Source organism: Microbacterium sp. Leaf159, assembly GCF_001423615.1.
Lineage (GTDB): Bacteria > Actinomycetota > Actinomycetes > Actinomycetales > Microbacteriaceae > Microbacterium.
This window is the reverse complement of sequence record NZ_LMOU01000002.1, coordinates 277,987-375,131: the sequence shown is the minus strand read 5'-3', so window position 1 is coordinate 375,131 and position 97,145 is coordinate 277,987. Positions and strand designations below refer to the sequence as shown.

Annotated in this window: 94 protein-coding genes, 4 tRNA genes and 1 other RNA gene (1 of these 99 running past the window's edge); 68 read left to right on the top strand and 31 right to left on the bottom strand. The window is 68.3% G+C overall.

Features of this window, described 5'->3' with window-relative positions; all coding sequences use genetic code 11:
* Positions 1 to 9: 9 nt before the first annotated feature.
* The 7 genes from secE (at position 10) to ASF80_RS15435 (ending at position 5,162) form a co-directional block, all read left to right on the top strand.
* Positions 10 to 282 carry a preprotein translocase subunit SecE gene (gene secE, locus ASF80_RS15465; protein WP_056312767.1) on the top strand — a complete coding sequence of 91 codons (273 nt, stop codon included), beginning with the start codon at positions 10 to 12 and terminating at the stop codon, positions 280 to 282.
* Positions 283 to 323: 41 nt separating this feature from the next.
* Complete coding sequence (gene nusG, locus ASF80_RS15460; protein ID WP_056312765.1) at positions 324 to 1,382, top strand: transcription termination/antitermination protein NusG; 1,059 nt, start codon at positions 324 to 326, stop codon at positions 1,380 to 1,382.
* 190 nt (positions 1,383 to 1,572) lie between these two features.
* On the top strand, positions 1,573 to 2,004 hold the full coding sequence (gene rplK / locus ASF80_RS15455) for a 50S ribosomal protein L11 (RefSeq protein WP_056312763.1): 432 nt from the start codon (positions 1,573 to 1,575) through the stop codon (positions 2,002 to 2,004).
* 11 nt (positions 2,005 to 2,015) lie between these two features.
* A complete protein-coding gene (gene rplA / locus ASF80_RS15450) occupies positions 2,016 to 2,705 on the top strand; it encodes a 50S ribosomal protein L1 (RefSeq protein WP_056312762.1) in 690 nt (229 codons plus the stop codon).
* A gap of 161 nt (positions 2,706 to 2,866) precedes the next feature.
* On the top strand, positions 2,867 to 3,685 hold the full coding sequence (locus tag ASF80_RS15445; RefSeq protein ID WP_056312760.1) for an amino acid ABC transporter substrate-binding protein: 819 nt from the start codon (positions 2,867 to 2,869) through the stop codon (positions 3,683 to 3,685).
* Positions 3,686 to 3,688: 3 nt separating this feature from the next.
* A complete protein-coding gene (locus ASF80_RS15440) occupies positions 3,689 to 4,354 on the top strand; it encodes an amino acid ABC transporter permease (RefSeq protein ID WP_056312758.1) in 666 nt (221 codons plus the stop codon).
* Positions 4,341 to 5,162, top strand: a complete 822-nt coding sequence (locus tag ASF80_RS15435) for an amino acid ABC transporter ATP-binding protein (RefSeq protein WP_056312756.1) — start codon at positions 4,341 to 4,343, stop codon at positions 5,160 to 5,162. The genes ASF80_RS15440 and ASF80_RS15435 overlap by 14 nt, the downstream gene beginning before the upstream one ends.
* 18 nt (positions 5,163 to 5,180) lie before the next feature.
* Here ASF80_RS15435 and lysE read toward each other — a convergent pair whose 3' ends face one another.
* Positions 5,181 to 5,849, bottom strand: a complete 669-nt coding sequence (gene lysE / locus ASF80_RS15430) for an L-lysine exporter (protein ID WP_056313637.1) — start codon at positions 5,847 to 5,849, stop codon at positions 5,181 to 5,183.
* Between the two features lie 70 nt (positions 5,850 to 5,919).
* Between lysE and ASF80_RS15425 the strand changes: the two genes are divergently transcribed.
* From ASF80_RS15425 to ASF80_RS15400, 6 genes are all read left to right on the top strand, one after another.
* On the top strand, positions 5,920 to 6,795 hold the full coding sequence (locus ASF80_RS15425; RefSeq protein ID WP_056312755.1) for a LysR family transcriptional regulator ArgP: 876 nt from the start codon (positions 5,920 to 5,922) through the stop codon (positions 6,793 to 6,795).
* 250 nt (positions 6,796 to 7,045) lie between these two features.
* Positions 7,046 to 7,669: a SipW-dependent-type signal peptide-containing protein gene (locus ASF80_RS15420; protein WP_056312753.1), complete on the top strand. Its 624-nt coding sequence runs from the start codon at positions 7,046 to 7,048 to the stop codon at positions 7,667 to 7,669.
* A 2-nt stretch (positions 7,670 to 7,671) separates the two neighbouring features.
* A complete protein-coding gene (locus ASF80_RS15415; protein ID WP_056312751.1) occupies positions 7,672 to 8,289 on the top strand; it encodes a SipW-dependent-type signal peptide-containing protein in 618 nt (205 codons plus the stop codon).
* A gap of 41 nt (positions 8,290 to 8,330) precedes the next feature.
* Complete coding sequence (locus ASF80_RS15410) at positions 8,331 to 8,960, top strand: signal peptidase I (protein WP_056312749.1); 630 nt, start codon at positions 8,331 to 8,333, stop codon at positions 8,958 to 8,960.
* The gene (locus tag ASF80_RS15405; RefSeq protein WP_145985676.1) at positions 8,960 to 9,628 is read left to right on the top strand and encodes a hypothetical protein; all 669 of its coding nucleotides are present in this window, start codon (positions 8,960 to 8,962) and stop codon (positions 9,626 to 9,628) included. The genes ASF80_RS15410 and ASF80_RS15405 overlap by 1 nt, the downstream gene beginning before the upstream one ends.
* Positions 9,625 to 10,134 carry a hypothetical protein gene (locus ASF80_RS15400; protein ID WP_056312745.1) on the top strand — a complete coding sequence of 170 codons (510 nt, stop codon included), beginning with the start codon at positions 9,625 to 9,627 and terminating at the stop codon, positions 10,132 to 10,134. The genes ASF80_RS15405 and ASF80_RS15400 overlap by 4 nt, the downstream gene beginning before the upstream one ends.
* A 16-nt stretch (positions 10,135 to 10,150) precedes the next feature.
* Here ASF80_RS15400 and ASF80_RS15395 read toward each other — a convergent pair whose 3' ends face one another.
* Both ASF80_RS15395 and ASF80_RS15390 read right to left on the bottom strand, forming a co-directional pair.
* Positions 10,151 to 10,843: a YqaJ viral recombinase family protein gene (locus ASF80_RS15395; protein ID WP_056312743.1), complete on the bottom strand. Its 693-nt coding sequence runs from the start codon at positions 10,841 to 10,843 to the stop codon at positions 10,151 to 10,153.
* Between the two features lie 81 nt (positions 10,844 to 10,924).
* Positions 10,925 to 12,289, bottom strand: a complete 1,365-nt coding sequence (locus tag ASF80_RS15390; protein ID WP_056312741.1) for a glucose-6-phosphate dehydrogenase — start codon at positions 12,287 to 12,289, stop codon at positions 10,925 to 10,927.
* Between the two features lie 51 nt (positions 12,290 to 12,340).
* Between ASF80_RS15390 and ASF80_RS15385 the strand changes: the two genes are divergently transcribed.
* The 3 genes from ASF80_RS15385 to rplL all read left to right on the top strand — a co-directional run bounded on the left by ASF80_RS15385 (position 12,341) and on the right by rplL (position 15,288).
* Positions 12,341 to 14,134 carry a glycoside hydrolase family 15 protein gene (locus ASF80_RS15385; RefSeq protein WP_056312740.1) on the top strand — a complete coding sequence of 598 codons (1,794 nt, stop codon included), beginning with the start codon at positions 12,341 to 12,343 and terminating at the stop codon, positions 14,132 to 14,134.
* 234 nt (positions 14,135 to 14,368) lie between these two features.
* Positions 14,369 to 14,857, top strand: coding sequence for a 50S ribosomal protein L10 (gene rplJ, locus ASF80_RS15380; RefSeq protein WP_045255761.1), 489 nt, complete (start codon positions 14,369 to 14,371; stop codon positions 14,855 to 14,857).
* Between the two features lie 50 nt (positions 14,858 to 14,907).
* Positions 14,908 to 15,288, top strand: coding sequence for a 50S ribosomal protein L7/L12 (gene rplL, locus ASF80_RS15375; protein ID WP_056312738.1), 381 nt, complete (start codon positions 14,908 to 14,910; stop codon positions 15,286 to 15,288).
* Positions 15,289 to 15,403: 115 nt separating this feature from the next.
* Here the strand turns inward: rplL and ASF80_RS15370 are convergent, their stop codons facing one another.
* Positions 15,404 to 16,408, bottom strand: a complete 1,005-nt coding sequence (locus tag ASF80_RS15370) for a LacI family DNA-binding transcriptional regulator (RefSeq protein ID WP_056312736.1) — start codon at positions 16,406 to 16,408, stop codon at positions 15,404 to 15,406.
* Between the two features lie 281 nt (positions 16,409 to 16,689).
* Between ASF80_RS15370 and ASF80_RS15365 the strand changes: the two genes are divergently transcribed.
* The 8 genes from ASF80_RS15365 to ASF80_RS15330 all read left to right on the top strand — a co-directional run bounded on the left by ASF80_RS15365 (position 16,690) and on the right by ASF80_RS15330 (position 25,844).
* Entirely contained in the window at positions 16,690 to 18,009 is a 1,320-nt protein-coding gene (locus ASF80_RS15365) for an ABC transporter substrate-binding protein (protein WP_056312734.1), read from the top strand.
* Between the two features lie 103 nt (positions 18,010 to 18,112).
* A complete protein-coding gene (locus ASF80_RS15360) occupies positions 18,113 to 19,252 on the top strand; it encodes a carbohydrate ABC transporter permease (protein ID WP_056312733.1) in 1,140 nt (379 codons plus the stop codon).
* On the top strand, positions 19,249 to 20,208 hold the full coding sequence (locus ASF80_RS15355; RefSeq protein WP_056312730.1) for a carbohydrate ABC transporter permease: 960 nt from the start codon (positions 19,249 to 19,251) through the stop codon (positions 20,206 to 20,208). The genes ASF80_RS15360 and ASF80_RS15355 overlap by 4 nt, the downstream gene beginning before the upstream one ends.
* A gap of 89 nt (positions 20,209 to 20,297) precedes the next feature.
* The gene (locus ASF80_RS15350; RefSeq protein ID WP_056312728.1) at positions 20,298 to 21,674 is read left to right on the top strand and encodes a cystathionine beta-synthase; all 1,377 of its coding nucleotides are present in this window, start codon (positions 20,298 to 20,300) and stop codon (positions 21,672 to 21,674) included.
* Positions 21,675 to 21,751: 77 nt separating this feature from the next.
* Positions 21,752 to 22,903: a cystathionine gamma-synthase gene (locus ASF80_RS15345; RefSeq protein ID WP_056312726.1), complete on the top strand. Its 1,152-nt coding sequence runs from the start codon at positions 21,752 to 21,754 to the stop codon at positions 22,901 to 22,903.
* Between the two features lie 280 nt (positions 22,904 to 23,183).
* Positions 23,184 to 24,548, top strand: coding sequence for a multidrug effflux MFS transporter (locus ASF80_RS15340; protein ID WP_414845819.1), 1,365 nt, complete (start codon positions 23,184 to 23,186; stop codon positions 24,546 to 24,548).
* Positions 24,549 to 24,578: 30 nt separating this feature from the next.
* On the top strand, positions 24,579 to 25,214 hold the full coding sequence (locus tag ASF80_RS15335; RefSeq protein ID WP_082488410.1) for a phosphatase PAP2 family protein: 636 nt from the start codon (positions 24,579 to 24,581) through the stop codon (positions 25,212 to 25,214).
* A 30-nt stretch (positions 25,215 to 25,244) separates the two neighbouring features.
* Positions 25,245 to 25,844 carry a GNAT family N-acetyltransferase gene (locus ASF80_RS15330; RefSeq protein WP_056312724.1) on the top strand — a complete coding sequence of 200 codons (600 nt, stop codon included), beginning with the start codon at positions 25,245 to 25,247 and terminating at the stop codon, positions 25,842 to 25,844.
* A gap of 18 nt (positions 25,845 to 25,862) precedes the next feature.
* On the opposite strand, the gene ASF80_RS15325 is transcribed toward ASF80_RS15330, so the two are convergent.
* Together ASF80_RS15325 and ASF80_RS15320 are read right to left on the bottom strand one after the other, a co-directional pair.
* Positions 25,863 to 26,453, bottom strand: coding sequence for a gamma carbonic anhydrase family protein (locus tag ASF80_RS15325; protein ID WP_235560016.1), 591 nt, complete (start codon positions 26,451 to 26,453; stop codon positions 25,863 to 25,865).
* A 146-nt stretch (positions 26,454 to 26,599) separates the two neighbouring features.
* Positions 26,600 to 26,687, bottom strand: a tRNA-Ser gene (locus ASF80_RS15320).
* A gap of 249 nt (positions 26,688 to 26,936) precedes the next feature.
* On the opposite strand from ASF80_RS15320, the gene ASF80_RS15315 reads away from it, so the two are divergent.
* On the top strand, positions 26,937 to 27,815 hold the full coding sequence (locus ASF80_RS15315; RefSeq protein ID WP_056312720.1) for a hypothetical protein: 879 nt from the start codon (positions 26,937 to 26,939) through the stop codon (positions 27,813 to 27,815).
* A gap of 9 nt (positions 27,816 to 27,824) precedes the next feature.
* Positions 27,825 to 28,715, top strand: coding sequence for a rhodanese-related sulfurtransferase (locus ASF80_RS15310; protein ID WP_056312718.1), 891 nt, complete (start codon positions 27,825 to 27,827; stop codon positions 28,713 to 28,715).
* A 72-nt stretch (positions 28,716 to 28,787) separates the two neighbouring features.
* Here the strand turns inward: ASF80_RS15310 and ASF80_RS15305 are convergent, their stop codons facing one another.
* The 4 genes from ASF80_RS15305 to ASF80_RS15290 all read right to left on the bottom strand — a co-directional run bounded on the left by ASF80_RS15305 (position 28,788) and on the right by ASF80_RS15290 (position 36,287).
* Complete coding sequence (locus ASF80_RS15305; RefSeq protein ID WP_056312716.1) at positions 28,788 to 31,043, bottom strand: transglutaminaseTgpA domain-containing protein; 2,256 nt, start codon at positions 31,041 to 31,043, stop codon at positions 28,788 to 28,790.
* A complete protein-coding gene (locus tag ASF80_RS15300) occupies positions 31,030 to 32,244 on the bottom strand; it encodes a DUF58 domain-containing protein (protein ID WP_056312714.1) in 1,215 nt (404 codons plus the stop codon). The genes ASF80_RS15305 and ASF80_RS15300 overlap by 14 nt, the downstream gene beginning before the upstream one ends.
* A gap of 15 nt (positions 32,245 to 32,259) precedes the next feature.
* The gene (locus ASF80_RS15295; protein ID WP_056312712.1) at positions 32,260 to 33,249 is read right to left on the bottom strand and encodes an AAA family ATPase; all 990 of its coding nucleotides are present in this window, start codon (positions 33,247 to 33,249) and stop codon (positions 32,260 to 32,262) included.
* A gap of 116 nt (positions 33,250 to 33,365) precedes the next feature.
* Complete coding sequence (locus ASF80_RS15290) at positions 33,366 to 36,287, bottom strand: DEAD/DEAH box helicase family protein (RefSeq protein ID WP_056312710.1); 2,922 nt, start codon at positions 36,285 to 36,287, stop codon at positions 33,366 to 33,368.
* 50 nt (positions 36,288 to 36,337) lie between these two features.
* Between ASF80_RS15290 and ffs the strand changes: the two genes are divergently transcribed.
* The 18 genes from ffs (at position 36,338) to ASF80_RS15205 (ending at position 57,488) form a co-directional block, all read left to right on the top strand.
* Positions 36,338 to 36,434, top strand: an RNA gene (gene ffs / locus ASF80_RS18800) — signal recognition particle sRNA small type.
* 43 nt (positions 36,435 to 36,477) lie between these two features.
* Positions 36,478 to 37,089, top strand: coding sequence for a rhomboid family intramembrane serine protease (locus ASF80_RS15285; protein WP_235560015.1), 612 nt, complete (start codon positions 36,478 to 36,480; stop codon positions 37,087 to 37,089).
* An 80-nt stretch (positions 37,090 to 37,169) separates the two neighbouring features.
* Positions 37,170 to 37,775 (top strand): hypothetical protein, encoded by a 606-nt coding sequence (locus ASF80_RS15280; RefSeq protein WP_235560014.1) that lies wholly within the window; start codon positions 37,170 to 37,172, stop codon positions 37,773 to 37,775.
* Between the two features lie 61 nt (positions 37,776 to 37,836).
* Entirely contained in the window at positions 37,837 to 39,951 is a 2,115-nt protein-coding gene (pta, locus tag ASF80_RS15275; protein WP_056312706.1) for a phosphate acetyltransferase, read from the top strand.
* 25 nt (positions 39,952 to 39,976) lie between these two features.
* The gene (locus tag ASF80_RS15270) at positions 39,977 to 40,690 is read left to right on the top strand and encodes a hypothetical protein (RefSeq protein ID WP_056312704.1); all 714 of its coding nucleotides are present in this window, start codon (positions 39,977 to 39,979) and stop codon (positions 40,688 to 40,690) included.
* 9 nt (positions 40,691 to 40,699) lie between these two features.
* Positions 40,700 to 41,920: an acetate/propionate family kinase gene (locus ASF80_RS15265; protein ID WP_056313630.1), complete on the top strand. Its 1,221-nt coding sequence runs from the start codon at positions 40,700 to 40,702 to the stop codon at positions 41,918 to 41,920.
* A 102-nt stretch (positions 41,921 to 42,022) separates the two neighbouring features.
* On the top strand, positions 42,023 to 42,826 hold the full coding sequence (locus ASF80_RS15260; protein ID WP_056312702.1) for an HAD family hydrolase: 804 nt from the start codon (positions 42,023 to 42,025) through the stop codon (positions 42,824 to 42,826).
* Positions 42,823 to 45,327, top strand: coding sequence for a glycoside hydrolase family 65 protein (locus ASF80_RS15255; protein WP_056312700.1), 2,505 nt, complete (start codon positions 42,823 to 42,825; stop codon positions 45,325 to 45,327). Before ASF80_RS15260 ends, ASF80_RS15255 begins: the two co-directional genes overlap by 4 nt.
* Before the next feature lie 2 nt (positions 45,328 to 45,329).
* A complete protein-coding gene (locus ASF80_RS15250; protein WP_056312697.1) occupies positions 45,330 to 46,409 on the top strand; it encodes a DUF2207 family protein in 1,080 nt (359 codons plus the stop codon).
* Positions 46,410 to 46,512: 103 nt separating this feature from the next.
* Complete coding sequence (locus ASF80_RS15245; protein WP_082488463.1) at positions 46,513 to 48,993, top strand: DNA polymerase III subunit gamma and tau; 2,481 nt, start codon at positions 46,513 to 46,515, stop codon at positions 48,991 to 48,993.
* Positions 48,993 to 49,586, top strand: coding sequence for a recombination mediator RecR (gene recR, locus ASF80_RS15240; RefSeq protein WP_056312693.1), 594 nt, complete (start codon positions 48,993 to 48,995; stop codon positions 49,584 to 49,586). The genes ASF80_RS15245 and recR overlap by 1 nt, the downstream gene beginning before the upstream one ends.
* A 16-nt stretch (positions 49,587 to 49,602) precedes the next feature.
* Positions 49,603 to 50,541 carry a DMT family transporter gene (locus ASF80_RS15235; protein WP_082488407.1) on the top strand — a complete coding sequence of 313 codons (939 nt, stop codon included), beginning with the start codon at positions 49,603 to 49,605 and terminating at the stop codon, positions 50,539 to 50,541.
* A gap of 94 nt (positions 50,542 to 50,635) precedes the next feature.
* The gene (locus ASF80_RS15230) at positions 50,636 to 51,919 is read left to right on the top strand and encodes an aspartate kinase (RefSeq protein ID WP_056313625.1); all 1,284 of its coding nucleotides are present in this window, start codon (positions 50,636 to 50,638) and stop codon (positions 51,917 to 51,919) included.
* A gap of 144 nt (positions 51,920 to 52,063) precedes the next feature.
* On the top strand, positions 52,064 to 53,134 hold the full coding sequence (locus tag ASF80_RS15225) for an aspartate-semialdehyde dehydrogenase (protein WP_056312690.1): 1,071 nt from the start codon (positions 52,064 to 52,066) through the stop codon (positions 53,132 to 53,134).
* A gap of 83 nt (positions 53,135 to 53,217) precedes the next feature.
* On the top strand, positions 53,218 to 54,690 hold the full coding sequence (locus ASF80_RS15220) for a malate:quinone oxidoreductase (RefSeq protein ID WP_056313623.1): 1,473 nt from the start codon (positions 53,218 to 53,220) through the stop codon (positions 54,688 to 54,690).
* A 7-nt stretch (positions 54,691 to 54,697) separates the two neighbouring features.
* Positions 54,698 to 55,351, top strand: coding sequence for a thymidine kinase (locus ASF80_RS15215; protein ID WP_056312688.1), 654 nt, complete (start codon positions 54,698 to 54,700; stop codon positions 55,349 to 55,351).
* 143 nt (positions 55,352 to 55,494) lie between these two features.
* Entirely contained in the window at positions 55,495 to 56,217 is a 723-nt protein-coding gene (locus tag ASF80_RS15210; protein ID WP_056312687.1) for a FadR/GntR family transcriptional regulator, read from the top strand.
* An 11-nt stretch (positions 56,218 to 56,228) separates the two neighbouring features.
* On the top strand, positions 56,229 to 57,488 hold the full coding sequence (locus tag ASF80_RS15205) for an alpha-hydroxy acid oxidase (protein ID WP_056312685.1): 1,260 nt from the start codon (positions 56,229 to 56,231) through the stop codon (positions 57,486 to 57,488).
* A 12-nt stretch (positions 57,489 to 57,500) separates the two neighbouring features.
* Here ASF80_RS15205 and ASF80_RS15200 read toward each other — a convergent pair whose 3' ends face one another.
* From ASF80_RS15200 to ASF80_RS15175, 6 genes are all read right to left on the bottom strand, one after another.
* Positions 57,501 to 58,346: a DUF1295 domain-containing protein gene (locus tag ASF80_RS15200; protein ID WP_056312683.1), complete on the bottom strand. Its 846-nt coding sequence runs from the start codon at positions 58,344 to 58,346 to the stop codon at positions 57,501 to 57,503.
* Positions 58,347 to 58,399: 53 nt separating this feature from the next.
* Complete coding sequence (locus ASF80_RS15195) at positions 58,400 to 59,155, bottom strand: HAD-IIB family hydrolase (protein WP_056312681.1); 756 nt, start codon at positions 59,153 to 59,155, stop codon at positions 58,400 to 58,402.
* Complete coding sequence (locus tag ASF80_RS15190; protein WP_056312679.1) at positions 59,152 to 59,628, bottom strand: VanZ family protein; 477 nt, start codon at positions 59,626 to 59,628, stop codon at positions 59,152 to 59,154. The genes ASF80_RS15195 and ASF80_RS15190 overlap by 4 nt, the downstream gene beginning before the upstream one ends.
* A 65-nt stretch (positions 59,629 to 59,693) precedes the next feature.
* Positions 59,694 to 59,770: transfer RNA gene (locus ASF80_RS15185), tRNA-Pro, on the bottom strand.
* 53 nt (positions 59,771 to 59,823) lie between these two features.
* Positions 59,824 to 60,759, bottom strand: coding sequence for a metallophosphoesterase (locus ASF80_RS15180; RefSeq protein WP_056312677.1), 936 nt, complete (start codon positions 60,757 to 60,759; stop codon positions 59,824 to 59,826).
* On the bottom strand, positions 60,756 to 63,317 hold the full coding sequence (locus ASF80_RS15175) for a penicillin-binding protein (protein WP_056312676.1): 2,562 nt from the start codon (positions 63,315 to 63,317) through the stop codon (positions 60,756 to 60,758). Before ASF80_RS15175 ends, ASF80_RS15180 begins: the two co-directional genes overlap by 4 nt.
* A 78-nt stretch (positions 63,318 to 63,395) precedes the next feature.
* Between ASF80_RS15175 and ASF80_RS15170 the strand changes: the two genes are divergently transcribed.
* Both ASF80_RS15170 and ASF80_RS15165 read left to right on the top strand, forming a co-directional pair.
* Entirely contained in the window at positions 63,396 to 63,620 is a 225-nt protein-coding gene (locus ASF80_RS15170; RefSeq protein ID WP_056312674.1) for a hypothetical protein, read from the top strand.
* The gene (locus ASF80_RS15165) at positions 63,617 to 64,075 is read left to right on the top strand and encodes a RidA family protein (RefSeq protein WP_056312672.1); all 459 of its coding nucleotides are present in this window, start codon (positions 63,617 to 63,619) and stop codon (positions 64,073 to 64,075) included. The genes ASF80_RS15170 and ASF80_RS15165 overlap by 4 nt, the downstream gene beginning before the upstream one ends.
* A 62-nt stretch (positions 64,076 to 64,137) precedes the next feature.
* Here ASF80_RS15165 and acs read toward each other — a convergent pair whose 3' ends face one another.
* Entirely contained in the window at positions 64,138 to 66,105 is a 1,968-nt protein-coding gene (gene acs / locus ASF80_RS15160) for an acetate--CoA ligase (RefSeq protein WP_056312670.1), read from the bottom strand.
* Between the two features lie 414 nt (positions 66,106 to 66,519).
* On the opposite strand from acs, the gene ASF80_RS15155 reads away from it, so the two are divergent.
* The 13 genes from ASF80_RS15155 to ASF80_RS15095 all read left to right on the top strand — a co-directional run bounded on the left by ASF80_RS15155 (position 66,520) and on the right by ASF80_RS15095 (position 77,716).
* Positions 66,520 to 67,533: a TadA family conjugal transfer-associated ATPase gene (locus tag ASF80_RS15155; RefSeq protein ID WP_056312668.1), complete on the top strand. Its 1,014-nt coding sequence runs from the start codon at positions 66,520 to 66,522 to the stop codon at positions 67,531 to 67,533.
* 65 nt (positions 67,534 to 67,598) lie between these two features.
* Entirely contained in the window at positions 67,599 to 68,423 is an 825-nt protein-coding gene (locus ASF80_RS15150; RefSeq protein WP_321163982.1) for a type II secretion system F family protein, read from the top strand.
* Between the two features lie 53 nt (positions 68,424 to 68,476).
* Positions 68,477 to 68,674 carry a DUF4244 domain-containing protein gene (locus ASF80_RS15145; RefSeq protein WP_056312665.1) on the top strand — a complete coding sequence of 66 codons (198 nt, stop codon included), beginning with the start codon at positions 68,477 to 68,479 and terminating at the stop codon, positions 68,672 to 68,674.
* Positions 68,674 to 69,018, top strand: a complete 345-nt coding sequence (locus ASF80_RS15140) for a TadE family type IV pilus minor pilin (protein WP_056312663.1) — start codon at positions 68,674 to 68,676, stop codon at positions 69,016 to 69,018. Before ASF80_RS15145 ends, ASF80_RS15140 begins: the two co-directional genes overlap by 1 nt.
* Positions 69,019 to 69,046: 28 nt before the next feature.
* The gene (locus tag ASF80_RS15135; protein WP_056312661.1) at positions 69,047 to 69,376 is read left to right on the top strand and encodes a hypothetical protein; all 330 of its coding nucleotides are present in this window, start codon (positions 69,047 to 69,049) and stop codon (positions 69,374 to 69,376) included.
* A gap of 98 nt (positions 69,377 to 69,474) precedes the next feature.
* On the top strand, positions 69,475 to 72,315 hold the full coding sequence (topA, locus tag ASF80_RS15130; RefSeq protein ID WP_056312659.1) for a type I DNA topoisomerase: 2,841 nt from the start codon (positions 69,475 to 69,477) through the stop codon (positions 72,313 to 72,315).
* Complete coding sequence (tmk, locus tag ASF80_RS15125; RefSeq protein WP_056312657.1) at positions 72,312 to 72,941, top strand: dTMP kinase; 630 nt, start codon at positions 72,312 to 72,314, stop codon at positions 72,939 to 72,941. Before topA ends, tmk begins: the two co-directional genes overlap by 4 nt.
* Positions 72,942 to 73,009: 68 nt before the next feature.
* Positions 73,010 to 74,167 (top strand): DNA polymerase III subunit delta', encoded by a 1,158-nt coding sequence (locus ASF80_RS15120; RefSeq protein ID WP_056312655.1) that lies wholly within the window; start codon positions 73,010 to 73,012, stop codon positions 74,165 to 74,167.
* Positions 74,164 to 75,720 (top strand): alpha/beta hydrolase, encoded by a 1,557-nt coding sequence (locus tag ASF80_RS15115; protein WP_056312652.1) that lies wholly within the window; start codon positions 74,164 to 74,166, stop codon positions 75,718 to 75,720. Before ASF80_RS15120 ends, ASF80_RS15115 begins: the two co-directional genes overlap by 4 nt.
* Before the next feature lie 51 nt (positions 75,721 to 75,771).
* Positions 75,772 to 75,847 (top strand) — tRNA-Thr (locus ASF80_RS15110).
* Between the two features lie 134 nt (positions 75,848 to 75,981).
* Positions 75,982 to 76,563: an isochorismatase family protein gene (locus tag ASF80_RS15105; RefSeq protein WP_056312650.1), complete on the top strand. Its 582-nt coding sequence runs from the start codon at positions 75,982 to 75,984 to the stop codon at positions 76,561 to 76,563.
* Complete coding sequence (locus ASF80_RS15100) at positions 76,560 to 77,087, top strand: DUF1697 domain-containing protein (RefSeq protein ID WP_056312648.1); 528 nt, start codon at positions 76,560 to 76,562, stop codon at positions 77,085 to 77,087. The genes ASF80_RS15105 and ASF80_RS15100 overlap by 4 nt, the downstream gene beginning before the upstream one ends.
* Entirely contained in the window at positions 77,084 to 77,716 is a 633-nt protein-coding gene (locus ASF80_RS15095) for a M23 family metallopeptidase (protein ID WP_056312646.1), read from the top strand. The genes ASF80_RS15100 and ASF80_RS15095 overlap by 4 nt, the downstream gene beginning before the upstream one ends.
* An 8-nt stretch (positions 77,717 to 77,724) precedes the next feature.
* Here ASF80_RS15095 and ASF80_RS15090 read toward each other — a convergent pair whose 3' ends face one another.
* On the bottom strand, positions 77,725 to 77,937 hold the full coding sequence (locus ASF80_RS15090; protein WP_056312644.1) for a hypothetical protein: 213 nt from the start codon (positions 77,935 to 77,937) through the stop codon (positions 77,725 to 77,727).
* Between the two features lie 25 nt (positions 77,938 to 77,962).
* Here ASF80_RS15090 and ASF80_RS15085 point away from each other — a divergent pair, with 25 nt between their 5' ends.
* The gene (locus tag ASF80_RS15085; protein WP_056312642.1) at positions 77,963 to 78,484 is read left to right on the top strand and encodes a CGNR zinc finger domain-containing protein; all 522 of its coding nucleotides are present in this window, start codon (positions 77,963 to 77,965) and stop codon (positions 78,482 to 78,484) included.
* Between the two features lie 30 nt (positions 78,485 to 78,514).
* On the opposite strand, the gene ASF80_RS15080 is transcribed toward ASF80_RS15085, so the two are convergent.
* From ASF80_RS15080 to ASF80_RS15070, 3 genes are all read right to left on the bottom strand, one after another.
* A complete protein-coding gene (locus ASF80_RS15080) occupies positions 78,515 to 79,063 on the bottom strand; it encodes a type 1 glutamine amidotransferase domain-containing protein (protein ID WP_056312639.1) in 549 nt (182 codons plus the stop codon).
* 108 nt (positions 79,064 to 79,171) lie between these two features.
* Positions 79,172 to 79,244 (bottom strand) — tRNA-Lys (locus tag ASF80_RS15075).
* Between the two features lie 130 nt (positions 79,245 to 79,374).
* Positions 79,375 to 80,031 carry a fasciclin domain-containing protein gene (locus ASF80_RS15070; protein ID WP_056312637.1) on the bottom strand — a complete coding sequence of 219 codons (657 nt, stop codon included), beginning with the start codon at positions 80,029 to 80,031 and terminating at the stop codon, positions 79,375 to 79,377.
* 223 nt (positions 80,032 to 80,254) lie between these two features.
* Here ASF80_RS15070 and sigK point away from each other — a divergent pair, with 223 nt between their 5' ends.
* The 4 genes from sigK (at position 80,255) to ASF80_RS15050 (ending at position 83,423) form a co-directional block, all read left to right on the top strand.
* Entirely contained in the window at positions 80,255 to 80,854 is a 600-nt protein-coding gene (sigK, locus tag ASF80_RS15065) for an ECF RNA polymerase sigma factor SigK (RefSeq protein WP_200934819.1), read from the top strand.
* Entirely contained in the window at positions 80,851 to 81,648 is a 798-nt protein-coding gene (locus ASF80_RS15060; RefSeq protein WP_056312634.1) for an anti-sigma factor, read from the top strand. Before sigK ends, ASF80_RS15060 begins: the two co-directional genes overlap by 4 nt.
* Before the next feature lie 70 nt (positions 81,649 to 81,718).
* On the top strand, positions 81,719 to 82,348 hold the full coding sequence (locus tag ASF80_RS15055) for a hypothetical protein (protein ID WP_056312633.1): 630 nt from the start codon (positions 81,719 to 81,721) through the stop codon (positions 82,346 to 82,348).
* 190 nt (positions 82,349 to 82,538) lie between these two features.
* Positions 82,539 to 83,423: an aminodeoxychorismate lyase gene (locus ASF80_RS15050; protein ID WP_056312631.1), complete on the top strand. Its 885-nt coding sequence runs from the start codon at positions 82,539 to 82,541 to the stop codon at positions 83,421 to 83,423.
* Between the two features lie 103 nt (positions 83,424 to 83,526).
* Here the strand turns inward: ASF80_RS15050 and ASF80_RS15045 are convergent, their stop codons facing one another.
* From ASF80_RS15045 to ASF80_RS15010, 8 genes are all read right to left on the bottom strand, one after another.
* Positions 83,527 to 84,288: a DUF559 domain-containing protein gene (locus ASF80_RS15045; protein WP_082488405.1), complete on the bottom strand. Its 762-nt coding sequence runs from the start codon at positions 84,286 to 84,288 to the stop codon at positions 83,527 to 83,529.
* Between the two features lie 306 nt (positions 84,289 to 84,594).
* A complete protein-coding gene (gene pstB / locus ASF80_RS15040) occupies positions 84,595 to 85,374 on the bottom strand; it encodes a phosphate ABC transporter ATP-binding protein PstB (protein ID WP_056312627.1) in 780 nt (259 codons plus the stop codon).
* A 35-nt stretch (positions 85,375 to 85,409) separates the two neighbouring features.
* A complete protein-coding gene (gene pstA, locus ASF80_RS15035; protein ID WP_056312626.1) occupies positions 85,410 to 86,519 on the bottom strand; it encodes a phosphate ABC transporter permease PstA in 1,110 nt (369 codons plus the stop codon).
* Between the two features lies 1 nt (position 86,520).
* Complete coding sequence (pstC, locus tag ASF80_RS15030) at positions 86,521 to 87,489, bottom strand: phosphate ABC transporter permease subunit PstC (RefSeq protein ID WP_056312624.1); 969 nt, start codon at positions 87,487 to 87,489, stop codon at positions 86,521 to 86,523.
* Positions 87,490 to 87,615: 126 nt separating this feature from the next.
* A complete protein-coding gene (gene pstS / locus ASF80_RS15025; RefSeq protein WP_056312622.1) occupies positions 87,616 to 88,716 on the bottom strand; it encodes a phosphate ABC transporter substrate-binding protein PstS in 1,101 nt (366 codons plus the stop codon).
* A gap of 171 nt (positions 88,717 to 88,887) precedes the next feature.
* Complete coding sequence (locus ASF80_RS15020; protein WP_056312621.1) at positions 88,888 to 89,865, bottom strand: NUDIX hydrolase; 978 nt, start codon at positions 89,863 to 89,865, stop codon at positions 88,888 to 88,890.
* Positions 89,862 to 92,027 (bottom strand): RNA degradosome polyphosphate kinase, encoded by a 2,166-nt coding sequence (locus ASF80_RS15015; RefSeq protein WP_056312618.1) that lies wholly within the window; start codon positions 92,025 to 92,027, stop codon positions 89,862 to 89,864. The genes ASF80_RS15020 and ASF80_RS15015 overlap by 4 nt, the downstream gene beginning before the upstream one ends.
* A 54-nt stretch (positions 92,028 to 92,081) precedes the next feature.
* On the bottom strand, positions 92,082 to 92,765 hold the full coding sequence (locus ASF80_RS15010) for a winged-helix domain-containing protein (RefSeq protein WP_056312616.1): 684 nt from the start codon (positions 92,763 to 92,765) through the stop codon (positions 92,082 to 92,084).
* A gap of 92 nt (positions 92,766 to 92,857) precedes the next feature.
* Between ASF80_RS15010 and ASF80_RS15005 the strand changes: the two genes are divergently transcribed.
* The 3 genes from ASF80_RS15005 (at position 92,858) to ASF80_RS14995 (ending at position 95,036) form a co-directional block, all read left to right on the top strand.
* Positions 92,858 to 93,145, top strand: a complete 288-nt coding sequence (locus ASF80_RS15005; RefSeq protein WP_056312614.1) for a hypothetical protein — start codon at positions 92,858 to 92,860, stop codon at positions 93,143 to 93,145.
* 165 nt (positions 93,146 to 93,310) lie between these two features.
* Complete coding sequence (locus ASF80_RS15000; RefSeq protein ID WP_056312612.1) at positions 93,311 to 93,913, top strand: FABP family protein; 603 nt, start codon at positions 93,311 to 93,313, stop codon at positions 93,911 to 93,913.
* A gap of 1 nt (position 93,914) precedes the next feature.
* Positions 93,915 to 95,036 carry a YgfZ/GcvT domain-containing protein gene (locus ASF80_RS14995; RefSeq protein WP_056312610.1) on the top strand — a complete coding sequence of 374 codons (1,122 nt, stop codon included), beginning with the start codon at positions 93,915 to 93,917 and terminating at the stop codon, positions 95,034 to 95,036.
* A 9-nt stretch (positions 95,037 to 95,045) separates the two neighbouring features.
* On the opposite strand, the gene ASF80_RS14990 is transcribed toward ASF80_RS14995, so the two are convergent.
* Positions 95,046 to 95,870, bottom strand: coding sequence for a class I SAM-dependent methyltransferase (locus tag ASF80_RS14990; protein ID WP_056312608.1), 825 nt, complete (start codon positions 95,868 to 95,870; stop codon positions 95,046 to 95,048).
* Positions 95,871 to 95,930: 60 nt separating this feature from the next.
* On the opposite strand from ASF80_RS14990, the gene ASF80_RS14985 reads away from it, so the two are divergent.
* On the top strand, positions 95,931 to 96,680 hold the full coding sequence (locus ASF80_RS14985) for a phosphoglyceromutase (RefSeq protein ID WP_056312606.1): 750 nt from the start codon (positions 95,931 to 95,933) through the stop codon (positions 96,678 to 96,680).
* 63 nt (positions 96,681 to 96,743) lie between these two features.
* On the opposite strand, the gene phoU is transcribed toward ASF80_RS14985, so the two are convergent.
* Positions 96,744 to 97,145 carry the 3' portion of a phosphate signaling complex protein PhoU gene (phoU, locus tag ASF80_RS14980; RefSeq protein WP_056312604.1) on the bottom strand. Its footprint extends 297 nt past the window's final position, so only the last 402 of its 699 coding nucleotides appear in the window; its start codon lies beyond the right edge, outside the window — the gene reads right to left on this strand; it ends in the stop codon at positions 96,744 to 96,746.

Here is a 97,145-nt window from a genome sequence, read left to right as displayed (position 1 = left end):
ACATTCAGGATGGATCAGGACGAACCGCGCGGCGAGGTCGTCGCGTCAGGAGCCACCCGCGAGAAGAAGCGTGGAATCGCAGGCTTCTTCGGGAGCATCGCCCTGTTCTTCCGTCAGGTCATCGCAGAGCTGCGCAAGGTCGTCACACCGACCCGCAAGGAACTGGTCAAGTTCACCGCAGTGGTGCTCGTCTTCGTTCTGATCGTCATGGGCATCGTCTATGGACTGGACACCCTGTTCGCCTGGGTGACGCATATCGTCTTCGGGGTCCCGGGCGCCTGACGCCCACGCGGCCCCGGCCGCAGTGATTGGAAAGAAACAACGTGTCTGAAAGATATTCCGACGACGCCGACTGGGCGACGGCTGCCGAGCAGTCCAGCGAAGAGGACGAAGCCCAGGAGGGCAACGTTCTCGCTGCGGAGGAGAACTCGGTCACCTCGGCCGAGCACGTCGCCCTCCACATCGAGGACGTCGACGGCGAGGACGAGTCCGACACGCAGGACGACACCGACATCGAAATCGACGACCCGGAGGCTGACGCGATCGTGAACGACGCTCTCAATCTGGACGAAGCGGCTGAGTCTGAGGCTGCCGCTGAGGTCCTCAACGACTCTGTGGCGGAAGAGACCGCCGAGCTCGAGGCCGCTGAGGCCGACGAGGTCACCCCGTACGACGGACCCGACCTCGGCTCTGACGACGAGCAGAGCGACGAAGACGCCGAGTCCGACGAGTCCGACGAGGACGAGGACGACGCCGAGGAAGACCCGTACGAGGCGTTCCGCCTCGACCTGCGGATGCTCCCGGGCAAGTGGTACGTCATCCACTCGTACGCCGGTTTCGAGCGCAAGGTCAAGGCGAACATCGAGCAGCGCAAGTCGACGCTCGAGGTCGAGGACGAGATCTACCAGATCGAGGTCCCGATGGAGGACGTCGTCGAGATCAAGAACGGCCAGCGCAAGATGGTCACCCGCGTGCGCATCCCGGGCTACGTGCTCGTGCGCATGGAGCTCACGGAAGACACCTGGTCGGTCGTCCGCCACACGCCCGGTGTCACCGGCTTCGTGGGCAACGCCCACAACCCGACCCCCCTGCGTTTCGAAGAGGCCTTCAACATGCTGAAGTCCCTCGTCGAGGTCAAGGACGCCCCGACCGCGAAGAACATCGCGTCGAAGGGCGGCGTCGCCGTCGCTCGTCCGCTTCCGGCCGAGGTCGACTTCGAGGTCGGCGAGACCATCACGATCAAGGAGGGCTCGTTCGCGGGTCTTCCCGGTTCGATCAGCGAGATCAAGCCCGAGAGCGGCAAGCTCACCGTGCTCGTCTCCCTCTTCGAGCGCGAGACCCCGGTCGAGCTGTCGTTCGACCAGGTCACCAAGATGGTCTGACACACGCTTTCACGAGAACGGCCGTCCCATTCGGGGCGGCCGTTCTCGCGTTCCTGGCATGCCTGCCGATCAGGTAGACTTGTCTGGTTTGTGTGCCGCTTCGGCGTGCGCGCAGACGACCGCAGCCCGGAGATGCCGGGTTCGCGGGAGAGCGGATGCACCCGCATCCGTTCGATGAAAGGAAGAGGATATGGCACCGAAGAAGAAGGTGACCGGCCTGATCAAGCTTCAGATCAACGCCGGTGCAGCCAACCCGGCGCCGCCGATCGGCCCCGCGCTCGGTCAGCATGGCGTCAACATCATGGAGTTCTGCAAGGCGTACAACGCCGCGACCGAGTCGCAGCGCGGCAACGTCATCCCCGTCGAGATCACCGTCTACGAGGACCGCAGCTTCACGTTCATCCTGAAGACCCCGCCTGCCGCGGAGCTCATCAAGAAGGCAGCCGGCGTGCCCAAGGGCTCGGCGACGCCTCACACGGTCAAGGTCGCGAAGATCACCAAGGACCAGGTCCGTCAGATCGCCGAGACCAAGCAGGCCGACCTGAACGCTAACGACATCGAGGCTGCCTCGAAGATCATCGCCGGCACCGCCCGTTCCATGGGCATCACGGTCGAGGGCTGAGGAGAATAATCATGGCTACGAAGTCCAAGGCTTACAAGGCTGCCGCCGAGAAGATCGAGGCAGACCGTTTCTACACTCCCACCGAGGCAGTCGCCCTCGCCAAGGAGACCGGCTCGTCGAAGTTCGACTCGACCGTCGAGGTCGCGCTGAAGCTCGCAGTCGACCCCCGCAAGGCAGACCAGATGGTGCGCGGCACCGTCATCCTGCCCCACGGCACCGGTAAGACCGCCCGCGTCATCGTCTTCGCCACCGGCCCCGCGGCCGAGGCAGCGATCGCCGCAGGTGCAGATGAGGTCGGCGGCGCCGAGCTCATCGAGAAGGTCGCCGGCGGATGGACCGCGTTCGACGCGGCCGTCTCGACCCCGGAGCTCATGGGCCAGGTCGGTCGTCTCGGAAAGGTCCTGGGTCCGCGTGGACTCATGCCGAACCCGAAGACCGGCACCGTGACCCCGAACGCTGCCAAGGCAGTCGAGGAGATCAAGGGCGGAAAGATCGAGTTCCGCGTCGACAAGCACGCCAACGTGCACTTCGTCGTCGGCAAGTCGTCGTTCTCCGCTGAGCAGCTCGACGAGAACATCGGCGCAGCGCTCGAGGAGATCGTCCGCCTCAAGCCGTCGAGCTCGAAGGGCCGTTACATCCAGAAGGGCGCCGTGTCGACCACGTTCGGCCCCGGCATCCCGCTGGACGTCAACTCCATCTGAGTGTGATTCCTGAAGGGCCCCCGCAGCATGCGGGGGCCTTTCTGCATCCCCGGACGACATCGAGCGTCATCCGATGTTGGGATGCGGGGCGGATGCCACGTACTGTGGGTGAGTTCCGCGCCACAGCACTCGCGCCTCACACCGCACCCCAGGAGGGTCACATGTCCCGTCGCCTCATCGCCGTCACCGCACTGGTCGTCGCCGCCGCAGCACTCACCGCCTGCAGCGGAAGCACCGCGCCTGCCGAGAGCAGCTCGAGCGAAGAGGGCGCGGGTGACGGCTTCGGCCTCGTCAAGGACGGCGTCCTCACTGTCGCCACCGAAGGCACCTACCGTCCGTTCAGCTTCCACGCCGACGGCGGCACTGGCGACCTCACCGGGTTCGACGTCGAGATCATCCAGGCCGTGGCCGAGAAGCTGGACCTCGAGGTCGAGTTCCAGGAGACTCAGTGGGATGCGATCTTCGCCGGCCTCGACGCAGGCCGCTTCGACGTGATCGCCAACCAGGTCAGCATCAACGACGAGCGCGAGGAGAAGTACCTGTTCAGCACTGCGTACACCGTCTCGCCCGGCGTGATCGTCGTCCCCGAGGACGACGACTCGATCTCGTCGTTCGACGACCTGGAAGGCAAGACGACCGCGCAGTCGCTCACGAGCAACTGGTACGAGCTGGCCACCGAATCGGGCGCCACCGTCGAGGGCGTCGAGGGTTGGGCTCAGGCGGTCGAGCTCGTGCGCCAGGGTCGCGTCGACGCGACCGTCAACGACAAGCTGACCTTCCTCGACTACGAGACCACCAACAGCCCTTCCGGTCTGAAGATCGCCGCCGAGACCGATGACGCCGGTGAGCAGGCGTTCGTGTTCACGAAGGACAAGACGTCTCTCGTCGAGGCGATCGACGGGGCCCTCGAAGAGCTCCGCGCCGACGGGACCCTGGCGGAGATCAGCGACAAGTACTTCGGCGAAGACGTCACGCAGTAGTCCATGGAGAACCCCTGGCAGCTGTTCCTCGACTCGCTCGGGCCCATCGCCCTTGCAGGGGTGACGGTCACGGTTCCGCTCGCGCTGATCTCGTTCGCGGTGGGGCTGGTGATCGCCGTCGGCGCCGCGCTGATGCGGATCTCGGTCAATCCGATCGTCTCGGGTATCGCCCGGTTCTACATCTCGGTGATCCGTGGCACGCCGATGATCGTGCAGCTGTTCGTGATCTTCTACGGCCTCGGGTCGATCGGACTCAAGATCGACCCGTGGCCGAGCGCGATCATCGCGCTGTCGCTCAACGTGGGCGGCTATGGGGCCGAGGTCGTGCGCGCTGCGATCATCTCGGTGCCGAAGGGCCAGTGGGAAGCCGCCTACACGGTCGGCATGAACCGCACGCGCACGCTGACGCGCATCATCCTGCCGCAGGCGGCCAGGGTCTCTGTGCCGCCGCTGTCGAACACGTTCATCTCGCTGGTGAAGGACACGTCCCTCGCATCGCTGATCCTGGTGACGGAGCTGTTCAAGGTGGCGCAGCAGATCGCGTCGGCGACCCTGGAGTTCATGGTGCTCTATCTCGCCGCAGCGCTGGTCTACTGGGTGCTCTGTCTCGTGCTGTCGTTCGGGCAGAGCGCGCTCGAGAGGAGGCTCGACCGAAATGTCGCCCACTGACCCCGCCCGCTCGGGTGAGCCCACGACGGACGCCCTGCTGACCGCGCGCGGCCTGCACAAGCGTTTCGGTGACAACGAGGTGCTCCGCGGCATCGACCTGATGCTGCACCGCGGCGAGGTCGTGGTGCTGATCGGTCCGAGCGGATCGGGCAAGACGACGGTGCTGAGGGCGCTCAACGGTCTCGAGACGCCGGACTCGGGCACGATCGTCGTGGCCGGGGGCCCAGACATCGACTTCGCACCGGACGCGCCGGTGAAACCGCGGGTGCGCAAGCAGAAGCGCCTGGCGCTGCGCGACCGTTCGGCGATGGTCTTCCAGCATCACAATCTCTTCCCGCATCTCTCGGTGATCGAGAACGTGATCGAGGGGCCGTGGCGCGTGCAGGGGCGCCCGAAGACCGAGGTGATCGCCGAGGCACGCGTGCTCCTCGCCAGGGTGGGACTCGCCGACAAGGAGAACGCGCGTCCGCATGAGCTCTCGGGCGGTCAGCAGCAGCGCGTCGGCATCATCCGCGCGCTCGCGCTGCGCCCCGACCTGCTGCTGTTCGACGAACCGACCAGCGCGCTCGACCCCGAGCTCGTGGGCGAGGTGCTGCTCGTGATCAAGGAGCTCGCCGACGAGGGCTGGAGCATGGTGGTCGTGACGCACGAGCTGAGCTTCGCGCGCGAGGCGGCTGACCGTGTGTTCTTCATGGACGCGGGCGTCGTCGTCGAAGAGGGGCCGCCCTCCGAGATCTTCGGGGCTCCGCAGCATGAGCGCACGCAGAGATTCCTCACCCGCATCCTGCGTCCGCTCGACGGGGACTGACGACCGGTCGACGTCGGATCAGAGCGCGAGCACCGGCAGCACCAGGCTGACGGCGAGCGTGATCATCACGACGGCGATCAGCGCGTCGAGGATGCGCCATGACCGCTCGGTGCGCAGCCAGCGACCGACGTAGCGGGCGCCGAAACCGAGAGCGGTGAACCACAGGATGCTGGCGGCCATCGCTCCGGCTGCGAATAGCCAGCGTTCCTCGCCGTGGGTGGCGGCGATCGAGCCGAGCATCAGCACGGTGTCGAGGTAGACGTGCGGGTTCAGCCAGGTGAGCGCGAGCACGGTCGCGATCACGGGCACGAGAGAGGCGCGCGTGGCGGTACGCGTCGTCGTCGGGCCGGATCCCGATGACGGCGAGACGCTCCCCGCATCCTCGGAGTCGACTCGCAGCTCCTCGCCGCCGCGCCACGCCCGGCGCGCAGCGATGATGCCGTAACCGAGCAGGAACAGCGCGCCGGCCCATCGGGCTACGACGACGAGCCAGGGGGCGGCGGAGATGACGAAGCCCAGCCCTGCGACGCCGGCGGCGATCAGCAGGGCATCCGAGAGGGCGCAGATGATCACCACAGGCAGGACGTGCTCGCGGCGGATGCCCTGGCGCAGCACGAAGACGTTCTGAGCGCCGATGGCGACGATCAGGGAGAGGCCGAGTCCGAGGCCTGCCAAGAGCGAGAGCATGGTTCCACGGTAGGCATCGCGGAGCATCAGCACCAGCCAGGATAACTACTGAACCATTAGCATCACTAATGTGAAGATCGATCCTGAGCTCGCCGCCACCGTCGCCGCCGTCGCCGATGAGGGAACCCTCGACGCGGCCTCTCGAATGCTGCGGGTGACTCCGTCCGCGGTCAGTCAGCGGCTCAAGGCGCTCGAGGAGCAGCTGGGGCGTGTGCTCGTCGTGCGCACGAAGCCGGTGCAGCTGACGGAAGCGGGAGAGGCGGTCGTCCGGCTCGCGCGACAGATCGCCCTGCTCGAGCACGACGCCCTCGCCGGGCTGGGGCTCGAGGGTGGCGAGGCTTCGCGCACGCGCATCCCTCTCGCGGTCAATGCCGACTCGATGGCGACCTGGTTCCTGTCCCCGCTCGCGCGGCTCTCGGCGGCGCATGACCTCGACTTCGATCTGCATCGCGATGACCAGAACTTCACCGCACGGCTCCTCGAATCGGGCACGGTGATGGCGGCGGTCACGAGCGAGGCGGAGCCCGTGGCGGGATGCTCGGTCGCAGCGCTCGGTGTGCTCGAGTACCAGGCGATGGCCGAACGCGGATTCGTCGAGCGCTGGTTCGGCGCGGGCGTGAGCCCCGAGACGCTGGCGGCGGCACCGTTCGTCGACTTCGACCGTCGTGATGCTCTGCAGCACGAATGGCTCGCCTCCATGGGCGTGCCGCATCAGGGGGTGCCGAGGCACTACGTGCCGGCCTCCGCCGACTATGCGCTGGCGGTGCGCCTCGGGCTCGGGTGGGGCATGGTGCCACTGCTGCAGCGCGAGGACGGACTGGTACCTCTCGGCGGGCCACCGCTGCGAGTCAGTCTCTACTGGCAGCAATGGAACCTGCGCTCGGCGCTTCTCGACACGATCGCTGCCGAGATCGCGATCGAAGCGCGGCGCGTTCTCGCGACCTGACGACGATCACGGGCGGGGCCTGATCAGGGGCGAAGTCGACGTACCTCGACCGCTCGACAGGTTGACAAGACACCTGGACGTTTATCGCGCAGATTATGCAGGAAATGTTTAATCGTGATCCGAATGCCCTTGATTTGCGCGCACACGTGGACAAAACTGACCCGAACGAACTGAACACGCAGATGCAGGCCACTGAGGGGCGGCCGTTCCCAGGCATCCGCGCGTCGGAACTCCTGAGGGGGAATGTGCAATGTCAACGAAGGACACGCAACGCAAGGTTCTCGCGGTGCTCGCTGGAGGGCTCGTACTCGGCGTCGGGATCGGGGTGACTCTCGCGGCGTGGAACGACTCGGAGTTCGCGACCGGCACGTTCACCGCCGGATCTTTCAACCTCGAAGGATCCACCACCAGCGCGACCACCGGATACGACGACCACAACGTCGACAACGGCGACGCCGCGGCATCGCTCGTGTTCCAGCTCCCGGCCGTCGCCTCGTCGATGTCGCCCGGCGACGTCGTGTACGCGCCGTTCTGGGTGCGCCTCGACGCGACGACCACCAACTCCGCCACGCTTCTGCCTGCGGGGATCACCGCCGGCACCGGCGGCAACGAGGCGAACCTGTCGTACACGGTGACGGCCATCGCCGCCGGCGACACGTGCGGTGCCGCAGCGACCGGAACCGTCGTCGCGAGTGGCGCGACGCTCAGTGCCCAGACCGGCGCCACCTCGGTGCCGCTCGCCGAGGGCACTCCGGCTGGAACGGCAGGAACACCCGTGCAGCTGTGCTTCGCGGTGACCGCCGGCGCAGGGCTCACCCAGGGCGCTGCCGCGACCGCGACGTGGGAGTTCACCGCCACCTCGACCGCGGACTGATCATGGCCGACACCCGCAGAAGCATGCGGGAGGGGAAGCGACTGCTCTCCCGTCGGATACGCGCCCTGCTCGCGGGCGGGCTGGTGTTCGGCGTCGGTGCGACGATGACGCTCGCCGCATGGAACGACTCGGAGTACGGCAACGCGACCTTCACCGCCGGACGGTTCGACATCGTCGGGGCGACGGATGGCGCGACGTTCTCGAGCCATCCCGTCGGCACCCCGGCGGCCCTGTCGTTCAGCGCGCCCTTCAGCGCCATGGCACCGGGCAACACCGTTTATGCGCTGTTCAGCGTGAAGACGGCGAGTCCCTCGGTCGCGGGCACGCTGCAGTTGAGCGTGACGTCCACGGCCGGCACCGGACTCGGGACCTACCTCCGCTACGGCGTCCGCTCGATCGCCGGGACGACGTGCAACGGCACCACCTACTCGGCGGGAACCTCTGTCGTGCCCGACAACTCGACGATGGCGACAGGGGGGACCGGCACCCAGGCCGTCGCGGCGAACGGAGGCGCGACCGTCAATTACTGCATCGCGGTCACGCTGCCCGCGGCGACCGACAACGGTGCGCAGGGGCTGACCGCGATCCAGACGTGGCAGGTGGCAGGCACGTCGTCATGACGGCGGCGAGCGGCAGCACGAGAGAAGCGGAAGGGACGTCGATGAGCACACCGACGAGGCGGAGCCTGCGGGAGCAGGCCGCATCCGTCGGCGAGCCCGCGAGCCCGCCGGATGCTCCGGTGCCGTCGGGAGCGAAGGGCGGGGAACGGCGAGGCATCGGTCGGGTGCTCGCCGACATCCTGCTCTGGATCGCGGCGATCGCCGGAGTGGTCTGCATGGTCCTGGTCCTGCTCGCGCTCACGGTGAACATCACCCTCATCATGTTCCGCACCGGATCCATGTCGCCGACGATCCCCGCCGGATCCGTGGCGGTCGTGCAGGAGGTCCCCTCCTCCGAGATCGAGGTCGGCGACGTTGTCACGGTCGACCGCGCGGGCGACCTTCCGGTCACTCACCGCGTCACCTCGATCGCGCCGGGGGCGAGCGACGCCGAACGGGTGATCACGATGCGCGGAGACGCCAACGCCGGCGACGACCCCTATCCGTATACGGTGCAGACGGTGCGGGTCGTGCTGTTCTCGGTGCCGGGGATCGCGACGGTGATCGTCGCGATGGGAAACCCCTACGTCCTCGGTGGGCTCACGATCGCGGCGACGACGCTCGTCGTGTGGGCGTTCTGGCCGCGCTCGGCGGCTTCCCGGCGACGGAGCGCCTCAGAGGAGCCGGGCTGATGATGCGACGGACCGCAAGACCGGTGGTCGTCTCGGCGCTCGGGCTCGGCCTCCTCGTCGGTCTCGTCGTCGGAGCGGCACCCGCCTGGGCTGCACCCTCGACGCAGGTCGTCCAGGGAGACGTGCTCCGTCTCGTCTCCGTCGCCGACTGGGATGCCGCGTCGAGTCTGCTGCCGGGACAGCCCGTGCAGTGGGATGTCACCGTCAGTGCCGAGGCTCCCGATCCGGGAACCGTGACGGTGGGCATCAGCGCGAGTGGGGACGCGGCTCTGGTCGTCGACGCTCTCGAATGCGCGGAGGAGTGGGAGGCGAGCGGATGCTCGGGGGGAGCCATGCCGCTGAAGACCGGCTGGGCGATACCGCGTGACGGCCTCGAGGTGCAGCTCCTCGAGACCACCGACACCGAAGTCACCCACCTGAGGTTCGTCATCGCGCTCGCCGGGGAGGAGCTCGGCAGCACGCAGGTGCGGGTGCACGCACGGGGTGCGGGGGAGTCCGCCGTGATCGGGCCGGACGGCGGTGGACTCGCGACCACCGGCATGCCGCCGACAGCGCCCTGGTTCGTCACCGGAGGCGTCGTCCTGGTCGGGGCGGGGCTCGCATCGATCGCCGTGCACCGTCGTCGGATGCTCGCTCGCGCGGTCACCGCTCGCGAGGGCGAGTCATGAGCGTGCGGCGGCGGCACCGCATCCTCGCCGGAGTCGCCGGAGTGGCGCTCCTCGTCGGAGTCGGCATGGCACCCGTCACCCAGGTCACCGACGCCGCGTTCACCGACTCGGAGTACGGACGCGCGACGATCACGGCTTTCCGTGTTCCCGCGCCGACCGTGATCGCCTGCGCGGTCACGAACAACGTTCTCGGAGTCTTCCAGAGCGTCAGGATCGACTGGACGTCGCCCTATCCGGCGTCCGGGGTCCGGCTCACACTCACACAGGGGGCGACGACAGCGACGGTGCCCGCCGCCAACATCACGACGACCGGTCCGGCCGCCGGCCTCTACACGCATACGGCTGTGCTCACCCAGGCGCTGCTCACGAGCCTCATCTCGAACCTGCTCGGCAGCACGACGACGTTGACGGCGACGAACCTTCTGGTCGGCACGACCTGGGTATCGGCCGGAGCATCCCGCCAGCTGTCGATCGCGCTGCTCGGACTCAACGCGTCCTGCACCTGAGATCAGGCGGGCGGCGTCAGTCGGCCAGTGCGAGCGCCCGGAAGGCGTCGCGCTCTCGGAGCTTCTCGCGGCGGCTGGCGGCGGCCGCCGCCGTGGCATCCGCAATGCGTGTCGGCACCTGCATGCCGGTCGTGCGCCGGTACAGCTCGTCGATCAGGTCGGTGGCGAGGCCGATGAGCTTCGCGATCTCACGGTCGTCGCGATCGATCCACACGCAGCGAGGCTCGTCGTGGATGGGGGAGAAGTCGACATGCTCCTCCCATACGAACAGCGTGCGCTCGGCGCCGAGCACGTGCTGCTGCCACCAGATCTGGCGGAGGTAGGTGCGCGGGATGCCTCGGAAGGCCTTGTTCGTCGTCTTGATCTCGGCGAGCTTGACGCGGCCGTCCGCGTCGACGGCGATGCCGTCGGGGGTCGCGAGGTGGCGGTGCTCGACCTCGGCGCGGAACAGGGCGGATGACGGGAGGATGCCGTGCGTCGCCGCCACCCAGGCGGCGATCTCGGGCTCGCGGCGTCGTCCGTGGTCGGTGTACGCGTTGCCGCCGAAGCGGGGTCCGCCGCCGAGCTTCGAATCGGCCGCTCGGATGATCGACCTCTCGCTCGTGAGTCCGGCCACATCCGTCGCGGTGATCCCGCGTGAGCGAGCCCTCATCCAGGCCACGCGGTCGCGGGAGTCCGCGACGATGCGAGCTTGGAGTTCCGGGGTCACCTATCGAGCGTAACCCCGCCCGCAGACCTTCGATCCCGCACACGCCGCCCGGCATCCGGACTCGGGCAGGCGCCGGGGCTCTCAGTCGAGCGCCGGCCAGCCCTCGGGGCCGGACGAACCTGCGACGTAGTCCTCGAGCGGAACCTCGTCGTGCCGCCACGCCTCGAGGATCGGTGCGACGATCCGCCAGCACTGCTCCGCGGCGTCTCCCCTCACAGCCAGCATCGGGTCGCCGTCGAGGACGCCGGAGAGCACTTCGGCGTACGCCTTGAGGGCGCCCTCGCCGAGCTCGGCGGACAGAGTCGCGCGTTCGAGCTCGAGCGGGTCGTCCGACGCGTTGAGGTTCAGCTCGAGCGACATCCGGTCGGGGCCGAGGGAGAAGCGCAGGACAGCGCCGTCGGAGGTGCCGGTGAGCCCGCGGGGAAGGTGGCGTACAGCACGGAAGTGCACGACGATCTCCCGGGCGGGCGTCCCGAGAGCCTTGCCGGAACGGAGCCGGAACGGGATCCCCGCCCAGCGGGCGTTGCGCACCTCGAACGTCGCCTCGGCGAGTGTCTCGGTCTGTCGCTCCGGATCCACGCCCGGTTCGTCGACATACGACGGCTTCGCTGTGCCGTCGATGTCTCCGGCCGTATACCTCGCCCGCCGTGACGATGCCGCCGGGTCGTCGCCCCACACCGAGGTCGCGCGCAGCACGGCGCTCGTGGCTTCGCGGAAGTCGACCTCGTCGAGCGTTGCCGGCTCCTCCATCGCCAGCACGGCGAGCACCTGCAGCAGATGGCTCTGGATCATGTCGACGAGGGCTCCGGCTGCGTCGTAGTAGCCGGCGCGTCCCTCCAGCGCGAGCGATTCGTCGTAGACGATGTCGACCGACTCGATGCTCTCCGCCGACCACAGGGGCTCGAGGATGCGATTCGCGAAGCGCGCACCGAGAAGATTGAGGGTGGTCGACCTGCCGAGGAAGTGGTCGACCCGGAACACCTGGCTCTCCGGGACCAGTGCCGTGAGCGTGCGGTTCAGCGCTCGAGCGCTCTCCTCGTCGGTGCCGAACGGCTTCTCCATGACGAGCATCGCGCCGTCCGGCAGCATCTCGGGGATGAGCGCCTCGATGGATGCCGCGGCCACCGACGGGGGCACGGCGAAGTAGATCGCGACCTGCCCCGTGCAGTCCTGCAGCAGTGCGCGCAGGTCGTCCGCTCGGGTGATGTCGGTGCGCACGTAGTTCACGTCGACGCGGGATGCGGCCTGCTCGGCATCCATCGACGCGAACGACGTGCGGACCACGGATTCGAGATCCGCGTCCGTCCATTCCTCTCGGTCGGCGCCGACGATGCGCACCGCGCGGGAGGGCTCCCGCGCCAGCAGCTGTCCCAGCGCGGGAAGGAGGAGCCGGGAGGTGAGATCGCCACCGGCTCCGAGGATCACGAGCGTCGTCGCATCGGCCATGGTCCCACCGTAACCCGTCCGCCCCACAGAGAGTCGTGTCATGATCGGTCGATGCCCGCTCCCATCGAGGACTACGCCCTGCTCAGCGACTGCCGCACCGGTGCGCTCGTCTCGAAGGAGGGCAGCATCGACTGGCTGTGCCTCCCGCGCTTCGATGCGCCGTCGCTGTTCGGAGCGCTGCTCGGAGAGGCGAGCAACGGATGCTGGAGCCTGCGTCCGCTCGATGCCACTGCGACGTCTCAGCGCCACTACGTGTCGGACACGTTCATCCTCGTCACCCGATGGGAGACCGCCGACGGCGTCGCCGAGGTGCACGAGTTCATGCCGCTGCACCCCTCGCGCAGTGATGTCGTGCGCCGGGTCGTCGGAATCTCGGGTCGCGTCGAGTTCGTCACCGAGCTGCGACTGCACTTCGACTACTCCCGCAGGCTGCCGTGGGTGAGACAGGTGGGAACGAGCGAGGAGCCGGCGCTTCGCGCGACGGCCGGGCCCGAGGCGGTGATCGTGCGCGGCGTGCGGCTCGTCGCCGAGGACCATCGCCACAGGGCGGAGTTCACCGTCTCGGCAGACGAGGTCCGTGATCTCACCCTCAGCTGGTTCCCGTCGCACGAGCATGCGCCGGCGGCGCTCGACGTCGACGACGCGATCGCCGCCACGAGATCGTGGTGGCAGGGGTGGGCGAGCGGGATCCAGCATGACGGCGCCTACCGCGGCGAGGTCGTGCGGTCGCTGCTCGTGCTGCGTGCCCTCACGAACAAGGACACCGGCGGAATCGTGGCCGCCGCCACGACCTCGCTCCCCGAGGAGTTCGGCGGCTCGCGCAACTGGGACTACCGCTTCGTCTGGCTCCGGGACGCCGCGTTGACCCTGGAAGCATTGATCGCACACGGGTTCCTCACCGAGGCGCACCATTGGCGGCGATGGCTGCTCCGCGCTGTGGCCGGCGAGCCGAACGAGGTGCAGATCATGTACGGCATCGCGGGGGAGCGCGATCTCATCGAGCGCGAGCTCACGAGCCTTCCCGGCTACGGAGGCGCGGCGCCGGTGCGGATCGGCAACGGCGCCGTCGATCAGTATCAGGGCGACGTGATCGGCGAGGTCCTGGTCGCTCTGGAAGCAGCTCGGATCGCCGGCCTCGAGGAGGGCGACTTCTCGTGGCCCCTGCAGCGGGCGCTCATCGAGCAGGTGATCGTCTCGATCGACCGGCCGGACAACGGCATCTGGGAGATCCGGGGCGAGCCGCAGTGTTTCACCCACTCCCGGGTCATGATGTGGGCAGCCCTCGACCGCGGCGTGCGCGCCGTGCGGGAGCACGGGCTCCCCGGCGACGCCGAGCGGTGGGCGGTGGTCCGAGACGGGCTGCGGCACGAGATCGACGAGCGCGGGGTGGATGCCGATCAGGGGTACTTCGTGCAGCACTACGGCTCGGCCGAGGTCGATGCCTCGCTGCTCGTGCTGCCGCAGGTCGGGTACTGCGCCGCCGACGACCCGCGGATGCTGCGGACGGTGGAGCAGATCGAGCGCACTCTGCTCACGGGCGGATTCCTCCGTCGCTACCGCACGGAGTCCGGTGTCGACGGACTCGACGGGGGAGAGCATCCCTTCATCGCCTGCAGCTTCTGGCTGGTCGAGCAGTACGCGACGAGCGGCCGTGTCGACGAGGCCCGTGACCTGATGGCGCGGCTGATCGAGATGACGAACGACCTCGGCCTGCTGTCGGAGGAGTACGACGTCGCGAACACGCGGCAAGCGGGCAACACTCCGCAGGCGCTCTCGCATCTGAGTCTGATCCGCGCCGCCGACGCGCTCGGGGGCCATGGGGGCCGCGCGGCGCATCGCCGCTGATCCCGCCTGATTTGGGGAGAGCGGATGCGGTGAGGTACAGTGGGATCAACCGAAGACCGCTGGTCATCGTCATGCGCGCAAGCGCAGGAGGATTGAAGCTCTGCTCAGCAGGGGCCCGCGCAGGACACGAACTTTCCAAAGCTCCGTGCGCTTGCGCCGGAGCTTTTCTGTTGCCAGGGGTCGGAACCGGTGCCTCACCGCCGTGAGGCACCTCGTACACACCAAGGAGTGACCATGGCGCAGAAGGATGCATCGGTCGCCGAGCTCACGAAGTCATTCGAGAACTCGTCTGCCGTTCTGCTGACCGAGTACCGCGGTCTGACGGTTGCCCAGCTCAAGGAGCTGCGCAACAGCATCCGTCAGGACGCTGAGTACGCCGTGGTGAAGAACACGCTGACCAAGATCGCCGCCAACAAGGCTGGCATCACCGCGCTGGACGACGACCTCAAGGGTCCGTCGGCCGTCGCGTTCGTGCACGGTGACTTCGTCGCCACTGCCAAGGCTCTTCGTGACTTCGCCAAGGCCAACCCGCTTCTCGTGATCAAGTCGGGCATCTTCGAGGGCAACGCCCTCTCTGCCGACGAGGTCAACAAGTACGCCGCGCTCGAGAGCCGTGAGGTTCTGCTGGCGAAGGCTGCGGGCATGATGAAGGCCACGATGGGCAAGGCTGCCGCCACCATCGATGCTCTTCGCGAAAAGCTGGAGACCGCCGAGGCCGCGTAAGCGACCTCACGTTCTCGTTCAACAAACCCCATCTATCTAGGAGATACATCATGGCTAAGCTCACCACTGAGGAGCTGCTCGAGCAGTTCGCCGGCCTGACCCTCATCGAGCTCAACGACTTCGTCAAGGCGTTCGAGGAGAAGTTCGAGGTCACCGCTGCTGCCCCCGTCGCCGTTGCCGGCGCAGGTGGAGCAGGCGCTGCTGAAGAGGTTGAGGAGAAGGACTCCTTCGACGTCATCCTCGAGGCTGCTGGCGACAAGAAGATCCAGGTCATCAAGACCGTCCGCGAGCTCACCTCGCTGGGTCTCGGCGAGGCCAAGGCTGTCGTCGACGGTGCTCCCAAGGCCGTGCTCGAGGGCGCGAACAAGGAAGCAGCCGAGAAGGCCAAGGCTGCCCTCGAAGAGGCAGGCGCCACGGTTACCCTCAAGTAATCCGTTCCAGGTCGCGGCCCAGCGCCTCGCCCTGGACGCGTCTGAACGCTTCACGAAAGCCCCGGGTTCGCCCGGGGCTTTCGTGCGTCGTGGGCGCGACGGAGCGACACCACGCTCAGCGTCGGCCGGCGGTGGAGCTGCGCACGACCAGAGCGGATGCCGTGACGGTGCGCTCCCGCGGGGAGTCCGGGTGGTCGATCTGCTGCTGCAGCAGCCGCACCGCCTCGTGACCCTGTTCGCGCGGGGACTGCTTGATGGTGGTGAGAGCGAACATCTCGGCGTGCTGATGGTCGTCGACGCCGACGATGCTCAGCTCGGTGGGCACCGCGATGCCCAGCCGCCGTGCGGCGATCATCGCTCCGATCGCGGCCTCGTCGCAGACGCCGATGATCGCGGTGGGGCGGCCCCGGCGGTCGCCGAGCAGCTCGACAGCGGCGGCATAGCCACCGGGCATGGTCGGGGGAGAGTCCGCGATCCGTGCGACCGCTTCGAGTCCGGCCGCGGCCAGAGCCTCGAGATATCCCTCGACGCGCTGGGCGTCGCCGTAGCTGAGGTCGTCGGGGTCGGCGGATCCGCCGACGAAGGCGATGTCGGTGTGCCCCAGCTCGATCAGGTGCTCGGTGGCGATGCGCGCGGCGGCGACGTCGTCGATCGAGACCGCACTCGAGCCTTCGCTGTAGGGGCCGACGCTGACGAGCGGTCGCTCCGAGCGGTGCAGACGCTCGAGCTCCTGCGCGCTCGGCTGGATGCCGACCGCGATGATCCCGTCGAAGCGTCGACCGGGGAGCACGGCGTCGAACAGGCGCTCACGCGTCTCGGTCCCCTCGCGGATGCCGTACAGGGCGAGCTCGTAGTCGAGTGCGAACAGCGACTCCTGGATGCCGGCGAGCAGCTCCGAGAAGAACCAGCGGTCGACGGGCGGCATGATCACGCCGACGGTCTGGGTGCGGCCGGTCGCGAGGCTCGTGGCGGAGGAGTGGGCGACGTAGGCCAGCTCGTCCGCCGCATCCGTCACCCTCTTGCGGGTGCCCTCCGAGACGTATCCGCGGCCGCTCAGCGCCCGACTCGCCGTCGCCTTCGACACGCCCGCACGCGCCGCGACGTCCGCGATCGTGCTCATCGGTCCTCCTCGACCATGCGTACGGCGCCTCAGCCCCTCCTGCGCGCCGATGTCAGCGTAGCCCGTGTCCGCACCGAAAGGAACCGGTTCCACAGGAATTGCGAGGGAGCGCTCCCATACGACCTGCGTGGACCGCAGGAAAGGATGCCGTGTTGTGATCCTGGCTTATTGTGCCGCGGTGTCGGACCCCGGTAGGTTGTCCTGGAATCGGTTCCCGATTCTGCGCCGAGGGGCGGCGCAGAATGAGTCAGGGGCCGTGAAACTCGAAGAGGAGAATTCACATGGGTCTGTCACAGCGTTCGCGGCGTTACGCGCCGATCGCCCTGCTGGGAGTCGCGGGCATCGCGCTCGCCGGTTGTGGTGCTCCTGGTGGCACGGACGGCGGTACGGAAGGCGGCGGTGAGGGTGACAACACCGTCACCATCTACGGCACGATCGTCGAGGGAGAAGCCGAACTCCTCGCGCAGTCCTGGGCGGACTTCGAAGAAGAGAACGACATCACGATCAAGTACGAGGGCAGCCAGGACTTCGAGACTCAGCTCGGAACCCGCGCGCAGGGCGGCAACCCGCCCGACATCGCGATCTTCCCGCAGCCGGGTCTGTTCGCGGACTACGCCTCGCGCGACCTGCTGAAGCCGGCTCCTGAGGCGGTCAAGGCGAATGCCGAGGAGTACTGGACCGAGGGGTGGGTCGAGTTCGGCACGTACGACGGCACCTTCTACGGTGCGCCGCTCATGGCCAGCGTCAAGGGCTGGATCTGGTACTCGCCGACGAAGTTCGCTGAGTGGGGCGTCGAAGAACCGACCACCTGGGACGAGCTTCTGGCCCTTACCGAGACGATCAAGACCGCGAGCGGCAAGGCGCCCTGGTGCGCCGGCTTCGAATCGGGCGTCGCGACAGGCTGGCCCGGCACCGACTGGATCGAAGACCTCGTGCTCCGAAACGCGGGCCCCGAGGTATACGACCAGTGGGTCAAGAACGAGATTCCTTTTACCGACCCGCAGATCAAGGAAGCCTTCGACGCGACCGGTGAGATCCTGCTCAACCCGGAGTACGTCAATGCCGGCTTCGGCGACGTGCGCTCCATCAACTCGACCGCATTCGGTGATGTGGCGGCGCAGGTCGCCAGCGGCGAGTGCGCGCTGACCCACCAGGCCTCGTTCCTTTCGGGGTTCTACCCTGAGGGCACGAACTTCGCCGAAGACGGAGACGTCTGGGCGTTCCTGACGCCGAGCACGAACGCAGACGAGACGCTCATCACCGGCGGTGGCGAGATCGTCGGCGCGTTCAGCGACGACGAGGCGACGCAGAAGGTGCTCGAGTACCTGTCGAGCCCCGAGTGGGCGGACAGCCGCCTCGCTCTCGGCGGAGTGACGTCGGCCAACAAGGGCGTGAACCTCGATGTGGTCGAGGATCCCATCCTGCAGGAGTCGATCAAGCTGCTCCAGGACGACTCGATCACGTTCCGCTTCGACGGTTCTGACCAGATGCCTGGTGCTGTCGGCTCGGGAACCTTCTGGAAGGGCATCGTCGCATGGGTGAACGGCACCTCGACCGATGAGGTCCTGACCCAGATCGAGACCGGCTGGCCTTCCAGCTGATCGGATGAGGTGGGCCGCCCCGATGGGCGGCCCACCGTCTCGCACTCGGTCCGCGCATCGTCGCGCCGACCGCTGATCAGCTCCGTCTCATGAAGGGGAATCCATGAACGCGACTGTGTTCTTCCAATGGATCGGGTCACTGCCCCCGATCGCTCAGGCTCTCGCCGTCGTCATCGCCTTCGCGGTGGTCGTCGTCGTCATCCTGCTTCTCGTCGACATCGCGCCTCGCAAGGGCGCCCTCTACACCGGCATCCGCCTCGCGATGTGCCTCCTCATCCCGTTCGCGGTGATGTGGTTCTTCAACTCCTATTACTGGGCCATGGGAGTCGCGGTCGCCGTCGGTGCGCTGTTCTTCTTCCTGGACTATCGATCGCGCGACGGCGTCGGATACCTGATCCAGCTGGTCGCCTTCATGGCTCCGGCGATCCTGCTGCTCCTGGCAGGTCTGATCCTCCCGTCGATCCAGACGGTCTACGCATCGTTCTGGAACTCGACAGGCAGCGACTTCGTCGGCTTCTCCAACTACCTGTGGATCTTCACGCAGTCCGACGGTGTCACCTCGGTCGTGAACACGATCGTGTGGGTGCTGCTGGTGCCGACGCTGTCGACGATCGTCGGTCTCGCCTATGCGGTCTTCATCGACAAGACCCGTGGCGAGAAGATCTACAAGCTGCTGGTCTTCATGCCGATGGCGATCTCGTTCGTCGGCGCGAGCATCATCTGGCGTTTCGTGTACGCCTACCGTGGTCCGGAGTTCGAGCAGATCGGTCTGCTCAACCAGATCCTGGTCTGGTTCGGCGGCGAACCGCAGCAGTTCCTGCTGAACAATCCGTGGAACAACCTGGCCCTGATCGTCGTGCTGATCTGGGTGCAGACCGGTTTCGCGATGGTCGTGCTCTCGGCATCCATCAAGGGAGTTCCCACCGAGCTTCTCGAGGCGGCCGAGCTCGACGGCGCGAACGCCTGGGAACGCTTCCGCTCGGTGACGATCCCCTCGATCAGACCGGCGCTCATCGTCGTGCTCACGACGATCTCGATCGCCTCGCTGAAGGTCTTCGACATCGTGCGCACGATGACAGGTGGAAACTACGGCACGTCGGTGTTGGCGAATGAGATGTACACCCAGTTCTCCAAGTTCGAGGCGGGACGCAGCGCTGCGCTCTCCGTCATCCTGTTCATCCTGGTGCTGCCGATCGTGATCTACAACGCGCGCCAGATCAAGAAGCAGCGGGAGATCCGATGACCGACACCGTGAACTCAGACACCGGCCAGAGCACGAGGGCGATCACCACCGCCGGACGCTTCGAAGCCTCGGCAGGCCGCGCACGCAAGCGGCTCAGCCGTCCGTGGGCAACGGTCGCATCGATCCTGATCGCCGTGGTGTGGACCATCCCGACGCTCGGGCTCTTCATCTCGTCGTTCCGTGAGAGGGACGCGATCGAGACCACGGGCTGGTGGACGTTCTTCACCAACCCGCAGTTCACGCTCGACAACTACGCGGCCGTGCTGCAGTCGGGCACCACGCAGCTGACCATCCTCGAGTCGTTCTTCAACTCGATCGTGATCACGATCCCGGCAACGATCATCCCGCTGATGATCGCGGCCATGGCGGCGTACGCGTTCTCCTGGATCGAGTTCAAGGGGCGCAACGCCCTGTTCATCTTCGTGTTCGCGCTGCAGATCGTGCCGATCCAGATGGCGCTCGTTCCGCTGCTGTCATCGTTCTCGCGGGGCATCAACCTGTTCGGCGTGCAGGTCACTCAGGGACTCGATGTGGCGGGTGGGTATGCCCAGGTGTGGATCGCGCACTCGATGTTCGCGCTGCCGCTGGCGATCTACCTGCTGCACAACTTCATGTCGGAGATCCCCGGGGAGATCATCGAGGCGGCACGCGTCGACGGTGCATCCCGCGGCCAGATCTTCTTCCGCATCGTGCTGCCGCTGACGATGCCGGCGATCGCCTCGGTCGCGATCTTCCAGTTCCTCTGGGTCTGGAACGACCTGCTGGTCGCTCTCGTGTTCGCCGACGGTGCGGCGTCGCCGATCACCAAGGTGCTCGCCGAGATCACCGGACGCGGTGAGGGCTGGTATCTGCTCACGGCCGGGGCGTTCGTCTCGATCATCGTGCCGCTGATCGTGTTCTTCTCGCTCCAGCGCTACTTCGTGCGAGGACTCCTGGCGGGTTCGACGAAGGGCTGATCGGCTCTCACAGAGCTGCGGAACACACGATGCCGCGACCGGGTGCAACACAACCCCGGTCGCGGCATCGTCGCACGTACGCTGTGAACATGAAGTACGCAGACTCCATAGTCGACCTGGTCGGCGACACACCCCTCGTGAAGCTCCAGCACGTCACCGAGGGTGTGGAGTGCACCGTGCTCGTGAAGCTCGAATACCTCAACCCCGGCGGGTCCGCGAAGGATCGCATAGCCTCGCGCATCATCGACGCGGCCGAAGCATCGGGAGAGCTGCGGCCGGGCGGCACGATCGTCGAGCCGACGAGCGGCAACACCGGTGTGGGCCTGGCCCTCGTCGCCCAGCAGCGCGGGTACAAGTGCGTCTTCGTGCTTCCGGACAAGGTCGGTGAGGACAAGATCGACGTCCTTCGCGCCTACGGTGCCGAGGTCGTCGTCACGCCGACCTCGGTCGCGGCCGACAGCCCCGAGTCGTACTACAGCGTGAGCGACCGGCTGGCCCGCGAGATTCCCGGCGCGTTCAAACCGAACCAGTACGAGAACCCGAACGGCCCTCGCAGCCACTACGAGACCACGGGTCCCGAGATCTGGCGCGACACCGACGGCACGATCACCCACTTCGTCGCGGGCGTCGGCACCGGCGGCACGATCACGGGCACGGGGCGCTACCTGCGCGAGATCTCGGACGACCGCGTGCGCATCGTCGGGATCGACCCCGAGGGCAGCGTCTACAGCGGTGGTACCGGGCGTCCGTACCTGGTCGAGGGAGTCGGCGAGGACATCTGGCCCGGCGCCTACGACCCGAAGGTGCCGCACGAGATCGTCGCGGTCGGCGACGCCGAGTCGTTCGCGATGACCCGCCGCCTCGCGCGGGAAGAAGGCATCCTCGTCGGTGGATCGAGCGGCATGGCGGTGGTCGGTGCCCTGCGCGTCGCCCGGGAGCTGCCCGCGGACGCCGTCATGGTGGTGCTCCTTCCCGACGGAGGTCGCGGCTACCTGAGCAAGATCTTCAACGACGGATGGATGCGGTCGTACGGATTCAGCGAGGTGGAGGAGGGCGAGACGGTCGCCGACGTGCTGGCTGCGCGCTCGTCCCGCCTCGGCGAAGGCATTCCCGACCTCGTGCATGCGCACCCGACCGACACCGTGCTCGAGGCCATCGGCATGATGACCGAGTACGACGTGTCGCAGCTCGTGGTCCTCAGCGCCGAGCCCCCAGTGATGATGGGCGAGGTCGTCGGCACCGTCGACGAGAAGGGCCTGCTCGACCTGCTGTTCCGGGGTGACGCGAAGCCCGCGGATGCCGTGGGCGATCACGTGGGGGAGCGGCTGCCGCTCATCGGCATCCATGCTCCTCTCGCGCAGGCTCGGGCGGCGCTCGCCGACGTCGACGCCCTGCTCGTGACCTTCGACGGCAAGCCGCACACCGTGCTCACCCGACAGGACCTGCTCTCATACATCTCGCGCTGACGTCGCACGCATGTCGCACTGACGCCGGGCGTAACAGGGCCGGATGCCGGTGTCGGGGTCGACGTAGGCTGAGAGACATGTCCGATCATGCCTTCGCCACCCGAGCCATCCACGCAGGTCAGGCGCCTGACCCGACCACGGGGTCGATCATCCCGCCGATCTATCAGGCCTCCACGCATGTGCAGGACGGCATCGGCGGATTCCGTGACGGGTACGAGTACAACCGTGCCGGCAACCCGACGCGCTCGTCGCTCGAGACGCAGCTCGCCGCACTCGAGGGCGGAGCGAACGCGCTGTCCTTCGCCTCGGGCCTCGCCGCGGAAGACGCGCTGCTGCGCGGCATCCTGAAGCCGGGCGACCACATCGTGCTCGGCAACGACGTCTACGGCGGCACCTACCGTCTGCTCACCAGGGTGCTCGCGCCGTGGGGCATCGAGACCACGACGGTCGAGCTGTCGGATGCCGACGCGCTGCGTGCTGCGATCCGACCTGAGACGAAGATCATCTGGGTCGAGACGCCCAGCAACCCGCTGCTGAAGATCGTCGACATCGCGCTCATCGCCGAGATCGCGCACGCGGCCGGAGCCATCGCAGTCGTCGACAACACCTTCGCGTCTCCCGCGCTGCAGCAGCCCCTCTCGCTCGGCGCCGACCTCGTCGTGCACTCCACCACGAAGTACCTCGGCGGGCACTCGGACGTGCTCGGCGGCGCCGTGGTCTTCGGCGACGACCGTTTCTACGAGCAGATCAAGTTCCAGCAGTTCGCCGTCGGCGCGGTGTCGGCTCCGCTCGACGCGTGGCTCACGACGCGTGGCATCAAGACCCTCGCGGTGCGGGTGCGTCAGCACTCCGAGAACGCGCAGGCGATCGCCGAGTGGGCGGCCGCCCGCCCCGAGTTCGCGACCGTCTACTACCCGGGTCTCGCCTCGCACCCGGGCCACGACATCGCTGCTCGCCAGATGAGCGGATTCGGCGGGATGCTCTCGCTCGGCCTCTCCGCGGGCGCGAACGCGGCCAAGGCCTTCGCCGAGTCGACCGAGCTCTTCCAGCTCGCCGAGTCGCTCGGCGGGGTCGAGTCGCTCATCGGATACCCGCCGGACATGACCCACGCGTCGGTGCGCGGTACCGCCCTCGCCGTGCCCGAGAACGTCGTGCGTCTCTCGGTGGGCATCGAGGGCGTCGACGACCTGATCGCCGATCTCGAACAGGGGCTCACGCGGCTCCGCTGATCTGCGCGATCGCCGGCCAGGTCCCAGGCCCGGCTCTCTGCGTGCGCTGTCTGCGCGCAGGCTGCAGACTTGCATGCTCAGAAGACGGATGGATGCCGAGACCGCGCGTTTCGGCATCCATCCGTCTTTTCGGCATGCAGGTGTGTCCGTCGGGATGTGCCGGTGCACGCGAGAGCTGTAACATGGAGACTTCGCCCGGATCGAATCGTTTCGAGACCATCGACGATCCGACCGCTCTCGCGACTCGACCTCATCCCCCTCGAATTCCGGAAGGACCGTCGTGCCCGACGCTCCACGCACTGACTCCATCCCGACGACCTCCGCCACTGAGCGGACGGCCACCGGCAGCATCCGCATCCCGTCGTCCACTGGTGCGATCCGCACTCTCGGATCGAACCCGGCCACGGCGCCGATCATGCTGCACCCCGGTGACTCGATCTCGAACGGCCGCCGCGCGCTGTACATTGTGCTGCTCGGTGCGCTCACGGCCCTCGGGCCGTTCACGATCGACCTCTACCTGCCGGCGTTCCCCGTGCTGGAGCAGGACTTCGAGACCACAGCCGCCGCGATCCAGCTCACGCTGACCGGCACCATGATCGGCTTCGCGCTCGGGCAGCTCGTGGTGGGTCCGCTCAGTGACAAGGTCGGACGCCGAATCCCTCTGATCGCCGTGACAGCGCTGCACGTGCTGGCCAGTGCTGCGGCCGCCTATGCTCCGACGCTGCCGCTGCTCAGCGGTGCTCGCGTGCTCATGGGCGTCGGCGCCGCCGCCGGTGGTGTGGTCGCGATGGCGATCGTGCGCGACCTGTTCGGCGGACGCCGCCTGGTCGTGATGCTGTCGCGCCTCGCGCTCGTGTCGGGCGTGGCGCCGGTCATCGCGCCGCTGATCGGCTCGTGGCTGCTCACCCTCATGCCCTGGCGCGGGATCTTCGTCGTGCTCGCTCTCTACGGCGTGGTGATGCTCGTGTCGGCAATCGTCTTCATCCCCGAGACGCTCCCCATCGCCCGCCGGCAGGAGAAGGGCGGCGCGACCGTCCTGCAGCGCTACCGCTCGGTGTTCTCCGACCGGGTCTTCATCGGCGTACTGATCATCGGCGGCATGACGTTCTCGGGTCTGTTCTCGTATCTCTCCGCCTCGCCGTTTCTGTTCCAGCAGACGCACGGACTGGATGCGCAGCAGTACGGGCTCCTGTTCGCCGTGAACTCGCTCGGTGTCGTCGCCGGTGTGCAGACGGCATCGCGCCTCGCCGCTCGCTTCGGTCCGCAGTGGGTCATGGCCTACTCGACCGCGGTGCTGCTGCTCGCGGGAGCGGCGATCATCGTCACCGACCAGCTGGGCCTCGGTCTCTGGGGCACGGTCATCCCGCTGTTCGTCTTCATGACGGCGTGCGGGTTCACGTTCCCGAACGTGCAGGTGCTCGCGCTCGACAGGCACGGCAAGGCGGCGGGCACCGCGGCGTCCGTGATCGGAGCCACGAACTTCGGCGTCGCGGGGCTGATCTCGCCGGTCGTCGGCTGGGTCTCCCAGGGTGCCGGAATCACGGCGACGACCATGGCCTCGGTGATGGTCGGATGCGCGGCGATCGGCGTGCTGTCGCTGTGGCTGATCGTGCGCCCCCGGACTGTCGGCATGCTCGCTCCCTGATATTCAGCATTCGACCGGCAGAATGGTTCGATGAGACGACGAACGCTGCTGTGGTGGGGAATAGGGATGCTCGTCGCGGCGACGCTCCTCGGGGCGGCGATCGTGTTCGGTTACACCGAGCCTCCGGGGTTCGACACCTGGTGGAACCAGACGATCAGCACGTACCGCGCCGAATGGATGCTGTCGTTCGCGCTGATCCTCAATGACCTCGGCGGCGGGTGGGTGGCCATCATCCTCGTGCCGCTGCTCATGATCATCGCCCTGCTGCTCGCTCGGCGATGGCGGGCGGCCGTGTTCGCCGCCGTGGCATTCCTCGCCAGTGCCGGAGCGGTGCAGCTGCTCAAGCAGCTCTTCGGGCGTGCGCGACCCGAGGACATGATCGTCGTGAGCGACTACGGGTCGTTCCCCTCGGGGCACACAGCCAATGCGGCGACCATCGCGGTCGTGCTGTGGCTCGTGTTCCCACGCGTGTGGACCGCGATCCTCGGAATCCTGTGGGTCCTCGCGATGGCGATCTCCCGCACGCTGCTGTCGGTGCATTGGGCGACCGACACCCTGGGCGGTGCCCTCGTCGGCGCCGGAGTGGTGCTGGTGCTGGGCTCCGTGATGCTGCCATGGGTGCAATCGGCATCGCGCCGGGCGGCGGTGCCCGCGCCGATAGGCTGACGGGACACCCCATCTCACCGAGGAGCCGTCGTGTCTCGCATCCGTCCGTATCGTCCGTCCGACCGCGCAGCTCTGTACGAGGTGTGCACGAGGACGGCGGATGCCGGCGCTGACGCGACCGGCGTCTTCTCGGACGACTCCCTCTGGGGCGACCTCTTCGCGGTGCCCTACGCCGAACGGCATCCGGACCTCGCATGGGTGGTCGAGACAGACGACGAGCGCGTGATCGGCTACATCGTCGCGACCGACGACACGGAGGCCTTCGCCACCTGGTTCCGTGACGAGTGGTGGCCGACGCTGCAGGAGCGATACCCGCGTGCGGCCGAGCCGACGACCCGCGAAGAGCGGATGATCGAGCACGGGTACAGCCAGGCGCCTGGGCGGGACGCCAATGCCGCGGAGTACCCGGCGCACCTGCACATCGACCTGCTGCCCGAGACGCAGGGGCAGGGCCTCGGCCGCGCACTCATCGAGACGCTGTTCGCCGAGCTCAGCCGCCGCGGAGTGCGCGGACTGCACCTGGGTATGGACCCGAAGAACACGGGGGCCGCCGCCTTCTACGAGCGACTCGGCATGACGCCGCTGCCGGCTGAGCCGGGCGGGCAGAGCTACGGGGTGCGGTTCGCCTGATCGGCGCGAGTCGGTGCCTCAGCTGTCGATCGCGCGATCCTCGGCGTGTGTGCCGTAGTGGTCGGACTGCTGCCGCATGAGATCTCTCATCGACGTCTCCGGTCCGACGCCGTAGACCGTTCCCACGAAGTCGAGATCCCGCTGGATCGCCCAGATCTCCTCATGCCGTTCGGGTGGCAGGATCGAGGCCGGCGTGCCCACCGCGACCCACCCGATCGGAACCACTGTGCCGGGCTCCACCGAGGTGTTGACCTGTACGACACCGTTGATCCGCACTTCGGCCCCGGCGCCGATGCGGCTGCCGGGGAACAGGGAGGCGCCGGTCGCGATGAAGGCCTCGTCCTCGATGATGCTGCCGTTCACATGGGTGTGGGGGCCGATCATCACTGACGCCCCGATGCGGGCAGGGTGACCGGAGCGACCGCGAATCAGCGCATGCTCCATCACCACAGTGTTCTCGTCCACGGTGACTTCGCCGTCCTCGGCGGTGAGTACGGCTCCGTGCAGAACGCGTACACCGGGACCGATTCGGACATCGCCCACGATCATCGCGGACGACGCGACGTAGGCGGTCTCGTGGATCACGGGTTCACGATCGCGGTGGCTCATGAGCATCTGCTCGCTCCATTCCTCGCTCTCACCCTACGGTGACGGCGGGACTCCGGTGCTCGCTGCGCTCGCTCCTCCCCGAATCCCCAGCGCTCGATAAAAAGCATGAAGGGCCCCCGCTGGCGCGGAGACCCTCTAGCTTTTTTTGGCGGTGACGGCGGGATTCGAACCCGCGGTTGCTTGCACAACACACGCTTTCCAAGCGTGCTCCTTCGGCCGCTCGGACACGTCACCAAGGAACAACCTGAACAGTCTATCCGATCGCGCGGACCGCCCACGACCAGCCCGAGGCACGGTCGCCGCGAAGTGGGATGCCGTCGCACCGGAATGCGATCCGCCGCGGCCTTGTGCGCTCCGCACGCGCTATCTAACCTCGAATGAAGACAGTACGACGTCATTCGAAAAACGAACGTCGAGCTGTTCGAGCAGCGATCCGTGGAACGACCGACGCCGGTCGATGCACATCGTCCCGAAAGGACCTCCATGACGTCAGCCGACACTGCAACGTCGACCACCACCGCGGTGCGCACCGCACTGCGCTTGGCCTACTCACGAGCGCTCGCAGACTTCGGACTCGATGCGATAGGCCGGGCCCGCTTCGGATGGCGCGACAGATCGATCGGCTCGGTGGTCGAGCGCGCCGGCACCAGGCAGTGGCTGCGTGTGGTGTGGTCTCGCAGACAGTGGGCGCGCAACGCCTGGTGGACGGGCAATCAGGATGCGGCGATGATCACCGGCGTCGAGAAGCCCCGGCTGCTCGACGTGCGCGCGTGGGAAGAGGGGCCGCTGGTGTATCGGGCCGAGCTCATGAGCCTGTTGCCGGGTCGAGCGTGCGCGCCGACTTCGGTGCTTGCAAGGACTCCGGGGCTGGATGAGTCCTGGTGGACCGACCTCGAGCGCAACCTCGATGCACTGGCGGTGACGGCGACGGATCGCACCATGCTCGACCCCGAGATCGTGCGTCGACGGATCACCGTGTTCTTCGGCATCGACCTCCCCGTCGATCAGGACGACTGGGTGCCGAGCCACGGGGACCTGCACTGGAACAATCTGCACCGAGAGCCCTTCGGTATCGCCGACTGGGAGTCCTGGGGCCTCGCGCCACAGGGCTATGACGCGGCCTTTCTGCTGGGGCATTCGCTGGCCGTGCCGCATGTGGCCGAGCAGATCGCCCGGCGGTTCCGGCGCAACCTCGAGACCGAAGGAGGGATCGTCTCGCAGCTGTACGTCATGACGAAGCTGTTGACGAGAGCCGACGCGGGCGAGCACGTGGGGCTCGTGCCTGCCGTTCATCGCTATGTCGGCCGACTTCTCGGCACCAGGATGCCTCTGCGGCGCAGGACTCCCATCAGGTCGACGTAAAATCTCCAGGTGGCAACCCCCAAGATCGTGCTCTTCTACGTGTTCACCCCGCTCGCCGACCCAGAGGCGATCCGGGTGTGGCAGCGTGATCTCGGCGAGGCGCTCGGACTCCGGGGTCGGCTCTTGATCTCGAAGGACGGTGTCAACGGCACGCTCGGTGGCGACCTGCTGGCGCTCAAGAAGTGGTCACGATCCTTCCGGTCGTACGCGCCGTTCAAGGACGCCGACATCAAGTGGAGCGAGGGCAGCGGAGTCGACGCAGACGGTCGCAGCATCGACTTCCCGAAGCTGAGCGTCAAGGTGCGCGACGAGATCGTCTCGTTCGGGGCACCGGGCGAACTGCGCGTCGATCAGCAGGGCGTCGTCGGCGGCGGCACACGACTCACCCCCGAGCAGCTGCACGAACTCATGGGCGAGCGCGGTGACGACGTCGTGTTCTTCGACGGACGCAATGCGCTGGAGGCGCAGATCGGCCGCTTCCGCGGAGCCGTCGTGCCCGACACCGAGACCACGCGAGACTTCGTCCAGCTGCTCGACTCCGGCGAATACGACGACCTCAAGGGCAAGCCCGTGGTGACGTACTGCACCGGCGGCATCCGGTGCGAGGTCCTCTCGAGCCTGATGACGTCGCGCGGATTCGGCGAGGTCTACCAGCTCGAGGGAGGCATCGTCCGCTACGGCGAGCAGTACGGCGACGACGGTCTCTGGGAGGGGTCGCTCTACGTGTTCGACAAGCGCGGATCCGTCGACTTCTCCGATCACGCCGCCGTCATCGGCGAGTGCGTCGGCTGCGGCACCGCGACCAAGCGCACGGCGAACTGTCCCGACCTCTCGTGTCGCACGCAGTTCGTGGTGTGCGAGTCCTGCGACGCCGTGCGCTGCGAACAGCACGCGGCCTGACGGCTCACGCGGCCTGACGGCTCACGCGGCCTGACGGCTCGCGCGGCCTGACGACTCACGCGGCCTGACGGCTCAGGCGACCAGAGGCACGTCGGTCCTGCGACTCGCGAACAGCGACAGGGGCAGAATGAACGCCAGCACGCGCGTCCGACGGTCGACGCTCCGCCGCAACTGGACGATCACCGCCTCCAGTGCCTCATCGAGATCGCCTGATCGATCCGACGACGGTCGCGCATAGCTCGATCGCTCTACGGCATCGACGAGGGCGCGCATAGCGTCGGCATCCACGCCGTTGTCACGGACGAGGTCGACGCCGCGCATGCGCGGCGTCTCCGCATCCGAGAGCGGCAGCCGCAGGTCTTGCATCGTCGCCCTCAGCTCGGTCCAGGCTGATGCCGCGTCACCGCTCCTGGCACGGCCACGCCGAGAGACGCGGATCGCCAGGCGGATCAGCGCGGGCAGCAGCAGCGCCACCAGCACACCGAAGGTCGTCAGCATGACGGGGGTCGGATCGAGACGCCGCAGCTCCCCGTTCGCGCCCGCGTTGTCGCCCGCGTCCTCCCGCTCGATGACCGGCCCCGAGCTCTGCTCCGCGCTGGGCGCCGCAGAGGGAGCGGTCGGCGTCGACCCGCCGGATCCACCACCCGTGGTCGACCCGGCGGCGAACGCCGTCGGCACGCCGAGAGACGCGGTCGGCTCGAACGGCACCCAACCGATCCCGGGGAAGAACACCTCCGGCCACGAGTGCAGCTGATCGCTCGAAACCGAGTAGACGGCCTCATCGCCACGGGTGTTGTCGGTGCGTACGCCGGGCAGGTAGCCCACGACGATGCGCACCTCCATGTCGAGGCTCTCGGCCATGAGCGCGAATGCGCCCGCGAAGTGGATGCAGTATCCCGAACGCACCTCGAGGAACTGCGCCACCGCATCGGCTCCGGTGCCGTCGAAGCCCTCGTCGACCGGGGTATCGAGCGAGTATGCGAACTGACTGCGGAACCACGACTGCAGGTCGATCAGCCGGTCGTAGTCGTTGGTCGCATCCGCGGTGACCTCCGCGGCCGTCTCACCGATCACCGCGGGCAGCTCCACGGGCTCCGCATCGGGATCGACGACCGGCTCGGCGGCCGGGGTCGCACGGATCTGCTCGAGCGTGGGCTTCACCTCGATCGACCGGACTGTGTAGTCGTTGCCGACGGCATCCGCGGTCCGAGAGGTGATCGTGCGGTTGTCGGTGCTCACGCGCCAGCCCGCCGTGATGCCCTGCACGCTGGTCGCGGGGTAGGGCACGGGGAGCCAGGAGCTCGACATGCGGATCACGCGGATCGAGGTGTTCTGGTCGGTCGTCTCGATGTCCTCACTCCACTCGTCCGGGCCGAAGCCGTCGCTCAGGGACTGCAGGTCGCCGCGATCCGGTTCCCACACGCGGCCGTCGAACTCCGACAGGGTCGTGAGTCGAAGGTAGGGCGCCGTGTCAGCCGTCGTCGCCATCGTGAGCACCTCGACCGGGTTCGGCTGGCGAAGGTCGTCGCCGAGCCGCAGCGATGCGTCGACCGTGACGCCCACGCCTGTGCCGGCGAGGCTTGCCGACACCGGCAGCACGGGCGCGACGATGACCGTGACCGCGAGCGCGGCGACACCGACTCCCGCCGCGACCGCGGTGGATGTGCGCCGAGGTGATTCCGGGTTCTGGGCCGCGGTGTACCTCAGCAGGACGATGATCAGGATGCCGAGCATGACGAACCACACGACGTTCACATCGCCGAGCGTGACGATCATCGGCACCGACCCCACGACCGCGGTCAGCAGGCTCGCGAGGATCGCGCCGCGCTGAGCGACGAGCTGATCGAGCAGGATCGCCACCACCGCGAATCCGATGCCCATCATCGCCTCGAGTCCCGGTGATGCGGCGATCGGGGCGGATCCGAACATCACCTCCTCCCAGGCGGAGGCCGCCAGAGCCTGGAAGGTGAAGATCGTCGCGTCGGTGGGGATCACTCCGAAGACAGCGGTGTCTCCCGCCACCAGCAGCACCACGGTGCCGATCGCGACGAGGATCTGCACTCCGATGGTGGCGAGGTCCCGAGCCCAGGCCGCGCGACGGCGCATCGCCGTGCGCATCGTCATGCCGGTGAGGGCGGTGACCACGATCACGATCAGCACCGCGAACGACCAGGTGCCCGGTTCGATGACCGAGGTGTAGGGCCACATCGCGACGAGCCCTGCGCCTGCGGCCAGCACCGACGGCAGGACGGTGCCGACGGGCAGCTCGTGCTCGCGATGCCAGGACAGCCGCGATGCCCGCTCTGCCCGGCGCTCAGCCCGCGACATCGGCTGCTCCCCGGTTCTCGGAAGGGGCGATCCCGACCCGGTCGGGAAGGACATCCTCCCAGGACTCGGTCACGTCATCGCCGAGGGTCGCAACCCGCCAGCCGTGCTGCTCCGCCGCCTGCACGGCCCCGGGCTGCGGCGCGGTCGCGAACAGCATCGGCGCGGCCGCCCCGGAGGGACGAAGCAGCGCGGCATCCTCTTCATCGATCTCACCGGTGATGTAGACGAGCGGGCCGGGGGGAGTGCCGCCGACCAGAGTCGTGATGTCGCGGGCCTCGCCGCGAGGGGCGACGAGGGCGAGAGCGACGAGCAGGCCGTCGCGGTCGTCCTCGTGGCCGCGGAGCGTGCCCAGAAGCGTCCCCGCACTGTCGATCACGTCGACGCCGTACCCCTCCTGCACGAGATGCACCGCGACGGAGGCGCACATCGACACGGCCCGCTCGAACGCGGGATCCGACTCGTCGCCGGGGCGGGCCCAGCGCGCGGAGCTCCGGTCGAAGATGACGAGGGCATCCGGGCTCGACTCCTCCTCTTCCTGGCGCACCATCAGCTGCCCGCGGTGCGCGGTCGCGCGCCAGTGGATGCGGCGCATGGAGTCGCCCGAGATGTAGCGGCGCGGTGAGAGGTTGTCGCTGCCCTGGCCCAGGCGGCTCGACGATGTGTGCGCCGTGCCTCCGGCCGCCCCCACCTTCACGGTGAGCGGCGCGAGCGTGAACACCTCGGGTACGACCGTCACCGTGCGGGTCTCGCCGAACTCCTGTTCGCGCTGCGCGAGCCCGAACGGATCGACCGTTCGCAGCACCAGCGGCCCGATCGGCCAGACGCCCCGGCGCACCCCGGTGATCAGGTAGGTGAGCTGGCCCGTCTCCGACGGGTACTCGCCCGCTGAGTCGCCGGCCACCGCGTCGGGGAGCACGTCGCGCCAGAGTCCGCGAGGAACGCGCAGGGCCCGCAGCGTGAAGCGCAGGGTGACGCGCGACGTCTCCGAGACCGTCAGCAGATCAGTCGAGACCTGTCGTGCGACCGAACCCGAGCGCCGAGGCAGCCGCACCACGAGCACCGAGAACGCGGTCAGCGCGAGCAGGAGCACGCCGATGTAGAGGAGGATCGGGGCGCCGAGCATGTTCGCCGCGATCAGGCACCCGAGCCCCGCGATGAGCGCACCCGTGCCGCGGAGCGTGAGGGTTCGACGACGATGCATGGCGAACGGAGCAGGTCAGGACCGCGCGGTGACGGGAACCCGCACCCGCTCGACGATCTGCCGCAGTGCGGCCTCGACGGGCTGTGCGCCCGCTCGGTGCGCTCCACGAGCAGGGAGCAGCCGGTGCGCGAACACGGGCAGGATCAGGGCGGTGACGTCGTCGGGGATCACGAAATCGCGGCCGTCGAGAGCGGCCCACACCTTTGCCGCCCTGATCAGCTGCAGCGTCGCACGCGGGCTCGCGCCGAGGTGCAGATTGGGGTCGGCGCGGGTCGCCTGGGCGAGCGCCACCGTGTACTCCTCCAGAGCGGGAGCGACGTGCACCGAACGGGCCCAGGCGATCAGCCCCGAGATCGATGCCGCATCTGCGACGGCGCGCACGGCGGCGAGCGGATTGACCGTGTCGCGCTGGCGCAGCATGAGGGCCTCGGCCGCGGCATCCGGGTATCCCATCGAGATGCGCATCATGAAGCGGTCCCGCTGGGCCTCGGGCAGCGCGTAGGTGCCCTCCATCTCGAGAGGGTTCTGGGTCGCCACGACGAGGAAGGGATCGGGAAGCATGTGGGTCGACCCGTCGACCGTGACCTGCCCCTCTTCCATCGCCTCGAGCAGCGCTGACTGCGTCTTCGGTGACGAGCGGTTGATCTCGTCGGCGATCACGATGTGCGCGAACACGGCTCCGCGCTTGAACTCGAACTCCCGGTCGACGGGGTTGTAGACGCTCACGCCGGTCACGTCTCCCGGAAGCAGATCGGGAGTGAACTGGATGCGGCGGACCGTCGCGTCGACGCTGGCGGCCAGAGCGCGGGCCAGCATGGTCTTGCCCACGCCCGGAACGTCTTCGATCAGCAGATGCCCTTCGGCGAGCAGACAGACGAGGGCGCTCCGCACGGCATCCGGCTTGCCGTCGATCACCCGTCCGACGGACTCGACGATGGCCGACGTCTGCGCGGCGAACTGCTCGGCGTCGACGACGGCCGGGATCAGGGGCGGATTCTCTGGCATGCGTTCCCTCTCGCGTGGGCGCTGCGGTGCGCGTGAACCGATCGTAACCCGGCTGTCTCGGGATGGGGTGGGAACCGGGCCATCGTCGGCGCCACGCAGGGGGAGGCGTCCGCGGGTCAGCCCCAGACGCGCGCTCGCGGTTCCGCGGGGTCCACACGGCTGTCGGCGCTGCGGGCGACACGCAGCAGGGCGAGTCCCTGCACTCCGTTCAGCTCGTGCAGCGAGCATGTGCCGATCAGGGCCTGCCAGTGATCGCGGAATCGCTCGGCGTCTCCGCGCCGCCGAGCGATCAGGCGAGGCACCGCCAGAAGCGTGCGTCCGGGTGAGAGGCGGTCGGCGAGGCGCTCGATCACGGGGATCCTCGGCAGTCCGGCGGCGTCGATGCGCAGCAGGAACCGGGGAGTGCGCACGGGTGCGAAGAGTTCCTCGACGGCATCCGCGATCGTGCGTGCGTCGGCGGCAGGACCGCCCAGCTCGACACGGATCCGCGTGGGGTCGCCGGTGTCGGGGCGCGCGGTGATCGCGGCCTCGTCGATGCGTCCGATGCGGCCCGCCTCGTGCAACGTGCGGGCGACGGCGACCGCCGCTGCCCGATAGATCTCGGCCGGTCGCGCGCGATCGCGCAGAGAGCGGACGAGCATGCGCAGGGCGGATGCCGTCGCCGCGACCGCACCGCCGCCGAGTGCGAGCGCCACCGCGAGAACGGGAGCGAGGGAGACCCCTGAGACGGCCACCACGGCGACGAGGGCGCCGACCGCCGCGGTGCCGGCGACGAATCCGGCGACAGCACCGGCGCTCGCCGTCTGGCCGGCGCGCAGCAGCGGCGCGCGTGAGGTCCGCCGGACCGCGATCGTCTCGCGCTCCTGAGGGCGATAGGCATCGCCGATCCGCCATTCCGCCCTGGTCGTGCTGCGAGAGGGCCAGCGCTCGCGCAGGACGGCGTCGAGATCCCCGATCGAGGTCGACGGGTCCTTGTCGAGCACGCGCTCCCACGCCTCGATGGCGGGCGGGGAGAGCGCATGCCCGAGACCGCTGACGATCCGGCCGTCGCCTTCGGCGCTCAGACCCCACAGATGGGAATGACGACGGCGGAGTCGACCGGACTCCGAGTCGTCGTCGAGGTCGACGTGCGACGGGATCAGGCACACCACGGACCAATTGTGCGCGACCTTCTCGGGCCACGCGGGGTCCAGCCGCAGGGTGCGACCTCGCAGCTGCTGGGTGCCCGATGACGTGGCCACGGTCGTGAGGTCGACGAGGGTGTTGACCGAGGGACAGTCCCATCCTTCGCCGAGCAGTCCTCGGGTGCCGACGAGCAGCCGCACGTCGCCCCGGCGGATCAGCTCCGATACGGCACCGACCACCCGTCCGCTCCCGGCGGCGCGCACCTGCAGATCGCGCACGGGGCCGATGCCTTCTGCGACGCCGACGGGCTCGCCGAGCAGGTCGCCCAGCGTGGCGGCGATGTGGGCCGCATCGTCGGCGCGGACGCGCAGGTGCTGCGAGGTGAGCAGAGCCGGACGCAGGCTCGCCGTGACGGGATCGACCGCGAGGAGGTCGAACGTCCGCAGCGCCCCTGCCGGTGCATCCCCGGCGAGTCCCCGGTTGTTGCCGTGCTCGACGAAATCGGTCACGACGACCGCGCGGATCCGGTCGCCGTCTGGCCCCGCGAGTTCTCGGTGCAGGATCTCGACGGCCGCGTGATCCTTGGCCGCCGAGAACGCCAGCGTGGTCTCGATCGGGTTGCGACCGCGTCTGATGCCCCGGTCGGTCAGCGCGTAGCCGAAATCAGCGAGGGACCGCCGCACGTACTCCCACTGGCGCACGGCCGCGGGGTCGGCGAGCAGCCTCGTCTGGGCGAACCGCGACAGCACAGTGAGCAGGTCGTCGGTGGTGCAGCGATCGAGCAGCGCGGGCGGGATCGCCGCGACGAGCGGATGCTGCGGTGCGACCTCGCGCAGCACCAGGGCGCACGATCGGGTGAGGGCGAAGTCCGTCGAGAAGGCCCTGTCGAGGCGCGCGAGCGGAGTCTCGGTCGCGCTCGTCGTCTCTGCGCTGTCGGGCGGGTCCGACGGTTGCAGATGCTGCTCGAGATACGACAGTGCATCCGGCGTCGACAGCACCTGCCTGATCAGGTCATGCAGCAGGGACTCGTGCCGTCGGATGAAGGAGGCCTCTGCGGGGGTGGGCTCGGTGAACAGCACGTGGTCGCGATACGGGGCCAGATGCCCCTCTTTCACGACCGCGGGTGTCGGCACCTCGTAGTCGACCTCGCCGAGCAGGTGGCTGTAGTTCTCGAACTCGGTCTCGTCGTCGGGTGACGGCAGCGTCGCGGTGAGGCCGATGAGCTTCGGCTCGGTGCCGCTCTCACGGATGCGTCCGGCGAGGTACGCCACGACGATCGCCCAGTGATCGAGCAGGTGATGGCATTCGTCGAGGACGACGGTGCGCACACCCGCCTCGACGAGCCGATCGATGAGGGCGACCGCGTTCGGGTGCAGCACCCGGGCGAGCTCGGAGGGGCGTTGACGGGTGAATCGCGAACGCAGTCGGCGCGCACGACTGCGGATGCCGGATCGGTGGCGCGCGGGGTTGTCGACCGCGAGTTCGGCGAGCCAGGTCGCCGCATCCGCCTCGGTGCGCCCGCTCGCGACGAGCTCATCCGTCCAGATCGCACGGGCGAGGTCGTCGAAGGGGGATCCGTCTCCGGTCACGCTCAGCAGCTGGTAGGTGAGCACCGTCAGGTCCCCGAGGCGCTCGGGGTCGTCCGAGACGGCCGCCCCGTCGGTCGCCAGCTCTGCCGCGGTGCGCAGCCACTGCTGGCGGATCGTCACAGTCGGCGACAGCACGAGCGCGCGATGACCCTCGCGCGCGGCGAGCAGCAGGCCGAGCAGGGTCTTGCCCGAGCCGGGAGGCGCCACGATGTGCAGCGGGTCGTCGCCGCCGGGGGTGAGCCGATCGAGGACCTCGGCCTGATAGGTGCGCAGAGTGCCGGAGAAACGCCACGTCGACAGGGGAGAGGCGGTGGCGGGATCCATGACCTGCCCAGTCTGTCAAAGAGCAGGCCCGGACATCGGCTAGACTTGTCGACGGCTCTCCGCGTGGCGGCATCCAGGCCAATTCCCCCAGGGCGGAAACGCAGCAAGGGTAACCGGGCTCTGCTGGGTGCGCGGAGGGTCACTTTCTTTTTGTCAGCGTCCTCCGGGGCAGTCCTGCCAGGATCGTGACGTGACAAGACCAGACGTGATCAGCACCGCCGACTCTCCGCGCTCGAGCGCTCTCGGCCGTTTCGCGTCTCCCGTCCTCCTCGTCGCGCTCATGTGGCTCGTCCAGCTCGCGGACGCGATCCTCCCGGGTTCCTTCACCGGCTTCGGACTGCGCTCGTGGGATGTCGAGGGCCTCGCCGGCATCCTGGTCGGACCCCTGCTGCACGCCGACTGGGCGCACCTGGTCGGCAACACCGTGCCGCTGCTCGTGCTCGGCTGCCTCGTCGCCGTCGAGGGCGCGCGCCGGTTCTGGGCCGTGACCGCGATGGCCGCCGTGGTCGGAGGGATCGGAACGTGGCTGGTCAACGCGCCGGGAACGCTCACCGTCGGCGCCTCCGGCCTCGTCTTCGGATACTTCGGCTACACGCTGATGCGGGTGTTCGCCCCTGGCCGGGTCGCTCACCGCGTTCTCTATGCCGTCATCGCTCTCATCGTCATCGCCCTGTACGGCGGATCCATGCTGGCGGGCGTCGTCGGCGTGCGCGAGGGGATCTCGTGGCAGGCCCATCTGTTCGGCGCGATCGGCGGTGGCCTCGCGGCGTTCGTCGGCAGAGGCGGAACCCGGCGCACATGAGCGTCACCAAGAGCTCGCGGCGTGCGGCCCCGCGCACGCGCAGGCGCCCGACCCGTCGTCCGCGCTCGCGTACGCGACGGATGTCACCTCCTCGGCGTGCTCAGCGCCGGCTGCGGCGCCTGAAGGTTCTGCGCCGCATCGGCTGGTCAGCCGTGGCGGTGATCGTCGTCGCGCTCGCCGCAGTGCTCATCCCACTCGGGCTCGCGCACGAGAAGCCGCTGGCCGTCTGCATCACCGACCCGGCGACGTTTCCCGAGGCCGGCGTCGAGGGCTGGCAGGGTGAGCAGCTCGTGAACGCCGCGACCATCATGCAGACCGCCACCGCGCTCGGGTTCGGACGCGACGGTCAGATCCTCGGAGTGATGACCGCGATGGGCGAGAGCAGCCTGCACAACATCGACTACGGGGACTGGGAGACGAGCGGGTTCACGAACCCGGACGGCAGCCGCACGACCAGCATCGGACTCTTCCAGCAGCAGGAATGGTGGGGAACGGCTGAGCAGCGGATGGACCCGGCGACCGCCGCGACTCTGTTCTACGAGCGGCTCGCGCGCGTGCCCGACTGGCCGTCGATGGAGCAGTCGCTCGCGATCCACCGGGTGCAGATCAACCTCGACCCCACGTACTACACGCGCTACTCGGCGGACGCCACCGCGGTCGTCGACGCTCTGTCTGAGCCCTGCTGAGCGGATTTCGCACGGCTGTCAACCCGGCGCGGCCGCGGGGTGCTGCGCCTAGTGTGGAGCTGTGGCGAAGAGCATCTACATCACCTCGGCCGAAGGTCATACCGGCAAGTCCACCATCGCCCTCGGCGTTCTCGACGCGCTCATGCGCGTCACGCCCCGGGTGGGTGTCTTCCGCCCGATCGCCCGTTCCGTGACCGAGCGCGACGACGTGCTCGAGCTGCTGCTCGCGCACGACGGCGTGCAGCTCGACTACGAGGACTGCATCGGGGTGACCTACGACGACGTCCGCGACGATCCCGACCGCGCTCTCTCGACCATCGTCGCCCGTTACAAGGCCGTCGAGGCCCAGTGCGACGCCGTGGTGATCATCGGCAGTGACTACACCGATGTGGCGAGCCCCGCAGAGCTCGGGTACAACGCCCGGATCGCCGCGAATCTCGCAGCACCCGTCCTCCTCGTGCTCAGCGGGCGTGACCAGCAGCGGCAGGCCGAGCAGCTCGGCACCACGACCGCACGGATCCCCGCGGCCGTCGGGCAGATCGCTGCGCTCGCGCTCTCCGAACTCGAGGTCGAGCGCGCCGAGCTCTTCGCCGTCGCCGTGAATCGGGCCGACCCCGAGGCGCTCACCGACATCGAGGCCGCCGTCGCCGCGGTGCGCCCGCAGAGGACCACGCCCGTGTGGGCGATCCCTGAGGACCGCACTCTGGTGGCGCCGTCGATCAGCGGCATCCTGTCGGCCGTCGACGGACGACTGATCAAGGGCGACCCCGACCGCCTGGCGCGCGAGGCGCTGACGATCGTGGTCGCCGGGATGTCGATGGTGAACGTGCTCCCGCGGCTCACCGAGGAATCGGTCGTGGTGATCCCCGCCGACCGCACCGAGGTGCTGCTGGCGACCCTGCTCGCCGACGCGTCCGGCACCTTCCCTCGGGTCGCCGGCATCATCCTGAACGGTCCCTTCCCGCTGCCGGATCCGATCGTGCAGCTGCTCGACGGCTTCACATCGACCGTGCCGATCATCGCCACGGACCTCGGCACCTACGACACGGCGGTGCGCGTGATGGGCGCACGCGGCCGGATCTCGCCCGAGTCGCGGGGCAGGTACGACCGTGCGCTCGGACTCTTCCAGACCCATGTCGACATCACCGAGCTCACGACCCAGCTCGGCCTCGCCGAGTCCCGCGTGGTCACGCCCCTCATGTTCGAGTACGGGCTCATCGAGCGGGCGCGCGCCGACCGCCGGCGGATCGTCCTCCCCGAGGGCGACGACGACCGCATCCTCCGTGCCGCCGCGACCCTGCTCGCGAGGGAGGTCGCCGACCTCACCATCCTCGGAGACGAGTCCGCCGTGCGCTCCCGTGCCGTCGAGCTCGGGGTCGACATCACCGCCGCGCAGGTCATCAGCCCCACGGATCCCGAGATGGTGGAGCGCTTCGCGACCGAATACGCGCGACTGCGGGCGCACAAGGGCATCACGCTCGCGCAGGCGGCAGACACGGTCACGGACGTGTCGTACTTCGGCACCATGATGGTGCACCTCGGGCTCGCCGACGGCATGGTCTCGGGCGCCGCGCACACCACGGCGCACACGATCCGCCCGTCGTTCGAGATCATCAAGACCAAGCCGGGCGTCAACGTCGTCTCGAGCGTGTTCCTGATGGCCCTCGCCGACCGCGTGCTCGTCTACGGAGACTGCGCAGTGATCCCCGACCCGACCAGCGAGCAGCTGGCCGACATCGCGATCTCGTCGGCCGCCACCGCCCGCCAGTTCGGCATCGAGCCGCGCATCGCGATGCTGTCGTACTCGACGGGGGAATCGGGGACCGGCGCCGACGTCGACAAGGTCCGCGCCGCCACCGCGCTCGTGCACGAGCGCGCGCCCGAGCTGCTCGTCGAGGGGCCGATCCAGTACGACGCGGCGGCCGACGCCGCAGTGGCCAAGGCCAAGCTCCCCGACTCCGCTGTCGCGGGCCGAGCGACCGTCTTCGTCTTCCCCGACCTCAACACGGGCAACAACACCTACAAGGCCGTGCAGCGGTCGGCGGGGGCCGTCGCGATCGGACCGGTGCTGCAGGGACTCAACAAGCCGATCAACGACCTGTCACGCGGAGCGCTGGTGGACGACATCGTGAACACCGTCGCCATCACGGCCATCCAGGCGCAGACCGGTGAGTGACGGCGTCGCCCCTATGCTTTCCAGCATGACGATTACCTCGATCCAGCAGCAGCTCGCGACGCCCGAGGGGTTCGCCAAAGCCGTCTCGCCGAAGAGCACGATCTACGGCATCGCGATCACGTCGCTGGTTCTGAGCGTCATCGGGATCGGGATGAACCTGTTCCAGCTGGGGTCTGCGAGCGGGTGGCAGTGGTCGCTCATGTTCCGCTTCTTCTTCGACGCCGGCGCGATCGAGTTCACCGGCAGCCGGTCGGGTCGCAGCGAGATCTGGCGCTTCCTCTACGTCTACGGACCGATCGTCCTGCTGCCGCTCGGCATCATCCTGCTCATCGTGCACTTCGCCACCCGCAGCAAGGCGGGAGCCGGACTCTACGAGAGCTACCGCCAGCGCGGCTGGATCGGCCGTCAGCTGCTCCCCGGGCTCAAGGTCAAGAACGGCAACAACCAGGTGGCCGTCGCCTTCATCTCGCACCCCAGTGTTCCGGATGCCGAGTTCGAGGCTGCAGCTCACCACTACGCCGGCTACCTCGGCACGCTCGACAAGAAGGCCACCAAGGCCGCCGCATCGGCTGCGCTCAAGCAGAAGGTGCTCGCGGGCGTCAGCGCGGCAGCGCTCGCGCCGGGCGTGCCCCCGGCCATCCTCGCGGCACCCGCGCAGGGCGACGGACAGTTCGTGATCGTGGTTCCGCCCGACGCATCGGGCAAGGGCTCGCTCCAGGTCCTGCCGATCAAGGCCTGAGTGGCGACGATGAGCGCGATCCTCGTCATCAACAGCGGGTCCTCCTCGCTGAAGTACAGCCTGATCGACATCGAGAACGAGAACGAACTGGCCGCCGGCCTCATCGAGCGGATCGGCCAGGACGTCAGCGCGATCCGGCATACGGTGCGACCGGATGCCTCCGCCGGCGCGGTCGTGACGATGCTCGATGCCTCGTACGAGTCCGAGCGGCCTCTCGCGGACCACGACGCCGCGTTCGCAGTGATGCTCGAGCAGTTCGCCGAGCACGGTCCGCGTCTCGACGAGCATCCGCCGGTCGCCGTCGGCCATCGTGTCGTGCACGGAGGGGCCCGCTTCTATGCGCCGACGCTCGTCACGCGCAACGTCGAGGAGCAGATCGAGGAGCTCTCTGTGCTCGCCCCTCTGCACAACCCGGCGAATCTGGCGGGCATCCTCGCGGCGAAGGCCGTGTTCTCCGAGGTGCCGCACGTCGCGGTGTTCGACACCGCGTTCCACCAGACGCTTCCCCCCGCCGCATACACCTACGCGATCGACGCCGAGCTCGCGGCCCGGCACCGCGTGCGCCGCTACGGGTTCCACGGCACGAGCCACCAGTTCGTCAGCGAGTCGGCTGCCGCATTCCTCGGACGCGACCTCGGCACGCTCCGCCAGCTCGTCTTCCACCTCGGCAACGGCGCGTCGGTCACCGCGATCGACGGGGGCCGTTCGGTGGAGACCTCGATGGGACTCACCCCGCTCGAGGGGCTCGTGATGGGCACGCGCTCGGGCGATCTCGACCCGGCGGCGCTCGTGCACCTCTCGCGTCGAGCCGGCTACTCGATCGACGACCTCGACGCGCTTCTGAACTCCCGCAGCGGGCTCAAGGGCCTCGCCGGGCGCAGCGACATGCGCGACATCCTCGCCGGTCGGGAGAGCGGTGACGAGGCGGCGACGCTCGCGTTCGACGTCTACATCCATCGCCTGCGCGCCTATGCCGGTGCGTACATCGCCCAGCTCGGAGGGGTGGATGTGATCTCCTTCACCGCGGGCGTCGGAGAGAACGCCGCAGCGGTCCGCGCAGAGGCCATGGCGACCCTCGGTTTCGCCGGAGTCGAGATCGACCCCGCACGCAACGAGGAGCGACAGCGCGGCATCCGTCGGATCTCCACCGACGACTCGCGGGTGACCGTGCTGGTCGTGCCGACGAACGAAGAGCTCGAGATCGCCAGACAGACCTCGCGCATGCTCTGATCCATACGCCCTCGGGGGTTACCGGCGATGCCTCGCCGCACTACGCTTGCACAGTGGCACGGAGAGGTGCCGGAACCCGTCGTCCTTCTCCTGGAGGCTTTTGTGCCCGAAGCCCTGCCCGATCCGCTCCGCGCCGAAGGCGTCCTGTTCGACCTCGACGGCGTGCTCACGCCGACGGCCGAGGTGCACATGCGTGCGTGGAAGGTCGTGTTCGACGACGTCTTCGAGCGCTGGGGCATCACGCCGCCGTATTCGGATGCCGACTACTTCGACTACGTCGACGGCAAGAAGCGCTACGACGGCGTCGCGAGCCTTCTGCGCAGCCGCAATGTCGAGATCCCGTGGGGCGCGGTCGACGATGAGCCGGAGGCCGAGACGATCTGCGGCATCGGCAACCGCAAGAACGCCGCCTTCGCCCAGTCGCTCCGGGCCGAGGGCATCGCGCCCTTCCCCGGCTCGCTCGCGCTCGTCGAGAAGCTGTCCGCGGCGGGTGTGCCGCTCGGCGTCGTGTCGAGCTCCAAGAACGCCGAGGAGGTGCTGGCCGCGGCCGGCCTCCGCTCGTTCTTCCGCATCGTCGTCGACGGCGTCGTGGCCGAACGCGAGGACCTCGCCTCCAAGCCCGCCGCCGACATGTTCCACGCCGGTGCCGTGGCCCTCGGGGTCGACCCGGCTCACAGCATCGCCGTCGAGGACGCGACGTCCGGCGCAGCGTCCGCCGCCGCCGCCGGATTCGCGACCGTCATCGGCGTCGACCGCGGCGCGGGAGCTGATGCTCTGCGTGACGCGGGCGCGACCGTCGTGGTCGAGGATCTCGACGTGTTCCTCGCAGACCATGCCACGACGGCCACCGACTCCACTCTCAGCCCCGACTCCACCCTCAGCCCCGACTCCGAGGAGACCGCATGATCGACCGCGACCGCTTCCCCGTCGACCCCTGGCGGCTCATCGAGACGCGCTATTCCGAAGACGGAGTGGGGGAGACCCTGTTCAGTGTCGGCAACGGCTACCTCGGGCTCCGCGGCAACCACATCGAAGGGCGCGGCGCGCACGAGCACGGCACCTTCATCAACGGTCTGCACGAGACGTGGCCCATCCGTCACGCGGAGCAGGCCTACGGCTTCGCCGAGGTCGGGCAGACGATCGTCAACGCGCCGGACGCCAAGGTCATGCGCGTCTACGTCGACGACGAGCCGATCTCGTTCGACGAGGCGGACGTCCGCGAATACCGCCGCACGCTCGACATGCGCACCGGGGTGCTCGAGCGCGTCGTGGTGTGGGAGACGCCGTCGGGCAAACGCGTGCGCATGCGCGACGAGCGGATCGTCAGCTTCGAGGAGCGTCACCTCGCGGTGCTGCGCCTCGAGGTCGTCGTCGAGAACGCCGACGCTCCCGTCACGGTCAGTTGCCAGATGATCAACCGTCAGGACGGCGCCGGCGTTTACGCGGGCACCCCCAACCAGGCGAAGAGCGGATTCGACCCCCGCAAGGCCGAGAAGATCGCCGAGCGCGTGCTGGAGCCCGCCGAGCACTGGCAGGACGGACTCCGATCCGCTCTGTCGTATTCGGTCGCCGCATCGGGCATGACGGTCGCGGTCGTCGCCGACCACATCATCGAGACCGAGAACGACTACACCTCGCGCACGCTGATCGAAGAGGACATCTCGAAGAACGTCTTCCGCGTGCAGGCCAAGGCCGGTGTCCCCATCTCGGTCACCAAGCTGGTCAGCTATCACACCTCGCGCGGCGTGCCGGCTCGAGAGCTCGTCGACCGCTGCCGCCGCTCGCTCGACCGCGTCGCCTTCGAGGGCGTGCAGGCGCAGTTCGATCGCCAGGCCGAATGGCTCGCGGCGTTCTGGGCCCGCAGCGACGTGCAGATCGGCGAGCACGACGACATCCAGCAGGCCACCCGCTGGTGTCTCCTGCAGCTGGCTCAGGCATCGGCCCGCGCCGACGGAACCGGCGTGCCGGCGAAGGGCGTCTCGGGGTCCGGATACAGCGGCCACTACTTCTGGGACACCGAGATCTATGTGCTCCCGTTCCTCACGTACACCTCGCCGCAGTGGGCGCGCAACGCGCTGCGGGCACGAGTGCTCATGCTCCCGGCGGCCCGTCGTCGCGCGGCCCAGCTGAACGAGGCGGGGGCGCTGTTCCCCTGGCGCACGATCAACGGTGAAGAGGCGTCGGCATACTACGCCGCGGGCACCGCGCAGTACCACATCAACGCCGACGTCAGCTTCGCGCTCGGCAAGTACGTCCGCGCCACCGGCGACGACGACTTCCTGCGTCGCGAGGGCATCGACATCGCGATCGAGACCGCGCGCCTCTGGGCGACGCTCGGCTTCTGGCGCACCTCGCGCCTCGTCGCGGACACCACGGACGACGACGGCATCGAGACGTTCCACATCCACGGAGTCACCGGCCCCGACGAGTACACGACCGTCGTGAACGACAACCTGTACACGAACGTCATGGCTCGCTACAACCTGCGCTATGCGGCGAAGGTCGTGCGGGAGGCGCAGGAGGCCAACGGTGAGGAGTTCTCCAGGGTCGTCGAGCGCACCGGACTCGCCGAGGGTGAGGCCGAGGGCTGGGAGCGCGCGGCGGATGCGATGTTCATCCCGTTCAGCGAGAGCCTCGGCATCCACCCGCAGGACTCGCTGTTCCTCGAGCGCGAGCTCTGGGATCTCGCGCACACGCCCGCCGAGCAGCGCCCGCTGCTGCTGCACTTCCACCCGCTCGTGATCTACCGGTTCCAGGTGCTCAAGCAGGCCGATGTGGTGCTCGCGCTGTTCCTGCAGGGCAACCACTTCACGCCCGAAGAGAAGAAGGCCGACTTCGACTACTACGACCCGCTGACGACGGGTGACTCGACGCTGTCGGCCGTCGTGCAGTCGATCCTCGCCGCGGAGGTCGGATACCAGGAGCTCGCGCTGCAGTACTTCCAGCAGTCGCTGTTCGTCGACCTCCACGATCTGCACCACAATGCGGCCGACGGCGTGCACGTCGCATCCGCCGGCGGCGTGTGGACCGCGCTCGTGTGCGGCTTCGGAGGCATGCGAGACTACGCCGGTGAACTGAGTTTCGACCCTCGGCTGCCGGCCGACTGGCCGTCGCTGTCGTACCCGCTGCAGTGGCAGGGATCGGCGCTGCAGATCACCCTGACGAAGGATGCTCTGCGCGTGCAGGTGCGCACCGGCGAGCCCGTGCCGTTCACGGTGCGCGACGTCGCCTACGTCGCCACGACGGACGAAGAGGTCGTCGTCCCGCTGGCGGACCAGGGACCGTTGATCGCCGGGCGCCCGTCGCTGCGCCAGTTCGCGGACGCACTCCGCGAGGACGGCACACGACTGTCGGCATCCGTCCCGGTCATCACCACCGCGATCCCGGTGATCGAGCCGATCGACTGACGGTGCTGATCACCGCATCGCTGTTCGGGCTCGCGCCCGCCCTGCTGCTGCTCGCATTCGCCGTCATCGAGCGGGTGCGATCGGCGCAGCGCGTGGCGTCGCCCGGACCGCGGTTCGCACCGTCGCCAGGTGCGACGGTGCTGTATGACGCGCTGCTGCTGAACGCCGACCGCAGAGCGATCGCCGCAGCACTGATCGACCTGGCGGTGCGCCGCAAGGTGCGGTTGCTGGTGGATGCCGAGGACGTGCCGTCCCGGGGCGCACGCACGCGCGCGCCGATCGGCATCGAGGTCGTCGACGGAGCGACATTCACGCCGGAGGAGCTGAGCGTCCTCGAGGCGCTGTTCGGTCCGGACCACACCTCTGGTCGGGTGCGACGGTTCAGCTCGGATGCTCGGGCGCTGCACCGTCGAGTGCGCGGCGTGCTCGACGAGACCGAGACACGGCTCACGTCCGCAGGGCTGATCGCCCGTGGCCGCCGCGGCTGGGCGACCTTCCTGCTGCGAGTGGCTGCCTGCCTCGTGATCGGCGTGTGCCTGCTGCTGCTCTTCGCAGCGCTCGTGGTGCGCGAACCGGGTGCCGGCGTGTACGCCGTGCCGATCGCGGGTGTCGTGGTCGCCGTCGCGGTGATCGTGGTCGCCCCGCGGCCGTGGCGACGGTTCCTTCCGTCCGCGCAGCCGCTGCGCGCGCACCTCGCCGGCATCCGCGAGTACATCGCCCTCGCCGAGGCCGAGCCGCTGCGGTTCCTCCAGTCGACCGACGGCGCGGATCTGCGGTCAGACGTCTCCGCCGAGGCCGAGTCCGCGCGGCTGCGGCGCTTCCTCCTGAACGAGCGTCTCCTGCCCTACGCGGTGCTGTTCGGACTCGAGCGCTCGTGGACGACGGCACTGCGCACCGAGTCGCAGGTGCTGCGGGCGGGGGAGAGCCTGGACAGTGCGATCGAGGTCGCCGGAGCCGTCTTCGACGTGATCGAGATCGTCGGTGGAGTCGTCCATCTCGTCGGTGCTGTCGGAGACCTGGTCGACGCGACCGGCGGGGTCGTCGAGGTGGTCGGCGGCGTGTTCGAGGCCGTCTCGTCGTGATTCACGGCGTCGGCCCCGATATCTCGGCGGCGCGGCGCGTGTCGCAGGGTGATCGACGGGACGCGCCTGCCTGAACGTCCGTGGCACGCCGTAGGCTGTTGTGGTGACCACAGCCCTCTACCGCCGCTACCGCCCCGAGTCGTTCGGCGAGATGATCGGGCAGTCCCAGGTGACCGAACCGCTGATGACCGCGTTGCGCGGTGACCGCGTCGGCCACGCCTACCTCTTCTCCGGACCCCGTGGGTGCGGCAAGACCACGTCTGCCCGCATCCTGGCCCGGTGCCTGAACTGCGCCGAGGGGCCCACCGACGTCCCCTGCGGCACGTGCCCGAGTTGCGTCGAGCTGTCGCGCGCGGGTGGCGGATCGCTCGACGTGGTCGAGATCGACGCCGCCAGCCACAACGGCGTCGACGACGCCCGCGACCTGCGTGAGCGGGCGACGTTCGCCCCCAGCCGCGACCGCTACAAGATCTTCATCCTCGACGAGGCGCACATGGTGACGCCGCAGGGGTTCAACGCGCTGCTCAAGCTCGTCGAAGAGCCGCCTGAGCACGTCAAGTTCATCTTCGCGACCACCGAGCCCGAGAAGGTGCTCGGCACGATCCGCTCGCGAACGCACCACTATCCGTTCCGGTTGGTGCCGCCGGCCGCGATGCTCGAGTACGTCGAGAAGCTCTGCACCGAAGAGGGCGTGGTCGCCGAGCGCGGTGTGCTGCCCCTCGTGGTCCGCGCCGGAGGCGGCTCGCCCCGAGACACCCTCTCGCTGCTCGACCAGCTGATCGCCGGCTCCGATTCCCCTGCCGGTTCTGAGACCGTGACGGTGGCGTACGAGCGGGCAGTGGCACTGCTCGGCTACACGCACGCCACCCTGCTCGACGAGATCGTCGATGCGCTGGCCGTCGCCGATGCCGCTGCGGCGTTCCCCGCGATCGATCGCGTCGTGCAGACCGGGCAGGACCCCCGCCGCTTCGTCGACGATCTGCTCGAGCGTCTGCGAGACCTCATCGTGATCGCGGCCGTCGGTGCCGGTGCGGCATCGGTGCTGCGCGGGGTCGCCGAAGACGAGCTCGCCCGCATGCGCACACAGGCCGACTCCTTCGGTTCCGCGCGCCTGTCGCGTACGGCCGACGTCGTCAGCGCTGCCCTCGACGACATGTCCGGCGCGACATCGCCCCGACTGCACCTCGAACTGATGGTCGCCCGTGTTCTGGCCGCTGGAGCAGATGTCGGGGCTGCCGCCACGACGGCCGCTTCCGTGTCTGCCGCTGCGCCCGCGCGAGTGCAGACGCCGTCTGCTCCCGCGCAGTCCGAGCCACGCGCCCACGCCGCTGGCTCGACAGCGGCCCCTGCTGCTGTGCCGACCGCTGCGCCGGCCCCTGCTGCTTCCGCTGCGCCGGCCCCTGCTGCTTCCGCTGCGCCGGCCCCTGCTGCTTCCGCTGCGCCTGCCTCTGCTGCTTCCGCTGCGCCTGCCTCTGCTGCTTCCGCTGCGCCGGCCCCTGCTGCCGGGGCAGCCGCGACACCTCAGGACGAGGCGCCCGCGGCTGCAGCGCCCGCATCCGATGCACCAGGAGCCGTGGTGTCCGAAGCAGCCGCCGCTTCCGACGCCGCTGCATCCGAAGCGGCTGCATCCGAAGCGGCTGCATCCGAGACCGAGGCGGCGCCCGCAGCGCCGGCCGGTCCTGTCACGTTCGACAGAATCACCGCCGCCTGGCCCGGGGTGCTCAAGCGTCTCGAAGGGCTCAGCCGTACCTCCTGGCTGCTCGCGACCGCGGTTCAGCCGCTCGCCTTCGACACCGATTCCGAGGTGCTCACCCTCGGTTTCACGAGCCAGCACGACGTCGCGAAGTTCAAGGGCACGATCCCGGGCGCAGGCCCGTCGGATCACCTTCGCATGGCGATCGAGCACGAAGTCGGCGTCAAGGTGAAGTATCGGCCCGCACCGATGCCCGCGGGCGGGGCGCCTCGTCAGCAGGCGACATCCGCTTCCGGTGCGCCGACAGGCGACGCCGCCGCATCGGAGCCTGCGTCAGCGGGCTCACCGCGCTCTCAGACACGTGATGCTTCTGCGGGGCCGGTGACCGAGTGGGCGGTGGCCGCCATCCCGGCATCCGCCGACCCTGCAACCCCTCCGATCGCCGCACCGGCCGCTGCTCAGGCGGCGCCCACCGCGACGTCCGCCGCTCCGGTCACGGCAGCCCCGACTGCTCCGGCAGCGCCGACCGCGCCCGATGTCGATCGGCCTGTCGGAGGCGACGAGCCGCCGCCTCCGCTCGATGACGAGCCGCCGTACTTCGATGACGAGCCGCCGTACGACCCCGCATACGAGCCGGTGCCGACACCCCAGACCGCGGCATCCGCCGGCCGCGCACAGGCGCATCCGTCGTCATCGACCCCCGCGCAGTCCGCGCCCGTGCAGCCTGCTGCGCCGGTGCGCAAGGTGGCATCCGCCGCCGCAGCCCCGGTGATCACCGAGCGCACCCCTGCCGGGGGAGTCCAGCGCTACGGCGAGGCCGTGATCCGCCAGGTGCTCGGCGCGACATTCGTGCGCGAAGAGCCCTACGAGCCCCCGACGAGGTTCTCCTGATGTATGACGGAATCGTCCAGGAGCTGATCGACGAGTTCGGCCGGCTTCCCGGAATCGGCCCCAAGTCCGCGCAGCGCATCGCGTTCCACATCCTGCAGACCCCGACGTTCGACGTCGCGCGTCTGTCGGAGCTGCTCGTCGAGATCCGCGTCCGCGTGCGCTTCTGCGAGGTCTGCGGCAACGTGGCAGAGCAGGAGCGCTGCACGATCTGCCGCGACCCGCGTCGCAATCCCGAACTGATCTGCGTCGTCGAGGACGCCAAAGACGTGGCCGCCATCGAGCGCACCCGCGAGTTCCGTGGGTTGTACCACGTGCTCGGCGGGGCGATCAGCCCCATCGCCGGCATCGGGCCCGACGATCTGCGCATCGCCCAGCTCATGACGCGCCTCGCCGACGGGACGGTGCAGGAGGTCATCCTCGCGACGAACCCGAACCTCGAGGGCGAGGCCACGGCGAGCTACCTCAGCCGCCTGCTCACGACCATGCAGATCACCGTGTCGCGTCTCGCCTCAGGGCTCCCGGTCGGCGGCGACCTCGAGTACGCCGACGAGGTCACCCTCGGTCGCGCATTCGAGGGTCGGCGCGTGCTGTGATCGCCCGGCGCGTGCGGTGAACGCCCAGGGAGGGTTCTCCCGCCGCGGATGGCTGCTCTTCGGAGCGATGGCCCTGCTGTGGGGCGTTCCCTATCTGTTCATCAGCATCGCGGTCGAGTCGCTCTCGCCGCCCGCCATCGTCGCGGGTCGCACCCTCATCGCCGCGCTGCTTCTCCTGCCGTTCGCGCTCCGCGGGGGTGCGCTGCGTGCGGCGCTCAAGCACTGGCCCTGGGTCCTGGCGTTCGGACTCGTCGAGATGGCCGGACCCTTCGTGCTGCTCGGCCATGCCGAGATGACGCTGCCCTCGGGCATGACGGGTCTGCTCGTCGCCACCGTGCCGCTGTTCGCCGCGCTCATCGCCCTGGGCGGGGGAGACCGTGGCGTCCTTCGCCCCGCGCGGGGCATCGGACTCCTGGTGGGTTTCGTCGGCGTCGCGATCGTCGTGGCCGGTCCAGGGCTCTTCGGTGGCGAGATCAGTCTGCTCGCCGCCGGTGAGGTACTGCTGGTCGCCATCCTCTACGCGATCGCACCGTTCATCGTCGCCCGCAAGCTGAACGACGTACCCTCGCTCGGCACGATCACCCTGTCGCTGCTGATGATCGGGATCATCTACCTTCCGATCGGTCTCCTGACCCAGCATCAGATGCCGACGCTGCCCTCGATCGGCGCGCTGCTCGCTCTCGCCGTCATCTGCACGGCCATCGCATTCCTCGCCTTCTTCGCGCTCATCCGCGAGGTCGGTCCCGTGCGGGCGCCGCTGTTCACCTACGTCAACCCGGTGGTCGCGATCATCCTCGGAGCGATAGTGCTCGCCGAGCCGCTGACTCCCGGTCTGCTCATCGGATTCCCGCTGATCATCGTCGGATGCTGGTTCGCCGCCACCGGAGGGCGATTGCGCCCACCCGCATCCGTCGCTCCCGATCTCTCGCCCGCTCCACTGCCGCCCGCGCCCTGACAGGCCACCGATCCCGTCACATGCGAAGCAGGGCATATGCGCCGATCGTAGAATGAGCGGTGGGCGGATCCGCCCGACATCCCAGGGAGTGAACGTGGCCCTCATCGTGCAGAAGTACGGCGGCTCCTCAGTCGCCGACGCAGAGAGCATCAAGCGCGTCGCCAAGCGCATCGTCGACACGCGTCGCGCAGGGCACGACGTCGTCGTCGCCGTGAGTGCGATGGGCGACACGACCGACGAACTGCTCGACCTCGCCAACGAGGTCGCACCGATCCCCGCGCCGCGCGAGCTCGACATGCTGCTCTCGAGCGGCGAGCGCATCTCGATGGCGCTCCTGGCCATGGCGATCCACTCGATGGGCTTCGAGGCCCGATCGTTCACCGGCAGCCAGGCCGGCATGATCACCGACTCCCAGCACGGCGCCGCCCGCATCGTCGACGTCACGCCGATCCGTCTGCGCGAAGCGCTCGACGAGGGCGCGATCGTCATCGTCGCCGGCTTCCAGGGCTTCAACCGCGACACCCGCGACATCACGACGCTCGGGCGCGGCGGCTCCGACACGACGGCCGTCGCTCTCGCCGCGGCGCTCGACGCCGACGTCTGCGAGATCTACAGCGACGTCGACGGCATCTTCACGGCAGACCCCCGCGTCATCCCGAAGGCGCAGAAGCTCGACCACATCGGCAGCGAAGAGATGCTCGAGCTCGCGGCGAACGGCGCCAAGGTGCTCTACATCCGTGCCGTCGAGTACGCACGCCGTCACGGCGTCCTGATCCACGCCCGGTCGACGTTCTCGTCGTCCGAGGGCACATACGTTCTGGGCGAGGGCATGAAGAACCCTCGCGAAGCCGAGGGAGCAGCAGCCATGGAAGAACCGATCGTCGCCGGTGTCGCCACCGATTTCGGCCAGGCCAAGATCACCGTCGCAGGCGTGCCCGACGTGCCGGGCAAGGCAGCGGAGATCTTCAAGATCGTCGCCAAGTCGGGCGCGAACGTCGACATGATCGTGCAGAACGTGTCGGCCACAGGACGCACCGACATCTCGTTCACGGTTCCCAAGGCCGATTCGGCGGCAGCGCTCAAGGCGCTTGCGGGGGAGCAGACCGAGGTCGGCTTCCAGAACCTCGTGCACGACGACCAGATCGGCAAGCTCTCCGTGGTGGGTGCCGGAATGCGCACGCACTCCGGAGTCTCGGCGGTGCTGTTCGAGGCGCTGTCCGCCGGCGGCATCAACATCGAGATGATCTCGACGTCCGAGATCCGCATCTCGGTGGTGCTCCGCGACACCGACCTCGCCGAGGCCGCCCGCACCGTGCACACCGCCTATGGTCTCGACGGAGACGCCGAGGCCACGGTCCACGCCGGCACCGGCCGCTGACCAGGCCCCCACCCGACGGCGCTCGATCACCGGGCGGCACGGTAGACTCACCGAAACCCTGACATCGGCGCCAGGCGCGGCATCCGCACCCCGACGTCGCGCCCGAAGCCTCGACTGCTGTACTGCACGACGCCAAGGAACATCATGACCCGCATCTCCGACTCAGGACTCTCCGTCGCCATCGTGGGCGCCACCGGCCAGGTGGGCACCGTGATGCGCGAGATTCTCGCCGAGCGGTCCTTCCCGATTCGCGAGCTGCGTCTGTTCTCGTCGTCGCGCTCCGCTGGTACTGCCATCGAGTTCGGCGGAGCGACGGTCATCGTCGAGGATGTCGAGACCGCGGATGCCGGGGGCATCGACATCGCCCTCTTCTCGGCCGGCGCGACCGCCAGCCGTGCCTACGCTCCCCGGTTCGCCGAGGCAGGAGCCGTCGTCGTCGACAACTCCAGCGCCTGGCGCAACGACCCCGAGGTGCCTCTCGTGGTCAGCGAGGTCAACCCGCACGCGATCGACGACCGCCCCCGCGGCATCATCGCGAACCCGAACTGCACGACCATGGCCGCGATGCCCGTGCTGAAGGCGCTGCACGCCGAGGCCGGTCTCGAGCGCCTCATCGTCTCGACGTACCAGGCCGTCTCCGGCTCCGGTCTCGCCGGCGCCCAGGAGCTCCTCGGTCAGGTCGAGGGCGTCCTCGCCCAGGGCGACACCCTGCGCCTCGTGCACGACGGCTCGTCGATCGACTTCCCCGAGCCCGAGAAGTACGTCGCGCCGATCGCGTTCGACGTCATCCCGTTCGCGGGCAACCTCGTCGACGACGGTCAGAACGAGACCGACGAAGAGAAGAAGCTCCGCAACGAGAGCCGCAAGATCCTCGAGCTGCCCGACCTCCGTGTCGCCGGCACCTGCGTCCGCGTCCCCGTCTTCACCGGACACTCGCTCTCGATCAACGTCGAGTTCGCGAACGACATCACGCCGCAGCGTGCCGCCGAGGTGCTCTCCGCCGCTCCCGGTGTCGTCCTCGACGAGGTGCCGACCCCGTTGCAGGCCGCGGGCAAGGACCCGAGCTTCGTCGGACGCATCCGTGCCGACCAGTCCGCTCCCGAGAACAAGGGCCTCGTGCTGTTCATCAGCAACGACAACCTGCGCAAGGGTGCGGCGCTCAACGCCGTGCAGATCGCCGAGATCCTTGCCCAGCGTCTGGTCGCCATAGCCTGATCGCATCGCCGCCATGCGGATCCGGTCTCGCGGGACCGGGCCGCGTGGTCAGTCATGACGTGGCCGCGAACTAGACTGTCGTGGTGACCGAAACCGTCGATGTCGTCTTGATCGGTGGTGGCATCATGAGCGCCACCCTGGGTACCCTTCTGCACGAGCTGCAGCCGGATTGGAAGATCGTCGCGTTCGAGCGACTCTCCGATGTGGCTCAGGAGTCGTCGAACCCCTGGAACAACGCGGGCACGGGCCACGCGGCGCTCTGCGAGCTGAACTACATGCCGCAGCAGAAGGGCGCGCCTCTCGACCCGGCCAAGGCCGTCTCGATCAACGAGCAGTTCCAGCAGAGCCGTCAGTTCTGGTCGTCGCTGGTCGATAGGGGAGTGCTCGACGCTCCCTCGACCTTCATCAACGCGACGCCGCACATGACGTTCGTGCGCGGGGAGAAGGACGTCAAGTACCTCAAGGACCGCTACGAGGTGCTCAAGCAGCAGCCGCTGTTCGACGGCATCGAGTACAGCGAGGACTCGCGCGTCATCAACAAGTGGGCCCCGCTCCTCATGCAGCAGCGCCGCAAGGGCGAGCCGTTCGCCGCGACGCGCGTGCCGGCCGGTACCGATGTCGACTTCGGTGCGCTGACGCATCAGCTCTTCGACCACCTCACCGAGTCGGGCGTGACGCTGCGCACCAACCACGAGGTCAAGAGCCTGAAGAAGCAGAAGGACGGCACCTGGCTCGTCAACTACCGCACGACGATCGGGCGCACGCCGAACCAGGTCAAGGCCCGCTTCGTGTTCGTCGGCGCCGGCGGCTGGGCCCTCAAGCTGCTGCAGCGCTCGGGCATCCCCGAGATCAAGGGCTACGGAGTCTTCCCGATCGGTGGTCAGTTCCTGAAGACCTCCAACCCGAAGATCGTCGCCCAGCACCAGGCCAAGGTCTACTCGCAGGCGTCCGTGGGTGCTCCTCCCATGTCGGTGCCGCACCTCGACACGCGCGTCGTCGGCGGCGAGGCCTCGCTGATGTTCGGCCCCTTCGCCACGTTCAGCCCCAAGTTCCTCAAGAACGGCTCGATGCTCGACATCGTGTCGCAGGTGCGCACGCACAACCTGTGGCCGATGCTGCGGGTCGCGTTCGCGAATCCCGACCTGATCACCTACCTCGTAGGCGAGCTGATGAAGAATCACGCCAAGAAGGTCGACAGCCTCCGCACGTTCATGCCCACGGCCAAGGACGAGGACTGGACACTGATCGACGCCGGTCAGCGCGCACAGGTGATGAAGAAGGACGCCAAGAAGGGCGGCATCCTGCAGTTCGGCACCGAGGTCGTCGCGGCGGGTGACGGCTCGATCGCGGGTCTGCTCGGCGCTTCTCCTGGTGCATCCACCGCCGTGCCGATCATGCTCGATCTGCTCAAGAAGTGCTTCCCCGCCGAGTATCCCGGCTGGGAGTCCGAGCTGCGCGAACTCATCCCGACGTTCGGTGAGAAGCTGAACACGGACGCGGCGCTGGCAGCGAAGTCCATCGCGGCGACGGCCGCCACGCTCGGCATCAACGAATAAGCGGCCTGTGGCGAAGCTCTACTTCCGCTACGGGGCGATGAACTCGGGCAAGTCCACTTCGCTGCTGCAGGCCGCGTACAACTACGAGGAGCGCGGGCAGCACGTGCTGCTCGCCAAGCCCGAGATCGACACCAAGGGTGCGTCCGAGATCGCGAGTCGCCTCGGCGTCACTCGAGAGGTCGACTTTCTCATCGCGCCGGACGCCGACGTTCGTGCGCTCTTCGGCGAGCATCGGGAGCGCGTGCGTCGCGCGGTCGCCGGCGAACCGGTCCGTGGCGGATCGATCGATGTCGCGTGCCTTCTGATCGACGAGGCGCAGTTCCTCACCGCCGAGCAGGTCGACGATCTTTTCCGCATCGCGATCGAAGACGGCATCCCCGTGATCGCCTACGGCATCCGCAACGACTTCCTCACCCACGCGTTTCCGGGATCGGCGCGCCTGCTCGCGATCGCGCACTCACTCGAAGAGCTGAAGACCATCTGCCGCTGCGGGCGCAAGGCGGTCTTCAACGGTCGCGTGATCGGCGGCCGGTTCGTGTTCGACGGAGACCAGGTCGCCATCGACGAGGGAGCGGGCGGGGCCGTCGCTCCCGAGGTCACGACCTACGAGTCGCTGTGCGGCGCCTGCTACCTCGAAGAGTCCGGCGGACGCCTGGGCTGACAGTCCACGACTCATCCCTCCCGCCCGCGGGCGGTGTCTCATCATGCTCGGATTGCGTGGTCTGACCACACGCGCTACTGTGGTCAGACCACATGGAGCGTGTCGATGATCGACGCCGCCGACGCGAACGACGAGGAGAGCGGATGCCCGAGCAGCCCGCGCGCGCCTGGCGCCTGGTCCTCGAGCATGTCGAGCGGGACCTGCTCGACGGTCGTCTCGGCCCCGGTGATCGACTCGCCTCGGAACGCGACCTCGCCGCCGATCTCGGTGTAGGACGGTCGAGCGTTCGCGAGGCGTTGCGCGTTCTCGAGGTGATGGGGCTCATCCGCACGGCTACGGGGTCCGGACCCCAATCGGGTGCCATCGTCATCGCGACCCCGACCGGAGGCATGTCGACACTGCTGCGCCTCCAGGTCGCCGCTCAAGGCTTCCCTCTGACCGATGTCGTGCAGACCCGTCTGCTGCTCGAGGACGCCGTCGCCGCAGCTCTCGCAGGCCAGCAGGATCCGGATCTCGCCGCTGCGCACAGCGTCCTCGATGCCATGGATGCCGAAGGGCTGACCTCTGCGGAGTTCCTCGCCCTCGACGCGCAGCTGCACCTCGCGCTGGCCGAGTCGAGCGGCAACACTGTCGTCGCGGCGATCATGGCCGGGCTCCGCACCGCCATCGAGTCGTACGTGCAGGAGGGGGCAGGGGCCATCGCCGACTGGGACGCCATGGCCGACCTCCTGCGCACCGAGCACCGCGCGATCATCGCGGCCATCGCCGCAGGTGACGCGACGACAGCGCAGGCGCTCGTGCGCGCGCACATCACCGGCTACTACACGGCGGCGGGACTCACCCGCAGCACCCGACCCACCGACTGAGAGGACACGACATGGTCCAGCGCCAGCTTCCCAACCCCGCAGAGCTGCTCGAGCTGATGAAGTTCAAGAAGCCCGAGTTCGACGGCAAGAAGCGCCGCCTCGACTCGGCGCTCACGATCGACGACCTGCGCACGATCGCCAAGCGCCGCACGCCCAAGGCGGCGTTCGACTACACCGACGGTGCGGCAGAGGGAGAACTCTCGCTCACGCGTGCACGCCAGGCCTTCCAGGATGTCGAGTTCCACCCCGGCATCCTGCGTCCGGCTCCGTCGGTCGACACGTCCGTCGAGATCCTCGGCGGTCCGTCAGCGCTGCCCTTCGGCATCGCCCCCACCGGATTCACGCGTCTCATGCAGACCGAGGGTGAGGTCGCGGGAGCCGGAGCCGCCGCCGCCGCAGGAATCCCGTTCACCCTGTCGACCCTCGGCACGACATCGATCGAGGGAGTCAAGGCGACGAACCCCCACGGTCGCAACTGGTTCCAGCTGTACGTCATGCGCGACCGCGAGATCTCGTATGAGCTGACCCGACGTGCGGCCGCCGCCGGTTTCGACACCCTGCAGTTCACGGTCGACACCCCCGTCGCGGGCGCGCGCCTGCGCGACAAGCGCAACGGCTTCAGCATCCCGCCCCAGTTGACGCTCGGGACGATCATCAACGCCATCCCCCGTCCGTGGTGGTGGTACGACTTCCTCACGACCCCCAAACTCGAGTTCGCGTCGCTGAGCACCACCGGCGGCACCGTCGGCGAGCTGCTCGACGCCGCCATGGACCCGACCATCAGCTACGACGACCTCGCGGTGATCCGCGACATCTGGCCCGGCAAGATCGTCATCAAGGGCGTGCAGAACGTCGAGGACTCGGTGCGACTGCGCGACGCAGGCGTCGACGGCATCGTGCTCTCGAACCACGGAGGACGCCAGCTCGACCGTGCGCCCATCCCGTTCCACCTGCTGCCGGAGGTGCGCAAGGCCGTCGGCGACGACTTCACGGTCATGATCGACACCGGCATCATGAACGGTGCCGACATCGTCGCCGCGGTCGCACTGGGGGCAGACTTCACACTCATCGGCCGCGCTTACCTGTACGGCCTGATGGCCGGTGGCCGTGCGGGCGTCGACCGCACGATCAGCATCCTCCGCACCGAGATCGAGCGCACCATGCGTCTGCTCGGGGTGGCCTCGCTCGCCGAGCTCGAGCCCGCGCATGTCACCCAGCTCACGCGCCTCGTGCCGGTGACGCGCGCTGCATCCGACGCGGTGGTGCGCTGACGCGGGCCTCGGTCAGGCCGCGGACTCGGCGACTCGTCGGGTCCGCGGCGGCCAAGGGATGAGCATGGATGTCGTCCGGCGGTAGTCGGCGTACGCGGGGTACTTCGCCGCGGTGATCGACTCGGTGAAGATCGTCGATCCGAGGAACAGGATGCTGAGCAGGAACGGCCCGATCACCGTCCAGTTCAGCGCGCCGCCGAGGAAGCCGGCACCTGAGGCGACCGCAGCCGTCGCCCCGATCGCGTAGAGCGCCCACCACTGGCTCTGCTCGAAGAAGAAGTTGGGGTGCCGGCTGACGCGGAACAGCCCCTCGGTGGCGAAGCCTGGGGCGAGCGTGCCGCCCGCCTGCTTCTTGCGTCGATGGAACTCCCATTGCTGCTGGTCGGCGACGGTCTCGCCGATGAGCAGTGCCAGGAAGATCGCGGCGAACACGAGGTCCCACACGTTCAGCGGAGCAGGATGCTGCAGCGCGATCTCCGCCGGCAGCGTGATCAGCACGAGCAGCGTCATCTGGTACGCGATGATGAACAGCAGGTTGAAGAGCTGGAACTGCCACGGCTTCATGCGTCCGCGCAGGATCGCCCACCGGTAGTCCTCCATGCCGGTGTACCCGCCCTTGCGGGCGAAGTTGTAGGTCAGGCGCACACCCCACAGGGTCACGAGGATGGCCATGAGAACGAGGCGGCTCGCGTCCTCACCGCCGGCGAGGGCTGTGCCCGTGAAGATCCACACGTAGACGACCGGCACGATCGACCAGGCGCGGTCGACCCACGAGGTGTCGCGGGTCGCGAGCGACAGGATCCAGCACGCCGCGCTCGCGACGGCCGCGGTCAGGACGACGATCAGCAGCGGTTCCATACCGACATGCTAGAACTCCGTCGCCCGGGTGGGCCGGAGGCAGGGGGCGAGCGTCAGAGCGTGGGGAGGAGCGCGTCGAGCTTGTCGGCGGTGTCCTCCCAGCCCTCCACGGCCACGGAGGGGACGCCGATCGCGAGCACGGGGTAGTCGTTGCCGCCCTCGTCGAGACGGTCGCCGTAGAACAGCATCGAGGTCAGGGCGATGCCGGTGTGCTCGGCGAGCTGCCGCATCCCGTAGGCCTTGTCGATCCCCGCGAGGGTGATGTCGATCGAGGTCGAGCCGCCAGAGCGCACCTCGAGGTCGGGAAGACGGGCGGCCACGGCATCCCGCAGAGCCTCTCGCTTGGCGCCGGACGGATCCCAGTCGCGCTTCGCGTCGTGCGGGGCCTTCTGCCCGAGGGCCGAGAAGGTGATCTGCGAGCCGCGGTCCTCGAGGATGTCGCCCCACGGCTCGGCCTCCCAGAGCCCCAAGCGCTCGGCCTCCTCGCGCAGCGCGGTCAGCGCTCCGGTCTTCTGCTCGGCAATGAGGTCCTGCGCATACACGGCAGTGAAGTCCGCACCGTCATGACGCAGGTACCGGGTACCGCACGTCGGAAGCAGATGCAGTCGTGCGGCCGTGGTCGCGTCGATCTCGCCGAGGTGGGCGATGACCTGCGAGCGGAACTGGGTCTCGTTGCCGCCGGAGATGATGGCGACGTCGACCCTCTCGAGCAGCGCGCGCAGCAGCGAGGCGATGCGAGGGTCGATGGCGCCCTTCGAGGGGGCGAGGGTGTCGTCGAGATCGAACGCTACGAGATCAGGCGAGGTCATGATGCTTCCAGATTACGGGGTGGACGGTGAGAGCTCTGAGGCGCGAACAGCAGGGTTCCGGCGATCGCGACGAAGACGCCGATCAGGGCGCCTCCCGAGTTGGCGATCACATCGGTGACGGTGGCGGCACGATGCGGCAGCGCCAGACGTTGTGCGATCTCGATCGAGAGCGACAGTGCCGGCCCCAGGATGACCGCGAGCGGCCAGAAGCGCCGAGGCACGAGCACGAACGCGAGGATGCCCACCGGCACGAACACGAGCACGTTCGCGATGATCTCGAGGCGGGTGAAGTCGAGCGATTCCCAGCCCAGCCGGTGCGCCGCAGAGAGCACGAGGTCGAGCAGGTTCGGCATGGTCTCCTCGACACGCGCGGGAGTGAGCGTGAGCAGGGCGAGGCCCGCGAAGAAAGGGATGCCGAGGGCGATCGCGATGCCGCGGGTGAGACGGCGCGGGGGAGGGAACAGGGTGCTCACGCCGTCCCTCTCGCTCGGTCCTGGTACAGAGAAGGCCGCCCGTGAGGGCGGCCTTCCGGTGTTACTGGTCGGGGTGACAGGATTTGAACCTGCGACCTCTTCGTCCCGAACGAAGCGCGCTACCAAGCTGCGCCACACCCCGTTTTGCAACCCTCCGAGTCTACAGCGAAATGCTCTCAGTGCCGAATCGAGGGATCAACCGCGCGCCGTCAGCGTGAGCAGTGTGGCCTCGGGGCGGCACGCGAAGCGCACGGGCGCATAGATCGAGTGACCGCAGCCGGCGCTGACGTTGAGGGGCACCGTGCGCCCGCCCTGCGTCCACGTGCTCAGGCCCTTGGCCTGCTTGAGGGGGATGTCGCAGTTCGCGACGAGAGCGCCGAAGCCGGGGAGGCATACCTGGCCGCCGTGCGTGTGCCCGCCGAAGATCGCATCCGCGCCGAGCTCGATGTAGCGGTTCATCACGCGCTGGTAGGGCGCATGCGTCACTCCGAGTACCGAGCTGCCCGGTTCCCGCGGTCCGAGCGCGTCGATCGCCGCGGGCAGATCCTCGAGGCGGTCCCACTGTCGGTGCGCATCGCTCACCCCGAAGAAGTCGAGCGTGTCGCCGGCGACCGTGAGTCGAGCGGCCGTGTTGTTCAGGTCTGCCCAGCCGAGCTCGTCCGTGAAGAACGCGTCCATCGCATCCGTGTCGAGGAACGTGGGCTCGTGGTGCCGCTGCGAGGGGCCGGCGAAGTAGCGGATCGGGTTGCGCGGCGACGGGCCGTTGACGTCGTTCGAGCCATGCACGAATACGCCGGGGATGCCGGCGAAGGGCTCGAACGCCCGACGGATCCCTTCGAGGCCGTCACGGTGCCCGAGGTTGTCACCGGTGTTGATGATGAGGTCGGGCTTCAGCTGCGCGAGCGAGGCGAGCCAGTCCTGCTTGCGATGCTGCCACGGCGCCATGTGCGCATCCGAGATGTGCAGCACGCGCAGCGGAGCGGAGCCGGGCGCGAGAGCGGATGCCGTCGCCTCCCGCACCGTGAACAGATAGCGTTCGATGCCGATGCCCCAGACGGCGGCCGCAGCACCAGCGGCCCCCACCGCGCCGAGCGCGATGAGGGCCGGGTGTGCCGTGCGTCGTGAGGTCACTGGCAGGTGACCGAGATCGCCGTGGACTTGTTCGTCACCGTGTTCGCGGGTGGGTTCGTGCTCGCCACGACCGCGCTCGGCGGGTTGCACGAGTTGTCGAAGGAGATCGACGAGAACCCTGCGCCGAACAGCGCGTTCTGGGCGGCGGCCTTCGGCTGCCCGGTGATGTCCGGCACTGTCGTTCCCTGACCGTTGCTCGGCGAGATCGTGACCGTCGCACCGCTCGGGGCCTGGCCCGAGGGGTCCTGCGCGACGATGACGTCACCGGCGGGGCCGTCGGCGGGTGCACCGACCACGACCTGGAAGCCGGCGTTCTCGAGCGTGGCAGTCGCCGTCGCGGTGTCCATCCCGATCACGGAGGGGACATCGGTCAGCACCTGCTTGCTCAGGTTCGCATCGGGCTGCGGGAACCCATCGCCGCCGTAGATGTCATTCGCCGTTCGCTGCATCGTTCGCGCGAGCTGGTATCGCATCTCGTTCAGCGCGGTGCCGCCCCAGCTCTGACGAAGGATGCTGGCCTGCCCCTCCGAGCGTCCGACCCAGATCGCCGTGGTGACCTTGGTGCTCGACTCGATCATCATGGTTCCCCATGACTCGTGGGTACCGGTCTTTCCGATGAGCGGCGTTCCGTCGCGCGTGTTCGCCTTGTTACCGGTTCCGCCGGAGTTCATGACACCCTGCAGCGCGAATGCTGCGGTCGCGGCGACCTCAGGCGAGATGACCTGAGAGCACTTGGACTCCGGGATCGGCAGCTCGTTGCCGTCGGCGTCGACCACGCGGTCGATCGCCTTGGGGGTGCAGTAGACGCCGCCGTTCGCGACGGTGGCGTAGGCGCCGGCCATCGCGAGCGGGGAGATGTACTTCGAACCGAGGATGTCGTACGGCGCCGGGCTGCCGTCGGTGGTCTTGCCGCCGTTGGCGAGCGTGACGCCCATGCGGTCGGCGACGGCGTTGATCTTGCAGAGGTCGAGCTTCTCGGCCATCGCGAGGTATCCGCTGTTGAGGGAGTCGGCGGTGAACTTCATGACGGTGCCGGTCGAGCCGCCGGCATTGTTGAAGTTCTGGATCTTGGTCGTATTGCGGATGATGTCATCGCCGCACTTGAACTTCGAGAAGACGCGGTTGCTGCCGTTCAGGGTCTCCCGCACCGAGTGGCCCTCTTCGAGCCAGTCGATCAGGGTGAAGAGCTTGTACGTCGAGCCGACCGAGAAGCCGTTGGAGCCACCGTGCGCCTTGTCGGTGCCGAACACCAGTGCCGTGTACGCCTGGTCGCCCTGGATCGTCTCGCTGAAGTTCGTGTTCTGCGTGATCGCCAGCACTCGACCCGTGCTGGTCTCGAGCGAGATGCCGGCCGCACCGAAGAACTGGTTGTCGTAGTTCGCCGGAACCGTGTTCGCCATGACCTCGGCGCCCGAGCTCTGGATGTCGATGTTCATCGTCGAGTAGATCTTCAGGCCGCCCTGGCGAAGAAGATCGCGGCGCTCCTGCTCCGTCTCGCCGAAGGCCGGGTCGTCGAGGACGACGGACTTCACGTACTCGCAGAAGTAGGCGCTGCGGGCCACGTTGCCTGCAGACACGCATCCCTGCGTGGGCTGCGTGATCGCGGGAGTGATAGGCGAGGCATCCGCCTCGTCGAACTGGGCCTGCGTGATCTTGCCGAGTGCCAGCATGCGGTCGAGCACATAGTGGCGGCGATCCAGCGTCTGGGCATAGCCGTCCGCCTCGCTGTTGTGCCCGACGCCGTCCGCGTCCGTCCAGGTGCCGGCTGGCCGGTCGATCCGATACTGGTTCGGGTTCTGCACCATTCCGGCGATCGTGGCGGCCTGCGCGACCGTGAGGTTCGCAGCCGTGGTGGAGAAGTAGTAGTTCGCCGCCGACTCGATGCCGTAGACCGTGCCGCCGAAGTTGGCGATGTTGAGGTACCCGAGCAGGATGTCGTTCTTCGAGTATTCTTTCTCGATCTGCAGGGCGTAGCGCATCTCCTGCAGCTTGCGTTCGATGCCCTTGGCGCCTACCGCGTTGGTCGCGTCGGCCCAGCACTGCTGCAGGTCGTCGGCGTAGGTGCCCGACGCGGGGTCGGCTTCCTGCTCGCACTCCTGGATCAGCACGTTCTTGACGTACTGCTGCGTGATGGTCGACGCGCCTCGGTCGTCGGTGCCGCGCAGGTTGTCGACGAGGGCCTTGGCCGTCGCGCCGACGTTGATGCCGCCGTGGCTGAAGTAGTCCTTGTCCTCGCTCGAGAGGACCGCGTCGAAGACGACGGGGTTGATCTGCTCGTACGTCACAGGCACGCGGTTCTGCTCGTAGAACGATGCCAGCTCGACCGGTGTCCCGTCGGAGGCTGTCGCGTAGATCGTCGACTGCTCCATCGGCCGGTTCACCTGGAGGTTCGCGGGAAGGTCTTCGAAGATCGTGAGGGCCTGGGATCCGGCGATACCCGTCATGGCGAGAACAGGGGTGACGCTGGCCGCGACGAGGAGGCCGGCTACGGCGCTGAGCCCGACGAGTCCGAGGACTCCGCCGAGCGCACCTTTCACCGTGCGATTCTTTTGAGGCATACGCTTGATCGTAGGGGAGTTCCCTGAATACCGCCTTTGACGCATCCGCGCGCGCGTATGCGGCCAGACAGGAGTGCCATGACCACGTGGGAGTACCTGACCACCCCGCTGCTGATCCACAACACCGCCGCGATCCTCAACAACTGGGGCAAGCAGGGCTGGGAGCTCGTGCAGGTCATCCAGGGACCTGAGGGCGGGCTCGTCGCCTACTTCAAGCGTCCGGTGACCGCGGATGCCGCAGGCAACGCCGGTCTCGCCGCGGCTGCCGAGGCATCCCGCCAGTTCGAAGGGGGCGCGGCATGAGCGTCTCCGAGCGCCTGAGCGAACTCGGCATCGAGCTGCCCGCGGTCGCCGCCCCCGTCGCGGCTTACGTCCCCGCCGTGGTGCACGCCGGTCTCGTCTACACCTCCGGTCAGCTGCCCTTCTCCGGTGGTGCGCTGCCCGCCACCGGCAAGGTCGGAGCGGAAGTCACCGCCGAAGACGCGAACACCTACGCCCGCACCTGCGCCCTCAACGCCCTCGCGGCGGCCGCGGATGCCGCAGGCGGTGTCGACCGGATCGCCGGAGTGCTCCGCGTCGGCGGCTTCGTGGCATCCACTCCCGACTTCACGGGACAGCCCGGTGTCATCAACGGCGCGAGCCTCGTGCTCGGCGAGATCTTCGGAGATGCCGGTCGACACGTGCGCGCCGCAGTCGGCGTGCCCGTGCTGCCGCTCGACAGCCCGGTCGAGGTGGACGTCGTCTTCATCCTCGCCTGAGTCCGCACGCTCAGAACGCCCCCTCCCGAATCCGAATCGGGAGGGGGCGTTCTGCGTTCGCGCTACTTGACCTGGGCCGAGATGATGCTCATCACGGCGGTGTCGGCCAGTGTCGTGGTGTCGCCGACCTCGCGGCCCTCTGCGACATCGCGCAGGAGGCGTCGCATGATCTTGCCCGAGCGGGTCTTCGGCAGCTCGCCGACGATGTAGACGTCTCGCGGTCGTGCGATCGCACCGATCTGCTCGCCGACCCACAGGCGCAGCTGCTGTGCGAGGCCAGCGGGGTCGTGAGCCGAGAGGTAGCTCTCCTTGATGATCACGAACGCGACGACGGCCTGACCGGTGGTCTCATCCGCGGCGCCGACGACCGCGGCCTCGGCGGTGGCCTCGTGGGCGACCAGCGACGACTCGATCTCGGCCGTCGACAGGCGGTGACCCGAGACATTCATGACGTCGTCGACGCGACCCAGCAGCCACAGGTCGCCGTCTGCGTCCAGCCGCGCGCCGTCGCCCGCGAAATAGTAGCCCTGCTTCTCGAACTTCTCCCAGTACGTCTCCTTGAAGCGCTCTGGGTCTCCCCAGATGCCGCGGAGCATGCTCGGCCACGGCTCGGTGACGACCAGCAGGCCGCCGTTGCCGTTGCCCACCTCGGATCCTGACTCGTCGACCACATCGATCGAGATTCCGGGAAGCGGCACCTGCGCCGAACCGGGCTTGGTCGCCGTGACGCCGGGAAGCGCCGAGACCATGATCGCGCCCGTCTCGGTCTGCCACCACGTGTCGACGATCGGGGTCTTGCCGGCGCCGATCACATCGCGGTACCAGATCCACGCCTCGGGGTTGATGGGCTCGCCCACCGAGCCGAGCAGGCGCAGCGACGACAGGTCGAACTTCGCGGGGACGCTGCGACCGATCTTCATGAACGAGCGGATCGCGGTCGGTGCGGTGTAGAAGATCGAGACCTTGTACTTCTCGATGATCTCCCACCAGCGGCCGGGGTGCGGAGCATCCGGTGTGCCTTCGTAGATGACCTGGGTGGCACCGTTGGCGAGGGGGCCGTAGGTGACGTAGCTGTGGCCGGTGATCCAGCCGATGTCGGCCGTGCACCAGTAGACGTCGGTCTCGGGGTGCAGGTCGAACACGTACTTGTGCGAGTAGGCCGCCTGGGTGAGATAGCCGCCGGACGTGTGCAGGATGCCCTTCGGCTTTCCGGTGGTGCCGGAGGTGTAGAGGATGAACAGCGGGTTCTCGGCGGGAAAGGCCTCGGCCGTGTGCTCGGGGGATGCCGCGGGGACGACCTCGTGCCACCACAGGTCGCGGCCCTCTTCCCACTCGACCTCGTTCTCGCCGCGCTTGACGACGAGCACGTGCTCGACCGTCTGCTGCTCGCCGTCGCCCCGGTCGGCGAGTGCCTGGTCGACCGCGGGCTTGAGAGCGGACACGCGGCCCTTGCGGTATCCGCCGTCGGCGGTGATCACGAGCTTCGCCCCGGCGTCGTCGATGCGCGAGCGCAGGCTGTCGGCACTGAATCCGCCGAACACGACGGAGTGGATGGCCCCGACGCGGGCGACCGCGAGCATCGACGCGACTGCTTCGGGGATCATCGGCAGGTAGATCGCGACGCGGTCGCCGTGGCCGACTCCGAGCCCCTCGAGCACGTTGGCGACGCGCTTGACCTCCTCGGTGAGCTCGGCGTAGGTGATCGACCGGGAGTCGCCCGGCTCGCCCTCCCAGTGCAGTGCGACGCGGTCGCCGTTGCCCGCCTCGACGTGCCGGTCGAGGCAGTTGTAGGCGACGTTGAGCTCGCCGTCGCCGAACCACTTCGCGAACGGGGGAGTCGACCAGTCGAGCACCTGCGTGAACGGCTTGTGCCACTCCAGGAGCTCGCGGGACTGCTCGGCCCAGAACGCTTCGCGGTCGGTCGCCGCACTCTCGTACAGCGCCGGTGAAGAGACCGACTGGGCGACGAACTCCTCGGACGGCGGGAACTGGCGGGTCTCATCGAGAAGATGATCGATCTGACTGCTCATCGGCAGACGCTCCTTTGCGGCATGGCAGGTCGTGCGGGCATGACCGTACGGGGGCACGATCAGGTCACGGCGAATCTAGTCCCGGCCACCGACGTCGCATACTGCCGAAAGTAGGTAGCGCGACGGGTTTTGTCAGGACGGTCGCCTTGCGTACACTCGACGTCAGCCGAATTCTCATTCTGGCCTTGGCGTGCCCGATTCCCCCATGAGGGGACGCCGTGGGCGGCATCTCATTCCCCCCGTGAGATGCCGCCCTTCTCTGTGTGGGAGCGTTCTCACGAATCACCCGTTCCTGCGCCGCCCCGAACCGCATCCCCTCTGCACGGATGCCGTCGGTCCGCGGTTCCCCACAGGGCGCGACGAAATGGCTCGCGGCGGCAGATGCAGGCACGGGGGCCCGCCTACTTTCGGGGCATGGCAGATCCTTTCGTCCTCCAGCCCCGCGGCGTCATGCCGTGGGGTGCAGATCTCCGATCAGGGGCGCACACACCGCTGACCGTCGACCCGGTGTTCGGACCGCTCGCCGAGCACTGCGCAGACGAGTCGGTCACCGACATCTTCGTCAACGGAGCCTCTGGGCTCTTCGTCGATCGCGGTCACGGCGCCGAACCCGTCTCGGGGTGGAGCGCTTCCGAACGCGAGGCGCGCGACCTCGCCGTCGCTCTCGTCGGCCTCGGTGGCAGACATCTCGACGATCAGGCGCCATGCGTCGACGTGAGGCTGGAGTCCGGCATCCGGGTTCATGCGGTGCTCGCCCCGATCTCGACGACGGGCACGGCGCTCTCGATCCGCGTGCCCCGTGTGCGCGCGGCCGACCTCGAGGCGCTGGCCGCCCTCGGCTCCTTCGACGCTCGGCAGCACAGCTGGCTTCGGGGGCTCGTGGCCGAGCGCGCGAACATCCTCATCACCGGAGGCACGGGCACGGGAAAGACGACGCTGCTGTCCGCCCTGCTCTCGGCGGTGCCGACCGCTGAGCGCATCGTCACGATCGAAGACGTGGCAGAGCTGCGCCCTCGGCACCCTCACCACGTGGCCCTCGAGGCCAGGCAGCCGAACCTCGAGGGTGCTGGCGGCATCACTCTGGCCCGGCTCGTGCGGGAGTCGCTGCGCATGAGACCCGACAGGCTCGTCGTCGGCGAATGCCGCGGTGAGGAGGTCAGAGAGCTCCTCACCGCACTGAACACCGGACATGACGGCGGCGCCGGCACCCTGCACGCCAGTGGGCTGAGCGATGTGCCGGCGCGCTTGGAGGCCCTCGGTGCCCTCGCCTCGATGGATGCCACGGCGCTCGCGCGCCAGGCGGTGAGCGCGTTCACGGTGGTCCTGCACCTCGAACGGGCGCCGGGCGGGCAGCGACGCATCGCGCAGGCAGGAGAGTTCACGCTGATCGGTGATCGCCTCGGTATCGATGAGGTGCGACCGTGGTGAGTCGTCGGCGACGAGGCTCTCCCGATTCCGGCGCCGACACGGCCACGTCGGTGCAGACATTGGCGGTGCTGCTGCAGGCTGGCGCGGTGCCGGTGGTCGCGTGGCGCCACCTCGTCTCGATCGGCGACGTTCATGCGGAGTCGATCGTCGCTCGGATCGACGCGGGTGCGCCGTTGATCGCCGCGATCGAAGCCGAAGGCGGGGCGTGGCAGGATCTCGCCGCGGCGTGGGAGGTGGCGACGACCGTGGGGGCTCCGCTCGCCGAGGTGCTGAGAATGATCGCCGAGACGCTTCGTGATGCGGCGTCCGCCGCCGATGACGTGCGCATCGCGCTGGCCGAGCCGGCCGGCACCGCCCGGCTTCTCCTCTGGATGCCGCTCGCAGGGCTCCTCCTCGGCTTCGCGCTCGGATTCGACACGGTCGGAGTGATCGTCGGCACTCCCGCCGGTGCGGGCTGCGTCGTCGCCGGCCTGCTGCTCGTCCTCGCGGCGCGAATGTGGACGGCGCGGCTGCTCAGGCGCGCCCGCCCGGAACCGGGCACTCCCGGAATGAGGGCAGAGCTTATGGCGGTCGCACTGTCGGGCGGTGCCTCCATCCCACGCGCGCTGCGCCTGGTCGAAGAGAGCCCCGCATCGCGGATCGGAGATGACGCCCGCATCCGTTCAGTGCTCGATCTGTCGCGCTCAGCCGGTGTGCCCGCCGGCGAACTCCTGCGTGCATCCGCGGGGCAGGAACGCCACGCGTCCCGCGTCGACGGCCGCATGCGCGCGGCGAAGCTCTCGACGAAGCTCCTCATCCCGCTCGGGGTCTGCACACTGCCGGCCTTTCTCCTCCTCGGGGTCGCCCCGATGCTGCTGAGCGTCCTCGTGTCGACACCGCTGCCGCTCTGACGGCCGCACATCGCCGGATGCGCCGAGCATCCGCTCACAGAAAGAAGGAACCCATGAACACCATCCCCGAACTCACCCGCTGCCGCGCAGCGACCCTCTTCGGCGACGACAGCGGCGCAGCCACGGCGGAGTATGCGATCACGACCATGGCCGCCGTGGCCTTCGCGGGCCTCCTCGTCGTCATCATGAGGTCCGACGAGGTGCGCGGCATCCTCACCGACCTCGTCCGCCGGGCGCTCACGGTGTCGTGATGGGGGCCGTCCGCTGCGGTGAACGCGGCTCCGTCGCGGCCGAACTCGCGCTTGCGCTGCCCGCTGTCATGCTTGCGCTGCTCCTCGGCGCGGGTGCTCTGGGGGCGGCCTCTCGTCAGGTCGCCCTCCAGGATGCGACCGCGGATGCCGCGCGGCTTCTCGGCCGGGGTGAAGACGAGGGAGCCGCGGCGCGGGCCGTGACAAGCGCGGTCCCGGGAGCGGGGATGTTGACGAGTTCGTCCGGCGATCTCGTATGCGTGTCCGCGCAGACGGACTTCGAAGTCGGCGGGCTCATCCGGATCGGGCTTCAGTCATCCAGCTGCGCGCTCGCCGGAGGACTGTGATGAGCGGGGCTGTAGAAGGGGAGCGCTGATGGCGGGGTCAGCCCTCGCCGCCGGTCTCCTGTCGGTCGCCGCGGCGCTCTCGTTGGGGCTCGCCGCCGTAGGGGGAGCGGCAGTCACGGCGCAGCGCGCAGCCGGAGCGGCCGATGCCGCGGCGCTCGCCGCGGCGGACGCCGCCAGCGGTGCGATTGCGACGGGCGAGGAGCCGTGCGCACTCGCCGCCCGTGTCGCCGCCGCCTCCGGCGCCATGCTCACGGACTGCGCCGTCGACGGCTTCGTGGCGACCGTGCAGGTGAACGCGGCGTACGCTGGACTCGCTGCCGTCTCCCGAGCCCGTGCTGGGCCACCCGAGGGATCCTGACGGCGGCACGAAGCACTTTCCGGCGAAAATGCAGGCGACCACTGTGACCAACCCATCACGGCGGTGTGTATGGTGTGCTTCGAAGAAAGGACGCTCCCTTGGCTGAAGGCAAGAAGCTCGTCATCGTCGAGTCTCCGACGAAGATGCGGTCGATTCAGGGGTACCTCGGCGATGGCTACGAGGTGCTCAGCTCTGTCGGCCACATCCGCGACCTCGCAGACAAGAAGGACATCCCCGCCGCCGACAAGCAGGCCTACGGGAAGTACTCGATCGACGTCGACAACGACTTCGACCCCTATTACGTGGTCTCCGATCGCAAGACGAAGACCGTGGCCGAGCTCAAGCGCGCCCTCAAGACCGCCGACGAGCTCCTGCTCGCAACTGATGAGGACCGCGAGGGCGAGGCCATCGCGTGGCACCTGCTCGAGACCCTCAAGCCCAAGGTGCCTGTCAAGCGCATGGTCTTCCACGAGATCACCAAGGACGCGATCCAGGCCGCCATCGGCAACACCCGCGAACTCGACATCGACCTCGTCGACGCGCAGGAGACCCGTCGCATCCTCGACCGGCTCTACGGCTGGGACGTCTCACCCGTGCTCTGGTACAAGGTCAAGACCGGGCTCTCGGCGGGACGCGTGCAGTCCGCCGCCACCCGCATGATCGTCGAGCGCGAACGCGAGCGCATGGCGTTCGTCTCCGCCGAATACTGGGACGTCGAGGCGCTCGCCTCGTCGTCTTCCGGATTCAAGGTGCGCCTGGTTCGGGTCGACGGCGGCCAGCTCGCACGTGGCACGGACTTCGACGACGACGGAAAGCTCAAGAAGGCCGTCGTCATCCTCGACGAGAAGAAGGCCGCAGCGCTCGCCCACGCAGTCGATGCGGCAGGCACCGGCGCGGTGACCAAGGTCGAGGCGAAGCCCGGAACCCGCAGCCCGTACGCGCCGTTCACGACCTCCACGATGCAGCAGGAGGCGGGGCGCAAGCTCTCGATGAGCGCCAAGCAGGCGATGAGCGTGGCCCAGCGTCTGTACGAAAAGGGTTACATCACCTATATGCGTACCGACTCCGTGGCGCTGAGCACGCAGGCCGTGCAGGCGGCCCGCAGCCAGGCCGTCGCGCTCTACGGCGACACGGCGGTGCCCCTCAAGCCTCGCGTCTACAAGTCGAAGAGCAAGAACGCGCAGGAGGCGCACGAGGCGATCCGCCCGTCGGGGGAGACCTTCCGCACGCCGAAGTCCGTGTCGTCCGAGCTTGACCGCGAGGAGTTCCGCCTCTACGACCTCATCTGGAAGCGCACCGTCGCCAGCCAGATGGCCGATGCCAAGTACGAGACCACGACGGTCACCATCGCCGTCGACGCCGCAGGGCAGAAGGCCGAGTTCACGGCCTCCGGAACCGTCTACACCTTCAAGGGCTTCCTTGACGCGTACGAAGAGGGGCGCGACGAGAAGCGCAACGACAAGGATGCCGACGAGAATCAGTCGCTCCCGATCGTCGCCGTCGGCGACGAACTGCGCATGTCGGAGTCCGAGGCCAAGGGCCACCGCACGACCCCGAAGCCGCGCTACACCGAGGCTTCGCTCGTGAAGGCGCTCGAAGAGCACGGCATCGGGCGTCCGTCGACGTTCGCCAGCATCATCGGCACCGTCATCGACCGCGGCTATGCCACCAAGCGAGGCCAGGCCCTCGTACCGACCTGGCTCGCTTTCAGTGTCGTCCGTCTGCTCGAAGAGCACTTCGCCGACCTGATCGACTACGACTTCACCGCCGCGCTCGAAGACGATCTCGATGCGATCGCCCGTGGCGAGCAGAAGCGCGTCGAGTGGCTGCGTTCCTTCTATTACGGGTCCGACTCGCATGTCGGCCTGCGTCAGACCGTCGACAACCTCGGCGAGATCGACGCGCGCGCACTCAACTCCACGCCGATCACCGAGACGGCGACGCTGCGGTTCGGCAAGTACGGCCCCTACCTCGAGGTCGCGAACCCCGAGGCCCCGGACGAGAAGCCGCGCATCGTCAATGTTCCGGAAGATCTCGCACCAGACGAGCTCACGGCGGCCAAGGCGCAGGAGCTCATCGATGCTCCCGTCGCCGGCGACCGCGTGCTCGGCACGAATCCCGACAACGGCAAGATCGTCGTCGTCAAGGACGGCCGGTTCGGACCCTACGTGCAGGAGAACGACCCGGTGTCCGAAGACGCCGCCGTCGACGAGGCGACCGGCGAGGTCGTCGAGGCGCCCAAGCCGAAGCGCGGAGCGAAGAAGGCCGCTGCACCCAAGCAGCGCACCGCCTCGCTGTTCCGTTCGATGTCGGTAGACACGATCGAGCTCGACACCGCACTGCAGCTGCTCAGCCTGCCTCGCGTCGTCGGAGCCGATCCCGAGACTGGCGACGAGATCACCGCGCAGAACGGTCGCTTCGGTCCGTACCTCAAGAAGGGCGCAGACTCCCGGTCGCTCGAGAGCGAATCGGAGATCTTCGATGTCACCCTCGAGAAGGCGCTCGAGATCTACGCCCAGCCGAAGTACGGGGCGGGCTCGCGTCGTGCGTCGAGCGCTCTCGCCGAGTTCGAGGCCGATCCGGTCAGCGGCAAGCCGATCCGCATCCGGGACGGCCGCTTCGGCGCGTACGTCACCGATGGCGAGACCAACGTGACGATCCCGCGGGGCCAGAAGGTCGAGGACATCACGTTCGAGGTCGCCGTGCAGATGCTCGCGGACAAGCGGGCGAAGGGTCCTGCCCCCAAGCGAGGCGCGGCGAAGAAGGCGCCTGCGAAGAAGCCCGCCGCCAAGAAGCCGGCTGCGAAGAAGCCCGCCGCCAAGAAGCCTGCAGCGAAGAAGCCTGCGACGGATGCCGAGAAGGCCGCCGCGCGCTCCGCAGCAGCCAAGAAGGCGGCGGCCACCCGTGCCGCGAACGCCGCGAAGAAGGCCGGTTCGTGACGTCGCATCCCGGCGTCTGGATCACGCTCGAAGGCGGGGACGGCTCAGGCAAGACCACGCAGGCCGAACTCCTCGGCGAATGGCTGAGAGACGCGGGCCGAGCCGTGGTGCGCACGCGCGAGCCCGGCGGGTCGGAGGTCGGCCAGCTGATCCGCGACATCGTGCTGCACCACCGGGGTGACATCGCTCCCCGTGCGGAGGCTCTGCTCTATGCCGCAGACCGCGCGCATCACGTGGCGACGGTCGTCCGACCGGCGTTGGAGCGCGGCGAGGTCGTTCTGCAGGACCGCTACCTCGACTCGTCCGTGGCTTATCAGGGCGCGGGTCGTGTGCTCGACGGCGACGAGGTCCGCAACCTCTCGCTGTGGGCCGCAGAGGGCGCTCTGCCCGACCTCACCGTGCTGCTCGACCTCGATCCCGAGTCCGCTCGCGTGCGCCTCGACTCGGCCGACAAACCCTTCGACAGGCTCGAGGCCGAGAAGACCGAGTTCCACGCGCGTGTCCGCGAGTCCTTCCTCGCCCTGGCGGCAGACGAGCCAGAGCGATTCCTGGTCGTCGACGCCGCCGCGACCCCCGAGGCGATCGCCGCTCAGATCCGCGAGCGCGTCGCCGCCCTCGTCGCCTGAACCGCTCAGGCGTCTCTCGTTCCCCCGGGAGTGCCGCGCACGTCGGTGCTCCCGATTAGGCTGAGTCCATGCCCCAGACTGTCGCCGCCGCCTTCCCGTGGGCCGATGTGTGGGGGCAGGACGCAGCCGTCGAGACGCTCCGTAACGCGGCATCCGATCCGACCGCTCTGTCGCATGCGTGGCTGATCACCGGGCCTCCCGGCTCGGGACGCTCCACTCTCGCCCACGCGTTCGCCGCCGCTCTGGTCGCCGATCACCCCGACGATGAGGCTGCGATGCGTCAGGTGCTCGCGGGAACGCACCCCGACGTGACGGCGCTGCGCACCGACAAGGTCATCATCACGATCGCCGAGGCCCGCGCTCTCGTCGAGCGTTCGTATTTCGCACCGTCTGCCGGCCGCTACCGAGTGATCGTGGTCGAAGATGCCGATCGCATGGTCGAGCGCACCTCCAACGTCCTCCTGAAGGCACTCGAAGAGCCGCCAGAGCAGACCGTCTGGATCCTCTGCGCGCCCAGCGAGGCCGATCTGCTGCCGACGATCCGCTCGCGCGTGCGCTCGCTGCGACTGCGCGAGCCCGACGTCGCAGACGTGGCGCGGCTGATCACGCTCCGCACCGGCGTCGACGAGGCCGTGGCCGAACAGGCCGCTCGTCACGCGCAACGTCACATCGGCATGGCTCAGCGTCTGGCCACCGACGACGCGGCCCGCAGACGTCGTGACGAGACCCTGCGATCGGTGCTGGGAGTCCGCGGCGTCAGCGACGCGGTCGAGGTCGCCGGGCGCATCATCCAGGCAGCCAACGACGATGCCAAGGCCCTCACAGCCGAACGCGATGCGGCCGAGCGCGCGAGCCTGTTGCGCACGGTCGGCATCGCCGAGGGCCAGGCCGTGCCGCCTGCTCTGCGTTCCCAGATCTCTGCGCTCGAAGACGATCAGAAGAAGCGCGCGACCCGTAGCCTGCGCGACGGGATCGACAGGGTGCTGACCGACCTGCAGTCGCTCTTCCGCGACGTCGTCATGCTGCAGTTCGGCCGCGACGGCGAACTCATCAACCGCGAGCTTCGCGAAGAACTGGCGGCCCTGGCTGCCGCCTGGCCCGAGACCCGTACGCTTGTCGTACTCGACCACCTTGCCGACACCCGCCAGTCGCTGGAGCGCAACGTCGCACCGCTGCTCGCGCTCGAGAGCTTGCTCGTGACTGTCACGAGCGGGAGGACACCGTGAACACTCGACCGACTTCCCGCATCCGACGCGCCGTGGCGGTGATCGCCGGCCTCGCCGCCGCATCCGTGGCACTCTCCGGCTGCCTGTACGCGATTATCCCCGAGGGGGCCGAGCCGAAGCCGTCAGTCACCAACGCGCCGGACACCGAAGGCGTCGCAGAGGATCTGCTGCCCTTCTACGGGCAGACGCTCAGCTGGACCGAGTGCGGCACGGGCTTCGACTGCACCGACGTGACCGCGCCGCTCGACTGGGAGAACCCGGGCGAGGGCGAGATCACGCTGTCGGTGGTGCGCCATCAGGCAGAGGGAACCGCTCAGGGGTCGCTGCTGACCAACCCGGGAGGCCCCGGTGCCAGTGGCGTCGAGCTGGTCCGCGACAGCCTGGACTTCGCCGTCGGCGCCGATCTGATCGAGAATTACGACGTGATCGGGTTCGACCCGCGCGGCGTCGGACAGTCGAGCGCCGTCACCTGCTTCGATGCGGCGGGCATGGACGACTACCTGTACACGATCCCGACAGCCCCCCGGGGGAGCGCCGAGTGGGAGACCGAGCTGCTTCAGGCGCACAAGGAGTTCGCCGACGCGTGCGAGGCGAACAGCGGCGGCATCCTGCCGTACATCACCACCATCAACGCGGCGCGAGACATGGATCTGATCCGTGCGGTGCTCGGTGACAAGCAGCTGAACTACCTCGGCTACTCGTACGGCACCTTCCTCGGCGCGACGTACGCCAATCTCTATCCCGAGAAGGCGGGGCGCCTCGTGCTCGACGGTGCGATCGACCCGGCGGTCTCGGGTCTCGACGTCGGAGCGACCCAGGCGATCGGCTTCGAGTCCGCCCTCCGCGCGTACATGCAGGACTGCCTCGATTCGGGTGAGTGCCCGTTCAACGGCTCGGTCGATGAGGCGATGGCCGACCTCGGCGCACTGCTCGCGAGCGTCGACGCATCGCCGCTCGAGAACGGCGACGGACGCATGCTGGGCGCCGATGCGCTGATGACCGGCATCATCGCGGCGCTGTACTCGGCCGACAGCTGGCCCTACCTGACGCAGGCCTTCGACGAAGCGCTTCAGGGCGACCCGACGACGGCCTTCTTCCTCGCGGACTTCTACAACGGCCGCGAGAACGGCAGTTACCTCGACAACTCGAGCGAAGCGTTTCGCGCCTACAACTGCATGGACTATCCGGTCGAGGACGACCCGGCGGCCGAAGCCGACAGCACCGCGAAGATCGCTGCGGGCGCGCCGACCATCGCGCCCTACTGGAACGGCCCCGACTCGTGCTCGGTGTGGCCGTACCCGCCCACCGGCACCCGCGGTGAGATCACCGCAGAGGGTGCAGGGCCCATCCTCGTCGTCGGCACCACCAACGACCCCGCGACGCCGTACGAGTGGTCCGAGTCCCTCGCTGACCAGCTCGAAGAGGGCGTGCTGATCACCCGCGTCGGCGAAGGACACACCGGGTACAACAAGGGCAACACGTGCGTCGACAGCGCTGTGGAGGCCTTCCTCCTCGACGATGTCGTGCCCGAGGACGGTCTTCGCTGCGAGTGAGTCGGGCTCGATTCGCGGTGCGGCCCAGGAACGGGTAATATCGATGATCGCGCCGCTTTAGCTCAGTCGGCAGAGCATTTCACTCGTAATGAAAAGGTCGTCAGTTCGATTCTGACAAGCGGCTCCAGCAGGCCCTGTGATGTGAACAACATCACAGGGCCTTTTGGTTTCCTGCGTGAGGCGCGTGCTCGTTCCATCGCGGTGGCGCCACTCGACGGGTCAGCAGCCCGCGCGCGCCCCTCCCGGCGTACCCTCGAAGACATGAGCAGAGCGCTTCTGATCGTCGATGTGCAGAACGACTTCACCGAGGGCGGTGCGCTGGCCGTCGCGGGCGGCGATGCCGTCGCATCCGCCGTGTCCGCCTTCCTCGCGGCGCATGCCGGCGACTACGACGTGATCGTCGCGTCGAGGGACTGGCACGATGCCTCGGGTGACAACGGGGGGCACTTCGCCGACGACCCTGACTTCGTGGACACCTGGCCCGCGCACTGCGTCGCGGGCACTGCGGGTGCGGAGTACGACCCGCTGCTGGTGACGGATGCCGTCACACATCACGTGCAGAAGGGCCAGGGTGTGCCGGCGTATTCGATGTTCGAGGGTGCGACCGAGACGGGCGACACCGTCGGTGCGATTCTGACGGGCGCGGGCGTGCTCACCGCGGATGTCGTCGGGGTCGCCACCGACCACTGTGTCCGCGCGTCTGCGCTCGACGCGATCGCACATGGCGTACAGGTGCGGATCCTCACCGATCTGATCGCCGGTGTCGCCCCCGAGCCGAGCGCGGCGGCGCTCGCCGAGCTCGCCCATGCAGGCGCCGCGCTGGTCGAGAGCGGCGCTGCGTGACGCGCAGCGTGCTCCTGCTACGGGCGGTCAACGTCTCCGGGCGCAATCGTGTGCCGATGGCCGAGCTGCGCGAGGCGCTCGTCCCGGTGCTGGGGGAGGTGTCGACCTACATCGCGAGCGGGAACATCCTGTGCGAGCATCCGGACGATCCGGCATCCGCGTGTCAAGAGGTCCGCGCCCTCATCGCCCGGGAGTTCGGCGTCGACACTCCGGTGATCCTGCGGACGCACGAGGCACTCGTGCGGGCTCTGCAGGCGCACCCCTTCAGCGGCGCGACCGAGAAGATGCTGCACGCGATGTTCCTCGAGGGTCCGGCAGCACTCGGGGCCGTCGAAGCGCTGCAGCAGCGTCTCGTGGCGGGGGAGCGGATCGCGCTCGTCGGCGACGACCTGTGGATCGACTATGCCGAGGGCGGCGTGCACAGCACGAAGCTCACGAAAGTCGTCCTCGATCGTGCTCTCGGTGTCGCCGGCACCGCGCGCAACCTCCGCACGGTCAGAAAGATCGCCGAGCTGACCGCATGAGCGCTCAACCGCCGGTCGAGCTGGTTCTGCCCTTCACCGGGCGGTGGATCGTGCAGAACAGCCCGGCGTCGCGGGTGCCCAGTCACGGCACGGAGCTGTTCGGCAGCTCGCACGCGATCGACTTCGTGCCGGTCGACGCGAACGGCCGCAGTGCGCCCCGCAGCCTCGGGAGCGTCTTCGGGACCGAGCCTCCTGACGCGTTCGTCGGCTTCGGACGTGCGATCCTCGCGCCGCTGTCCGGCGAGGTGGTGCGTGTGCACGACGGAGAGGTCGACCACGTGGCGCGGCGCTCGATGGGGGCGCAACTGGGATACGCACTCACCCAGCGATCGCGCATTCGTGGGGGTGCACCGGCGATCGCCGGGAATCACATCGTCATCTGCTCCGACGGAGCCGTGGTGCTGCTCGCGCACCTGCGGGCAGGGAGCGTGCGGCCCCGGCCCGGTGATCGGGTGGATGCGGGGGACGCGATCGGAGAATGCGGCAACTCCGGCAACAGTACAGAGCCGCATCTGCATGTGCAGGTGTCCGACTCGATCGAGCGGAACGGGCGAGGCGTTGCGCTGGCCTTCCTGCGGGCAGGGGCGCCGGCCTGGGTGCCGCGGAACGGCGAGATCGTCGTGGTCTGAGCGGACGTTCAGCCCGAGGTCTCTCGGCTGAGCGCAGCCGGCGGCACCTGCGGGTGAGTCTGCAGATCCACCCTGTGCATCCCGCATCCGCCGCACCGCACGTACAGGACGATGCCCTCGCTGGTCGGATGCCGCGAGTCGACGAGCCAGGAGTGCTCGTGCTCATGCTCGTGCGCGAGGGTGGTCTGACGGGGGATCGGGAGGGTGTGCAGTGAGGTCATGCATCCAGCGTGATGTAATGGCCTTATGCATCTCAACCCTTACGGAGAGTATGCGGTGCTGCTGGCCGCATCGCTCGCCGACGACTTTCCCGCCGATCGCGCCGGAATCGAGGAGAGAACGCTCGAGATGGGCATGACGATGACGTTCCCGCCTGCGCCCGACGACCATGAGCGCATCCGCGACGTCGTCGACGACTGGCTGCGGATCGTCGACGAGCGGGATCCCGCGGCCAGAGCCGAAGTGCTCAATGCGCAGATGGCGAAGGCCGCGGCCTATCCACGCCTCACGAATCACGACGGTGAGGGATGGCACCTGCACTACCGAGACGACGTGCAGTCACTGCCGTATGTGCTTCGCGCGATCTTCGCGGTCGGCACGTCATTGCACCTCGTCACGCGAGGCATGGATCGCCTCGGACGCTGCGAGGCCTCGCCGTGCACGAATGTCGTCGTGGACGTGACGCGGAACGGCAGGCAGCGCTTCTGCTCGGTGCGCTGTGCGAACAGAGCGGCGGTCCGGCGTCACAGGGCGCGCGCAGGCGCCTGACACCGGACCGCCGGATGCGCTCCGATCAGGTCACGCGGTCTGCTCGGCGTGACGGCCTTCGGCGACCTCTTCGATCAGCTTGGCGTTGAACGCGGGCAGGTCGTCGGGGGTGCGGCTCGAGACAAGGCCCTCGTCGACCACGACCTCTTCGTCGACCCAGGTCGCTCCGGCGTTGCGGAGATCGGTCGCGAGACTCGGGTAGCTCGTGAGCGTGCGTCCGTCGACGACGCCGGCCTCGATCAGGATCCAGGCGCCGTGACAGATCACGGCGACGGGCTTGTGCTGCTCGAAGAACGAGCGGGCGAGTTCGATCGATGGCTTGTCGAGCCGCAGGTGATCGGCGTTCACCACGCCGCCCGGAAGCACGAGCGCGTCGAACTCATCGGCTGTCGCGGCGTCCGAGGTGAGATCGACGTGCTGGACATGACCGTTCTTGCCGGTGATCTGCAGTCCTTCTGGGGCGATCAGCGTGGCGCTCGCGCCTTCGCCCTGCACCGCTTCCCACGGACTGGTCAGCTCGCTGTCCTCGAATCCGTCCGTGGCAAGGAATGCCACTCGATTGTCGGTGAGAGTCGCCATGATGCGTCCTTTCGTGGAGGTGGAGGTCCCGGTGGGGATGACTCGACACTCTCGCACGCGGCGGCCGCCGTGAAGGGGGTGGCCGGATGGACGCGGCGGTGATAACGGTGGGCCCCGTGGGGCTCGAACCCACGACCCGCGGATTAAAAGTCCGATGCTCTGCCAACTGAGCTAGAGGCCCGCCCCTCCAGTCTAGGGCGCAAAGAAGGAGCCGCTGACGACGTATCGCCAGCGGCTCCTTCTCCATCTCACCGTCCTCCCCCTGAGTGGCGAGATGGTGTGTGCCGAGTCCTGCCTCGGCGTCCCATGGCTTACTCAGCCGGGGGCATCAGCACCGAGTCGATCAGGTACACGGTCGCGTTGGCGGTCTTGACGCCACCGCAGATGACGTTCGCGTCGTTGACCATCAGCGAGTCGCCGCTGCCGGTGACCTCGAGGTCAGCACCCTGAACGGTGGCATGCGTGCCATCGATGTCAGAGGGAGCGATCTGGCCGGGGACCACGTGGTACGTCAGGATCGAGCTCAGCGTGGCGCTGTCGGTCTTGAGAGCCTCGATGGTGGCGGGGTCGATCTTCGCGAAGGCGTCGTCGACCGGTGCGAAGACGGTGAACTCGTCGCCGTTCAGCGTGTCGACGAGGTCGACGTCAGGGTTGAGCTGGCCGCTGACTGCCGCGACCAGGGTGGTGAGCAGCGGGTTGTTGGATGCTGCGGTGGCGACCGGGTCAAGAGACATGCCCTCGACCGAACCTGCGCCATCCGGCACTGCCTCTGCGTATGCGGCGCAACCGGGGCCGACCAGGTCCGCGGCGGGATCCATCGTCTCGGGAGCGGTCGTCTCGGACGACTCCGGTGCCATCGACTCCGACGGCTCGTCGGTGGTTCCGCCCATGGAACATGCGGAGAGCAGGAATGCGCTCGCAAGGCCGAGGGTGATGGCTGCGGTGACCTTCTTCTTGGTGCTGAACATCTCGAGCTCCTTCAGAACTTTGCCACGGCCTCTCCGTGGCGTTGATGGCTGTTCGGAGCCCCTCCGAGATCGGATGGGAGAAAGTGCAAAAGAATTTTCGGAGCCGCCTGATCCAATCCGTTTCGAGGGCCGCAGCGAACAGCATCCGAGGAACAGCACTTAAGAGGACTCATTTCCGTCACTTTCGGGTGGCGGTTGCACGAGAAAGCAATGTGGATGCGGCATGCTGGTAGAGATGGTCATCGATGGGATGGACGTACCCGAAGACGGTACGGCAAAGGATGCTGTCGCTGACCTGCTCGTTCGCATCGGCGACGGTGACCAGCGTGCATTCGCGGAGCTCTACGACTCGCTCTCCTCGAGGGTCTTCGGTCTGATCCTCCGTGTACTCGTGAACCGCTCTCAGAGCGAAGAGGTGCTTCAGGAAGTTTTTCTGGAGATCTGGCAATCCGCTTCCAAGTTCGCTCCGAACAAGGGGCAGGGAAGAACCTGGGTGATGACGATCGCGCACCGTCGTGCGGTCGACCGGGTGCGGGCATCCCAGTCCAGCGCGGACAGGGATGTGCGGGCCGGGTTCAGGGATATCGGAGTCGCGCACGACAGTGTCGCGGAGACGGTGGAGCTGGGCATCGAGGGCGAGAAGGTCGTTCACGCTCTCTCGGGCCTTCCCGAGGCACAGCGCGAGGCCCTCGTACTGGCCTACTACGGCGGATACAGTCAAAATGAAGTCGCGGTGCTCGTGGGAGCACCGCTGGGGACGATCAAGACACGGATGCGAGATGGACTCTCGCGCCTGAGGACAGCCATGGGGGTGACAGCATGAACGAGCAGGAATTCGCGGAACTCGCGGCAGGAGCAGCACTCGATGCACTGTCGCCCGACGACCAGCAGCGTTACCACGCGGCACTCGCCGTGCACCCCGAGTGGCAGCGCATCGCGGACACCGATGCCGACAGCGCGTCGCTCCTTTCCGGCGGAGCCGCTCCGGCCGTTCCGTCGCCGGAGATCCGCGCAGCGCTCCTCGCACGCATCGCCGTGACCCCGCAGGGCGGCGACGTCATCCAGACCACCTCCGTGCCCGACACCGTGCCCGAGGAGCCCTCGGCTGCGGATGCCGCGCCGGCGCCGCTCGGTGGAGAATCCACTCCCAAGGCCCCGGTCCGTCGCCTGCGCATCCTCTTCGCGCTCGCCGCGTGCCTCGCGCTCCTCGTCGGCGTGGGTGTCGGTGCAGCCGCGATCAACACGTACCTGAACCGCCCGGCGAGCGTCGTCGCCCTGGAGGACATCCAGGCCGCCGGAGACGCGCAGCAGGCCAGCGTCTCGCTCGAGAGCGGTGGAACGGCGACCGCTCACTGGTCCGCGTCGCTCGGCAAGTCGGTCCTCGTGACCGACGGCATCCCGGCGCTCTCCGAGGACGAGACCTACGAACTCTGGTACGTCCGCGGCGACACCCCGGTCTCGGCCGGTGTGTTCGCGGCCGACGGCGGAGACGCGACCGCGGTGCTCGCCGGCGATATGCACGCGGGTGATGTGATCGCCGTGACGGTGGAGCAGGCCGGAGGGTCGCCCTCGGGCTCCCCGACGTCCGACCCCGTCGTCGTGATCCCCACCGCGTGACCGCGGGCGCCCGATCCCGGCAGCCTGGCCTCGCACGCCCGACGTCGCGGATGGCGCGTACCCTGGACTGATGCCTGAGCAGTTCTCCCGGCCGGTCCGCCGGCCCACCAGCGCCTTCGACAACATCGTCGGCAGCCATGACCCTGCCGAGGAGACGAGGATCGCGCATGCGACCGCATCCGCTCTGCTGGCCCGTGTGCGCGCCGACGAGAGCGGGGTGAGCGCCGACCGCCTCGTCGCGTTCACCGACGAGCACGGGATCGACGAGATCGCCGAGCTGTGGTCCAAGGCGCCGTCGCGCACTCTTCCCGGCGCGCTGTGGCGGCTGTACATCCTGCAGCTTGCGATCCATGGCGACCCGCACACCGCTGCGCTGCTCTACGAACGGGGACGCGTGGAGCTCTCCTCGGTGGATGCGGTGATCGCGGGCGCCCCGGTGCCGGCCAACCCCGACGAGCTCGTCGCGCTCATCGACACGATCCTGCGCGGCGCCTTCCGCGGCGACTTCGCTGTGGCGCTCGACCGTGCTGCGGCGTTCTGCCGCGTGCAGGCGTCCGGTGCGACGCACACGGCCGACGACTACGAGCCGACCGAGCCCGCCCGCGCGAGCGAACTCACCACGAGGGCGCTGCGGTTGAGCAGCTATGCGCAGGATCTGTCGGCCTCTGCGGTGCTGTGGCGGATGGACGCACTGTCCTGAGCCTGCGGCGCCAACCTGAGCCAGACGGCCGAGATTCCGGCCCCGGACAGGAAAAGACCGGGCCGCAAGAACGCCTCTCGGCGGAAGGCCGCTCGTAGCGGCAAAAATTGGAGCCCGGGGTTATGCGGCCCGGCCATTCCATTGTAACAAGATCGCACTGCGGCCATTCCCGGGAGTCTAGGCTCGGAGCATGACCCGGCGCTTTGCTCTGATGATCGATCCGGCTGCTGCGGACGCGGACCGCTCCGACTTCGCCGACAGCTTCACGCTCGTCGATGCGGCAGCGCCTGCACTGAGCGTGAGGGAGCTGAGCACCCAGCGCGGTGACGGCGTCTTCGAATCGATCGGCGTCGTCGACGGGCACGCGCAGGAGGTCATCCCTCATCTCGAGCGGCTCGCCCACTCCGCGCAGCTCTGCGACCTGCCGCTGCCGAACCAGACGCAGTGGCGTCAAGCCATCGAGCAGGCCGCCGCCCACTGCGAGCAGGGCGAGTACGTCATCAAGCTCATCCTCAGCCGAGGCGTCGAGCACGGACCCACTCCGACCGCGTGGGTCACGGCGGCACCGGCATCCGATTTCGCCGCGGTGCGGGAGCGCGGGATCCGCGTCGTCACGCTCGACCGAGGCTACGACCTCGATGTCGCCGAGAACGCGCCATGGCTGCTGCTCGGCGCCAAGACCCTTTCGTATGCGGTGAACATGGCGGCGCTGCGCGAAGCGCACCGGCGGGGCGCCGACGACGCGATCTTCCTCTCCCGCGACGGCTTCGTGCTCGAGGCGCCCACCGCCTCGCTGATCCTCCGCATCGGCGGTCGATTCGTCACCCCGGCGCCCAACGGCGGCATCCTGCACGGCACCACCCAGCTCAGCGTCTACGAGTACCTCGCCACCCGCGGTCTCGACGCCGAGTACGGTCAGGTTCCGGCATCCGATCTTCCGCGCGCGGATGCCGCCTGGCTGGTCTCGAGCGTCCGGCTCGCCGCCCCGATCACCGCCGTCGACGGGGTCGACCTGCCCGTCGACCACGCCCTCACCGCCGAGCTGAACCGGTACCTGCTCTCGCCCCGAGACTGAGCGTCGCCTCGGCGGCCTCGGAAAACGCAGATGATCCGCGGCCTCAGCGGTGTGGCGCCGGACGACGCGCCGGGGCGTCGGCCATCGCTCTCGGAGTCCCCTCTCATCGATGCCCGTCCCGGAGCAGCGCACCGTCGATCGCGTCGACAACCGCCCGCCAATCGTGCACGATCATCGCGTACGTGAAACGTAGGGTCTGGTAGCCCAGTGCGGCGGCGGCTGCGTCTCGCTGAAGATCCTTCGCCCTCAGACCCCCGCCGTCGTGGTTCGCGCGTCCATCGGCTTCGATGATCAGGCGCGCTCCGACGACGAAGTCCACCTCTCCCCCGCCGGCGATCCACACCTGAGGCCGGGCTTCTATGCCGAGGCGGTACAGCCGGAGACGGAGGAGCGACTCCAGGCCGCTGTCGGCATCCGCTCGCGCGAAGGCGACGAGCCACCTCATCGCGATGGGGAGATGCACCACGAGCCATGTCAGATCCCTGGCTCGGAGCAACGACTGCCGCAGGGCCGATTCCAATGCCGCGAAGAACGTGTCTTCCGTGGCGCAGCGTGAGATCTGCAGAAGTACATTCCGGACCGGCGGAGGTGCGCCGACGGCGACTTTTCCCTCGTCCCAATGGATGTGGCAGTCCTCGCAGGAGGAGCGAGGGGTTCCGGCCGTCCCCATCCAGACATGACATTCCGGCGGTGCCTCGAGGATCCAGAGGCCGTGCAGGAGCCCGGCGGCACAGCATCCCACCGTGCCGCCGTGCGAGGCCGCGTGGACGATGACGGCCTGAACGTCAGCGAGCGCGTACACACCCTGGCGGGCCCGGATGACCTCCCCAGATCTCACGGCCCTGGTGAGTTCGGACTCTGTCACCCCCCAGACGTTTCAGTTCAGAGGTGCGCGCTATACGGCCGAGTGTGCGGAGAGCGGCGTCTGCTCGGGTGAACGTCATCCGAAGACGATGGGTGATCGCCGTCGTCACCGACCGGAGAAATCCTGTGTTCTCCCAAGTTCTGTGCGTAGCGCATCCTGTCACCCAGAAGTGCAGGCCCAGTCATCGACGGGAAAACCCAGACCGTCGGTATCCCCGGCCGCGCGTCGAGGAGTCGACGCGCGGCTGTGGGACACGATGGTCTGGGTTTTCCAAGCGGCGGCAGAGCGGAGTCGATGAGCGGATGCTTATCCGAAGCGGCCCGAGACGTAGTCCTCGGTGGCCTGCACCGACGGGGTGGTGAACATCGTGCGGGTGTCGTCGTACTCGATGAGCTTGCCGGGCTTGCCGGTGCCGGCGATGTTGAAGAACGCCGTCTTGTCGGAGACGCGGCTGGCCTGCTGCATGTTGTGCGTCACGATGACGACGGTGTACTGGGTCTTGATCTCGGCGATGAGCTCCTCGATCGCGAAGGTCGAGATCGGGTCGAGGGCCGAGCAGGGCTCGTCCATCAGGATCACGTCGGGTGACACGGCGATCGCGCGGGCGATGCACAGACGCTGCTGCTGTCCGCCCGAGAGGCCGGAGCCGGGGCGGTCGAGGCGGTCCTTGACCTCGTTCCAGAGGTTGGCGCCGCGCAGCGACTTCTCGACCAGGGCGTCCTGGTCGCTCTTCGCCATGCGCGTGTTGTTCAGCTTGACGCCCGCGAGCACGTTCTCCTTGATCGACATCGTGGGGAACGGGTTCGGGCGCTGGAACACCATGCCGACCTGGCGACGCACGAGCACGGGGTCGACGCCTGCACCGTAGAGGTTCTTGCCGTCGATCAGCACCTCGCCCTCGACGCGGGCGCCGGGGATGACCTCGTGCATGCGGTTGAGGGTGCGCAGGAACGTGGACTTGCCGCAGCCGGACGGGCCGATGAACGCCGTCACGGTGTTGGGCTTGATGTCGATGCTGACGCCTTCGACGGCGAGGAAGTCGCTGTAGTAGACGTTGAGGTCGTTGACTTCGATGCTCTTGGACACGAGAGGGATCCTTTGGTTCAGTCGGGTATGACGGCTCAGCGGCCGTTGATCTTGGGGGCGAACACCTTGGCGATGATGCGTGCCACCAGGTTCAGCACCATCACGATCACGATCAGGGTGAGGGCGGCGGCCCATGCCCGATCGAGGTAGGCATCGACGGGGATGCCGGGGTATTTCGCCTGCATGTACGAGAACACGGGTAGCGTCGCCATCTGCCCGCCGAACATGTTCAGGTTCATGCCCTGAACGACTCCGACGGTGAGCAGCAGCGGCGCGGTCTCGCCGATCACGCGGGAGATGGCGAGCATGATGCTGGTCAGGATGCCGGCGATGGCGGTCGGGAGCACGACCTTGATGATCGTCAGCCACTTCGGCACGCCGAGTGCGTAGGCCGCCTCCCGGAGCTCATTCGGGACGATGCGCAGCAGCTCCTCGGATCCGCGCACGACGACCGGGATCATCAGCACCGAGAGCGCCAGGGAGCCCATGATGCCCATCCGGGTTCCGGGACCGACGATCAGCGCGAACACCGAGTAGATGAACAGACCGGCGACGATCGACGGGATGCCGGTCATGACGTCGACGAGGAACGTGATGCCGCGGGCGAGCCTGCGACCCTCGCCGTACTCGACCAGGTAGATCGAGGTCATCAGGCCGATCGGCACCGAGATGATCGTCGCGCCGAGGGTGATCAGGAGCGTGCCCCAGATCGCATGGACGGCGCCGCCGCCCTCGCCCACGATGTTGCGCATCGAGAAGCTGAAGAACTCGCCGTCGAACCGCATGAGGCCGTTGACGACCACGGTGTAGAGCAGCGAGATGAGGGGGAGGAGCGCGACCACGAAGGCGCCGGACACGAGCGCGGTCATGAGCCGGTCGATCGCGTGGCGGCGGCTCTCGACCACGGTGGAGATCACGAAGATGAGCACCATGTAGAACACGAGGCCGACCACGAGCGTGAGCGCGATGTTGAAGTCGGCCGGGTCGCCGCCGGCGTTCATGAACGCGAAGATCGTCGCAGAGATGACGAATGCGACCAGCAGCAGCGCCCACGGTGCCCACTTGGGCAGGTGGCCCGCCGAGGTGGTGTGCACGGGGGCGACGACGGACGAAGGTGAGGGGGAGGGCGTGAGTGTGGCGGTCATGTCAGTTGGCTCCCGAGAACTCGGCGCGGCGCGAGACGATCCAGCGGGCCACGAAGTTGACCGCGAAGGTGACGATGAAGAGGATCAGACCCGCCGCGATGAGCGTGTTGACGCCCTCGTCGTGGGCCTCGGGGAACCGCAGCGCGATGATCGCGGGGATCGTCGTGGGGTTCTCCGGGTTGATCAGGTTGAACGTGATGATGCCGAGAGGCGAGAGCACGAGTGTCACGGCCATGGTCTCGCCGAGCGCGCGGCCGAGGCCGAGCATGGCGCCCGAGACCATTCCGCTGCGTGCGAAGGGGAGCACGGCCATCCGCACCATCTCCCAGCGCGTGGCGCCGAGCGCGAGCGCGGCCTCCTCGTGCAGCTTCGGGGTCTGCAGGAACACCTCGCGGCAGATCGCGGTCATGATCGGGAGGATCATCACCGCGAGGACGAGGGATGCCGTGAGGATCGTCTTTCCGGTGCCCGAGGGCGTTCCGCTGAAGATCGGGATCCAGCCGAGGTTCGTGTTGAGCCACTTGTAGAAGGGCACGAGCATCGGCGCGAAGGTGAGGGCGCCCCAGAGGCCGAAGACGACCGACGGCACGGCGGCCAACAGGTCGATGATGTAACCGAGGAATCCGGCGAGGCGGCGCGGGGCGTAGTGCGAGATGAAGAGCGCGATCCCGATCGCGACCGGTGCGGCGATGACGAGAGCGATGAGGCTCGACCACAGTGTTCCGAAGACGAAGGGCCAGACCCACGAGAGGAACGATTGTCCTTCGAGGATGTGGTTGTTCGAGGTGTCTGCCGACAGAGCCGGGATCGCCTGCACGATGAGGAAGACGGCGACCGCTGCGAGCGTGACGAGGATGATGATTCCCGCTGCCAGCGCGGTGCCCGAGAAGACGAGGTCACCCCGTCGGCGCAGCTGCGGGCGCGTCCCGGTGGAACGGGTGGTATCGGGACCCGTTGAGGTTGTGGTCATCGGAGCGACTCCAGGCTCTGAGGGACTTTCGGGGTTTTCATGCGGGTGCCCCCGGGTGTCGGTCTTGTCCTACGACCGACACCCGGGGGCGTCGGACCGGGGCTCAGCTGTGGGCTGAGCCGTCGGTCACTCCGTGACGATCGCGTCGATCGCCGTGTTGATCTGGTCGCGCAGGCTGTCCGAGATCGGCGCGCTGCCCGCGGCCTCGGCGGCGGCATCCTGGCCCTCGGCCGATGCGACGTACTCGAAGTACGCCTTCACGAGGCCTGCGGTCTCGGCGTCGTCGTAGTCGACGCAGCCGATGAGGTATGAGACGAGCGCGATCGGGTACGAGCCGGCGGGTGCTGCGGCCGGGTCGACGGCGAACGCGAGGTCGTGGTCGGGGCGACCCTCCTCGAGCGGCGAGGCCTCGACGAGCGCCGCGGCGGCCTCGGCGGAGTACGCGACGTACTCGCCCTCGACCTCGACGGCGACCTGACCGAGGTCCGCTGTGCGCGACGCGTCGGCGAAGCCGATGTAGCCGACACCGTTGGTGATCGCGTCGACGACGCCCGAGGTGCCGTCTCCGGCCTCACCGGTCGACAGCGGCCACTCGTCGCTGGCCTCGTAGGTCCAGACGTCGGGGGCGACGGCGCTGAGGTACTTGGTGAAGGTCTCCTGCGTGCCGGAGGCGTCTGCGCGGTGCACGGGGACGATCGCCTGGTCCGGGAGCTCGACGCCCTCGTTCTGCGACGCGATGGCGGCGTCGTTCCAGTTGGTGATGGCGCCGGAGAAGATCTTGGCGATGGTCTCGCCGTCGAGGTTCAGCGTGTCGATGCCCTCGAGGTTGAACGCGACGGCGACGGGCGAGATGTAGACAGGGATCTCGACGATCTCGTCGGAGGTGCAGGAGCCGAAGCCGCCCGCCGCGATCTCGTCGGCGTTGAACGCACGGTCGGATCCGATGAAGTTGGAGGAGCCGGCGATGAAGTTCTCGCGGCCGGTGCCCGAACCCGTCGCGGTGTAGTTCACCGTGGTGTCGGGGTTGGCGGTCTGGAACGCGGCGACCCAGGACTGCTGCGCGGCCTCCTGCGAGGAGGCTCCGGTGGCCTCGATGGTGCCGGAGAGGGTGGACTCGCTCGGCGCGTCGGTGGAGCCCGTGCCGCCTTCGTTCGCGGCACAGCCGGCGAGTGCGAGAGCGGCGACGGCGCCGATGGCGCCGATTCGTGCGATTCGGGAGATCTTCACTGTGGATCCTTCGATCTTGGATGGGTGGGGCCCGGTGCAGGGCACACAGTGACGCTATGTGCGGCGGTTAACGAGACTCTCCCGCGCAGGTGAACGGAAGGTGAACGGCGCGCGTCTCTCTGGGGTGCACCCCAGGCGCGCACTCGTGTCCCGAGGCCGCTCGACGAGCGGTCAGATCTTGGGGATGTGCGTCTCGATCGCGATGATCCCGGAACCCGGGTTGGATGCCGACAGGTGCACGACCGAGAAGGCGGCGGGCTCGAGGTCTGCCGCGCTGCTCACGTACGAGCCACGGATGGTGCCCGTCGCGAGCGCGATCTCGGAGAGGATGCCGGGAAGCACCGGACCGTGACTGCACAGCACGGCGGGCTTGCCCGCGCGCACGCGGCGGCCGATCACCGAGCGCAGGTCGTCCTCGCCGTCCTCCCACGCATCCTGGCTGATCTTCGCCGTCTTGACGGTCTTTCGATCGAGCGCCTTCGCGAGCGGCCTGACCGTCTGCACGCAGCGCACGGCGTCGCTCGTGATGATCCTGCGCACACCGAAGGCCTGCAGCGGGGCGACGATCGACGCGGCCTGCTGCCGCCCGCGGTCGGTCAGCGGACGCGCGGCATCCGCACCGTCCCAGTCCGACCGTGAGAGCGCCTTGGCGTGACGCAGCGCGATGATCGGGAACGTGCGCAGTACGCCGTCATCGACGAGCTTCGCGAAGAAGTCGAGGATCTCGAGGTCGACGGGGTAGCTCAGACGGGCGCGCGCCTTCTTCACGCTCACCCATTCGAGTGCGGCGATCTCGCGGTTCGGCACGAAGGTCGAGGCGCGGATCGCGTCGGCGGTGGCCTCGGCCGCCCAGTAGTGCACGACCTTCTGCTTGCTCGAGGGCAGGTGGTAGCGGCTCACGCCGACCGGCACACCGAGCGAGACGCGGATGCCGGTCTCCTCGTGCACCTCGCGCACGGCGGTCTCGGCGAGCATCTCGCCGGGGTCCACCTTGCCCTTGGGAAGGGTGATGTCCTTGTACTTCGTGCGGTGGATCAGCAGGATCCGCAGCTTGCCGTCGATGAGTCGCCAGACGACCGCACCGGCCGCGTACACGGCCTTGTCCGTCCACTTCGAACGCGTCGCCTGGGCGCTCGACTGCGAGCTCATCGGACCGCCCGTGCTCGACGTCGCCGCTGGATCAACCCCATGGTCTTGTCCTGCAGATCGACGAGCGGTTTGCCGTCGGCATCCTCGGAATGCCGGGTCCAGACGCCGTCCGTGCCCAGGTGCCACGAGGTGGTCCCCGGGTCCATCGCGAGATCGAAGAAGTCGAGCAGGTCCTTCATGTGCCCGGGATCGGTCACGCGCACGAGCGCCTCGACGCGGCGGTCGAGGTTGCGGTGCATCATGTCGGCGCTGCCGATGTACACCTGCGCGTCTCCGTCGTTGTGGAACGCGAAGATGCGGGAGTGCTCGAGATACCGGCCGAGGATGCTGCGGACGGTGATGTTGTCGCTGATCCCCTCGAGGTCGGTGCGCAGACTGCAGATGCCTCGCACCCACACGTCGACCTTCACGCCGGCCGCGCTCGCGCGGTACAGCGCGTCGATGACCTCTTCGTCGACCATCGAGTTGACCTTGATGCGGATGCTCGCGGGCTTGCCGTCCTCGGCGTTGCGCCGCTCGTGGTCGATCTGACGCACCAGACCCTTGCGCAGGTGCAGCGGAGCGACGAGGAGGCGCTTGAACTTCTTCTCGATCGCGTATCCGCTGAGCTCGTTGAACAGGCGGGTGAGGTCCTTGCCGACCTGCGCGTCGGTCGTGAACAGCCCGAAGTCCTCGTAGATGCGGCTGGTCTTGGGGTTGTAGTTCCCGGTGCCGATGTGCGAGTAGTGGCGCAGCACGCCGTCCTCCTCGCGGATCACGAGTGCGAGCTTGCAGTGCGTCTTCAACCCGACGAGGCCGTAGACCACGTGCACGCCGGCCTTCTCGAGCTTGCGCGCCCAGACGATGTTGTTGGCCTCGTCGAAGCGTGCCTTGACCTCGACCAGCGCCAGCACCTGCTTGCCCGCCTCGGCGGCATTGATGAGCGCCTCGACGATCGGGCTGTCACCCGAGGTGCGGTAGAGCGTCTGCTTGATGGCGAGCACGTGCGGGTCGCGGGCGGCCTGCTCGAGGAACGACACGACGCTCGTGGTGAACGACTCGTACGGGTGGTGCACGAGCACGTCCGACTTGCGGATCGCCTTGAAGATGTCGGCGCGGGTGTTGCTGCCGGTGGGCTGGAAGGCGACCGCGGTGGTCGGCAGATGCGGCGGGTAGCGCAGGTCGGGGCGATCGATGCGCGACAGGTCGAACAGGCCTCGCAGGTCGAGCGGCCCGGGCAGACGATAGATCTCCTGGTCCGTGATCTCGAGCTCCCGCACGAGGAGGTCCATCGTGACCTCGTCCATGTCGTCGGTGATCTCGAGGCGGATCGGCGGGCCGAACCGGCGTCGCAGCAGCTCGGCCTCGAGCGCCTGGATGAGGTTCTCGCTCTCGTCCTCCTCGATCTCCACGTCTTCGTTGCGGGTGAGGCGGAACGCGTGGTGGTCGAGCACCTCCATGCCGGGGAACAGGTCTCCGAGGTGGTTCGCGATGAGCTCCTCGAGGGTGAGGAAGCGCTTGATCTCGCCGGATCCGGGAACCTCGACGAACCGCGGCAGCATGGGCGGCACCTTCAGGCGCGCGAACTCCTGGCGGCCGGTGCGCGCGTTGCGGATGCGGATCGCCAGGTTGAGTGAGAGGCCCGAGATGTAGGGGAACGGATGCGCGGGATCGACGGCGAGCGGCATCAGCACGGGGAACACCTGGGCGCCGAAGTACTCGGAGAGCTTGCCGCGCTCCTCATCGGTGAGTGCCGACCACTCGGTGATCTCGATGCCGGATTCGGCCAGCGCCGGACGCACGAGCGACTTCCAGGCATCGGCGTGACGCAGCTGCAGCGCGTGCGCCTCGCGAGCGATGTCGGCGAGGGCATCGGCGGGGGAGCGCCCGATGTTCGTGGGAACCGCGAGGCCCGTCACGATGCGGCGCTTGAGACCGGCGACGCGCACCATGAAGAACTCGTCGAGGTTGCTGGCGAAGATCGCGAGGAAGTTCGCCCGTTCGAGCTCCGGCAGCGACGGATCCTCCGCGAGCTCGAGCACGCGCTGGTTGAACGCGAGCCAGCTCAGCTCGCGATCGAGGTAGCGGTGGTCGGGGAGGAGCGCATCCGGGGCCTCGATGGCATCGAAGTCGTCATCTTCAGCGTCACCGAGACCAGCGTCGGCGAGAGCGGGATCGATCATGGGGTACATCTAAGCACCGTGAGGTGACGCGCGCGTGAACGGGCGTCGCATCCGTCACCGCGTCGCCGGGACCGTCTCGTCGTCGTACACGTTGAATCGGTAGCCGACGTTGCGCACCGTGCCGATGATCTGCTCCTGGTCGCCGAGCTTCGCGCGCAGGCGCCTGACGTGCACGTCGACCGTGCGGGTGCCGCCGAAGTAGTCGTAGCCCCACACCTCGCTGAGCAGCTGCTCACGGGTGAACACCCGGGAGGGATGGGTGGCGAGGAAGTGCAGCAGCTGGAACTCCTTGTACGTGAGATCCAGCGGACGACCGCGCAGCTTCGCCGAGTATGACTGCTCGTCGATCGTGACGCCGGATGCCTGCACGCGCGAGGGCTCCGCGACCTCGTCACGGCGGGCGAGCGCGAGGCGCACACGGGCGTCGGTCTCGGCCGGACCCGCGGTGGAGAGAAGAACGTCGTCGATCCCCCACTCGCCGGAGAGCGCGCTCATGCCGCCCTCCGTGACGACGAGGAGGAGCGGAGCATCCTGTCCTGTGGCGCGCAGCAGGCGGCACAGCGACTTCGCTCCGACGAGGTCGAGACGACCGTCGACGATCACGATGTCGTAGTCGGGGGCGCTCACGAGTTGGGCGGGCTCGGCCGGTATCTGACGCACACGATGGCTGAGAAGCTCGAGCGCGGGCAGGACCTGCTCCGAGACCGGAGCATTGGTCAACACCAGGACCTGGGCCACACGCACTCCTTCCGGACGGCGGGGTACGCCGTGCCGCAATGATACCGGGCGCTGATGGGTGACAATCGTCGTCGGTGGGTCACAATGGAGTCATGTCGGAACCTGCCCTCGCACCGCGTAACGCTTTCGTCGGTGTGCTCGTCGTCTGGGCGGTCGCCTTCGTCGCCTCCATCGCGGTGGGGATCTTCGTGCCGGAGGAATGGCGCGTGCCCTGGCTGCTCGTGGCCTTCGGGGGGATCGTGCTGCTCTCCTTCGCCGTGCAGCTCTGGTACGGACGAACCCAGGGATTCATCTTCCGGGTGAGCGGAAGCACGATCGGCGCACTGCTGCTGATGGGCGTGATCTCGGTCGGATTCGGCCTGGCGGCCCTCGTCACCTGATCTCACGACGCGACACCCGCGTGCAGGGAGGGTAATGTGGGGGTATGGACCTCCTGGCGCTCGAACTCTTCTTCATCGGCCTTCTGGGCCTTGCGAGTCTCGCGATCGTGTTCGTCTCGGTCGTCGTGCTGCGCAACCTCTTCCGCGGCCAGCGCTGAGCGCACCGTGCTCGAGCTGCCCACTGATCTTCCCGCCGACCTCGCGCCGCTCTCATGGCTCGTCGGAGTCTGGGAGGGCACAGGCGTCATCGACTATCCGGTCGGCGACGAACGCCTCCAGGGTGAGTTCACGCATCGAGTGAGCTTCAGCCACGCCGGTGGCCCGTACCTGAACTATTCGGCCACCGCGACGTTCACCGGCGACGATCAGGCCGTCTCGATCCCGCTCGTGGCGGAGATCGGTTTCTGGCGTCTCAGCCGTCCGGCGACCGACGCCGATCCCGGCCCCGGTCTGCTGCCGCCGCTCACCGAGCCGGTGACGCGCGGAGTCGACGACGTCGAGGAAGTGCGTGCGGCATCGGGCGGATTCCCGATCGAGGTCTCGATCGCCCACGCCGACGGGACGCTCGAGCTCTACCTGGGCGAGATCAGCGGTCCGCGCATCGACATCGCCTCCGACGCGATCGTCCGCGGTGCGGGAGCCAAAGAGTACGGCGCGGCGACGCGCATGTACGGACTCGTCGACAACCACCTGCTGTGGGCCTGGGACATCGCGGCCCTCGGCACTCCCATGCGGGCGCACGCGTCTGCGCGATTGGCCAAGGTCTGACATGACCGGTTTCAGCGACATCCCCGGCGCTGTGCTCGCTGGCGACGGCATCGCCCACTTCGGCGACGCGTTCCGCGAGCAGCGCCGCCTCGCCGCTGGCGGGGCGATCGTGCCGCTCGACGACCGGACGGTCATCGAGGTCGCAGGTCCCGAACGGCTGGGCTGGCTCGATTCCATCACTTCGCAGTCCGTGGGGCGGCTCGCTCCCGGCGAGAGCACCGAGCTGCTCGTGCTCGACCCGCAGGGGCGCGTCGAGCACGCGGCCGGCGTCGTGGACGACGGGGCGTCCACGTGGCTGATCGCGGATGCCGGCGACGCCGAGGCGCTCGCGACATGGTTGACCCGCATGAAGTTCCGCACCCAGGCGACGGTCGACGTGCGCCCCGACCTCGTGCTCCTCGGCTTCGTCGACGGTGGCACGGCAGCTGATCGCGCACTCGCCGCGGCCTCCGCTCCCTCCGGCGCTCCACTCGTCTGGGTCGACCCGTGGCAGCGCGTGAGCGCGGGCGGTCACCAGTACGCCGAGACGGCAGAGCACCCCGGTGCCGAGCTCGACTGGCGTGTGGCGATCGCGACGAACGAGGCCGCAGACGCGCTCGCCGCGACGCTCGCGGCCGACGAGGTCGCCGGCCTGCTCGCCGCAGAGGCGCTGCGTGTCGCCGCCTGGAGGCCGCGGTGGTCGGCCGAGGTCGACGAGCGCTCACTGCCGCATGAATCCGACTGGATCCGCACCGCCGTGCACCTGAACAAGGGCTGCTACCGCGGGCAGGAGACGGTCGCGAAGGTCCACAACCTCGGACACCCGCCGCGTCGCCTCGCCGCACTCCACCTCGACGGCAGTGAGGCCGTGCTTCCCGCCGTCGGTGATGCGGTGCTCGCCGGTGATGACGAGGTCGGTCACATCACGTCGGTCGCCCGCCACCACGAGGACGGGCCCATCGCGCTCGCGATCCTGTCCCGCCGCACGCCGGTCGGCGATCTCGTCGTCCGTGCAGAGGGTGCGGACATCGCCGCGACCCAGCAGGTCATCGTGCCTGCGGATGCCGGTGCCACGGCCGACATCCCTCGCCTCACGCGCCTGTCACGACGCCCGAGCGCACCGGATCCCCGCCAGGCGAGCTGAACGCGTCGATCAGGGGAGGGGAGCGACCGCATCCCACGGCAGGGTGAGCTCGCCCAGTCGCCATCGGCTCCTGCCGCCGAGCACCGGCCAGCCCTGCTCACGAAGCGCTACGACGGCGGCGAGGAACCGTTGGGTCGCCCCGAACGTCGACAGGGGTGCAGCTCTGTCCCATTCGCGGTCGAGGTCGACGAGCAGCGCGTGCACCCGTTCGCCCGGCACGTTCCGATGGATCAGCGCCTTCGGCAGTCGCTCGGCGACGATGCTCGGATGCTCGAGATCGGCCAGCCGCAGCGAGATCGTGAACCGCCGCGGTGCGCCGGAGGGCTCGACGTCGATCCAACTCGACACCCGTCCGATCTCGTCGCAGGTGCCCTCGACGAGCAGACCGTCGGGGTCGAGGCGCGTGGCCATCGTCCGCCAGGCCGCCGCGACGTCGGCCTCGTCGTACTGGCGGAGCACGTTCATCGCGCGGATCACCGCGGGGCGACGTCCGGCGGGCAGCGGCACCTCGAACCCTCCTCGAGCGAAGGACACCCTCAGATCGGGGGAGAAGGGGGTGCTCCCCGCCTGCACCTCGACCAGCTGCCGAGTCGCCGTCGCGACCCTGGCCGGGTCGATCTCGAGGCCACGCACCTCGGCATCCGCCCGCACGCGCTGCAGGCGGGTCGCGAGCTCGAACGCGGTCACCCCGCTCGCTCCATAGCCGAGGTCGATGACCAGAGGATCGGCGGCGCGTCGGAAGGCCGGGCTCGCCGCGATCCATCGATCATTGCGTCGCAGCCTGTTCGTCCCGGTGGTGCCGCGGGTCGGCCGACCGAGAGGAGATGACGCCATGCGTCAATCCTCGCAGGGCCGGGGCGTGGACGCGTGGACCTCCGCCGATAAACTGGGCTCATGACTGCGAACCGCACCCTGATCCTGCTCCGTCACGGCCGGAGCGAGTGGAACGAACTGAACCTCTTCACCGGCTGGGTGGACGTCCGCCTGAACGAGCAGGGTGAGAACGAGGCTCGCCGAGGCGGCGAGCTGCTGGCCGAGGCCGGCATCCTGCCCGACGTGCTGCACACCTCGCTGCTGAGCCGCGCCATCCAGACCGCAAATATCGCCCTCGACGCCGCAGATCGTCTGTGGATCCCGGTGACGCGCTCGTGGCGTCTGAACGAGCGCCACTACGGCGCCCTGCAGGGCAAGGACAAGGCGCAGACCCTCGAGGAGTTCGGCCCCGAGCAGTTCCAGCTGTGGCGTCGCTCGTTCGACGTGCCGCCGCCCCTGCTCGACGACGAGAGCGAGTTCAGCCAGGTCGGCGACGTGCGCTACGCCGACATCGATGGTGAGGTGCCCCGCACCGAGTCGCTGAAGCTCGTCATCGACCGCCTGCTGCCGTACTGGAACGACGCGATCGTCCCCGACCTCGAGGCCGGCAAGACCGTCCTCGTCACTGCCCACGGCAACTCGCTGCGTGGACTCGTGAAGCACCTCGAGGGCATCAGCGACGACGACATCGCCGAGCTGAACATCCCCACCGGCATCCCGCTGGTCTACGAGCTCGACGAGAACAACGTCCCGACGGGCCCCGGCCGCTACCTCGACCCCGAGGCCGCCGCCGCCGGTGCAGCAGCGGTCGCCGCGCAGGGCAAGAAGTAACACCGCAGACGAAAGGGGGCGGATGCTGTCAGCATCCGCCCCCTTTCGTGTGTCCCGTGCGCCTCAGGCGTGGCCGAGCTCCTGCTGCTGCTCGATCGCGAGGGCGATGTCCTCTTCTTCGATGCGCCAGTCACCGGTCGCCAGGTAGATGACCTTCTTCGCGACGGCCACCGCGTGGTCGGCGAAGCGCTCGTGGTAGCGGCTGGCGAGCGTGGCGTCGACGGTCGCCGTGGCCTCGCCCTTCCAGTTGTCGCTGAGCACCTTCTCGAAGACGCTGGCGTGCAGCTCGTCGATGTCGTCATCGGTGTTGCGGATGGTGTCGGCCAGGCGCAGGTCCTGGGTGCGCAGCAGCTCGGAGAGCGTGCGCGAGATCTCGACGTCCAGCTCTCCCATCTTCGTGAAGGTGCCCTTGAGGCCCTTGGGGATCGCCCGCTCGGGGAAGCGCAGGCGCGCGAGCTGGGCGAT

Excerpts from the sequence above, each read along its gene's own strand:
- secE (WP_056312767.1), top strand. The coding sequence starts at position 10 with ATGGATCAGGACGAACCGCGCGGCGAGGTCGTCGCGTCAGGAGCCACC.
- rplK (WP_056312763.1), top strand. The coding sequence starts at position 1,573 with ATGGCACCGAAGAAGAAGGTGACCGGCCTGATCAAGCTTCAGATCAAC.
- rplA (WP_056312762.1), top strand. The coding sequence starts at position 2,016 with ATGGCTACGAAGTCCAAGGCTTACAAGGCTGCCGCCGAGAAGATCGAG.
- ASF80_RS15445 (WP_056312760.1), top strand. The coding sequence starts at position 2,867 with ATGTCCCGTCGCCTCATCGCCGTCACCGCACTGGTCGTCGCCGCCGCA.
- ASF80_RS15440 (WP_056312758.1), top strand. The coding sequence starts at position 3,689 with ATGGAGAACCCCTGGCAGCTGTTCCTCGACTCGCTCGGGCCCATCGCC.
- ASF80_RS15435 (WP_056312756.1), top strand. The coding sequence starts at position 4,341 with ATGTCGCCCACTGACCCCGCCCGCTCGGGTGAGCCCACGACGGACGCC.
- lysE (WP_056313637.1), bottom strand. The coding sequence starts at position 5,849 with ATGCTCTCGCTCTTGGCAGGCCTCGGACTCGGCCTCTCCCTGATCGTC.
- ASF80_RS15420 (WP_056312753.1), top strand. The coding sequence starts at position 7,046 with ATGTCAACGAAGGACACGCAACGCAAGGTTCTCGCGGTGCTCGCTGGA.
- ASF80_RS15415 (WP_056312751.1), top strand. The coding sequence starts at position 7,672 with ATGGCCGACACCCGCAGAAGCATGCGGGAGGGGAAGCGACTGCTCTCC.
- ASF80_RS15410 (WP_056312749.1), top strand. The coding sequence starts at position 8,331 with ATGAGCACACCGACGAGGCGGAGCCTGCGGGAGCAGGCCGCATCCGTC.
- ASF80_RS15405 (WP_145985676.1), top strand. The coding sequence starts at position 8,960 with ATGATGCGACGGACCGCAAGACCGGTGGTCGTCTCGGCGCTCGGGCTC.
- ASF80_RS15400 (WP_056312745.1), top strand. The coding sequence starts at position 9,625 with ATGAGCGTGCGGCGGCGGCACCGCATCCTCGCCGGAGTCGCCGGAGTG.
- ASF80_RS15390 (WP_056312741.1), bottom strand. The coding sequence starts at position 12,289 with ATGGCCGATGCGACGACGCTCGTGATCCTCGGAGCCGGTGGCGATCTC.
- ASF80_RS15385 (WP_056312740.1), top strand. The coding sequence starts at position 12,341 with ATGCCCGCTCCCATCGAGGACTACGCCCTGCTCAGCGACTGCCGCACC.
- rplJ (WP_045255761.1), top strand. The coding sequence starts at position 14,369 with ATGGCGCAGAAGGATGCATCGGTCGCCGAGCTCACGAAGTCATTCGAG.
- rplL (WP_056312738.1), top strand. The coding sequence starts at position 14,908 with ATGGCTAAGCTCACCACTGAGGAGCTGCTCGAGCAGTTCGCCGGCCTG.
- ASF80_RS15370 (WP_056312736.1), bottom strand. The coding sequence starts at position 16,408 with ATGAGCACGATCGCGGACGTCGCGGCGCGTGCGGGCGTGTCGAAGGCG.
- ASF80_RS15365 (WP_056312734.1), top strand. The coding sequence starts at position 16,690 with ATGGGTCTGTCACAGCGTTCGCGGCGTTACGCGCCGATCGCCCTGCTG.
- ASF80_RS15360 (WP_056312733.1), top strand. The coding sequence starts at position 18,113 with ATGAACGCGACTGTGTTCTTCCAATGGATCGGGTCACTGCCCCCGATC.
- ASF80_RS15355 (WP_056312730.1), top strand. The coding sequence starts at position 19,249 with ATGACCGACACCGTGAACTCAGACACCGGCCAGAGCACGAGGGCGATC.
- ASF80_RS15350 (WP_056312728.1), top strand. The coding sequence starts at position 20,298 with ATGAAGTACGCAGACTCCATAGTCGACCTGGTCGGCGACACACCCCTC.
- ASF80_RS15345 (WP_056312726.1), top strand. The coding sequence starts at position 21,752 with ATGTCCGATCATGCCTTCGCCACCCGAGCCATCCACGCAGGTCAGGCG.
- ASF80_RS15335 (WP_082488410.1), top strand. The coding sequence starts at position 24,579 with ATGAGACGACGAACGCTGCTGTGGTGGGGAATAGGGATGCTCGTCGCG.
- ASF80_RS15325 (WP_235560016.1), bottom strand. The coding sequence starts at position 26,453 with ATGAGCCACCGCGATCGTGAACCCGTGATCCACGAGACCGCCTACGTC.
- ASF80_RS15315 (WP_056312720.1), top strand. The coding sequence starts at position 26,937 with ATGACGTCAGCCGACACTGCAACGTCGACCACCACCGCGGTGCGCACC.
- ASF80_RS15305 (WP_056312716.1), bottom strand. The coding sequence starts at position 31,043 with ATGTCGCGGGCTGAGCGCCGGGCAGAGCGGGCATCGCGGCTGTCCTGG.
- ASF80_RS15300 (WP_056312714.1), bottom strand. The coding sequence starts at position 32,244 with ATGCATCGTCGTCGAACCCTCACGCTCCGCGGCACGGGTGCGCTCATC.
- ASF80_RS15295 (WP_056312712.1), bottom strand. The coding sequence starts at position 33,249 with ATGCCAGAGAATCCGCCCCTGATCCCGGCCGTCGTCGACGCCGAGCAG.
- ASF80_RS15290 (WP_056312710.1), bottom strand. The coding sequence starts at position 36,287 with ATGGATCCCGCCACCGCCTCTCCCCTGTCGACGTGGCGTTTCTCCGGC.
- ASF80_RS15280 (WP_235560014.1), top strand. The coding sequence starts at position 37,170 with ATGTCACCTCCTCGGCGTGCTCAGCGCCGGCTGCGGCGCCTGAAGGTT.
- ASF80_RS15270 (WP_056312704.1), top strand. The coding sequence starts at position 39,977 with ATGACGATTACCTCGATCCAGCAGCAGCTCGCGACGCCCGAGGGGTTC.
- ASF80_RS15265 (WP_056313630.1), top strand. The coding sequence starts at position 40,700 with ATGAGCGCGATCCTCGTCATCAACAGCGGGTCCTCCTCGCTGAAGTAC.
- ASF80_RS15255 (WP_056312700.1), top strand. The coding sequence starts at position 42,823 with ATGATCGACCGCGACCGCTTCCCCGTCGACCCCTGGCGGCTCATCGAG.
- recR (WP_056312693.1), top strand. The coding sequence starts at position 48,993 with ATGTATGACGGAATCGTCCAGGAGCTGATCGACGAGTTCGGCCGGCTT.
- ASF80_RS15225 (WP_056312690.1), top strand. The coding sequence starts at position 52,064 with ATGACCCGCATCTCCGACTCAGGACTCTCCGTCGCCATCGTGGGCGCC.
- ASF80_RS15210 (WP_056312687.1), top strand. The coding sequence starts at position 55,495 with ATGCCCGAGCAGCCCGCGCGCGCCTGGCGCCTGGTCCTCGAGCATGTC.
- ASF80_RS15205 (WP_056312685.1), top strand. The coding sequence starts at position 56,229 with ATGGTCCAGCGCCAGCTTCCCAACCCCGCAGAGCTGCTCGAGCTGATG.
- ASF80_RS15200 (WP_056312683.1), bottom strand. The coding sequence starts at position 58,346 with ATGGAACCGCTGCTGATCGTCGTCCTGACCGCGGCCGTCGCGAGCGCG.
- ASF80_RS15195 (WP_056312681.1), bottom strand. The coding sequence starts at position 59,155 with ATGACCTCGCCTGATCTCGTAGCGTTCGATCTCGACGACACCCTCGCC.
- ASF80_RS15175 (WP_056312676.1), bottom strand. The coding sequence starts at position 63,317 with ATGCCTCAAAAGAATCGCACGGTGAAAGGTGCGCTCGGCGGAGTCCTC.
- ASF80_RS15170 (WP_056312674.1), top strand. The coding sequence starts at position 63,396 with ATGACCACGTGGGAGTACCTGACCACCCCGCTGCTGATCCACAACACC.
- ASF80_RS15165 (WP_056312672.1), top strand. The coding sequence starts at position 63,617 with ATGAGCGTCTCCGAGCGCCTGAGCGAACTCGGCATCGAGCTGCCCGCG.
- acs (WP_056312670.1), bottom strand. The coding sequence starts at position 66,105 with ATGAGCAGTCAGATCGATCATCTTCTCGATGAGACCCGCCAGTTCCCG.
- ASF80_RS15155 (WP_056312668.1), top strand. The coding sequence starts at position 66,520 with ATGGCAGATCCTTTCGTCCTCCAGCCCCGCGGCGTCATGCCGTGGGGT.
- ASF80_RS15145 (WP_056312665.1), top strand. The coding sequence starts at position 68,477 with ATGAACACCATCCCCGAACTCACCCGCTGCCGCGCAGCGACCCTCTTC.
- ASF80_RS15140 (WP_056312663.1), top strand. The coding sequence starts at position 68,674 with ATGGGGGCCGTCCGCTGCGGTGAACGCGGCTCCGTCGCGGCCGAACTC.
- ASF80_RS15135 (WP_056312661.1), top strand. The coding sequence starts at position 69,047 with ATGGCGGGGTCAGCCCTCGCCGCCGGTCTCCTGTCGGTCGCCGCGGCG.
- ASF80_RS15120 (WP_056312655.1), top strand. The coding sequence starts at position 73,010 with ATGCCCCAGACTGTCGCCGCCGCCTTCCCGTGGGCCGATGTGTGGGGG.
- ASF80_RS15105 (WP_056312650.1), top strand. The coding sequence starts at position 75,982 with ATGAGCAGAGCGCTTCTGATCGTCGATGTGCAGAACGACTTCACCGAG.
- ASF80_RS15095 (WP_056312646.1), top strand. The coding sequence starts at position 77,084 with ATGAGCGCTCAACCGCCGGTCGAGCTGGTTCTGCCCTTCACCGGGCGG.
- ASF80_RS15090 (WP_056312644.1), bottom strand. The coding sequence starts at position 77,937 with ATGACCTCACTGCACACCCTCCCGATCCCCCGTCAGACCACCCTCGCG.
- ASF80_RS15085 (WP_056312642.1), top strand. The coding sequence starts at position 77,963 with ATGCATCTCAACCCTTACGGAGAGTATGCGGTGCTGCTGGCCGCATCG.
- ASF80_RS15080 (WP_056312639.1), bottom strand. The coding sequence starts at position 79,063 with ATGGCGACTCTCACCGACAATCGAGTGGCATTCCTTGCCACGGACGGA.
- ASF80_RS15070 (WP_056312637.1), bottom strand. The coding sequence starts at position 80,031 with ATGTTCAGCACCAAGAAGAAGGTCACCGCAGCCATCACCCTCGGCCTT.
- sigK (WP_200934819.1), top strand. The coding sequence starts at position 80,255 with ATGCTGGTAGAGATGGTCATCGATGGGATGGACGTACCCGAAGACGGT.
- ASF80_RS15060 (WP_056312634.1), top strand. The coding sequence starts at position 80,851 with ATGAACGAGCAGGAATTCGCGGAACTCGCGGCAGGAGCAGCACTCGAT.
- ASF80_RS15055 (WP_056312633.1), top strand. The coding sequence starts at position 81,719 with ATGCCTGAGCAGTTCTCCCGGCCGGTCCGCCGGCCCACCAGCGCCTTC.
- ASF80_RS15050 (WP_056312631.1), top strand. The coding sequence starts at position 82,539 with ATGACCCGGCGCTTTGCTCTGATGATCGATCCGGCTGCTGCGGACGCG.
- pstA (WP_056312626.1), bottom strand. The coding sequence starts at position 86,519 with ATGACCGCCACACTCACGCCCTCCCCCTCACCTTCGTCCGTCGTCGCC.
- pstC (WP_056312624.1), bottom strand. The coding sequence starts at position 87,489 with ATGACCACAACCTCAACGGGTCCCGATACCACCCGTTCCACCGGGACG.
- ASF80_RS15020 (WP_056312621.1), bottom strand. The coding sequence starts at position 89,865 with ATGAGCTCGCAGTCGAGCGCCCAGGCGACGCGTTCGAAGTGGACGGAC.
- ASF80_RS15015 (WP_056312618.1), bottom strand. The coding sequence starts at position 92,027 with ATGATCGATCCCGCTCTCGCCGACGCTGGTCTCGGTGACGCTGAAGAT.
- ASF80_RS15005 (WP_056312614.1), top strand. The coding sequence starts at position 92,858 with ATGTCGGAACCTGCCCTCGCACCGCGTAACGCTTTCGTCGGTGTGCTC.
- ASF80_RS14995 (WP_056312610.1), top strand. The coding sequence starts at position 93,915 with ATGACCGGTTTCAGCGACATCCCCGGCGCTGTGCTCGCTGGCGACGGC.
- ASF80_RS14990 (WP_056312608.1), bottom strand. The coding sequence starts at position 95,870 with ATGGCGTCATCTCCTCTCGGTCGGCCGACCCGCGGCACCACCGGGACG.
- ASF80_RS14985 (WP_056312606.1), top strand. The coding sequence starts at position 95,931 with ATGACTGCGAACCGCACCCTGATCCTGCTCCGTCACGGCCGGAGCGAG.